This window comes from Flavobacterium sp. AC267 (assembly GCF_979258715.1).
This window is the reverse complement of sequence record NZ_OZ409875.1, coordinates 2,533,822-2,649,164: the sequence shown is the minus strand read 5'-3', so window position 1 is coordinate 2,649,164 and position 115,343 is coordinate 2,533,822. Positions and strand designations below refer to the sequence as shown.

Below are 115,343 nucleotides of genomic sequence, written 5' to 3'. Positions count from 1 at the left end.
TTAGCAAATAGAAAACTAATTATTGTCCTAAACTAGCAGTTTAAAAACTTTTTAGGGATGTTATTATAATTGATTAAAAAGAGATTTGCTAAAATTTAAATCTCTTTTTAATTAAACTCACAATGAAAAAACACATTTTATTTTTGGGTATTACAGCAATTCTTTTTTCTGCTTGTAATAACAAAGTGCGTCCTAAAGCTCCAAAAGCAGAAGGAACTCCTAGAATATTATTTATAGGAAACAGTCATACTGAATTCTTTGTTAGTGCTCCTACTCTATTTGGTGAAATATGTAAAGCAAATAACCAACCAATGAATATTGATCAATTGGTTACTATGGGTGTTTCTATTGACAAAATTTACGCTGATCATAAATCAGAGGCTGAGCAGAATTTCGCTAAAACCGATAAGGATGGAAATTATTACGATTATGTAATCGTTCAGGAATCGACTCCTGTTGCACTTGCAGAACCAGAGAAATATCAGGCTAATGTAAAAATGATTGTTGACAAAATTCGTAAAAACAGCCCTGGCGTAGCAATTTATATTTATGAAGGAATGTCGCCATTGCCTTTTACAGAATCTGAATACAAAGAATATTTTGATGAAATGCAAAAGAATGCGGCTTCAGTTGTAGAAGCTACAAAAAATTCAGGTTTACTAAGCGTTGGTAATGCTATTAATGACGCTTACAATGGTAAAAATGATTATAAATATTTAGTTGGAAATAAAGATAATCTGCGCTTTGGCGAAAATACACTTCACCTTCTAAATGATGGCGGATTTATGCAGGCAGTTTTACTTTATGCAACAATATTTGATAAAAAACCTATTGTACCAGCACAGCTTACTTTAAGCACAGGAACAGACGATAATGACGAAATGAAAAAACAGGACGTTCCTAAAGCAGTCAGCAATCCTAAAGCTTTAGCCGAAATTGCTTTTAGTAATCGTTAAAATCGAAATTTAAAAATCATCTTATAATCTATAAGGTGATTTTTTTTTTTGAGAGTTCTTAATTTAGAATAGAGCAGAATTTATCTGGTAAACTTAAAATGAAACAAATTAACAAAACAAGTGTTATTTATTAAACAAATTGTTTAAACTCCTAGAATATTTTTATGGCTTTATTTTTGAATAAGTAGTATTTTTGAAACTTAATAATCCCCAACAAATGAAAAAGATTTTATTATTAGCCGTTACATTTTCTCTTACGTCTTGTGCACAGGTGCGGCAGACATTAAATCAATTGCCTCAAATCTCATCACAGATTCCGGGAGTTGGCGGTGTTGACATTGCTTCAGGTTTAAAAGAAGCTTTAAATAAAGGAATTACTGAACAAGTAAGTAAATTAACCGCGGTTGATGGTTTTTATAAAAATACAGCCGTAAAAATTTTAATGCCGGAAGAATTACAAAAAGTAGATGCCACTTTAAGAAAAGTAGGTTTAAGTTCTCTTGCCGATGAAGGAATAAAAATGCTAAATCGTGCGGCAGAAGATGCAGTAAAAGAAGCAACTCCTATTTTTGTTTCTGCGGTGAAAAACATGACTTTTTCAGATGCTAAAAATATTCTTTTAGGAAACGACAGTGCGAGCAACAACTTACCTGCAAGGAAGCACAACAACAGCTTTATACGGAAAATTTAATCCCGTAATTAAAAGCTCTTTTGAAAAAGTTGGCGCCGATGCAGTTTGGACGAAAATTATCAATAAATACAATACTATTCCTTTAGTAAAAAAAGTAAATCCAGATTTGACTGATTATACAACTACTCAAGCCTTGGCTGGTGTATTTAAAATGATTGCTGTTGAAGAAAAAGAAATTCGAAATGATATCTCTGCAAGAACAACTCCTTTGTTAAAAAGTGTATTTGCACTGCAGGATGGAAAGTAAATTTTTATTGTTTAATCGTTTAGATGTGTAATCGGTTAATCGTTTAATTACAAACTTCGAAACTTCGATTAAACAAATCAACAATTAACCGATTAAACAACAAAAAAATTAACTGCTTAAACCAAAAGAAATAATGCAAAAAATAACCATTCTAATTCACTGTAAAGATCAGAAAAATATTATCGCCTCGGTGACTACTTTTATTGCGCAGGTAGAGGGAAATATTACCTATATCGACCAGCATGTTGATGTGGAGCAAAATGTATTTTTTATGCGATTAGAATGTGAATTTACCAATCCGCAAATTACGGTTGAAGGTTTAAAGGAAGATTTTGATAAAGCGCTTGTAGCAAATTTAATATGTCTTGGGATTTGTACAGTCAGGAACAAAAACCTAAAATGGCTTTATTTGTTTCTAAATACGATCATTGTCTATTTGATATTTTGGGACGTTACAGTGCCGGCGAATTGAATGTGGAGATTCCGTTAATTATCAGTAATCACAATGATTTAAGATCTATTGCAGAGCGATTTGATATTCCGTTTCATTATGTTCCTTTTACAAAAGACAATAAAGAAGAAGGCGAAGCAAGACAAATTGAATTATTAAAAAGATATGAAATCAATTTTATCGTTTTAGCGCGTTATATGCAGATCATAACACCACAATTGATTTCACTTTATGAAAATAAAATCATCAATATCCACCATTCGTTTTTACCTGCTTTTCCAGGAGCAAAACCGTATCATTCGGCATTTAAACGCGGTGTAAAAATTATTGGAGCTACCAGTCATTATGTTACTGAAGAACTAGACGAGGGCCCGATTATCGAACAGGATATTGCCCGAGTTTCGCACATTCATTCTATTGAAGATTTCATTATGAAAGGACGTGATTTGGAACGCATCGTTTTGGCAAGAGCCATAAAATTACATGCCGAAAGAAAAACAATGGTTTATAGTAATAAGACGGTGGTTTTTTCGTAGTTTTTTTTTAAGGTTCAAAGAGGCAAAGGTTAAAAGAGGCAAAGGCTTTTCTATCTTATAAAAAGCAAACCCGATAAGTTTTAAACTGTCGGGTTTGTTATTTTTGAATACAACTGTCATCCTGAGCGTAGTCGAAGACCGGCTTTACTTAAAAGGACTTCGACTTCGCTCAGTCTGACAACTCTGCCTATGCACTAAATAAGCAAAACCCGACAGGTTTTGGAAACCTGTCGGGTTTACTATTGAAAACTCAAAACCTTTGAACCTCTGAAACTTTGAACCTCTGAAACTTTGAACCTTTGAGCCTCTGAGCCTCTGAACCTCTGAACCTTTGAACCTTCCTTAACGAACCACAATCGCCAATCTCGGATCATCACAAGCATTTACTTCTTCCATTGTCATTCCTAAGGCATTTGCAACACCTTCTCCGTATGCCGGATCCGCTTTAAAGCAGTTTCTTATGTGACGAATTTGAATGAATTTCTGTGCAGCCGCCCACTTGTGCGGCGGTATTTTTAAACAACAGTTGTTTTTTCTCCTCTGTGAGTAAGCGGAATAATAAACCTGGCTGTGTGAAATAATCATTATCATCATCTCTAAAATTATGCGCCCATGCATCTCCATGAAGTTTCAATGGCGGTTCTTTAAATTCTGGCTGTTCCTGCCATTCTCCAAAGCTATTTGGTTCATAATGTTTACGTCCTCCATTATTTCCGTCTACACGCATTGCACCATCTCTGTGGAAAGTATTATAGGGACATCTGGGTGAATTTACAGGAATTTGAAAATTGTTTACGCCTAAACGGTATCTATGCGCATCTCCGTAAGAAAACAAACGTGCCTGCGGCATTTTGTCTGGAGAAAAACTAATGCCAGGAACCACATGCGCTGGATTGAAAGCGGCTTGTTCTACTTCTGCAAAATAATTTTCTGGGTTTTTATTTAATTCGAATTCTCCAACTGGAATCAATGGAAAATCTCCTTTTAACCAAACTTTGGTCAAATCAAAAGGATGAAAACGATAATTTTCCGCTTGTTCTTCTGACATGATCTGAACAAACAATTTCCATTTTGGAAAGTTTCCTTCTTCAATAGCATCAAATAAATCACGCTGATGGCTTTCTCTGTCTCCTCCAACCAATACAGCGACTTCTTCGTCAGAAAGATTATCGATTCCCTGCTGTGAAACAAAATGAAACTTCACATAATGTCTTTCATTTTGAGCGTTTAAAAAACTAAAGGTATGACTGCCAAATCCGTGCATTTGTCTGTATGATCTCGGAATTCCTCTATCACTCATTACAATGGTTACTTGGTGTAAAGCTTCAGGTAATAATGTCCAAAAATCCCAATTATTATCAGCACTTCTTAAGTTGGTTTTCGGATCACGTTTTACAGCGTGGTTCAAGTCAGGAAATTTCATTGGATCACGAAAGAAAAATACTGGAGTATTATTTCCTACCAAATCCCAGTTACCTTCATTAGTATAAAATTTCAAGGCAAAACCGCGAATATCTCTTTCAGCATCAGCGACACCTCTTTCTCCTGCAACAGTAGAGAAACGAGCAAACATTTCTGTCTTTTTTCCAATTTCCGAAAACAAGTCGGCTCTCGTATATTTTGTAATATCGTGAGTTACGGTAAAAGTTCCGTAAGCTCCAGATCCTTTGGCGTGCATTCTTCTCTCTGGAATTACTTCTCGGTCAAAATGAGCCATTTTTTCTAAAAACCAAAAATCCTGTAATAAAACAGGTCCGCGAGGACCAGCAGTTTGTATATTTTGGTTGTCTGGAACGGGAGTTCCTGTAGCAGTTGTTAATTTTTTGTTTTCTTCCATATTGCTGATTTTTAATGTTTTATCAAATATACAAACAAAAAACAATCAATTTAATAAACAAAATTGATTGTTATTATATTTTAATAACCAAAAATTATTTAATACTGCAGAATGCTCAAAACGCGTATTTTATAAATCTTAACTTATGATCAACAAAGTAATAACAAAACCTTAACAGCATAAGATTGATATATGTCGGACATTTGTAATGTAATAAACTGGTTATTTATTATTTTGGTTTTGGTTAGTTAAATGATGCCGGCGTCTTCGAGATGCCGGCATTCTTTTTTATATCAAGTTTTGTTTTTCTTGTTTCAGGTTTAAAGTTTCAGGTTAATTTGCTTTGAGCTTAATTTTTACCGCAAAGAGCACAAAGTTTTTTGTTTGGGGTTATATATAAAATAGAAAGTTCGCAAAGCTTGATCAACACAAAACTTGTAAACTTGTCTTATAAAATAAAATAACTAGCAAACTTTGCGGATCTCATTGAAAAACTCTGTGGTAAAATTAAACTCAAAACAATTATACCTTTTCTTCATTTTGGATACAACTACACGAGATTTAGATACTTTATAAAACTATTACTCATAGATCTTTGCTTTATAATTTTCAAACTAAAAATTTAAGACAAAAGTTATGAGTATAAAAAAAATAAATTTAGGAAATCAAGGACTTGTTGTGCCTAACATTGGTTTAGGATGTATGGGAATGACGCAGATTGCCGGAATGGATATTTATGGCAAAGCCGATGAAAAAGAAGCTATTGCAACCATTCACCGTTCGCTTGAATTGGGTGGAAACTTTTTGGACACCGCAGATTTGTACGGACCTTTGCATAACGAACGATTAATTGCAAAAGCGATTAAAGGCAATCGTAATGCTTATAATATTGCTACGAAATTTGGCTACGAAATTGATGATAACGAACAGTTAACCTGGAATTTTAACGGTACAAAAGAGTATGTAAAGAAAGCTGTCGAACGTTCCCTAAAAAACTTAGGAACAGATTATATTGATCTTTATTATTTACATCGCCTCGATCCAAATACTCCGATTGAAGAAACAATTGACGCAATGGCTGAATTGGTAAAAGAAGGAAAAGTGGGTTATATAGGCTTATCTGAAGTTTCGTCTGAAACGATTCGAAAAGCTCATAAAATTCACGCACTGACTGCTGTTCAAACAGAATATTCTTTGTTTGAAAGAACTGTTGAAGAAGCTGGAATCTTAGACACCTTAAACGAATTAGGAATAGGTTTTGTTGCTTATTCACCGCTTGGAAGAGGATTCATTTCAGGTGATATAAAAAGTCCAGACGACTTTGATGATACTGATTTCAGAAAATCAATTCCGCGTTTTCAGGGAGAGCAATTTTATAAAAATATAGAGTTGGTTAATGAAATTCAGAAAATGGCAAACGAAAAACAAATTACTGCTTCTCAATTAGCACTTTCTTGGATTACATCAAAAAACATTCTATCAATTCCGGGAACAAAACGTGTAAAATATGTAGAACAAAATATTGCTCGCGAGCACAAATGGTTTTAACTCCAGAAGAAATGAATCATTTAGAAACTATTATTCCGCTTGGTACTCAAACGGGTGCGCGATATGATGATGCTAATATGGCGGGAATCGATAAATAATAACTTAACTAATTACTTTGGAAAAGTTATCTTTACGATAGCTTTTCCTCTTTTTATATTCTTTAATTATTTCGTCATGAAAAAAGAAATTCATATTCCGTATCCGATCCAATCTATTTCAGAATTACATTCTTTGCTTAAAATTCCGAAACCAGAACATCCTTTGGTAAGTTTTGTCGATTTAAGTAAAATAACCTGTCATTTTGATGATAACCTGAAAAGTGTTGTGTATTCTTTTTACACCGTTTGCATCAAAAAAGGTTTTACTGGAAAAATGAAATACGGACAAAACACTTATGATTTTGATGAAGGTGTTATGACTTTTATGTCGCCGGGACAAGTAATCTCAACAGAAGTTAGTGTTGACACAGCCGTTTATGGAGCTATGTTAGTAATTCATCCAGATTTTATGCAAAATTATGCTTTAGCCAAAAACATAAAAGATTATGGCTATTTTTCGTATGCTGTGAGCGAAGCTTTGCATCTTTCTGATAAAGAACAAGCGATGATTACAGGAATTATGAAAAACATCGAACAAGAATATTGCTCTTCGATCGATGCTTTTAGTCAGGATGTGATGATTTCGCATATCGAATTGCTACTGAATTATTGCAACCGTTTTTATAACCGACAATTTATTACGCGTAAAAGTGCCAATAATACGCTTTTAACGAAGTTGGAAACTTTGTTGTCTGATTATTTTGAAGGCGATAAAGTACAAAAATTCGGATTGCCAACGGTGGCTTATATTTCAGATGAACTGAATGTTTCTCCTAATTATCTGAGTGATATGTTACGTTCTTTAACGGGTCAAAGTACGCAAGACATCACATTCATAATAAAATCATCGAAAAAGCAAAAGAATTACTGACAACTACCTCGTTGAGTGTGAGCGAAACGGCATATCAATTGGGTTTTGAATATCCGCAGTCGTTTAATAAATTATTTAAGAGTAAGACCAACGTTTCTCCTTTAGAATTTAGAAGTTCTTTTAATTAATTTTTAAATAAAAGCGAAATATTTTACCGCAAAGTTCGCAAAGATTTTTCGCAAAGATTCGCAAAGTTTATTTTATATAATAAGCAGGCAAAGTTCGCAAAGTCAAATCAATACAAAGCTTTGCGAACTTTACTTTTTTTATAAAAACTTAATACTAAAAAAAACTTTGCGGACTTTGCGGTAAAATTATGTTCACCGTTTGGCAACTTGGAATTTTGAGTTTAAAAATTGGAATTTAGTTTTTCAGTCTTTTGTAAAGTCGTTTCGCCTATAGAATTTAGAAGTTCATTAATTCTTAAATAAAAAAGCGAGATATTTTACCGCAAAGTTCGCAAAGATTTTCCGCAAAGATTCGCGAAGGTTTATTTTATATAATAAGCAGGCAAAGTTCGCAAAGTCAAATCAATACAAAGCTTTGCGAACTTTAATTTTTTTATAAAAACTTAATACTAAAAAAAACTTTGCGGACTTTGCGGTAAAATTATGTTCAAAATTTGGCAAACCTAGAATTTTGAGTTTAAAAATTGGAATTTAGTTTTTCAGTCTTTTGTAAAGTCGTTTCGCCTATAGAATTTAGAAGTTCATTAATTCTTAAATAAAAAAGCTAGATATTTTACCGCAAAGTTTGCAAAGATTTTTCGCAAAGATTCGCAAAGGTTTCATTTTATATAATAAGCAGGCAAAGTTCGCAAAGTTAAATCAATACAAAGCATTGCGAACTTTACTTTTTTTATAAAAACTTAATACTAAAAAAACTCTGCGGACTTTGCGGTAAAATTATGTTCACAGTTTGGCAACTTGGAATTTTGAGTTTAAAAATTGGAATTTAGTTTTTCAGTCTTTTGTATAGTCTTTTCGCCTATAGAATTTAGAAGTTCATTAATTCTTAAATAAAAAAGCGAGATATTTTACCGCAAAGTTCACAAAGATTTTTCGCAAAGATTCGCAAAGTTTATTTTATATAATAAGCAGGCAAAGTTCGCAAAGTTAAATCAATACAAAGCATTGCGAACTTTACTTTTTTTATAAAACTTAATACTAAAAAAAACTTTGCGGACTTTGCGGTAAATTATGTTCAAAGTTTGCCAACTTGGAATTTGGAATTTAAAAATTGGAATTTAGTCTCTCATGTAATATTTTAAAGTACGGAAAAGCCTTTAATAATCGGTCGCCGTGCCAAGAGAACATTTCGCCATCAACGAAAACAGTTTTGGCGTGATGCGTAAATCTGCCTATCTCAAAAGCATCTTCTTCTTTAAAAGGATATGGTTCCGAAGAAAGGAAAACAATATCAGGATCGCCTTCTAAACGCATTTTTTTTAGTTCGATTTCAGGATAACGCCCTTTATCTTCGTAGATATTTTTAAAATGATTTAGCTTTAATAATTCATTTATATAAGTATCATTTCCCACGACCATATACGGGTTTTTCCAAATAAAATATGCTTGCTTTTTTTGACGGAATGTCTTTGATGTAATTTTTGAAATCGCTCAAGGCGAAAGCCAATTTGTCATTCCACTTTTGAGCTTCGGTTCTGCAATTGAATAATTGACCGAAGTCTGAAATCATCTGAAAATTATCTTCAATAGAAATAATATTCGTAACCCAAACTGGACAAATTTCCTGTAATTGTTTTACGATTTCTTCTGTATTTTCCTCTTTATTACAAATGATAATATCGGGCTGTAAAAGCTTTATTTTTTCGAAATGAATTTTCTTCGTTCCGCCGACAATCTTTTTAGTTGATTTAAAATGAAACGGATGCACACAAAACTTCGTAATTCCGATGATTTTCTCTTCCAAACCTAAATCATACAACAACTCGGTTTGCGAAGGCACTAAAGAAATTATGCGTTTTGAAGCATTTTCAAAAGAATGGACGGTTCCTATTTGATCTGTTAACTGTTTCATAGTATTCAGTCCCAGTCTCAGTATTCAGTCCCAATTTGAGACTGATTACTGAGACTGAATACTTTTATTTATTAGCAATAATAAAAGCCATTTCTTTTTGCACAGATAAAGCTTCTTCCCTAGCCTTTTCAGCGAAGTCGGTTCCTTTTGAAGCGTAGATAATTGCTCTTGCAGAATTTACCAAAAGACCAATTTTATCATTCATTCCATATTTACAAACTTCAGACAAACTGCCGCCTTGAGCGCCAATTCCTGGAACTAGTAAGAAACTATCTGGAACAATTTTTCTAATTTCAGCAAAATATTCAGCTTTTGTAGCGCCTACAACGTACATTAAATTTTCGCTGTTTTTCCATGTTTTAGAAGTTTCCAAAACCTGTTTGTATAATTCTTTTGCTTCGCCTTGGGTTCCGTTAATCGTTAAAGTCTGAAAATCAAAAGCACCTTCATTTGAAGTTAATGCTAACATTATAGTATGTTTATTTTCGAAAGCCAAAAACGGCTCAACAGAATCTTTTCCCATGTATGGGGCAACGGTTACACTATCAAAATTTAAGTCTTCAAAAAAAGCTTTTGCATACATACTTGAAGTATTTCCAATATCACCTCGTTTTGCATCGGCGATGGTGAATATTTCAGGATACTTTTCGTTAATGTAATTAATAGTTTTCTGCGGCGACATCCATCCTTTGATTCCGTATGCTTCAAAAAAAGCGGTATTCGGCTTATAACCAACGGTTAAATCGTGAGTTGCATCTATAATTGCTTTATTAAATTCAAAAATTGGATCTTCTGTTTCTAATAAATGTTGCGGCATTTTATCTAGATCAGGATCTAAACCAACGCATAAGAATGATTTTTTTTGAAGAATTTGTTCGTGTAGTTGTTGTGTTGTCATGTTGTATTTTGCTAGTGCGGCAAAATTACAAATTATAATTGTAAATGTTATTAATGGTTGATTGTGAATTCTGAATGATAAAAATGAATTAATTATCTTAATTTCAAATAAACATTGAATTCCTGTAACAACTCTGAAAAATTGTGTAATGAAAAAATCTAAAATGAGATTATCTTTGTAAAAATCTTAAAATTAAGACAATTATGAGCCCAAATATCGGAATCTCTCCAAAAAACTTAAAGAAGAGCGCCACTATACTAGCCACGATTTTATCTAACGAAATGACATTATATGTAAAAACGAGAAAATTTCACTGGAACATTTCAGGAAATAGCTTCATGGAATTACATAAATTATTTGAAGATCAATACAGAATTCTTGAAGCTAATATTGATGAAGTTGCAGAACGCATCAGCCAGCTTGGAGAAAAAACAATTGGAACAATGAAAGAGTTTATAGACAATTCAACTCTTAAAGAATCTCCAAAAGAATATGCTTCGCAAAAACATATGTTATCGGAACTTTTAGAAAACCATGAGCAATTGGTAACTGAATTTAGAGATTACATTCCTGTTTTTGAAAATGAAACAAATGATGCAGGATCTGCCGATTTCGTAACAGGACTACTGCAGGAGCACGAAAAAATGGCTTGGATCTTAAGAAGATATCAAGTTTAAAAAATAAAATGAAAATTATGCGACAGTAGATGAAATTAATGTAACAGAAGCTGTTTGATAATTTGGAACTTTACATTATTAATAACAACAAACAAAAAATATCATGAATACTACAGAGATAAAAGGAAACTGGAATGAGTTAAAAGGAAAATTAAAACAAAAATATGCTGAATTAACAGATGATGATTTAATGTTTGCTGAAGGAAAAGAAGACGAAATGTACGGAAAACTGCGGCAAAAATTAGGTAAAACTAAAGAAGAATTTCATCAGATCCTGTCAGATTTGTAAATCCTTGCAACTCAATCAGGAAATACCGTCTAGTAAAAAATATTAGACGGTATTTTTTTGATAATTTTGTTTTAAAATGCATTTATCTTGTAATTCTAATCTTTTTTTAAGCAAAAACACCAAATAAAATAAGTATCTTTAACCAAATTTCTATAAAATGAAACTATTTATAAAGTTCGACATTAACACGATCTGCTCTCTATATTTAAAACAAAACCTAGAACAAAATAATATAAATTTTACAACATTAGGGTTTGGAGAAATTGAGATTGAAGACAACATTGATGCTGAAGCGCTGGAAAAATTAAAACAAAAATTAACTCCGTGCGGCTTTGAAGTAGTTGAAAATCAAAAAAGTGTATTAGTCCAAAAAATAAAAGATGCCATCATCGAACTTGTTTTTATGGATGACAGTAATAATTATAAAAGTTCTGTGTTTTTAGCTGAGAAGTTAAACCACAGTTACGGCTATTTATCAAATGTTTTCTCAGAAGTAACTTATTCTTCTATAGAAAACTTTATTATTTTACAGAAAATCGAAAGAGCAAAACAATTGATTATTATCAATGAAATGAGTTTGACCGAAATAGCTTTTTTACTAAATTACTCCAGTGTAGCCCATTTGAGTACGCAGTTTAAAAACACAACCGGAATTACTCCGTCTGCTTTTCAGAGAATTATTAAAAAAAGAAGAGAAAATTTAAAATAAAAAAAACCTAAATACCGCAATCAAATGCAGAAAAACGCATTACACATTTTACTAGCTGATGATGATGAAGATGATCGTCTTTTCTTCAAGGACGCTTTTGAAGAAATAAAAATCCAAACAAATGTAAATTTCGTACATGATGGGATGCGACTAATGGAGCATTTAATGAATACAGATAATAAACTACCGGATATTTTATTTCTCGATTTAAATATGCCTAAAAAAACAGGTAAAGAATGTTTAATTGAAATCAAAAAAACGGATCATCTTAAAGATATAATCATTGCGATCTACTCTACTTCTTCTTCTGAGGAAGATATCGAAGATACCTTCATTCAAGGTGCTAATATTTACATCAAGAAACCAAGTGATTTTAACACATTAAAAAAAATAATTAATGAAGTCGTGACCGTAAACTGGCATTATCATACTTCAGGTTTAAACCGTGATAATTTCTTGTCGCGACTAAAATAAGAGCATACCAATGAAGTGGATCCCAAATTTTAATTCTTCAAACTCTTTGAGAGTTATTTTTGTAATCGCAGTTTTCATTCTGTTATTTCTTTCTTCTATCGCTTATAAACATAATCAGGACTTGAACGAATCAAGCAAACTGGTTATGCATACATACGAAATCAACATCCAGCTCGAACGATTAATGTCGGCTATTAAAGATGCAGAAACGGGCCAGCGAGGATATATTATCACTCGCAATGCCCGTTTTTTAACGCCTTACATTTATTCCCGAGATAAAGTAAATACTTCTTTTATTACTTTAAAAAAGCTCACTGCCGATAATCCGCAGCAACAGCACAATCTTCAAAAACTTTTCAAACTTATTACCCAGCGTTTTGTGTCTTTCGAAAACTGTCTAAAATACAGTGATCCTAAAACGTACGACAAAAGAAAATTAGACAATCATATGTTTGGCGGTCGAATTTTAATGGAGAACATTCGTTTTAAAGTCGATGAAATGAATGATATTGAAAAAACTTTTCTAAAAAAAGACTTAAGATTTATGATTCTGAAATCTCATTAAGTCCGCTTTTTTCGATTTCTTTATTCTTAGTAGCTTTACTTTTTATTTTATTGGCGTATAGACAAATCAGCCGTGATTTTCAACGTCTAAAAGTTTTCAATAAAAGACTTCTAATTTCAAACGGATTAATCGCTGAATCTGAAAACATTGGTAATTTTAGCACCTGGCAGTGGGATTTGGATTCTGATAAAATTGATTATTCTGATAATCAATATCGTCTGCTGGGTCGCGAACCAAAATCTTTTGTACCAAACAAAGCAACACTTCTAAAATTTGTTCATCCAGATGATAAGGAAACATTTGCTGAATATATGGACGGAATCGTCGACAAAAAGAAGCTTACGTTTGTGTATTATAAAATTGTTCGAGCAGATTATGAGGTTCGCTATTTTAAAACAACAGGAAAAATTGTAACCGACCAGCAGGGAAGCAAAATTTTACTTGGAATTAATTTTGACATCACAGATGAGCATTTATTAAATATCGAACTTCAAGAACGAAATAAAGAACTAGAGAAAAGCAATAAAGAACTGGCTTCTTTCAATCACGTTGCAAGTCACGATTTGCAGGAACCGCCGCGAAAAATCCAGACTTTTATTTCGAGAGTTTCAGATGCCGATAAAGATGTTATGTCTGAAAGTGCAAAAAATTATATTTATAAAATTGAAAGCTCAGCAAAAAGAATGCGCGTTTTAATTGATGACCTTCTATTATTCTCCAGAACCAATACAACGAAGAAGGAGTTTATTAAAATGAATTTAAATGAACTGCTAGACAATGCAGAATCTGAACTTGTAGAAATTATAGAAGAGAAAAAAGCCGTTATTAGAAGTGAAAAACTTCCGAAACTGGCCGTAATTCCGTATCAGATTGAGCAGTTGTTTATCAATTTAATTGGAAACTCATTAAAATACAGCCGTCCCGATGTTGAACCTGAAATTACTATTTCGAGCGAAAAAGTAAATTCTTCTGAATATCCTGAGATTTTAGAGCAATCGGTAAAGAAATTTCATAAAATAACTTTCACAGATAACGGAATGGGATTTGACCCGCAGTTTAAAGAAACTATTTTTATTCTTTTCCAGCGCCTTCATTCTAAAACAGATTATCCAGGAACTGGAATTGGACTAGCGATTTGTAAGAAGATCGTAGAAAATCATAAAGGGCATATTACTGCCGATAGTACGATTGGAAAAGGATCTTCGTTTACAGTTTTTCTTCCCGATTAAAAGTTTAAAATTATAGTTTTATACTTATCTATATATGAACTAATAATTATATAGTAAAACTAAACCTCCGATTTATACAATTGTAAGAAAAAAAATTAGTCTGCAATACTACTATAAAAAGAGAAATCTTAGAAAATTCTAAGATTTCTCTTTTTTTTACGCCTTTTAAAAATCAATTAAAACCTTGATTTTTAAAGGGTAAACAGCCAAAATAATTCTATTATGGGAATTATATAACGTTTCATTTTTATGCTGTAAAGTAAAATCTTTCATTCGTTAGCATCTTTGTATTGTAATACTTTAGGAAGTAATAATGAATGCAATTTTCCAATTAAAAGCTTCAATTTTCAAAGTGTTTTTCTTTTTGATATTTGTTTTATGTATGACGTCATGCAAAAAAATTAATCCGATTGAAAACTCTTTAAGAAACCAAGCTTTAGCAATAACAGAAAGAGAAGAAACAGAAGCCTTCTTTTTTATTTCGACGGCAAATGCGAGTAAGTCATTTATTTCAAAAAGTCAAATTGCACAACAAAAAAGTTCAGACGCCATAGTTCAGGAATTGAGTAAAAGAATTGAAATTCAAGAAAATCAAGTTCTAGATGAAATAACAAAAATGGCCACTTTAAAGCTCATTGTCATTACTGAAATTAATGCCACGCACAAAAGAGACCTGTACAACCTTATTGATGCAAATGGCACCGAATTCAATGATGTTTATTTAAACACAATGAAAGATGCTTTAAACAGCCAGATTGAGTTATTTGAAGCTATTTCTAGAGAAACAAACGATAAAGCAATTCTAGAACTAGTACTAAGGTATTTGCCTGAACAATATAAACTCTTAAGAGAGACAGAAAGAATAAAAAGACAAAATGTTTAAAAGCCTATTATCTATCAATTAACTAAAATTTTTAACTATGAAAATGCAAACAAATTTTTTATGCGCCTTAACACTTTTTTTAACAGCTTCATTTGGAATGCTTGCACGCTCAAGACAATAATGTAAATACCGAGTTTGGTGTAAAAGGAGGATTCAACATGTCTAACTTATACGGCGACGGAGATGATGTAGATGACAACAATGTTTTATACGGTTTTAACGCCGGAGTTTATGCTACACTTCCTATTTCAGATTTTGTAGCCATTCAGCCAGAGATTTTGTTTACTACAAAAGGTGCTGAATTTGAATACAACAATGCTCTTGCAAGCGGGAGTACAAAATTCAAATTAAACTATATCGAAGTTCCTTTATTAGTAAGAGTAAATGTTACTAAAAACTTTAATATTCATGCCGGTGGATACGCTTCTTACTTAGTAAGTTCTAAAATAACAGGTGAAGGAAGCGTTGATTTTGATCAAGAAATTGACAGAGACGATTTAGCAAAATTTGATGCAGGTATCGGCGCAGGTGTTGGAGTTGATTTTGACCCGATCAGTATTGGAGTTCGTTACAACTACGGTTTAACAACTGTTGGAAAAGAAAGAAATGACGGCTTTGGAGGTACATACACAATTCCAGATGCAAAAAACAGCAATTTGACTTTATACCTTTCGTATAAGTTAAACTAATAAAAAAAATTAATTATAAACCACTAAAATAAAAAACCATGTCAAACTTATTATATACAATCGCAGTGATTCTGGTAATTCTTTGGGCTTTAGGGTTCTTTGTTTACAGTTTCGGAAGTATTATTCACATTCTGTTAGTAATTGCCATTATCGCAGTATTGCTTAGACTTATTAAAGGTCGAGAAATTTAAATTAAATTATTAAATCAACAAATTTTAAATATTAATCCATTAAATCAATTATTATGAAAACTAGTAGCACAATTTTAGGAATTTTAGAGATGCTGCAGCATGAGAGCGTTTATAGGAGTATTGTTTGCACCAGACAAAGGTTCAAATACAAGAAAAAAAATCAAAGATAAATCGAAAGATTACGGAGATAACATTAAAACAAAATTTGACGGTATTGTAAGCACAATTTCTTCAAACGGTAAAGACATTATCGAAGAAGGAAAATCTAAACTTAACCAAGTGAAAGATGATTTCAATGCAATCAAAGATGAAGCTAAAACTGTAAAAACAAACTATTAATAAACAACTATTAATAAGTGAATTTTTCAAACCATAAAACCCTATATCATGGAACCAAATGCAACAACAAACGAGAACTTAAATCTTTATGAAAAAGCTGAAAACTATGCTAAAACAAGTTTAGAATTACTAAAACTAAAAACAGTATGTTCAGTTGCTGACGGTGTTTCATCATTAGCATCAAAGATAGCAATCGGGATTGTTGTTGCATTTTTTACCTTGTTCCTTAATATAGGGATTAGCTTATGGGTTGGCAAGTCGCTTGGAGAATATTATTACGGATTTTTTATCATGGCACTTTTCTATTTGATAGTAGCTGTTGTAATTGTAAAATCACACCATAAACTGATAAAAACACCAATTGGAAATACTATTATTTCAAGTATTTTAAAAGAAACAAAGAACTAAGATTTAATTATTAATAGATATAAAAGACTAATTTATGGAGGCTATATTAAATATTGATCAATTAAATCAAAAAATTCAAGAATTAGAAGTTCGTCAGGATACAGAATGGTGCGCTATCAAAGACCATGTCGATGATATTAAGGAGAATTTAAAGCCAATCAATTTAATTCGAAATACTGTTGAAGAAATTAATGAAACAGTAGGTTTTAAAAGTCACATCGCGCAATCTGCTATCAGCATCGGAATTGGATATTTAGCAAAAAGATTTATAGTCGGAAAAGGTGACTCTATGTTTAAAGGCATCTTAGGCTCAGTTGTACAGCTTATTGTTACCAATCTGGTTTCTAAACCACACGAAACTTCAAATGAACCTTCGGAAGAAGAATCATCACAATACGAACCATCTAGAGAGTAATTGTCAAACTGATAAAATTTTATATTATGGAAAAGTTAAGCGAAATAGTATTAAAAAATGGTGTATACGTTTACTCGAATCTATATAAATGTTTTGAATATACGAGAGTATTTCTAGGTATCTAACTTTCATTATACGCTTTTGGGGAAGCGGTTAATGAAGATAAGACCTTCACTATATATTTAAAAAAGCAGAATATACTACATGTATATTCTGCTTTTTTTTAGGTTCATAGCGACAGAGGTACAAAGGAGCAAAGTTTTTTAAACGCGTACCTCTGGACCTTTGTAACTTTGAACCTTTGAACCTTTGACCCTTTAATTATAATTTTGATAAATCGGCAGTTTTAAACCTACATAAACATTGGTCGCTTTAGAATTGTTGGAGAACAAATTTGAAACAAGTGATCCCGAACCAATAAATATTGGACCGGCTCTAAAACCAGTTCCAATTTGAGTGCCGCTATATTCCATCCAAGTTACGGGAATGTAGAAACTAAATTGTCTTGTTTCGTATCTCGGCGTAAAAGTAACCGAATTAGCAATGGCAGTTCCGTTGATTTTATTGGCATTAACCAATCCGAAATCGCCGCTTAAATTCAGGTAAAATTTGTTGTCGATATTCCAGTCAAAGTTGGTGTGCAAAGTAGTTGGAAGACTTGCTTTTACCGCTTTTCTAGAAGAGGTTTTGGTATAATTGGAATCAAAAAATTCAAAGATATCTTCTGCATCTTGAATATCTTCTTGTGTAACCCTTCCTGTTAGATTGTAAGTGTTTTCGGTAACGTTTTTGTAATTTAGACTTCCAATATCAGTTACAGAAGCTGCGGCTTTAAATTTATAACGGTTTCCAACACAAGTATGGCAATTGGTGCGGTATTCATATGTAAAACCTAAATCTACGCCGACGCCAGCCGAAGTTGGATCGAACTTTTGTTTGTCTCCATTTTCATAATCGTAACTCGCGACCGTTCTTAAGGTTCCAGTCGAATAATATTCGCTCAATGCCGGGTTTACAACATTTCTATTAAAAGCCACACTCAAATCACTTCCGTTGATGTAACTGTTTGCTCCTGCCATTAAATACTTTAATGTGATTCCGCCTTTAACAAAATGATCGTCGCGGTCTAATAAAACCGTTCCGTAAGACGCGCCAATCTCTGCCCATGAATTCGTTACCCCATTCGGATTTCCGCCGTTAATCATAAAACTATTCGAAACATCCAAATCTTTATTGACCTCATCGACTAGTTCACCGTTTATACCCACAAGATTCGTTACACTGCGCACACGAGTAAAAAGCGCAATACTATGCACAGGCGTAATATTCAACATAAACGAAGGACCGAGAATATCTACGTTCAAATTCCCTCTGTTATTCGATTTAAAATTTTTGCTGGCATCAACATCTAGATCATAATCGCCGTCTAGGGCATCTAAAACGTTGATTCCGTATAAATCGTTTTGTCCCGTTGCACTTACCGAACCAATAGTAACATCGGCTTTGTACTTAGAATCGACAACCGCAGACGGATTAAATAATACGCCATGAATTCCAGCATAATTATCATCTCGAAATCCGAAATACGATTGCGACCGTGCATAAAAAAAGCTTCCAAAGAAGCAAAATAAGAGTAAAGTTTTCTTCATAAATTAATTGGTTTGGTTATGTATTGTCATGTTTACTAGTTGCAAATATTTAATAAAAATGCCGAAAAAAAAAGGTTTTTTTCGAGGTACTAAGGAACTAAAGGGCTTTCCCGAGGCTTCGATGCAAAGATTTATTAAAAGCGCTTATAAATCTTACTTAGCATTTAATAATGGGCAGTTTTTTTTAAGGTGCTGAGGGACTAAGATGCTATCCCGAGGCTTCGGGACTAAGATTTTTATGCTAATAGAAAAAAATTCCGATAAAAAATGGCTCAAAAAAAACATTCTCAGAATCAAAACATAGCCCGCGGTTTCAACCGCGGGAACACAATATCTTGACACAAGATTTTTAAGCCAATAGAAAAACAATTCCCATAAACAATGGTTCAAAAAAAATATTCTCAGAATCAACTCATAGCCCGCGGTTTCCACCGTGGGAGCGCAATATATTGACACAAGATTTTTAAGCCAATAGAAAACAATTCCCATAAAAAAATGGTTCAAAAAAAAAGCATTATCAAAATCAAAACATAGCCCGCGGTTTCAACCGCGGGAACACAATATCTTGACACAAGATTTTTAAGCCAATAGAAAACAATTCCCATAAACAATGGTTCAAAAAAAATATTCTCAGAATCAAAACATAGCCCGCGGTTTCAACCGTGGGAGCGCAATATATTGACACAAGATTTTTAAGCCAATAGAAAACAATTCCCATAAAAAAATGGTTCAAAAAAAGCATTATCAAAATCAAAACATAGCCCGCGGTTTTAACCGCGGGAACACAATATCTTGACACAATACAATCTAATATATTTACAATACATTCCTAACAGGTAATATCAAATACGTAATCCTAATTCGTCTCCCGCGGTTGAAACCGCGGGCTATATCTGATTATAGAAATTAAAAAAAGCAAAAAAAAGCCGAACGTAAGTTCGGCTTTAATATAATTTAAGTTCAAAGAAAAAAACCTCTGACCCTTTGCTCCTATGTCCCTCTGAACCTCAAAAAGTTTACATTAGTAAACTTCAGAAGCCTCTTTCAATTTCTCCATATTGTTAACCAATTGAAGCTCGGCAACAATTTTCTGAATGTCACCATTCATGATATTTCCTAGATCGTAAAGCGTTAAACCAACTCTATGATCAGTTACACGACCTTGCGCATAGTTGTAGGTACGAATCTTAGCCGAACGGTCACCAGAACTAACCTGAGAAGTACGTTTTGTAGCATCTTCAGCTTCTTTCTTAGCCAATTCCATTTCGTATAAACGAGAACGTAAAACCGTTAACGCCTTATCTTTATTTTTATGCTGTGATTTCTGATCCTGACATTGCGCCACCAATCCTGTTGGAACGTGCGTTAAACGTACAGCCGATTTCGTAGTATTTACAGATTGTCCTCCAGGTCCAGACGAACAGAAGAAATCTACACGAACATCGTTCATATCGATCTGTACATCAAACTCTTCTGCTTCTGGTAAAACCATAACAGTAGCGACCGATGTATGCACACGACCTTGAGTTTCTGTCTGTGGCACACGTTGTACACGGTGAACACCCGCTTCAAACTTCAAAGTACCGTAAACATCCTCTCCCGAAACCTCAAAAATAACCTCTTTGAAACCTCCAGAAGTACCCTCGTTCATATCCACAACAGATGTTCTCCATCCTTGTGCTTCACAATATTTGGTATACATTCTAAATAAATCACCTGCAAAAATACTCGCTTCGTCCCCACCTGTTCCGGCGCGAATCTCCACCATTACATTTTTAGCATCTTCAGGATCTTTAGGAATCAACATAAATTTGATTTCCTCCTCTAATTGAGGCAAGCGTTCTTTTGCTTCATCCAATTGCATTTTGGCCATTTCGGTCATATCTGCATCGCTTCCGTCAGCAATAATTTCGTTTGCTTCGTCAATATTTGCTAAAACAAGAATGTATTCTTCTCTCTTTTCAACCAAAGCTTTTATGCTTTTATATTCTTGGTTGAGTCGCACATAACGTTTTTGATCAGCAATAACATCCGGCTGAATAATCAAATCCGAAATCTCATCAAAACAGCCGCTTTACATATTGAAGTCTATCTAACATTTTCTAATTCCTTTTATTGGACTGCAAAATTACGAAATATTTATTGATTATTCTAGTGTTGATTTTTTGTGTTTTTTGAGGAGAACTTTTAGTGGAAGTAAGATGGTTTTTAGGAGCTGTTTCCTGCTATCCGCTATATCTTTTTAGGCAGAACGTTTACGGTTTTAATAAGTTCTTTTTCGTTTGCCTAAAAAGGATGTCGCTATTATCAGGGCTAGGGCTTTTCGCTTTTTTTTAGACGGTTACGGTTTTCCGTAATGTATTTGGATTTTAAGAAATTACTTTTATCAAAATAACTTTGTACATCATTTACATAAAAATCAGGTGTTTTTACGTGGTGACAAATTTAGATTTAATACGATGTTTGTTTCATTTACAGATATTGATTTTCTCTAAAAGAGAAACAATTCTATATAAACTTATTATTCGTTTTTATTTTTCTATAAATATTTTTCAATTAAAAGCACTCATTTATGTTAGCTACTGTCTTAATTCTGCTTCTTCTAATAATCATTATTTCTTGTATACTTTATATTTTTTATTTAAAAATTTTTAAAAAATACACTAGAGAAAGATTTGCTTTTATGTCAGTAATGCTATTAATAGGCCTATTTTCTTCAATTATAATACAAATTTATTCTTCTGAAGGTTATGTTAGTGCAGTAATTAATACTTCAAATTTAGTTTTAAAAACAAAATTGTCTACTTATCAGACTGATTTCAGAGACCACCTACTCACAATAATTTGTTTCATAGCAATTATCAATTTCATATCTAAACTTCACAAAAACTGGAATGGTCCTGTCAGTGAATTACATTTCAATAAAATACGACTTAGTGAAAATCCTTCCATGTTCAACGAAGCGCTTCTGCAACTTAGAGATTTTTTATCATCTAAAAAACTCATAATTCCTCATAGTAGTGTAGAGCAAAATAGTAGATTTAACATTTTTAATATTAATGAAGAAGAAAAAATGCCGTGGTTCGAAAATGTTTTTGAACTTTTAACATTTTCTGATTCTCAATATAAAATTAATCTTGAAAAAGATTATTTCTCAGAAGAAAAAGTTTTTATTTCGAAATATGGTACATTCAATCAAAATATAGCAATTCTTTGCATTATTGATGAACCAAGCGAAAATGAAATTAACCAATTTTTAAAATTCACTAATAATCAACAAGTTACATTTTCAAAATATATTATTGCAATTAAAAACAGTGATGTTATTTCGCAAACTTTTTTAATTCATGGAATTGAAATTATTAAGAAAAGTGAAAAAGAAATGCTGGAAAATCTAGTAGATTTTTCCTCTTATAAGCATTTTATTATTGAACAGTTTAAAGGCAAAGAAATTTCAACAGGAAGCAATCTTACTCTTGAGCAAATTTATGTTGGTCTAAATGGAAAAACTGAAGAAGGTAATTTGATTGGGGATGTAAAACATTTTATATCAAATTGGCTTAATGAAAGAACTGAAAATAAACATCTTGCAATTTTAGGAGAATATGGATGTGGCAAAAGTGTATTATCGTTAAAAGTAACTTATGATTTGCTTTTAAATAGAAAATTTGGAGATAGAATTCCTATACTTTTAGAATTAAGAGGAAAAAGTCCGAGAAATCTAAATGTAACAGAAATGTTTTCGACTTGGGGAGCTAATTACAGATTAGATGCTTCATCTCTATTAAAATTACATAAGGCTGGTAAACTCTTAATAATTTTCGAAGGATTTGATGAAATGGACATGATAGGTGATCGAGAAATGCGTCTAAATCATTTTCAAAGATTATGGGAATTTGCAATTCCTGAATCAAAAATCATTATCACAGGAAGACCTAATTTTTTTCTTGATAATAAGGAACTTAAAATTAATTTAGGGATTGACAAACCGTATGAAGCTTCTCATTTTTGTCAAGCCATATATTTAGAAAAGTTCAATAAATCCCAAATTACTGACGCTTTAAGGAATATTGATGAAAATACTAGAGAACAAGTTTTAGATATACTATCTAATTCAGCAAATTTAAATTTTTATGATTTAGTTTCAAGACCAGCCATTTTATATTTAGTTGCTGTAATTTGGAAAGATAGAAATTTATCGGATATAAGGGATAAAATCAATTCTGCAGTTATTATTTCTGAATTTATAAAGTATGCATATTCTAGACAAGAAAGTAAAAATATTTTTTCCCTCTATCAGAAAATGAAAGAGAGTATTTTATGTATGGTATTGCCGTCGGAATGCTTTTTTTAAATGATTATTCAAATCAGATAAGTAAAATCGACTTAGAAAATATTATTTTAAAATTATACAAAACTTTTCCTGAAGAGCTAATATCATCTACTTCTGCAATACAATTACCTCGGGAATCGTTAAAAAAGCGTATGGAAGACAGCACCCATGCTGAAGAAACAATTTTAACAGATGTAAGATCTTGTGGTATTTTAGTTAATGAATTATCCAGAAAAGATTTCTTTAAGTTTGCTCATAAGTCATTTTTAGAATATCAGGTTAGCAGTTATTTTGTTGAAAGTGTTTTACAAGATAAAGGAGAATATAATGCAATTATGAATTCAATTACAAATTCTTTAGATATAAATCTTTCATCTTTTACACACTCGCCAGAAACTATTGCATTCACCTCAGAAATATTAATTTCAAAATTAAACCTAATATCTACTAACGATCATTTAAAAGTAGGAAAAGAACTTTTCCGTATTTTATATCCTAATAAAATACTTGGAAAATTCCCATATTTAGCGACGATTAATTGATACAGTAAGTATCTCGAAAAGAATCCAGTTGATATACACATTTACAACTGCATTAATTACCGCAATTTTTATATTATTTTTCAAAACATATATTTTAAAAAATCATGAGATTTTATTTACTTTATTAGTGTTACATCTACCAATATTTTTAATTACATTTAATAAAGTAAACTTTCATAAAACGTCAAAGCGAATTACAATTTGGCTTCAATGCTTGCAAACAGCTTAATATTTCAGATGACATAATTCATAAAATTATCCCTAAATCATATACAAAAATTATAGAAAACCCTCCTACGTTCAATACTTTTTTTGAAATAGTTACTTTTAGGAGAAAAATTGCAGATAAGACAAATAAATAAGTTTAACCAAGCGCGGATTTGCAACCCCGCTCTTCGAAGTGTTGTCACTATCGCGATCGCTGTACGAAGTCTCCTGACTTCGTACCCATTCCAATAAGCAACAATGTATATTAAATGTATTACACATAATATTTGAATTTTTAACAGAAAACTTACTTAAAGGATAATAATTGCGGGTGCGAAGTCAGGAGACTTCGCCCGCTAGCGCGAGCGTCCCGCTCGTGTACGCAAAAGGAATAGTCACGAGCGGGACGCTCGCGCTAGCGCCAACTAAAAATTAAACTTCAAAACTCAACTTACACAAATCATCCAGCAATTCCATTTCGTCTTCTGGTAATAATTGCAGGGCGATTTCGAGCAACGTCATTACATTAATATCACTGTTGTTTGTAAAACTCGACAAACCTTTTGCATCAGGATTAAGTAGAATAATACTGGCTTTTAGCAAATCTGAAACCATCATATTTAATTCGTTATAAGAAGATATTTGCAACGGTATCGTAAACGAATTGTTTGTTTTATGGTCTGCTTTTAACTTGGTAAAATACTTTCCCTTATTCATTATTTCTAATAATTCTTCTCCTATTTCTTTATTTTGTGATTCCATGATTTTTTAGTTTTTTATTCCGAAACGAAATTAGAAATAATAGATTCGCTATTAGTGATTGTATACAATCGGCTGTATACAACCGAAATTAAAACCAACGCGAAATATCTTATATTTGATAAAACTAAATCTATCAAAAATGAATAAACTGCTCAAAATAAAACTTCTAGGAGTATTTTTATTTCTTACTTCTTGTACTTCGATGTCTCCACTTCAAGTAAATAATACTCTTCCATCTTTAACAAAATCAAAGTACATTTCACAATCAGAAATTGAAATAAATAATTGTAAATACTTGACAAAAAACAGAAGCTATACTGCTCCTATTGGACTGACAGCAAAAGACGATCTAAGAAATGGAGCAAAAGGAATTGATGAATGGGTTACTATAGATGGAGGAAATGCGTATGTTTTAAGAAATTTTAAATGGGTCAATGTAAGCGATGAGACAACTCAGCTTCATATAGAATTTGATACTTTATTGTGCGACTAAAACATTATACTATTTAATGATAATCCAATGAAACTAAAATCAATTTATATTCTCACTGTTTTCCCAGTCGTTTTCATTTGTGCCTGCTTTTTGTGGATGCTACGAAACAAAACATTTGATGAAAAAGCGACCTATATTGGTTATCGGGATAAAGAGCTGGAAAAAACATTTGGAATTACTTTAGAAGAATATGTAAAAAAGAAATCTATTATTGCAGTGGAATTAAATGGAAATGAAAAATACGATGACAGTGTCTTAAATCGTTTTCAACTAGAAATTCAAAAAATAATCAAGGCAGAAGATACAAACAAAGGAATTCACTTAAAATTTAGCAATAAAACTACTTATGAAAATGTGATTCGTTCGTTTACTATTTGTAAAACAGAAGGTCGCAGAACATATATTCCTGATGGGTATGACTTTTGGGTTTTCCCATATTATAAAAAGACCAATTCAAAAGCCAGATAGCACACATTTCTAATCCGTGCCCTCAAGTGGTCGCAAATATAATTATCAAAATAAAAGCTAGAAAAATCTTTTAGCTTTTTGTTTATATTTACAACAAAGAACAAACCAATATTACGGGCAAAGTGTACGAATCCGATCTACGGGAGTTTATAAAAAATAACCTTTTGTAATAAAATCAAATTGAAAACTTAAAACTTTCAACAAATGGAAAATAAGGATTACAAACAACTCATTAAAAATATTGGTACTCCAAATGAGTATTCGGATAGTTTATATTTGGTTTATATCGAACTTTATAAAGCTGATGCAGAATTAGGCAAAATAATTTCAGAACATTCTAAGATCGTTTCAGAGTTAGAATTTGGCTATATCTGTGAAGCCAACATGCAAGATATTCCAGAAATTGCGCGTTCTTTATCTTTAAAAAATCATGCTATTTATCAAATTGTAAGATTAGAAAAGCTTTCTTAAAATATATAAGATATTTTGAAGTCGCACCAAGTCGTAAAACGTCAACTGCTAATAAACCATTCCTAATTTTTATCCTAATACAAGCCTATGCTGATTTTCGCCGGATTTATAGTTTTAGTCCTTTTTGTTGTACATCAGTTTACAAAAAAATCACCTGAATTTTTGCAAAAGGAAAAATTGCAAATGCAGGAAAAAGTAAATATTTTAAAGAAAGATATTATAGAATGGAAACACGATTCGTTAAAAAATGTCACAAACGACATGGATTATTCTTTCGTAAAAAGCATGTCAAGTGTATTAACTGGCGTTATTAATACTAATGACGGTTTGCCAATTATTGCGTTTCAAAGGATAGACAGAGGTCTTTTTGTAAACAGCAGAATATTGGCAAACACTACAGATTTTAAAGTCTATTGCGAATTTAAAAATGAAGAAAAACTTTTCTTCTTTAATGATGTCTATTTAGGAAAAATAACGAAGCATTTTGAAATACTAGATGGCGCAAACAAACAAATTGGAAGGTGTAATCGAAATAATGCACAAAATAGTTTTAAAGTAGAATTCAGATCAGGAGAAGCGACCGTGATTCGGAAAAACTCAGATAGAAAAAACATGGGTAAAAAAATGCGTCGTGTGCGAGGCGAGTTGAGATCTACAATGGTTTTTCGCGATGTTCCACCTCCTACTACTCTAATACTATCTCTTAACACAACCGACGAAGAAGAATTAAAATGGATTATTTCATTGACAATATTTGAAGCTGTTTATTATGGCTTTAGTTTCGTTTCGTAAAAATAGTTTAAAAACCGATAGCGCGACTTTAGGCAATAGGAATGAGAATTGAATACAATGATTAATAATTAAGCTAAATACTATTTCAAAATGGATTCCTTTGAAATTATAACAGGAAGCACTATCGTAGAGTTTGTGGAATAGGACAAATAACTTTTTTTAGCTTTGCTTCTATTGCGTTTTACCTGTAGATTTTTTTTTTTTTGAGAGTTACGGTTTTCCGTAAGAAAAATACCCTGCAATGAATTACTTTTGAGAATAAAGTTAACAGCAGGTCATATTAAACTCTCACGTCATGAAAAAAATAGTATTCTTTTTCTTCTTTTGCTATGTATATCTTGCAAGTCTAATATGCCAGAAGATATAAATTGGGAAGTAACGAAAGAGACACCAAATCCAAACTTAAGCATAAATAATATTGAAGTTAGTTTAAATAAAAAAATTGATATTGCCGCTCTTCAAGAAATTGCAAGAAATATCAAAGATGACAATTGTCAATATAATAAGATTTGGATCTTTTATCGCATAACAGACACAAATGAAAAAATTGTTTGGGCTACTACGCATTTTACACCAAATTTAGAAATAAACATTGTTACACCGACAATAAAGCGAGACATGACATTTTATAAAATATCCAAGTAGAATGACAATTTCAAAGTTTTATAAACCCCGCTTTTCGAAGTGTTGCCACTAGCGACGTATCAATTACGTACTTTTCTAAACAGTTTGTAGATAAAATATAGTACAACTACTAAAAATATAAAAATAAATATTTGCCATAGCAAAGCAATCCAATCTGAAAATCATCAATTAATACTTTCATAATTTACTTAAATTTGGTAAACAGAAAATAAAAAAACAATCTCTGTTTCAGACAGAATTTAATCCTTTATTTGTAAATAGTGAAAAATTAAAACCATGGAAAACTTCGACTGGACATCTTTCACCAAAAAAATAGCCATTAAAGCTGAAATCAGTGCCATTTATAATGCTTGGACAATTGCTGAGGAATTAGAAAAATGGTTTCTCGAAAAGGTATCTTTTTTTGATGCTAATCAAAAACCAATAAGCAAAGATGAGGCAGTTGCGAGCAGGCAGTACATATGAATGGTTTTGGTATTTGTACGCTGATCCCATGTTGGGAAAAATTACTGTCGCCAATGGAAAAGATCAATTGCAATTTACATTTGAAGGAACTTGTCTGGTAGATGTAAAGTTGAGCAAAAGCAACGGCTATACGATCGTAGAACTTTGTCATCATAATATTCCAACAGATGAAAATTCGAAACAATATATTAGACTGGGCTGTGCAAACGGCTGGCATTTTTATTTGACGAATCTTAAATCGGTTTTTGAAGGAGGTTTGGATTTACGTAATAAGGATGAGAATTTGAATCCTATGATTAATAATTAAATTTTTAATAACGAAAATGGATCCTTTTGAAATTATATCAGGCCGCATTATTCTGGAATTTTTGGGAGCTTCAGCGCGATTTCTTTATTTCAATTTAACCACAGCCGCTAAACGACAATGATTTTAGAACATTTTCAAGTTTCTGGTCACCAAGCGGAAGTAATAAAAAAAGAGATGATAATAGTAATCGAAATCATATGATTGGCGTTTTATTTTTAGGAGCTTTTATAATGACATTAATCATATTTAATGTTTAATTTATTACAGTTAAAATGGGATATAATTTTTATAATGCAGAAACCGAGATTCTGTATCTCCACAACTCATCAGAATATGATACTTTGTCTCCTTTTAAATTCTGCGCAAATAATCTTCATCGAATAAACGACAGAATAAAAAATGGAGAAACAATCAAAATCATAAAAAATCTGAATAAAGAAAATTCCAAAACGTATATAATTGAAAACACCGCAGATTTTAAAATTTGGGTCGAAAAAATATATAACGGAGGTTTTGAAAATTATCTTGAAACTGGAATGAAATGATAATGTACGCTGGCACAAGAACAAACAAAAAATCTGTATTAGTACTGCAAATGAAACCTATAGAAACAATTCCAGTATTTCTATTTTTCTTTTGACATAAATTTTGGATCAAATTAAAGTATGCTTATCATTCTGAATTGTATATATTTGAAGAACTCTAAATCCAAAAAACAAATATGATTAAAAAACTACCTATTCTATCTTTTACTTTTTTTCTCTTACTTTTTTTTGTCAATCAAAATACTTTAAATGCTAAAACTATTCGTTTTTTTGCTGGTCCAACACCAGATGCAAAAGGTATTTTGTATGTAAAAAAAGGAAGCAATGGCGATGGCTCTTCTTGGAATAATGCATTAGGAGAATTGATAACTGCCATAGAAAGTACTAATCCCGCTATTGTTCAAATATGGGTGTCTTCGGGAAGTTATACTCCAATGTTTGGTGCTTCTTTTATCTTAAAAAGAGATGTGAAAATTTACGGAGGATTTGCAGGAACCGAAAATGACCTTAGCCAGCGTGATTTAAAAACTAATATTAGTATTTTAAGAGGGCTTAGAAACTCTGTTATTAAAACTACCTATTTAACGTCGGCATCTATTTTAGATGGTTTTACTATAACGGAAGGATATGCCGTTGTTGACAAAAGCGATAATAGCGGCGAACGGAGGCGGAATAAACAACTTGGGCTCTGATCTTACTATATCCAATTGCATTTTTACCGCCAATGAAGCTACAGCCGGCGGAGGGGGTGGAATTTACAATTATTCTGGTTATCCAAAAATTGTAAACTGTACTTTCAACAATAATAAAAGCGGTGCTATAAGCAACTCTGAAAGTTCGCCAACCATAACAAATTGTACTTTTGAAAAAAATATTTCGCTTATTAGTACACTATCCAATCGCCGTTCTACAACTATTATTACGAATTCTAATTTTTTTGAAAACAGCGGTCAAGATGGCGGTGCAGTTTATAATGAGCTTTCAACCGTAACTTTTACAAATTGTAATTTCCTAAAAAACATTTCGACCCGTGACTCAACTGGAAATAATGGAGGTGTCGCAATTTATAGTGTTCTTAATTGCACGATTAAAATATACAATTGTAGTTTTCTAAAAAATACGGCCGCACGTTATGGCGGCGCTTTAACAATTAATAACAAGTGTAATGTTTTAATTGCAAATAGTCTTTTTGCAAATAATACTGCACAAACCGAAGGAAATGAAATATACAGTACTGTAGATAATACTGTGAATATCATCAATAGTACTTTTGTAAATAGTGGTGTAAATGCTCTTACTTTTGACGACAAAGCTGTAAACTTTACCAATTCTATTGTTTGGGCTCAATTGCTTGTACCAATGTATTTTGGAACTCCATTTACTTTTAAAAATTCGCTTCTTTTAGGTCTAAAAGATACTTCTAATGGTAATATTGATGCTACAGGAATTACAGATACTCAAATTTTTAAAAGTCCTTCGACAGAAGATTATACTCTTCTAGAAGGAGGAAGTGCTGTAAATAAAGGTAATAATACATTATACGATACTGCGTTTTTGGGGAGCTTGGACTTATCAGGCAAAAGCAGAATTAACGAAATAATTATCGATTTAGGTGCATATGAATCACGTACTGGTTCGCTGGGAATCGCTGAGCCCAATAAACAGCATTTTACAGCTTATCCTAATCCTGTAAAAGAGGGCGTTTTTTATATCGAAAGCTCCAGCATTGACGGAAATGCATTATTATACGACATCGGCGGAAAGGAAGTGAAATCTGTAAAAATAGAAAACGGAAAAGCAAATATCAATGTAAACAATTTACCTAAAGGAATCTATTTGCTTAAGACTTCAGGAAGTAAAGCTTTTAAAATTATGGTAGAGTAAAATATGTAAAGGAGGCTTTGCATGATCTTCATATTCATATAAAATCTAAATTCTTAAATTTTATTCTAAAAAAAGCATCCCAAAAAGAAAAACCTTTTTGGGATGCTTACTAACTTAAAGCGAAAGAAGAAACAATACTAAGCCACCTCTTCTACTTTTAAAATTTCTAATTTTAAATTTCCTTTTTTAGCTGGCCATTCTATTAGATCGCCAACTTTGTAACCCACTAGCGCAATACCTTCATCAGAAAGAACAGAAATTTTATTTTTACTTGCTTTTGCCTTCTCAGGACCAACTAGAAGAATTGTTTTCTCTTCATTATTCATGTGGTCTTTGTAGGTTACTTTTCGGTTTATCGAAACGATATCTTCAGGCAGATTTTTTCTCAATACCTGAGTGGCATGTTTCAATTGGTTCAGCAACAATTCTTCTTCTTGTATTGTTACTTTTTTTCTTCTTACGTGATCTTTAATTAAATCGTATGTTCCTGTTGTTAATATAATATTTTGTGACATAACTTTCTTGTTTCCTCCATTTTATATTGGTTACGACATACAACTCTTCACTGAATAGCGTATTACTTTCAATGCTGTCATATCTGCAATAAAAATTGAAGATTAAATAAATAAACTATAAAAAATAATGGAAGGATCCCTGTCTAGAGTTGTGACAGGGCACAAGTAATAAACTCCTTTGAGTTTTTTAAGAAAGTATCATCATGCAAATACAGCAATGTGCACATCAAGCACATTAAACAGCTGTTTACTAAATAAAAATTTGCAGTTACCATGATAAGAATAATCTGATTGCAATATACAAATTTTTTCTTATAAAAAAGTAAAAACGGGAACTGTTAGACTTTCGATTAATTATTACATTATTTTTTTATACACTTTATATATAAAGTAAATCACTGCCACAAAAAGTACGATAAGAAATAACTGCCATAAGAACAGTCCAATTTCAAAACCTCCAATTAATTTTTCCATGTTTTTGATTTACTGGCGAAGTTAAAAATTACAAAGCAAAAAAAGAGAGAAAAATTACATAAATATTCTGTTTAGAATAAAATAGGAAAGCACATAATATTTAAATCTCAATGAAAATTTAGCGATTACGTCTTTCCGTAAGGAAATTGATTTTAAAGGAGTTACTTTTGAAAAAAAGCATTTAATACGTTTTCAAACAATTTCTAAACCACAACCAATGAAACTATTAATTACCGCATTCCTTTTAATTTTCAACTTTATTTTAGTCGCACAATCCAATCAGTTTGCAGGCGATTATACGCGATCTCTTTAACTTAATCTTTCCTAATCTTAGAATATAAAATTCGAAACTTTACTTTGTAATTAAACGGATGAAAAAATTCATTTACAGTATTTTACTATCAATTTCACTTACTTCCTGCTTCAGTTTATATGACAACGGAAGCGATACTATTGTTGACGGTTACGAAGTTATCTGGGTTGATCTACACGAATCCAGATCTTTAAAAAAAAGGCGAAATATTAATTCCTGCGTATATTTTTGCCGTTGGTTACAATTCAAAATATATTTTTTCGAAACAGCACCCTCTTGTAGAAAACTCCACAGAAAAAATAAATCTAAAAGTAACCAACTATTACATCATCGAAAGAACTTTAAATTTTCTTCAAGACAAACCTGTATTTGGTCCGTTTGACAAAACTGATTTTGAAAAGAAATGCCAAGAACTTTCCATTAAAAAACCAACATTTGACTTAACTTTTCCTAATTAAAATGTATTTTGATTTTGATTTCGATTACAAATTCCATTTTAAGTTTAAAAACCTTAGCGTCCCCGCGCCTTTGTGGCAAACCAAAAAAAAATCCTAACTTCGCTCTTCAATAAGAAAAGAAAGAATGAAGGTCTGTATTGCTGAGAAACCAAGTGTAGCACGCGAAATCGCATCCGTTTTGGGCGCCAATACCAAACACGACGGATATTATGAAGGAAACGGTTATGCCGTAACCTACACTTTTGGGCATTTATGTACTTTAAAAGAACCTAACGATTACAAACCGCACTGGAAAAGCTGGGATTTGAACAATCTGCCCATGCTTCCTGACAAATTCGAAACCAAAGTTGTTCAGAATTCTGGAATTCAAAAACAGTTTAAAATCATTAAAACTCTTTTTGACAAAGCCGAATTGGTTATAAACTGCGGGGATGCCGGGCAGGAAGGAGAATTGATTCAGCGCTGGGTTATGAATGAAGCGCATTACAAAGGCGAAATAAAACGCTTATGGATTTCATCACTTACAACTGAGGCTATAAAAGAAGGTTTTGACAATCTAAAACCCTCTGAAAACTACGATAATTTATTCTATGCGGGATTTTCAAGAGCAATTGGCGACTGGTTACTCGGAATGAATGCTACGCGTTTGTATACCGTAAAACATGGCGGTTACAAACAAGTTTTGTCAATCGGTCAGCGTGCAGACGCCAACATTGGCGATGGTTGTAGATCGTTTTAAAGAAATCGAAAATTTTAAACCGCAACTGTATTGGGAATTGCAGACTTTGTACAGAGAAACACTTTTTAGTTACGAAGAAGGCCGTTTCCTGAAAAAAGAAGACGGAGAACTTTTGGCAGAAAAAGTCAAAGAAAGTGATTTCGAAATTGTTTCTGTTGACAAAAAAAACGGAAACGAATATGCACCAAAACTATTTGATTTAACGGGTTTACAAGTTTACTGCAATCAGAAATTTGGATTTTCGGCAGAAGAAACGCTTAAAATTGCACAGACTTTGTACGAGCAGAAAGCGATTACTTATCCCAGAGTTGATACGACTTTTCTGCCGGGAGATATTTATCCGAAAGTCCCAGGCATCTTGCAAAAACTAACGCATTATGCTCATTTAGCAGAACCGCTTTTGGGAAAAAAAATAAAAAAATCACCAAAGGTTTTTAACGATAAAAAAGTAACCGATCACCACGCAATTATTCCGACGGGAATAGAAATTAATCTGCCGTACAACCAACAGCAGGTGTATGATATTATCGTAAAACGTTTTATTGCGGTCTTTTACGACGATTGTCTGGTTGCCAATACTACAGTTATAGGAAAAGCGACCGATGTGACTTTTAAAGCCACAGGAAAAGAAATTATAAAAAAGGGATTTCGTGTCGTTTTTGAAGATCCGAATGCTAAAGAAAAAGAACCCGATTTACTGCCAAGTTTTGTCGTGGGCGAAAAAGGCCCGCACGAACCATCTTTCCTTCAAAAAGAAACCAAACCGCCCAATTATTTTACAGAAGCAACTTTACTGCGCGCCATGGAAACCGCAGGAAAACAGGTTGACGACGAAGATTTACGCGAGCTGATGAAAGAAAACGGAATCGGGCGTCCGTCAACGCGTGCGAATATTATCGAAACGCTTTTTAAGCGACAATATATTGTTCGAAACAAAAAACAGGTTTTACCTACTCCAACCGGAATTCAGTTGATTGATACGATTCAGAACGAATTGATAAAATCAGCAGAGCTTACCGGTTCTTGGGAAAAGCAATTGAAAGATATTGAAAAAGGTACGTTTACAGTCGCTGCTTTTATCAAAAATATGAAGCGAATGGTCGAAGCTTTGGTTTATGAAGTAAGAAGTGAAACAAAACACGCCAATATTTCGCATGCCGCAACGGTTCAAAAACCAGTTGTAAAAGCAGAGAAAAAGAAAGCCGCAGGAATTTTGGCAGAAACGTGTCCGAAATGCCAAAAAGGGAATTTTATAAAAGGAAAATCGGCTTTTGGATGCGACTGAATATAAATCGGGTTGTGACTTTGTGCTTCCGTATGTTTTTGCCGATAAAAAAATCACTGAAAGTCAATATTTAAGATTAGTTCAAAAAGGTTCAACCGTAAATATAAAAGGCTTTAAAACCGATTCTGGAACTGTTGAAGGTTTAATTCGATTTGAAGAAAATTACAAACTGAAATTAGAACCAAAGAAAACGGTTCCAAAATCAGCAGAAAAAGAAACATCAGATTCTTTACTGTGTCCTAAATGCAAAAAAGGAACCATCTTAAAAGGGAAAACCGCCTATGGCTGTTCTGAATATAAATCAGGCTGTGATTTTAAAGTTACTTTTGATGAAGTGAGAGCCAAATTAAAAGATCAAAAACCGACTAAGGAATTGGTTTACTCCATTTTAGAGGGAAGTGTTTAGTTTTTTTAGCCGCAGATTAAAAAGATTTTTTTTTAACTGTGCTTTTTGCCACGAATTACACTAATTTTCACTAATTTTTTTTCACGCAGATTTATATAATCCAAATCATAATAAATCTGCCTAAATCTGCAGAATCTGCGTGAAAAAAAAATCCTCTTTATTTGTGGCCAATATCGACAATATATATAAAAATAATTCGTGAAGATTAGTGTAATTTGTGACAACAAAATTTTTCCTACTTTAGTAGCTCGTTACAAAACCAAAAAACTCAAAAAATATGTTTCAGAAAATTACTCTTATTGCACTTATAATAGCTTTTGTTTCCTGCCAGAAAAAAGAAACCGTTGAAAAAGATAAAATTAAAATCGCCGACTGGCTTATTGGAAACTGGGAAAATACTTCAACTGAAGGTGTTTTAACCGAAAACTGGCAAAAGTTAAATGATAGTACTTTCAGCGCTTCTTCTTACTTTATTAAAGGAAAAGACACTTTACATTTTGAAAATATTGTTTTGGCTCAAAAAGGCGAAAACCTGACTTATTTTGCTACCGTAAAAGGACAAAATGAAGATAAAGCCATTGATTTTCTTTCAACTGCAGGATCTGACAAACAATTGGTTTTTGAAAACGCTAAACACGATTATCCTCAAAAAATCACATATACAAAAGGTGCCAATAATACTTTGACAGCAGAAATTTCTGGAAAATTGAATGGAAAATTGAGTTCGGAGAAGTTTGTGATGACGAAGAAGTAATATTCTTTTTAAATAATTTTCAAATCAGATTTTGTATATTGTAGAATAGAAGAATGAAAAGAAAATTTATCATTGGAAAATTAGAGGTTAGAAAACTAATTCTTTCAGATATTTTATATTTATTTTTATATATAATCGCCCTATTGTATTACATATATATACTTAAATACAAACCAGCAGACAAATTTGGAGCCTCATTTTTGATTTCTTGGATTATTGGCATACAAACTATTTCTTCTCCTTTTGGGTTAAGATTTAGAAATATTTATTTTTCAATAATATGGTTGCTATTATCAATTGCCTTTTTCATCAACAATTCTTTTATTTCCATACTTCCATTATTAACTTTCTTTCAATATCATTTAATCAGATTAATATTTTGGAATAAAAATAAAAGAGAATTTATTCCATATGAAACTGGAAGAGGGAAAATGTATCGATATAAAAGTAATTTTGAAAAAAGATGCGGAGATCTTACAGACAAAAAGTACACTAAAATTCTTCTAGTATCTGGAATTTTAATGTTAGGATTCTGTTTAATTGTTGATTTCAAAAATTAAATTTTCTCCTAATCACTAATGTAATCTCGAAAGTAGATTAAAACATAACCTAAAATAGTGGGATAAGCATACGGCAGGACAAAACAAATATCAAATCCTAAAGTGATCAAAATACTACTGTAAAGCAGGATTTTTTTAGTTCCAAATTTCATCACACCGTAATCTCCAAACAAACGTCCTAAAGTTACCGCTGATGCAAAAACACAAATGCCGCACTGGTTAATTTTGGAGAAGCCTTCAATATGTTTTCAAAATAAATACCACTCACTCCCAGTAAGTGATGCGATGGAACAACAATAACGGAAAGAACAGTTAAAATAAATTTATTTGATTATAACGAAAAATACCTGACTTTGTATTTTGCAAATGATAGGAATGAAGCTTTAAAAATTGTCGCAAAAATAAAAGAAGCTTTAAAAATTGAAATCCTAACAAACTTCTAATCAAATAATTATTTTATATTTGAATAGATCTATATTTCTAATAAAAGAATCATGAAATTAAAAAGCTTTTTATTTTCCGTTGTAATGGTTTTAGTTTTAAGTTCTTGTAAAAAAGAAACCAAAACAGAAGCTCCTATAAAAACCTATCCTAATCTTGCAAAAGCCAAATGGTTTCTTGGGGAATGGGGAAATAAATCGGCAGATGGTGAATTAACAGAAAGATGGAAAAAAGAAAATGATTCGGTTTATTTAGGTGAATCGTATTTTGTTGTGGGCGAAAAAGATACCGTTTTTGCAGAAAATGTCCGTTTGGAAGAAGCAAATGGAAAACTAGCTTACACTGTAACCGTTCCGGGACAGAATAAAGAATTACCCGTACGTTTTGAAATGACCTCAGCAACAGCTGATCAAATTGTGTTTGAGAATCCAAAACACGATTTTCCAAACAAAATCATTTATAATCTAATCGAAAAAGATTCGCTGATTGCAGAAATTTCAGGTTTGAAAAAAGGAAAACCTTATACCGAGAAATTTGTCATGAAAAAACGATACTAGTCTTTCATCCAAAACAACTTCACAACAACAAATCTTCATCTTTACGAGAAACAAAAAAGAAGAAAAAAAACTTAGAACCTCAGTACCTCAGCATCTCAGCACCTCAAAAAAAACTCACTCATTCTCCCCGATTTTATTCACCATAAAAATCATCAGAATACCTAAAAGCGCCATAATTAGAAAGGCCCATTTCATACTTAGATATTCAGAAATAAAACCAACCATTGGCGGTACCAGTAAAAAGCCCAAATAACCAATTGTAGAAATAGAAGTTAAAGCAGAACCGTCGCTCATTTTTGAAGATCTTCCCGCAATACTAAATACCAAAGGAACAACGCAAGAAACCCCAAATCCGATTAAAACATAACCGAAAATAGTGGGATAAGCATACGGCAGGACAAAACAAATACCAAATCCTAAAGTGATCAAAATACCACTGTAAAGCAGGATTTTTTTAGTTCCAAATTTCATTACACCGTAATCTCCAAACAAACGTCCTAAAGTTACTGCTGATGCAAAAAATACAAATGTCGCACTGGTTAATTTTGGAGAAGCCTTCAATATGTTTTCAAAATAAATACCGCTCCAATCGTACATGGTATTTTCGCATGCCATTGACACAAAACAGATTAACGAAAACTTAATCAGATTTTTTTCAGGCATTGAGAAAAACTTCTTTTTAACTGGTACGGGTTCGTTATGAATACTCATAGGGTAAAAACAAGCCGTAAGCGCCAGCATAAAAACACTAACTCCTAATAAATGATGCGATGGTGCAATTTTCTGTGTTACCATTACATAACCCAAACCAGCTCCTGCGAAAACGGCAATACTCCACACCGCATGAAAACGTGTTATAATAGATTTCGGATATAATTTCTGCACTTCAAGGGATTGTGCATTAATCGATAAATTGAAAATGTTACGCGAAGCTCCAAAGATCAAAAGTACAATTACCAGTCGCCATACGAACGCGACCAAACCAGGAAGCGAAAGCACAATATTAAACATAATAGCACCTAATAACATGATGTAACGACTGCTGTATTTATTCAGTAATTTTCCTGTAAACGGCATTGTAAGCATTAATCCAATTGGGAATGCAAATAAAACGGCTCCAAATTGTGCTTCAGACAATTGTAATTGTGCTTGTATGTGCGGAATTCGTGAAACCCATGAAGAATATCCAAATCCTGAAAGGAAGAAAAACACCGTATTTGCAATACGATATCCTCTGGGTGTGTCTTTAATTTTTTTGAAGAAAGGTAAAATCATGAAGTCATTTTTCAGACTGCAAAATTAAGCCTTTTAAAACTTTATTTAACCACAACTCTTCCCTAGATTAGAAATAAAATCCAGATTTAACAATTTCATACCCAAATCATAAAAAATAAAAATTGTTAAAATAATAATAATTTCTACTTTTGCCTTGTTTTTACTTATTCTAAATAACAAAACTATTTAATCCAAAAAAAAGACATTACCATGAATTATTCAAAATCCAGCATCAAGCAGATTAGTACCACAATCTGTATGCTGTTCCTATTTAGCTGTACTATTTTTGCCCAGCAAAATTTAGGAAAAATTAAAGGCTTTATTACTACATCTGACGGCGAGTCTGCTGTTGGGGTAAATATCATTCTTAAAAATTCAAAATACGGCACAATCAGCAATGAAGAAGGTGCTTTTGAATTTAATCGAGTAAAACCAAATAACTACATCGTTCAAGTTTCCTTAACTGGGTACGAGACATTAGAACAAGAGGTAATTGTTACGGCAAATGAAACTGCCTCACTTAATTTACGATTAACGGTTTCTAATAAACAATTGCAAGAAGTTATTATAACGAATAACCGAGGAAAAGCTTTTCCGAAACAAAGTACATACGTTTCGAGAATGCCTCTTAAAAACGTTGAAAATCCACAAGTTTATAATATCGTTTCAGCTGAATTGATGAAAGAACAAGCGATTACCAATTATGAAGATGCTTTGAAAAATGTTCCCGGAATTCAGAAATTATGGGAATCTACAGGTCGTGGCGGCGACGGAGGTTCTTATTATTCCTTGCGTGGTTTTGAAGTTCAGGCGAATATTGTAAACGGTTTGCCCGGCGTTACAAGCGGAACATTAGATCCTGCAAATATTGAGCGAATTGAGGTTATTAAAGGCCCATCTGGAACTTTGTTTGGAAGCAGTTTGGTCAGCTACGGCGGACTTATTAATACGGTTACTAAAAAGCCTTACAGCGGTTTTGGCGGTGAGGTTTCTTATCTGGCCGGAAGTTTTGGTTTAAACAGAGTTACGGCAGATATCAATACGCCATTGGACGATAATAATGATGTGCTTTTTAGAATCAATGCGAGCATATCAAACTGAAAATAGTTTTCAGGATGCGGGATTCCGCACTTCAATTTTTGTGGCTCCTTCCCTATCTTACAAAGTAAACGACAAATTGTCTTTCTTGATTAATACTGAATTTATGTCGGAAGAAAAAACAACACCTTCAATGTTGTTTTTAGGAAGAGATGCTCCAGCCGCAATTCACCGATTTAGCCGATCTAAATTACAAAACCGATTTGTCTTTTTACAGCAACGATCTCCCGATGAAAAATCCGAGATTCAATTTGCAAGGACAAATGACTTATAAAATCTCTGAGCAATGGACATCGCAAACGGTTCTTTCTAGAACTTCATCTAAATCAAAAGGATACTATTCTTATATTTATGATAATGAAGACGGAAACCGTGATTTTGCTTTATGGATCACAAAAGAAAATTCTCAAACCGCAACAACTGATATTCAGCAGAATTTTATTGGCGATTTTAAAATCGGAAATATGAGAAATCGTCTCGTTGTCGGCGTAGATTATTTTGACCGTAATCTTATGTTTGGAGGTTCTGGTTATGGCAAATTGTACAATGTTACCGCTCAAGGCGAAGTAAGACAATTGGATGATCAAAATCCATACAATCTAACTCAAACTTCAGTAGATAAATTATTAGCAGGAGAACCTGGCCCAAATTACAATTCTAAAGATGCTACTTACAGTGCTTACGCATCAGATGTACTAAATATCACTCCTACTTTATTAGCAATGGCAAGTTTAAGAGTAGATTATTTTGATACAGAAGGAAATATCAAAACAGATACTGATAATTACACACAAACAGCATTATCTCCAAAATTTGGAGTTGTTTACCAGCCCATTAAAGATCAATTGTCTGTATTTGCTAATTACATGAACGGTTTCAGAAATATTGCTCCATCAGCAATTTATGATACCGATGGAAATTTTGTTGGATCTCAAACTTTCGAACCAGAACATGCTAATCAATTAGAAGCTGGAATTAAAGCAGATTTGTTTTCAAATAAATTAACGGCAACCATGAGTTATTACGATATTAATGTCGCTAATTTAGTAACAAGCAACCCAATGTACAGCTCGCAGGGCGGTGAAGCAAACAGCAAAGGTTTTGAATTTGATTTGAATCTCTTGCACCAATAAAAGGTTTAAGTATTATCGCTGGATACAGTTATAATGAAAGCAAAATTACAAAAGGAGATGAAAATAACGTTTGGCTGGATCAAGGAAAAAGACCTTTCTGGGCTGGTCCTAAAAACTTAGTAAATCTTTGGGCAACTTATAAATTTGAAGAAGGCGCTTTAGAAAATTTCGGTCTTGGTTTTGGAGGAAATTATGCCAGCGACAATGCTATCTTGGACAGCAATGTTACCGGAAAATTTATTCTTCCTGAATATACTGTGATTAATGGTTCTGTTTTCTATAACACAGCTAAATTCCGTGTGAGCTTAAACGTAAATAATATTACGAATAAAGATTATTTCAACGGAGGATGGTCAACCGTAAACCCGCAAAAACCTAGAAATGTTGTGGCAAGCTTTGCTTACAAATTCTAGATAACCTTTAAATCTCAAAAAAAGCCTCGATAACCATAAACTAATTAAATGGAATCGAGGTTTTTTTTGAGATTTTATTTTTAATTATTCTAAATAAGAGTTATGTTTGTAAAAAATATCATCTAATAATTTTAAACTTGATCTTATGAAGTCAAATACTTTAAAAACAATAACTTTTTTATTCCTAATGCTTTTTGTCGCACCGCAAATTTTTGCTCACGCACTTTGGATCGAAACAAAAGCAACTGGAACAAAAGGAAAAGCTCAGGAAATCTCGGTTTACTTTGGAGAGTTTTCTGATAACGATATTACAAAAACCGACAAATGGTTTTCTGATTTAAAAGATTTCACTTTAGTGGTAATTTCTCCATCAAAAAAAGAGACTACACTTACTTCAAAAGCTTTAGACAATAAATTTCAAGCTTTCTTTACACCAGATCAAGACGGAGTATATACTATCGTGATGCACCACAAAGTAAAAGATGTTTACGGAACGATGGTTTTAGACTATAACTCAAGCGCAACTGTGGTAGTTGGAAACAAAGCTTCTGGAAACTATGCAACAGCAAATAAAAACCAAATTGGTTTATTTTCTGAAAATGCAGATGTTGCTAAAAAGAATGAAAAAATAACTGGATTTGCTATCTACGACGGTGCATCTGCTAAGGAAACAAAAATCAAAGTAATTGCTCCAAACGGATGGGAAAAAGAATTATGGACAAACGATAAAGGAGAATTCTCTTTTACACCAATCTGGTCTGGAAACTACATGGTAGAATATGCTCATACTGAAAAAGCTTCAGGAGATCATAACGGAAAAAAATATGACGAAATCTGGAAAATGGCTACTTACCAAATTGCAGTAAAATAATTTAGAAAAATTCATTCTTATATTTAATTTCAATTTAAAAACCTCGCTTAACGGCGAGGTTTTTTTGTGTTATGAAAGCTCTATTTTTTACTTACTTTTACATCCAAAATTAATTCAAACAAATTCCACCAATGTCAGATTCCACCAAAAACCAATTAAAGAAAAGTTTAGGCCTAAGTTTTAATATTGCCGTATTAATTGGAGGAACAATAGGAGTTGGAATTTTAAGAACACCTGGAACAATAGCAGAAATGCTTAATAACTACTGGCTCATAATTGCTTCATGGCTTTTTGGCGGTTTTTATGTTTTGCTGGGTGCTAATTCGTATGCAGAACTGGCTACTATGTTACCAAAAGCGGGAGGATCTTACAATTACATTAAAAGAGCTTTTGGCGAATACGCCGGCTTTCTTTCTGGCTGGTTTGATTATATTGTAAATGCTATTCCGCCTGCATTTTACTGCATCGTAATCAGCGAATATATTATTATTTTATTTCCATCTTTGGCTAATTATTCAACCGTAATGGCGATTTCGCTTTTAGTCGCCTTTGTTTTACTGCATTTAAGCGGCGTTAAAAACGGAAGTGCGATTCAGCAAATTACCAGTTTCCTAAAAGTGATTTGTTTTGTGTCTTTGGTTGTGGCGTGTTTTATGTATACTGGTGTTGAAGTTCCAGCAATAAAAACAGACAGTTCTGTTTTTCAAATTGGATTATTATTCGGATTTTTCAAGTCGTTACAATTAATAATCGGAACTTATAATGGCTGGAACAGCGTTTGCTTTTTTGCCGAGGAAAATGAAAATCCAAATAAAAATATCCCGAAATCTTTATACAGCGGCGTGGTATTAGTTGTGGCAATTTATGTTTTGGTAAACGCCGCTTTTTTTCATGTTTTACCAATCGAAACTTTAGCCAAATCAAATCTTGCACGCAGATGTTGCTAAAATTATTTTTGGAGAAAATGGCGCTGTAATCGTTACGGCAATTTCGATTTTCTCTTTAATTAGTATTTTAAACGCTTTTATGATGATTCCGCCAAGAATTCTTTATGGACTAAGCCGTGACGGATTTTTTATCGAAAAAGGAACTCAAATTAATAAAGGCGGTACACCAATTATAGCCCTTTTAGTTTCCTCACTTTTCAGCTTGTTTTTGATTTGTATTGGTTCTTTTGAAATGCTGTTTACTTTCGTCGCTTTTATTTCCATTATCGTTTGGGGACTGGCCTATTTCGCACTTTTAAAGCTAAGAACTTCAGAGCCAGATTTACCAAGACCTTATCGTTCATTTTGGTATCCGTGGACAACTATAATTGCTATAATAATGTCTATTGCTTTGTTGTTGGGTTTTATTTACAGCGATCCCAAAAGTTTCCTAGTCATTTTAGGAATTACAGCAATTTCTTATCCTTTGTTTTGGGTTTTGAGGAAGAGATAATTATAATACAAGATTACAAACCAACTCCGTATTTGATATTATAAATAACATATAATACTTTTGCATTTTATTATATGAAATATGAATTACAACTTATCATTTCAGGAAAGAGCGAAGTTAAGCATGGAACAATTATCCAAGCAACTGCCAGTTACCTTAAAAGAAGCCAAAGCTCAAGTTCAATGGTTCGATGGTTGAAGGATTCAAGCATTTCATAAAACAAGAAAAAGAGACTTTAGAACAATTTATTGATTTATATAATCTTTGGATTTTAGATATTAACCTTGATAATTATACTAAGAATAATGATTATTACAATCCTGACTTAGGAATTATTCTTGAAGATCTTCACGACGAAAATGTATTAACCGAAAATGGTATACTTCAATTTATAGATACAGTTTTTTATATCAAAGATAATTTCTACGAAAATTAAAAATACAGCAATTTGTATTTATTAAACTTATTTAAAAACAAACCCGACAAGATTTTTGAATCTGTCGGGCTTTCTATTTTATACCTAACAGGTTTTTAAAACCTGTTAGGATAATAATCTATTTTAATTTGATAATTTCTTACTTCAAACCAGCCAAACTCTGCTCAATTGTAGCGATTTTTGCTAAAGCATCGGCTTGTTTTTGTTTTTCTATATTTAGGACTTTTTCTGGAGCTCCGTTTACGAATTTCTCGTTTGAAAGTTTTGCTTCTACAGATTTCAAGAATCCTTTAGTATAGTTTAATTCTTCTGTCAGTTTTGCAATTTCTGCTTCAACGTCGATATTTCCTGTAATCGGAATGAAATATTCATTTGATTTTACACGGAAAGATAATGCGCCGTCAACTTTTTCAGAAACATATTCAAAAGCAGAAACGTTTCCTAATTTCGTTACCACTGAATCAAAATAAGTAGAAACATTTTCGCTGTTAATACCTTTCAATTCGATGCTGTCTTTAAACGGAATATTTTTGTCTTTACGAATTGTTCTAATTCCAGAAATCACTTCAATTGAATTTTCAAAATCAGCAATTAATTTAGCATCAAATGGTTTCAATTCTGGCCAAGTTGAAACTATTAAAGCTTCTTCTGGTGTTCTTTCTGCAATTAACTGCCAGATTTCTTCTGTCAAGAAAGGCATAAATGGGTGCAATAACTTCAAGTTGCTTTCTAACATTTCGATCGCTTTCGCGAAAGTCACGCTGTCAATTGGCTGTTGGTATGCTGGTTTGATCATTTCTAAGAACCAAGAACAGAAATCATCCCAAACCAATTTATAGATTGCCATTAATGAATCTGAAATTCTGTATTTCTCAAAATTATCTTCAATGTCAACTAAAGTCTGCTGTAGTTTAGCTTCGTACCATTCGACTGCCACTTTTGATGATTCTGGCTGTGCAATAGTTTCTGAAACTTCCCAGCCTTTAATCAATTTAAATGCATTCCAAATCTTATTTGTAAATGATTTTCCCTGAAGACATAATTCTTCATCAAACATAATGTCGTTTCCTGCAGAAGCACTTAAAAGCAATCCTACACGAACTCCGTCTGCCCCGAATTTTTCGATCAAGTCTAAAGGATCAGGAGAATTTCCTAATGATTTAGACATTTTGCGACGTTGTTTGTCACGAACCAAACCAGTTAAATACACATTTGTAAATGGTTTTTCGCCTGCATATTCGTAACCTGCAATAATCATTCTCGCAACCCAGAAAAATAAAATATCCGGACCTGTTACCAAGTCATTTGTTGGATAGTAATATTTAAAATCTTCACTTTCTGGATCCATTATTCCACCAAAAACTGACATTGGCCATAACCAAGAAGAGAACCAAGTATCTAAGGCATCAACATCTTGTTTTAAGTCAGATGTTGTAAGTGAGTTGTTAGATGTTTTTTCCTGAGCTAATTTTAGCGCCTCTTCGATGTTTTCAGCCACTACGAAATCTTCTTTTCCGTCTCCGTAATAATATGCCGGAATTTGTTGTCCCCACCATAATTGACGAGAGATATTCCAATCGCGAATATTGTTTAACCAATGCGCGTAAGTATTTTCGAAACGTTTTGGGTGTAATTTAATATCTCCATCAACTAAAACTGATTTAATTGCCGGTTTTACTAAATCTTCCATTTTCAAAAACCATTGGTCAGATAATCTTGGTTCGATTACCGCTTTGGTTCTTTCAGATGTTCCAACTTTATTCAAATGGATTTCGGTCTTCGCCAAAGCGCCGATCTCTTCCAATTCTTTTGCAATTTCAGTACGAACCACAAAACGATCTTTTCCCTGATAATGTAATCCGAAACTATTTAGTGTAGCATCTTCATTAAAAATATCAACGATTTCAAGATTGTGTTTTTCTCCAAGCGTTTTATCGTTCATATCGTGCGCAGGAGTTACTTTTAAACATCCTGTTCCGAATTCTACATCCACATATTCGTCTTCGATAATTGGAATTACACGACCACAAATAGGAACGATGGCACTTTTACCTTTTAAATGAGTAAAACGTTCATCATTCGGATTGATACAGATTGCAGTATCTCCAAAGATAGTCTCAGGACGTGTCGTAGCGATCGTCAAGAAATCTTCTGAACCTTCAATTTTATATTTTAAGAAAAATAGTTTTCCTTGTTGTTCTTCATAAATTACTTCTTCGTCAGATAAAGTTGTTTTGGCTTCTGGATCCCAGTTCACCATACGGTAACCTCTGTAGATTAATCCTTTGTTATACAAATCAACAAATGATTTAATTACAGATGCAGACATATCCGGATCCATTGTAAATTTGGTACGTTCCCAATCGCATGAAGCACCTAATTTTTTAAGCTGTTCAAGGATTGTTCCTCCGTATTTATCTGTCCATTCCCAAGCGTGCTTTAAGAATTCTTCGCGTGTTAAATCGTTTTTATTGATTCCTTCCGCTTTTAATTTTGCTACAACTTTTGCTTCAGTAGCAATAGAAGCGTGATCCGTTCCCGGAACCCAGCAGGCATTGAAACCTTTAAGTCGCGCTCTACGAATTAAAACATCCTGAATAGTATTATTCAACATATGTCCCATGTGAAGGACTCCAGTGACGTTTGGCGGCGGAATTACAATTGTATAAGGTGTTCTATGATCTGGTTCTGAATGAAAATAATTGTTTTTCATCCAATACTCATACCATTTGTTCTCGATCGTCTTAGCGTCAAATTGTGCTGGAATTGTCATTTATTAGGTTGTTTATTCGTTTAACTGTTTAATCGTTTATTTGGTTAACTGTTTAATTGTTAATTGGTCTTTCGACTATTTTTTAATCCTCATCCGATTAAACGAATTAACGATTAAACAATTAAACACCAAAATTGGTTCAATTTTTGTAATTATAACTGACAACAAAAGTAAATAATTAAGTACAGTATAAAAAGAGAAATAATAATTTGTGTGTTAATTAAAAGAATGTATATTTACTTACAATTAAAAACTAATTTCATATGAAAAATGCGACCTCTTTTATTGCAGTCTTATTGTTCAGCGCAGTAAGTTATGCACAAAATGGCCCGAAAATTGAATTTGCAACCCCAGACAATACAATTGATTATGGAAAAATTTCTAAAAGTGATAATGGTTTACGCTCGTTTGAATTTACAAACACTGGAGACGCTCCATTATTAATCACAGGCGCAGAATCAACTGTTAGTTCTATAGTCGTAACAAAACCTGCATCTGCAATTATGCCGGGCAAAAAAGGAAAAATCGATGTAAAATACAATATGGCTTCTGGACCAATTCGTAAAACAATTACTGTTGAAACAAATGCAGTGAATTATCCTGACGGAAGAGTAGCCCTTAAAATTAAAGGTGAAGTTTTATAAAAAAAATAAAATCTAAAAATAGTAAAAGCCGTTTCTTTAATTAGAAACGGCTTTTTTTATGAGATCATTCTAAAATAAACCCGAAAGGTTTTGAAAACCTCGCGGGTTTGTTGGATTATTTTTTCTCAGCACATTGTGCACTGTCAAATTTATATTTTACATTTTCAAAATCAATTGGTTTATCCTTAACCAAATAAGTAACTCCCATTGTTGTCTGCATGGTTCCGTTTCCTAGAATAAGTTTTTCTCCCTTTTTTAAAATTGCCAGCGGATTTTTGAACTTTGTCGTATTGCCTGGATTTATAAAAGTATAGTCTGCAAATAAAGTATCGCCGCTGAAATTCGCCTGTAATTTCACCTCTTTTTTCAGGTGCATAGCTACTTTCATAACCAAATTTCCAGTTATTTTTCCATTTTTCAGAGTATTCAATTTCAAATCGACTGTATCTTTTTCGTAAATTGCTCTGTAGCATTCAGTACCTACGATCTTTTCTCCCTCAGCTTTTGCGGTATCAAATTCTTTACGTTTTTCATCATTTTTACAACTTTGGAATCCAAGACAGATTACAAGAAGACAAGGCAAAACTAGATTTTTCATATTTCAATATTTTTATTTCAGGGTTATTCTATAAAATTAAATAAAAAAGAAATCAATAGAAAGCGTTTTATAAAAATCTACAAATTCTTAATTACAAATTCAGATCTTCTGTTTAATTCGTGTTGTTCTTCCGAACAAGATTCGTCGGTTTTACATTTTATAATTGGAACCGATTCGCCGTAACCTTTTGCAACGAACTCTTTTCGCATCAATTCCAGATTGAATGATAAATTCTCTTGTGGAATTAGCTCTTTTTTGAGATAAATCTTCGTTGAATTTAGCATTTCCACGAGAATCTGTGTGCGATCCAATTTCGATTACCATTCCCGGATATTTCTTCATCAAATCGACAACTCTTCCTAAAACAACTTTCGATTCTTTACGAATGTACCACATATTGTAATCAAAATAAATAGGATCGGTTTTAATGATTAACCTGTCTTTATCTTTTACAACATCTTTTTCCTGTGCTAAAATTTCTTTTACTTTTTCCTGCTTTTTAACTTCGGTTGCAACAATTTCTTGTTCTTTGGCTTTCTTCTCTTTTTGTTTTAATTCAATCGCAAGACAAGTTCAGCTTTTTTCTTATTTTCTTCTTCAATAATAATTTCCTGCTTTCTTTTATTTTCTGCAATCAGCTTTTCTTCCTGCTTGATCGCTTCTAAAGATTTTAATGCTAAAGACGCATCGTTTACGGCATCTCTCGTTTTATCCAAGGTCAGCGTTTTCGATTCGTTTGTATATTTTTCCTTGAAAGCCGAAACTTTATACGAAGCTTCACAGGCAACTGTAAAACTAAATTTTCCATCTGCGGCTGGTTGTAATCGTATTTAAGGTTTTGTTTTCTGAATCCTGTAAAATTACCATTGCATTTTCCAAAGCGAGTTTTGTATCAACATCTGTAATTATTCCCGCAATAAACTGTTTACAATCTTCTACAATTAAATCTTTGATCTCTTTGAATTGATAAATATCGTCACTTCCTTTTCCTCCATCTCTATTTGAAGCAAAAAAACCTTCTTTGGTATTAGAATCAATGTTAAAAGCAAAATCATCCAGATTTGAGTTTAAAGGCAATCCGATATTAACTGGTTTTGAATATTCATTTCCGTTAATATCAGACACAAAAACATCTAAAGATCCGTAACCTAAATGTCCATCAGAAGAAAAATACAGTTTATTATCTGCCGATGCAAATGGAAATTGTTCTCTTTTATCTGTATTGATTTCTGGACCAAGATTTTTTGGAGTATCAAAAGCTCCTTTATTAACGTTTACTGAATAAATATCAAATGAACCAAGCGAACCCGGCATATCAGACGCAAAATACAATACTTTTTCATCTGCACTTAAAGCTGGATGTTCAACAGAATAGTTTGGACTATTAAACGGAAGCGATGAAACATTTGTCCATTTTCCTTCTACTAATTCTGCTTTAAAGATTTGAAGATTAGAGATTTTCTTATCATCTTTTTTCTTTCTTTTCTTTTTAGAATTGTTTCTAGTGAAATACATTGTTTTACCATCTTTTGTAAAAACAGCATTCGACTCGTGCATTCCCGTTTTTAATTCTTTGGAAAAATAATGAACAATAGAATCTCCTGAATTAATGTTTTTCAGCGGAATCGTAACTAAATTTAAATAGGTTTCGTTGTCCCATTTGTATTTTTTATCAAACCATCCCGGCTTTAATTTAACACCTGCAAAAACTAGATTTTCTTTGTATTTCACAGCTCCAAATTCGGAGTTGGGCGTATTTATTGCCAAATTTTTAATTTCAAAACGTTTTCCTATTGCAGTTACATTTTCTAATGTTTTAACCTCTTTTTCGAAATTAATAACATCATCTGTATTTGCTGATTTGGTATAATATTCTTTTAAAACAGCGTTAGCATCGTCATAACTATTTGTAGCTTTTAATGTCTGTGCATATCTGAAATAATAAGCTCTGTCTAAATTATTGCTGTAGTTTTTTACCAAAAGACGGTAATAGCGTTGTGCCTTAACTAAATCGTTTGTATAGAAATAAGAATCGGCTAAGTTTTTTATAACTTCCTGCGAAGGTTTTTCGTCAGCTAATTTTTGGTATAAAACAATGGCTTCGCTGTAATACGTTTTATCAAAAAATCGTTTTGCTCTTGCCAATTCCTGATCTTGGGCATTTATAAACTGTATTGAAAATACGAATATAATAACGAGTAATCTTTTCATATTTTTCATTTTAAAAGAATCTTGGTGATTTATCAAATCCTTTTCCTAATAAATCTAAATCAAACAACAACATAATTTCGTGTGTTCCTGAATTAAACTGTCCAAAGTTTGTAAGCGTGTAATCATAGGAGTAACCTACCCTTAGTGTCGGTGTAATATTGATATTAAACAACGCGCTTACTGAATCATCAATTCTATATGCTGCACCAAATTCAAACTTTTCGTTGTACAAAACATTTGCAGTAACATCTAATGTTATTGGAGCACCTTTGACAAATTTGGACATAAATGCCGGTTTTAATTTCAACATATCATTGAGCTGAAAAACATAACCTGCGGTTAAAAAAGTATGTATTTCCTCAGAACCAAAAGCATTAACACCTGATTTTTCTTCGATGTATTTCGATTTCAGCAAGTTTGGAACAGATAATCCAACATAAAGATTATCTCTAAAGTAATAAGCTCCAACTCCAATATTGGGTTTGGTTGCATTTATATTTTCAGAAAAAGCAAAATCAGTCTGAGGATCTGTAAAACGGAAACCGTTAAAATTGCTCTGCATGGATGAAAATCCTGCTTTTAAACCTAATGAAAGTTTATTTTGTCCGCCTAATTTTAAAACATAGGCAAAATCTGCATAAACATTATTTTCTTTTTTGGCACCATCTCCAATATCATCTGATATAAATGAGAGTCCTGCTTCTATTTTGTCTGTAATAGCGGTATGCCCGAAAAAGGTAAATGTTTTTGGAGCTCCAACTGCTCCTACCCATTGTGTTCTGTACAGGCCTCCAAAATTCATCATTGCCGGAACGCCAGTCGCATAGGCTGGATTTACGACACTCATATTGTACATATAATGTGTATATTCTGGATCCTGCTGTGCAGAAGTCGCTATATAAAAGAGGAAATTTATAAGGAGTATTATTTTTTTCATTTGAAAAATATATTAAAAATATAAAAAGAGATTTATCGATTTAAATAAAGACGGCCTTCTTTGCGGCGGTTTATTATCTTTATTAAAATGAAGCACATAAAAATAAACTCCGTTGGGTGCGACTCCGCCAGCGAGGTCGCTCTTTTCATAATTCATTCCGTCCCAGGCTGGTTTATTTTTATCTCCTTTATACATTCCATTTCCGTATCTGTTATAAATTTCAAGTGTATAATTTGGGTATAAAAACTCAATATCTTTTATTACAAATGAATCGTTTACACCGTCTCCATTTGGAGAAAATCCATCGGGAACAAAAAAGTTATTGGGTATATTATCACATTCTGTTAGTGTAACTGTGACTTCAATATATTCTGTAGAGAAACAATCTGTACTTGGAAAATTAAACCCGTAATATCTGCCTTGTTCCATTAAAGGAGTTGTGGCAGATAATAAATTTCCATTGTCAGGAGCATCATACCAAACTACTGTTTGAGGAATATTTGTATTATTTGATAAATCTGCAATAGTCGGATTATTTAGTCCGCAGAAATTCTGCCCATCAGAGTTTAATATCGGAGCAGGTGAATCATTTATTGTCACTACAACCGTTGTTGCTTCTGAAGTACAACCTGCAGGAGAAGTTTCTTTTACATAATAATTACCTGATTCTAAAATTAAAGTACTTGCTAAAGGTGTAGTTGATGTTGGTGAACTATACCATTTATATTGATTTCCATTTGGAACTAAATTAGCAACTGCTGCTTCATCAACTTTACAAAAAGACTGCGGATTTACAGTTGGCGCAACTGGTATTGGATGTGTAATAAAACTATCCAAAACGTTGCTTAAATTACTATCGCGACCCGTAATATTGTTCTGTAAATTTGTCAATGAAATAATGGTAGAACCTGTATTTAAAAGTAAATTCGCAGGAATCTGAAATTCTGCTTTTCCGTTAACTGCTGTCAAGGTAATTGTTTCTGAGGCCAGATTATCTCCAAGAAGCATGTATGTAATGGTAACATCTGTAAGGTTTCCTAATCCCGAAATTGTAGCTGTAACTGGATCATTTAAACAACGATCATTTACCACTACACTAACCGTTGCAAGCATCTGGCGACCTATTTATAATTAAATTTCCTCTAACATTGGCTGTATTTGTACAACCTGTTACGGTGTTTGTAATGTTTGTAATTGTTATAGTTGAAGCCCCACTAGTTCTATTTAAGTTTCCTGGAATTGTAAAATTAGCCTCGCCTCCTAATACATTTATATTTACTATTTGTCCCAATGCAAAATTATCTCCCGTAACATTATAAGAAATATTATAATTGCCATCTGGCAGTAAAGAAGCATTTGTTAAATGTGCTTGAGCATCTTTATTCTGACATGTTGGATCAAATGTCAACACAGATCCATCTAAAACGGGAATAGCATGAACCTCAAGAACGTCAGATAAATTATTAATAATATTTGCACAAGCTCTTCTACTTGAAGTTGCTATAATATTTGTAATGGTTAAAGTAAATTTTCCCACTTGTCTAAAATAAGAAGACGAAACCGGAAAATTAAGAACTCCATTTACAAAACTAGAAGTAATTGTTTGATTGCCTCCATTTGGTCCTGAAACATTAAATGTTACTTGATATTCTCCGTTCGGAATAGACTGAGCTCCCTGCGTTAAAGTTGCGAGCATAAACTGCTGTTGGAATTTCTGGTTCGCAAATATCTTTAATTACGTCTATTTTTGCGCCTGTAAAATCAAGTCGCCTTTCGATTGTAATTTTAACAGTTGCGGTTTTATCAGGACAAACTTTATTATTAGGAGTAGCATAAACGGTATAACCATACTCATATTCTCCTGGACCTCTTGCATTGTATAATTCTTCCAAATTAACATTATGATCTGTTGGAGAAGTGATTCCAGGTCCGCTCCACTCCCCTCCTTTATCTTGGCCGGAAAGTCTGGTGTTTAAATCTAAATCTGTATAAGAAGAAATCTCTGTATCGGCACAAATTAATAAATCACTTGGCCTTCCTTCTCATGGCGCTCTAACAACAGTTATAATTACTGTCGAAGAAGGCGAAGCGACAGAACAGGCAAGTACAGGCGGAACCGTGTAAGTATATTGGTAAACTCCATTTTTCTCAAATATAGGAACAGAAGATTCTGGTAAAGGCTGTCCAGAACTATCATACCAAGTTCCATTAGTATGCGGCGCCATAACGGTACCGTTGAAAGCGGTAAAAAGATTAAAAGTTCCTTCGTCGCCGCACACCGTTGCATAAGGAGCTGGTACACCTGCGTAGGCACCAATTCTTACGGTTACTGTTGCAGTATTGTTTGTACATCCTGTCGCGACTGGGGCTGTATAAGTGTAGACATAAGTTCCTCCGCGACTTATAACCTGTGCATTCAATATTCCATTTACAGCGTCTAATCCACGTGGATTTGTGTTAGCCGTCCATGTTCCTCCTGGCACTGGTGTTCCTCCTAACAAAGAAAACAAAGAAATAGACTGATTTACTGGATCTGAAATGTTGGTACATAAATCTAATTGTGCATTGGATCCAGCGCACTGAGCAGAAATTTTTGTGGGTAAAACCAATAAAAAAGTAAAAACAAATATAATTTGTAAGAAATTAAAGTAGTTTTTGGCCATAGATTAAATTTTTGTTAAACATAATAAAATATCTAAGCATAAAACTAATTTTAACAAACGTTTTTTCACAAAAAATAAAAATTATTTAAATATATTAGTAAAAAAGATAATTTTCATTTAAACAAAAAAATAGCAATTATTTTATTCTAAAGCTCATCTTCAAGTTTAAATCTGAATTTTAGTACAACACTGTTACGTTCTACATCCAGAGTTATCCAAACGTCTTCTTCAGATTTTAAAAGATTATTTATCTGCTGTAATGTATATCTGTATGGTTGAGTTCTATTGATACTTACAATGATATCGCCTTTCATTAGACCGCTTTTTTCTGCTTGCAGAATTTTTGCGGACATTCACAATTTCGTAAACTGGTTTTAGAGCAAATTTATACTTAAAATTATTATTGTTTTTATCCTTATCCTGCAGATCTTCAACTGTAGTAGAAACTCGTACCATTTCTAAACGAACTGTTTCCTGTACCCATTGAAGGCCATGATGCTTGCACAGTAATACCACTTTTATTATAGGTAAAAGGTTCTGAAAATTTACTGTTTTTCTTCAAATACATTTTTTTATCTGTATAATCAAAAACTACCGTAAAGCGTTTCAGAATTTCGCCTCCAATAGAGCCAATACGCCCTGGTACCATCTTCACGTTGCGAATAGAAATTGAATCTGGAAAAGAAACAATAGGTTTTTTAAATTCAAATTCATCAATGGCAAACTTGTCTATTTTAGCTCGATGTCCTTCAATATCTCCGCTAAATCCTTTTCCAAGAAAATCAGGAAAATTTTTAGTTGGAAGTTTGATATTATTATTTTCGAATATCCAAAAGGCATCACTGTTTCCCACATCTATTAGTAGTTTTGCTGGAATTTCAACATTATTTACAGTCGCAGTAGTTACCAAATATGGTTTTGATCTTTCAATAGTTATTGGGATCATTTTATATTTGGAATCCATTTTTTGCTGAAATTTATTGGATCTCGAATGAACTATGATTTTCTTTTTTTGATAATTAATTTCAACAAAATTATTTTTAAAGAATTTATGCCCAATAATTCCATTTACGGGAATTCCGATATGAGAAGACAAATTAAAACTTTGATCTAAAATAATAAATACCAAATGATCATTAGACTTTAACCCATGAGTTTCTAAGACATTTTTTGTCGATTTTAGTCCTTCAATCTCGTCTTCGCTTCCGAGTCCTCTAAGTTTTATTTTTTCGATATTGTTAAAACTAACTTCCTGTTTGTCTTCCATACTAAACAAAATAGTTTCTTCAACCCCTGAGTCGAGCAGAAAGTTAAGTTCGATTCCGTTTACTTTTATCGGAATAAAGACCAAATTATTAATTAGTTTAAAAGGTATTACAGCCTTAGAAGAATTGTTTTGTAAAAAAAAACCGCCCTGTCCAAAAAGTAAAAAAGGTAAGAATAACCCAAAAAACAATACTATATATTTTTTCATTGACAATTTTTATTATAAAATTAGTAAATATATCTATAATTGTTACATTTCTCGAACTACCTGTATTGTTTACGTTAAATTCGAAAAAAAAATGCAAATTTGCACTTCAATAATTTATACTCATGCCAACAATTTCACACAAAGGCAGAAACATGCCTGAATCACCGATACGAAAGCTGGCTCCTTTTGCAGATTTAGCAAAGCAAAAGGGACACAAGGTGTATCATTTAAACATTGGTCAACCGGATATCAAGACACCCGAAGTGGCCATCGAGGCGGTAAAAAATATTGATTTAACTCTTATAGAATACAGTCCGTCTGCCGGATATGAAAGCTATAGAAAAAAATTAGCTCAATTTTACCAGCGCCAAAATGTAAACGTTAACACAGAAGACATCATTGTAACTACTGGTGGTTCTGAAGCCTTACTTTTTGCACTGGCCACAATTACAGATCCTGGAGATGAAATTATCATTCCAGAACCTTTTTATGCTAATTATCATGCGTTTGCATCATCAACTAGTGCAACTGTAGTGCCTCTTGTTTCGACAATCGAAACGGCATTTGCTCTGCCAAGTATCGAAGAGGTAGAAAAATTAATTACTCCAAAAACAAAAGCCATTCTGATTTGCAACCCTGGAAATCCGACTGGATATTTATATTCTGAAGAAGAAATTAAACAATTGGCCGGTTTGATCAAAAAGCATGATCTGTACCTAATTGCCGATGAAGTATATCGTGAATTTTTATACGATGGAGATGAAACACATTTTTCTGTGATGAATCTTGAAGATGTGCGACAAAATGTAATAATGGTCGATTCTGTTTCTAAACGCTACAGTATGTGCGGTGCAAGAATTGGCTGTCTGGTTACTAAAAATAAAGATGTTTTGGCAACGGTAATGAAATTTGCCCAAGCACGTTTGAGTCCGCCAACAATTGAACAAATTGCCTGCGAAGCGGCAATAGACACGCCTCAAAGTTATTTTGATGAAGTAATCTCTGAATACAAAGAGCGTCGCGACACGCTGATTGCCGAATTAAATAAAATTGACGGTGTTATTGTAACCAAACCAAAAGGTGCTTTTTATTGTATTGTCCAGCTTCCAATAAAAGATTCCGATGATTTTGCACAATGGCTTTTAGAAAGTTATAATCTAAATGGTGAAACTGTAATGATCGCTCCTGCCAAAGGTTTCTATTCTACTCCTGGTATGGGATTAAATCAGGTTCGTATTGCGTATGTTTTAAATAAGAAAGATTTAATTACAGCTGTTACTATTTTAAAGGAGGCTTTAGTGGTTTATAACAATAGATAATCAAGTCATTATAAGTAGAATTTCAAAAGACAATAACATTTTCGTTATTGTCTTTTGTGTTTTAAATTAGAACTATTTCGTCGCTAATTTAAATTATATCCAAAAAGCAACAATTAAATCGTAAAAACGATAGAAAAGGTTTCCTATTTATTAATTATCTTTACCGCCTTAAAAAGATATACCCATTATAATAGTAGTTTTTAATGATAAATAACGAAGATTTTTTAGACGAAATTGGTGACAGTCATTTCAGCAGTAATGCTCAAAACCCTTTAAGAGCGGACGCTTTTGACATAACTGATGAAGAAAAAATAGAAAAAATAAAAAAAGATGTTGAAAGCATTCTGCAGACTCTTGGAATGGATTTAACAGATGACAGCATAAAAGGTACTCCAAACCGAGTAGCAAAAATGTTTGTAAAAGAGATTTTTGGTGGTCTTAATCCTGCAAAACAGCCAAAAGCTTCAACTTTCGACAACAATTACAAATACGGTGAAATGCTTGTAGAAAAAAACATTACTGTTTATTCTACTTGCGAACACCATTTACTGCCAATTATCGGGCGCGCTCATGTGGCTTATATTTCAAGCGGAAGAGTTATTGGTTTATCAAAAATGAACCGTATTGTTGAATATTATGCTAAAAGACCTCAAGTTCAAGAGCGTTTAACTATGCAGATTGTTCAGGAACTTCAAAAAGCTTTAGGAACAGAAGATGTTGCCTGCGTGATCGATGCTAAACACCTTTGTGTAAATTCTCGCGGAATTAAAGACATCGAAAGCAGTACTGTAACTTCTGAATTCGGCGGAAAATTCAAAGATCCTCAAACGAAAAGAGAATTTCTTGATTACATTAAACTAGAAACACAGTTTTAGGTTAATCGGTAAATCGTTAATTTGTTTAATCGCTTTGTCAAAGGTATAATTTCCGATTAAACGATTAAACAAATCAACAGTTAAAACAGAAAAGAATGTATGTTTTTTCATTTGAAAAGTTAGAAGTCTGGCAAAATGCACGAATGTTTATTTTGGATATTTATAAATTAACTACTAAATTCCCATCAAATGAGCTGTTCGGAATAACTTCTCAAATAAAAAGAAGTTCATCGTCTATTGCTACCAATATTGCCGAAGGAACTTCGAGAAATACGAATAAGGATAAAGCGCATTTTTTAACGATATCGTATTCATCAGCAATGGAAACTCTGAATCATTTGATTATTTCTAAAGATTTAAATTACGTTTCTGAAACAGAGTATGTAGAATCTCGTGAAAAAATTGAAAAAATATGCAATCAGATAAACAGTTTAAAAAAATACTATCTTTCTAAAGAATAATAGAAATTAATTAAAACGATCAAACGTTTACAGCGATTAAACAAATCAACAGTTAAACGATTAAACATTAAAAACAATATGCCACTATACAGCAGTCAACCCTTAAAAATATACAATTCACTTTCGGGTGAAAAAGAAGATTTCAAACCAATCCATGATGGAAATGTTGGAATGTATGTTTGCGGACCTACCGTATATAGTAATGTTCACTTAGGAAATGTTAGAACTTTTATGTCTTTTGATGTTATTTTCAGGTATTTTCTTCATTTGGATTATAAAGTGCGCTATGTTCGAAATATTACCGATGTAGGACATATTGTAGATGATGTTGATGAAGGTGAAGATAAAATTGCTAAAAAAGCTCGATTGGAACAATTAGAGCCAATGGAAGTTGTACAGCGTTATACTGTTGATTTCCATACCATTCTAAAAGCATTCAACTTTTTACCGCCAAGCATTGAACCAACGGCAACTGGACATATTATTGAACAAATTGAAATTATCAAAAAAATTATTGATACCGGAATTGGTTATGTTGCCAACGGATCTGTATATTTTGATGTTGTAAAATATAACGAAACTAATAATTACGGTATTTTAAGCGGTCGAAATATCGACGATATGCTGGCTAATACCCGTGATTTAGACGGTCAGTCTGATAAAAGAAATCCTCAGGATTTTGCACTTTGGAAAAAAGCAGAACCAGAACATATCATGAGATGGCCTTCACCCTGGAGCGATGGTTTCCCTGGATGGCATCTTGAATGTACTGCAATGAGTACAAAATATCTTGGAAATCATTTTGATATTCACGGAGGCGGAATGGATTTAAAATTCCCGCATCACGAATGCGAAATTGCACAAAATGAAGCATGCACAGGACAATCTCCAGTAAATTACTGGATGCATGCCAATATGCTGACTTTAAACGGAAAGAAAATGGCTAAGTCGACTGGAAATAATATTTTACCAGGCGAAATTCTTAGCGGAGAAAATACTATTTTAAGTAAACCATTTTCAGCTTCGGTGACTCGCTTCTTTATGCTTGCAGGCACATTACAGAAGTATTTTAGATTTCTCTGATGATGCAATTGTTCTCGCCGAAAAGGGATACAAAAGATTGATGGAAGCGGTAGATGCTTTACCAAATATTACAACTGGAAGCACAAGTTCTATAGATTTTGCATCTTGGAAACAGCTGTGCTACGATGCAATGAATGATGACTTTAACACACCTATTTTAATTGCACAGCTATTTGAAGCTGTACGCTATATTAATTTATTAAAAGACGGTAAAGAAACTATTTCAGCGACTGATTTAGCAGATTTCACTGCGACCGTAAATGCTTTTATATTTGATGTTTTAGGACTTATTGATGAAAAAAGCGCAGACGGTGATGATAAATTAGAAGGAGTTGTGAATATGCTTATCGGAATGAGAAATCAAGCCAGAGCAGATAAAAACTTTGCACTTTCAGATCAGATTCGAGACCAATTAATTGCTTTAGGAATACAACTTAAAGACGGTAAAGAAGGAACTTCATTTAGTATTCAGTAAAAAAAGAGTTCAGTATTTCGCTTTTTAGTGTTTCGTTACACCAAAGTTTAGATAAGAATACTGAAAACTAAATAACAGAACACTGAACACTAAAAAAATATGTTATCCAAAATTCTAATATATCCGTTTGTACTATTGGTGCGTTTTTATCAAACGGCAATTTCTCCGTTTACTCCGGCATCTTGCAGATTTGAACCTACTTGTTCCAGTTATATGATTCAGGCATTGCAGACTCACGGATTATTTTACGGCGGTTTTTTAGGAACAAAGCGTATTTTAAGCTGTCATCCTTGGGGACGAAGCGGTTACGATCCTGTACCAGAAAAGAAATGTGATCATAAACATTAACCTTTTATAAAGCGGTACTTTACATTAAATATTTATTTTTACAATATATAAAACAATTTACATGACACACGCCTTAAATTTTGTTTGGAATCCTTCAGAGGGAATCAATTTAGGATTTTTTATGATTCGTTATTACAGCTTAATGTTTGTAATTGCTTTTCTTTTGGGATGGTTTCTAATGAAGAAGATCTTCGAAAGAGAAAATGAATCACTAGAAAAATTAGATTCTTTATTTGTTTGGACAGTTCTTGCAACTTTGATTGGCGCGCGTTTAGGCCATGTTTTATTTTACGATTGGGAATATTTCAGAAATCATTTACTTGAGATTTTTCTTCCTTTTAGATTTGACCCAAAATTTGAATTTACAGGTTTTCAAGGATTAGCAAGTCACGGTGTCGCAATTTCTATTATTGTAGCGATGTATTTTTACAGCAAAAAAATCCTAAAACGATCGCTTTTATGGATTTTAGACAGAATTGTAATTCCTGTTGCCAGTGGAGCTATTTTTGTTCGCTTGGGAAATTTCTTCAATTCTGAAATCATTGGTAATGAAACCACATCTGCATTTGGAATTCGTTTTTTACACGATAAATTCAGCAAAAACGAAGCAGTACAAAAAACTGGAATTGCAGATCCAATTGAGGCTTATAAAGCAATTGCGACAAACCCAAAATTTGCAAATTTATTAGCCGAAGTTCCTGCAAGACATCCAGCACAATTATACGAGGGATTCTCTTATATTTTTGTATTTGCTATTTTATATTTCTTATACTGGAAAACAAATACAAGACTTAAATCTGGTTTCTTATTCGGATTGTTTTTAGTTCTTTTATTCGTAGTTCGTTTTATTGTGGAATTTGTAAAACAAAGCCAAGGCGGAATAGAAGAAGATTTAGGTTATTTCTCTACAGGTCAATGGTTAAGTATTCCATTTATTATTATTGGTCTTTTCTTTATCATAAGAGCACAAAGAAATCCTCTTGCGAGCATCATAAAATTATATCACATTATAACAAACGCCCATTATCTGAGATATTGGGCGTTTTCTTTTTTAGAGCTGATACGAAACTCCGAACTCAATATTCTTGATATTTATTATAGCCAACAGTAAAACCAAGTGCAAAAATATCTGCAAAAGCAAAGCCCTCAATCTCCAAAAAGAATGAGGGTTTTAATTTTTTAAAAAGAACAAACCTTACTCCAATTCCAGATAGGGATTTAAAATTTCAGCTAATTCATTCAGCCAATAAAAGCTATCTCCAAGTCTGAAAAGTTTAGATGGAACATTTTCTTGTTCGTTCATCGCGCCTAGAGCGAGGGTTAGATTTACATATCTTATGGCTTTCGCCATATCGAGTGGGTCAATTCTGTCGTTGAAGAAATTCATCAGCCTGATTTCGGCTTCTTTTGAAAGGGTTTTGGTACTCATAACTCTGTAATTTAGGAAATATAAAACCCGTGTAGCTAAGGTGTCCTACGCTTACAGAAGCGTTACGGTTGTTTCCAATGCCGCCACCATACCACACGGGCAAGAAGTTTTTTAAGTATCATATTCTGTAATTTAGGAAGTGCAAATATATTAAAAAGACTAAACTTTTATAAGTAGGAAAAGTAATCTTTTTTTTGTTTAAATTAGTTTTTAAAACCCCTTCATTTTACATTGGCAAACCAATGCCACCATTTTTAGTTTGTTCAAATAATTCTTTAAAATCTGGAATATTGTAATAGTTGTTTTTTCTAAATTCGTCTTCGTATTTCTTCTCATTTAATTTTGGAAAAAAGGTATAAACATCGCCTTGTTCAACACTTTGTGTAAATCGTGTTGCATAATAGCAATAGAGCGCGTAGATTTTTGCTGTCTCGCTGAAATTAGCATCATCAACTTTTGGTAGTTCTGTTTTTAATCTCAAATACATAATGTATTTTTCTTTAGTTCTCTCATCTGCTTTAGTCATTACTTCAAAAATCTCTTTATGAAAAATATATTTGTTACCGCAAGTTTTGGTAAAAAGCAATTTATCAAATTCCTCATCATTTAGATTTCTGTCTAAAACCCACTTTAATAAATCTTTATCTTGAACATAACCGAAAACTTTTACAAGTGATTCTAAAAAATATTCGTCGTTAAATTTTAGCCATACCAAACTTGCTTTGTTATCGTTGAAAAGGTATTTGTTGCGATTTATAAGTATCTTGATATTTTTTTCTCTTGTTTGAGCTAAATATTGTAAATCATCTTTCCATTGAGAAGCTTTTGTTTTTACATTCTCTATCTTATCTTCAATAATGATGTCCTCTTTTTCAAATTTTGAAACATCAGGAAACAGTTTTAAATAATCAATTATTGTCGGAAGAGCGTAAAAGTTAGTAATGAATTTACCTTTTACGACATATAAGTATTGTGCATCAGCAGTATAAGGGTAGTACTGCAAACTTTTATCGCATTTATTCTCAGCAAATGTTTCAATCTTTAAATATTCATTTATAGAATGATCATCCATTATTCTTCCAAATACTTTTTTTACAATGCCATTGAAATTCTTGTTATCTACTATTTTGTAGCCATTTGATTTTAAAATTGATTGAGCAACTATAACTAAAGCATCTAGATCATTTTTATTGTAATCTTGAAAACTACCATACACTTCATCATTTCCAGAATCAACTTGCTTTATTAAAATTGATTTTACTTTAATATTTGTATTATCATTATAAAACATGATCTCACTAGATGTTTTGTTATAATTTTGAATATTTTCTTCTTTTTCCTCGTTTGACTTGTCCTTTTTTTCTTTCGAACAACTTGGCAATAAAATTATCAAGGCAATTAATGATATTATTTTTGTCATATTTTATTTTTTCTACACTACCTTTTTTTGATTTTACAAGAATCAAAAAAAATTAAAATAGTGTAATATTTTTTTATTAAAATTTAATTCAATTGGATTATCAGGATCTGCTGTAGTTTGTATAATTACTTTCATTTGGATTAAATGATAGCCATGCAATTGTACTTTGAATTACCTGCTTTTTGTTTAGGATTATCAGATAAATTATTTTCTATATACACATGAATAATAATATTATCATCTTCAATTCGATCAATTTCTGTCAAAAAAACACCTTTGTGGTCACTATTATATCCAGTTTCTTTGAAATATTCCTTAATTTTCTCTTTCAATGGACTATCTTCCTCTTTTACACCTTTATAATTTTCGTATTCTTCCCAAGCAATTTTCATCCAAGGAGCTATTGATGCATTCTTTTGTTCTTTTTTCTCTTCTTCCGCATTCTCACATACCCCATTAAATAGATAGTTTGCTCCAGGATTATAATGTTCTTTTTTTATTCTAAAATAACATCAGCCACAGTGGTTTTTCCGTTTATAAATCCTCTAGCTGGCACGAGCGTCTCGCTCGTAAGTGGTTTTTAAATTGAAAGCAATAAGTTTAGCTTTTACATAGGCAATCCAATACCACCATTTTTAGTTTTTTCGAATAATTCTTTAAAATCTGGAATATTGTAATAGTTGTTTTTTCTAAATTCGTCTTCGTACTTTTTCTCATTTAATTTTGGAAAAAAGGTATAAACATCGCCTTGTTCAACACTTTGTGTAAATCGTGTTGCATAATAACAATAGAGCGCGTAGATTTTTGCTGTCTCGCTGAAATTAGCATCATCAACTTTTGGAAGTTCTGTTTTTCCTCTCAAATACATAATGTATTTTTCTTTGGTTCTCTCATTTGCTTTAGTCATTACTTCAAAAATCTCTTTATGAAAAATGTATTTGTTATCGCAGGTTTTGGTAAAAAGCACTTTATCAAATTCCTCATCATTTAGATTTCTGTCTAAAACCCATTTAAGTAAATCTTTGTCTTGGACGTAACCGAAAACTTTTACAAGTGATTCTAAAAAATATTCGTCGTTAAATTTTAGCCAAACTAAACTTGCTTTGTTGCCGTTGAATAGATATTTGTTGCGTGAAATGATTAATAATTTATTAAAATCTCGGGCTCTTGATAAGTTATACTCATCTTTTCTTGCTTCAAATTCCATCCATTTTTCAATTCCTACTTTCATCCTAAGTTCATCATTATACCATTCAGAAGGATATTTTTTTTCTAACTGAGCAATATTTGGAAATTTTTCTTGATAATTAATTAGCTCTGGTAAGTAAAAAAAATCGGTGATAAAAATTTTTTTTATTATATAAGTCCCATTAAAATTAACACCGTCATTGGATTGATTACAGAATTCATTGTCACAATTATTATAATAATTAATATATAAATACTTTTTTAAGGAATTAGGATTGATTAATCTTCTGAAAATTTTATTTATTTTATTATTAAAGTCAATATCACTTGGTGTTTTATAACCATTAGATTTTAATATTTCTGATATGACTACTGTACATGTATTTAATTCATCTATACTAAAAGAATGTTTCAAAGTTTCACTAACACTATTTCCATCATCATCTAAAGCATATTGTGATGCACCTTCTTTAAGTTGTTTTTCTAAAATGTCATTCATCGTTTTTAATTTTGTTTCTTGTAATGGATAATTTTCTTTACTTTGAATTTCTTGCTTATTTTCTTTATTACACGATTGAAATAAAGAAAATACAAGTAGAACAATCACTACTCTCATATATAGTTTTTTATCTGGTAGATTTAAAATCATTTTCTGTTTCGACATCATATTTGGGAAGTTTCTTTTCTTTTTCGGAAATTTCATAATCTTTAGGTTTTGTGATAGCTTTAATTTGATTGCTTGTTTTTATTATTGAAGAAAAAGAAATAACCTGAGTCCCTGATTTATCTCCTTCCCAACCAGTTTGATTTCCTCCAAGATATACATATTTTGTACCGTCCATATTTTCTCCAATTATAATAGCAACATGAGACCAAGAAAATACAATGATCGCACCTACAAATGGTTCGCAACTTTCACCTTTAGACTAATTTGAAGAAGTCCAACCAAATGCGTACGCAATAAGTTTAGCTTTTACATAGGTAAACCAATGCCACCATTTTTAGTTTCTTCGAATAATTCTTTAAAATCTGGAATATTGTAATAGTTGTTTTTTCTAAATTCCTCTTCGTATTTCTTCTCATTTAATTTTGGAAAAAAAGTATAAACGTCTCCTCATTCAATACTTTGAGTAAATTTTGTAACATATAACAGTAAAGAGCGTAAATTTTTGCTGTCTCACTAAAATTAGCATCATCAACTTTTGGAAGTTCTGTTTTTCCTCTCAAATACACCCTTTTAGAAAATCTTCTGTAACATTATCAAAAATTACTATTCCAAAATCTTTTTCTCCCTAGATTTTGCTAGTTGTTTTTTTACTGGGATTTTTCTACTAGGATGTGTTTTAATAAATTTATGTAAAAAAGATATTGCGAGATTTTTGTTTGTTTTTTGAATGTAGTTTTTCAATATCTAATCTGCATAATAAACAATATGTCTTAAAATATTATCTCCTTTTTTTTCAATAATTACCTCAGTAACACCTCCATCATAATTGAATAATATTTCAATCCGATTTTTTGCGACCCTATATTCGATATTAATTAAACCATTTTTGTTAATTTTTAAGAATATATTTTTTTTAGGAATTGAACTTAAAAGATATTTAGAATCGTCAACATTTTCATTTTTAATAATATCTACATATACATTTTGAATGTTTGTATTTCTCAGAATGCATTCTTCACCCTTACCCATTTCTACAGTTATATTTTTACATTCTTTTTCTGTATCCTCATCTTCGACTAGTTCATTACTTTTCTTCCTTTTTGGAATATTGCAGAGGGAATAAATAGATGATATGTCTTTAGTTTTATAATTTACTTTGATAGGATTTTCTGGATCAGCGGTTACATTAAATAATTTTTCTTCATTCGGCAAAAATAAAAGCCAAGCTATAACACTTTCAACTATTTGCTTTTGTTTGGGATCATCTGACAGATTATTTTCAACGTACACTTTAACAGTTATAGAATCATTCTTAACATCTTCAACTCTTACGAAATAATTTTTGTAGTCATACAATTTTAGATCGCTTGATGCAATAATATTGTATATGATGTCGTCACAGGATATCTTTTTCTTATTTTCTAATGATTTATTATTTAGCTTTTGTTGTTCAAAAGTGTTTTTTGGTTGATAGATTCTTGATTCTTTTTTACAACTAATAGCTATAAAAACAATGACTAAATAAATTAAGCTATTCTTCATATTGTTAAAATTGATTTACTATTCTTGGGATTGCAGTCTTTATATCGTTTTTATAATTTTCTTGGATTTTTTTATCAGTCGAATGCCATCTGCCTACATTTCCATCATGGCGATTAATAAAATCTACTATATACATCATACCAGCCTCGACTGATGGAAATTTGATATATTTTTTCTTGTTTTTTGTATCTTGATCATTACCACCAGCTCCGCTTTTTCCCTTATTTTCAAATGATTGCCAAATTCCTACTGGGGTATATTCCGGATTCTTTTTATATAAAGAACCATCCCAGCCATAGTTTGGTGCAGGACTATTGCCCGAAACTTCCATTCCTGGAGAACCACATATTATATATTGATCTGATTTAAAATGTTTGCCCTCCCAACGATAAATACTCTCTATCGTTTTTGCCATATCTCTTCCAAATAAATCATAGATTTTCATTAATGCTAGTCTTGCATCATGTTCCGTAAATTCCCTAGTCTCATTTTTACTAATTTCCGCCTTAGTTCCAAAAGAATTATTATAACCTTCTTGCAATATTGCGAAGGAATCTATTAAATCAGATCTACGGTTAAATGGTTTAGAAATATCAGAAAGAGGATTTTTATTTAAGTCAAATTTTAGTGATCCACTAAAATATTCAAAATGTAACATAAAAACAGTTACATTATTGATTTCCATTAATGGAACAAATTTCTTTTTGTTTTTTAAATACTTTAATAATTTTCCTGTTTCTCCAAGTTTTTGCTTTTGTGTCACTTTATCACCTATTTTTACTAAAATACTTTTTGTATCTAATTCTCCATATCGAATAATGAAGTCTCGACCATCTTTTAAAGTATGCCTAATAGTAACTTGATCAGTTTCACAATAAAATGATTTAACATCCAGTACTAAACCATCTGCGATAGCAACAACTGTTTCTAAAGAATTGGTATACAAATCTCGTCCAGCATGTTTCCTTTTGCCATTGTCTCTATTAGAATTAAAAGTTGTCATGTTAGCACCTTGTTTAGATGCCCAATTTCTCATTTTTCCCCATTTATTTTCTAGATCATTTTCGGGTTTAACAAGTAGAGGAAAAATTACCAGCTTCTGTTTTTTCTTCTTTCTGATGCCACATAGGATCCCCAACATTAACCATCATCAGACTATTAATAAACTCTTGTTGAGCATCGTAAGTAACTGTAGGTTTTACATCAACTTTCTGTTCGTGATAATCATGAGCTTTTCTTTCAGTTTTCGCTATTCCTCTGGTTTCTTTTTTAGAAGGACCTTTTTGTTCTCTGGGAGATGGTTTTTTAGTTTCTTTTTCAGATGGTTTAGAAGCAGTTGTTTTTGAAAGTATATCTACTTTATAATCTGGATTGATAACATTAATATCTTGGGTAGGTTTCGAAACTTTTTTGTAAAACTCAGCGGTTACATAATATTCATGAAATGCGCCTTCATTAGACTCATTGGGAGCCGTTTTTGCATTGGCAAGCCATACTTTGCTGGTATCAAAAGTAAATTTGACATCAGCTTTTCCATTTAATACATCAGCTTCTTTCGTCTCGCCGCTAATATCAGAAAGGTCTTTTTTACCTTCGTCATTTTCCCATAAAGTAACGTTTATGCGAAATTTTTCCATGTTAAGACAATGTACGCGAGCTGTAATAGTTTCGCCATAACTAAATAGTTTTGTGGGCTTTTTTCCGTTGTTGTCCAGAATTTCTACATATAGAATCTTGCTTTCTGCATTTTCTTTGGTTTTTATATCCAAAACTGCTTTTTCGCCGTTTGCATCAACCAACATTCTTATTCCTTTACGAGTGAGACTAGGTTGGGTAAATGTATACTCTACGGTTGCACCCGTCTTATTGTTTTTGCTCATTTTAACCCATTCATTTCCCAATAATATCCAGATACTCCATTTGATATTTTCGTCAGGTATATTTCCTACTGGCTCAATGAATTTTGATGGAGCAGACACCGCCAAAAAAATCATGTATAGAGTAATATTGTTTTATCCCTATTACGGGATTGGGATTGCCATATATTTTTACTTTGCTCATAATTTGTAGAATTTTAATAACAATCAGAAAGCTGGTCTTCTAATTCATCAGGATTTAATAATGGATTAATCTGCTTCAAGACATCACGATCTGCTTTTTGCATTTGCTGGCCTCCTAGTTCAGCTATCTGTCCATGTTTAAAAATTTCTATACATTTTGGTCCGCCTACAGGGCATCCCGCTTTACTGTCTTCTATCAAAATTTTGCCTTGATTGCTGAGTGTTACTTTTTCATGCGAATCATACCATTGGGTTATTGTCGCCATACAGGGTTTATTGCCACTTGAAGTAGGCTGTAAAGTGCATTTTCCAAAAGAGCCACTCTTTAAGGTTTGATTGATATCTTTGGTTGTGGCTATCAATTTTTTATTAGCTCCTTTGTCGTTGGCAAAATGTTTTTTTTGAGATTTTATCTGCAGAATATCTACAGCATTAGGGTCTTCACTAAACTTGCATTTGCAACTTGCACCATCTACAACAACATATTTTTCCATAATCTAGATTTATTATTATACTAAAAGTGATATTCTGCTATCTACTGTTATTTTGCTTTCGTCTAAGTTTTTAACTTCAACTGTAATTTTTCGTTTCATATCAATTAAATCACATTCTAAATGCAGTTCTTCAATGAGATAATTATTTGGATTTAAAAAATAGTGGGCGTGGTAATATTCTTCGACATTTTCGTCGTCAGATTTACCATTTTGGGTTACTTCAATTAGGTTTAAATCGTTGAGATAAGGATTAACTTTTTGCGAAATTAAAAACTCCACATCATCGGTTTCGGCGATCGCGGGAAAATATAATTTTCGACTTGTTTCAAGAGTTTGAGTGTAGGCTCTGTGTATTCCGTTAAAATAAGCCCTCAAAAACCAGTTTCCCGAGAGTAGCTTTACTAATAAACTATTATCTTCAATTGCATTTTCAATATTTTTAGTCAGTTGCATAAAAATTTTGCCATCAAACAATTCTTTAATGCTGTCTTTTTGATTTTCCCAGCGTTCTTTTAGTTTATCATAACTGTTCAAGTCTATCCATTTTCCGTATTTATTTACGACTATTCGTAAAGGAAAAAGAAGTTCTGCAGTCTTTTCTGCAACGGTATATGCTCTTGTATCAATTGTTTTTCCGTCTATAAATAGTTTCGATGTTTTACTTATCTCAATAAAATGATAATCGTCTTGTTTGGTATCGGGTTTCAATCTTAATAGACTGAAATTTTGCTTGAGAGTCTGTTTTTTTCCTTCCTTTTCAATTGTGTACAAAACCGAATAGTTGTGATTGAGTTCAAAAGGGTTAAAAGGAAGGAAATTATCCTGACTTACAAATAAAACAGGCTCTTTCTTCTTTTCCTTGTCATCTTCTTTTTTCATATGTAATCCATTTATTTTATAAGTCCTTCTTCTTCAGGTTCTTTTAATTCATTAATTTTTTCTTGTTCAGATTCTTCGTTATGCGAATCAGTATTGTATATTTTAGCGTCAGGTTTTTTCTTATTTTCCGGAGGAGCATTTTTTTCTGTTTTACGCTCACATATTATTACTGAGTTTTCATTTATCAGATTTGATCCCATATCTTTTAAAGCATCGACATATTTTGTTTTTTCATACCATTTAGACTGGTGATAGAAAACCCAATTATAGTTTTGTCTGTTCGGCATCAGTAATTCAATCTGACTTTTTGGAATTTGTTTGTTGTATCCGTTTACAGCAAGAAAAAACAAACGTCCAAATTTAACTCTCACAGGTACTTGTGCTCGAATAGAAATATATTCTTCATCACCGTATTCTTTTTTTATTAAGAGCGTTATCAATAAAATACCTTTCATTTCATTGGTCTCAATTGTTTTATAAGATTTATCAGGCGTCCACGAAATGATTTTTTTTGGAGGTATCAGCATCATTAGACAAAACACTTTATCGATAGCTGTAGGTATGATAAATATTATAAAGTGCCCACATATTAAAAAAGTAAAATTTAAGCCGTTTAAAATGGTATAAATAATAACAAATAATAAGCTTGAATACAAAGGGACAACTGCTTGCAACAAGGAGTTCTATGATGAAACTTTTTAGCTTAAATTCATGAAAATAATTGCGGTAAATCCAAACATGAAGAAACCCAAACAGAAGAGATGTTACCTGATATAAAATAAGTTCTCGACTAAGGCTTGTAAATGGTTTATTATGGCTTAAAAATGCAATAAGCGCATAAATCAATGCAAATGATAAGACATAAACATAGAATTTCTTCTTATACTCTTTTGCAAAATCTTTTACTTTATCGCTAATCAGTAATGTAAATATCCCGCAAAGCGCAATTATCACAATTAAGAATATAATAATGTTGACATCAATAAGATTTATCAAGTACTTTTTAACCATTTTAACATTATTTTAAACGTTCTTTAAATCAATTATTTACTGTTATATAAAACATTTTTTTACTAATGTAGCTTTTTTATTTCATTTTTAAATACTATTTGTATAATTTTTCTTTCATTTTTTATTCTGCAAGCAAAAAAAAAGGGATATATCCCCTTTCTAGTTTTTTATAATCAATTAGTATTAAAAGAAATCACAATAATTACATTAACCTTAAATAAGATTCTTTATAATTGATACGAAACACCAAACTCAATATTCTTTGTATTATAGCCCGCATTAGAGCTTCCTAAACCCGCATTGGAAACATGCCTGACACTTGGGCGCACATCAAACTGAAATTGGTTGTAATCGACCGAAAAACCTATCGCCAAAACATCTGCGAAAGCAAAACCTTTAGACATACGTTCTGTTTCTGTATCTGTAATCATTGGTCCTATACTTCCTAAGAGATAACAGGAAAACATATTACCAATTGGTTTCCTGACTATAAAACCAATATTCAGAACATATTCATGAACGTTTTTCAATTTCATGTATTCAATTCGCTTCTGGTCAAAATCCAGTGTTTCAGGCTTTACGAAATACAAATTCAACAATTGATGTTTTCCAAAGTTGATCTCGGGCTGTATTAAAATCTCATATCTAAAATTTCGAGTTTCTTTTAATTTATAATACAACTGGGCTTTATAGAAATTATTAGTAAAAGTATAATCCGTATTATTGAACTCGCTTCCAAAACCATAACTCACTCCTACCCTATAATTATTGTATTTCTCTTTTGCGCATGAAGTTGCAAGCAATACAAAGAAAGAAACGATAAAGAATATTCTTTTCTTTTTCATAAATAGTTTTTGGATCTCATATACAAACATAAAAAAAGATCCAGCTTTCACTGGATCTTTCTATTATTAAAAACAAAGTTTAATTATGCTTTGTTGTGTTTGTCTTCGATTGTATGTTTCTCATCATTTGAAATCGTATCAACCAATACTGGCGTAGCGATAAATAATGAAGAGTAAGTACCTACGATAATACCAATTAACATTGCAAAGATAAATCCTCTAATTGATTCTCCACCAAAAATAAACATTGTTAATAATACAATGATCATCATTAATGAAGTATTCAGCGTTCTTGATAAAGTAGTATTAATAGAAGCGTTTACGATATCTTCGAAACTACCTTTACGGTTTCCGATGATAAATTCTCTAACCCTGTCAAATACAATTACAGTATCGTTCATAGAGTAACCAATTACAGTCAAAATCGCGACGATAAAGTGCTGATCCATTTCCATGTGGAATGGCATGAATTTGTAGCATAAAGAGTAAATTCCTAATACAAAGATTACGTCATGCGCAACAGCTGCAATCGCACCTAATGAATACTGCCATTTACGGAAAGATACCATTAAGTATAAGAAAATAACTGCCATCGCACCAAGAACTGCCCAGTATGAGTTAGTTTTAATATCCTCAGAGATAGAAGCTCCAACTTTAGAAGCTTGTAATACACCAACTTTTTTACCGTCAAAAGAGTTAATGAATTTCTCGTAAGAAGTATTTGGGAAATATTTCTGTAAAGAAGCATATAATTTTTGATTCACTTCTTCATCAATAGCTACACCATCTTCTTTAATTTTATATTTAGTAGTGATTTTCAATTGATCATCATCACCTAAAATTTTCGCCTCAACAGGAGTTCCAAAAGTCGCAGATAATTCATCTGAAACAGCAGTTGCATCTACGGGTTTTTCAAATTTAACTTGGAAAGTTCTACCTCCAACAAAATCAACACCTTCATCTAAACCATTAATAAAGAAAATAGAAGTTAAACTTACTACTGTTACAATAGAAGAGAAGATATAAGTGAATTTTTTCACTTTAATGAAATCAAAGTGGAAATTAGTAAACCAGTTTTTAGTAATATTTGTAGAGAAAGTTAAATCAGCTTTTCCAATAATATTTCTATCAATAAAGATTCTAGCAATAAAGATTGATGTAAACAATGAAGTTACGATACCAATTAATAATGTTAAAGCGAAACCTTTAATAGGACCTGTTCCAAAGATAAATAAGATAGCTCCAGTTAAAACGTGAGTAACGTTAGCATCAATAATAGAACGCATTGCACCGTGCCATCCGTAAGAAGCGACAACCGCCTCAGAAAGAGATTTTCCTTCACGCAATTCCTCTTTTGCTCTTTCGTAGATAATAATATTCGCATCTACCGCTGTACCTAATGTTAATACGATACCTGCAATACCTGGTAATGTTAATACAAAACCAAAACTTGCCATAATTCCGAATAAGAAAAGTAAGTTTAATAATAAAGCAAGGTTTGCATACCATCCCGCTTTACCATAATAGAATACCATCCAAACGCAAACTAATAAAAACCCTAATACAGAAGAAATTGTACCTGCATCAATAGCGACTTGTCCTAAAGATGGACCAACAACAGTTGATTGAATAATATCTGCAGAAGCTGGTAATTTACCTGCGTTTAATACGTTAGCTAAATCTTTAGTTTCAGCAACATCAAAAGAACCTGTAATTTCAGATCTTCCTCCAGCGATAGGACCACTTGTAACACCTGGAGCAGAATAAACGATATCATCTAAAACGATAGCGATATAACTTTTTTGAGCAAACGCTCTTCCTGTTAATTCTTCCCAAACTTTAGCACCTTGGCTGTTCATCTGCATAGAAACTGCAGGTTTACCCATTTGGTCAAAAGTATCTTTTGCATCAGTAACAACACCACCGCTCATTGCTGGGTTATTGTCTCTGTTTCCTTTTAAAGCGTATAATTCAACAACTTCAATATCTTTTGCACTTGCTAAATCTTTTGCTTTTTGATCTTTTATAGTAGTTGGTTTACTCCAAACAAATTTTGCATAATGTTGGTCAGCGACCAATAAAACTCTAATTTCTGGTCTTTTAAAATAACTGTTGATTACAGCAGTATCTTTTGTAGCGAAGTAACCTAAAACTGGTCCGTCGCCTTGACCTAAAATTTTATCGAATAAAGGATTGTTTCCTTTTTTAGTATCTGTAGAATCTTTAGCATCTGTCAACAAAGCATTCAATGAATCTTTAGCAACAGTTTTAGTTTCTGGTTTCTTAACTTCAGTTTTCTTCAAAGCTTCGTTAGCGACAACTAAGAAATTACCAATTTCTTCAATTTTATAAGTTTCCCAAAACTCTAATTGAGCTTTTCCACCTAATAATTTTTTAATTCTATCAACATCCTTAGCACCTGGAAGCTCTACTAAGATTCTTCCTGTTTCTCCTAATTTTTGAATATTTGGCTGTGTAACACCAAATTTGTCGATACGCTCTCTTAATACTTTAAAAGCACTTTCTACAGACTCGTCAACTTTTCTTTTTACAACTTTTTGAACCTGTGCGTCAGACATTTGAAAATCTACACCACCTTCACCTTGAAGACTTCTGTTTGCAAAAATATCTGGAGATGCTAATTTTACACTTCCTTTTGAGTTTGCTTCAAAAGCTTCAAAAAACTTATTTAAATATGTTTTGTTTCCTTCTAAATTTGCAGATGCATCAGCTAATGATTTATTAAAAACTGGATTTTTAGAATTATTAGCTAAACCTTTTAAAACATCTTTAATAGAAATTTGAAGAATAACGTTGATTCCTCCTTCTAAGTCAAGACCTTTATTAAGTTGCTTGTTTTTCACCTCGTTGTAAGTGAAATCAGTAAAACCAAGATTTAATACTTTCTCTTTACCAATCGAATCTAAATATTTCAGCTCTTTATCAGGATTATCTCCTGCAAAAGCTTTAGCCTCACTTTTGACACCACTTGCCACAAAAGTGAATGATAGTTGGTAAATACTCACCAATGCAAATAGAATTGCGAAAAATTTAATAAGTCCTTTATTCTGCATTATTACTAAAAATTAATTATGTTTTATTTTTGTTTTTGTTTTAAAGTCCCATAAAATAAGCCCTGACATGATTTTTTAAAACAAAAATACGAGATCACGAATTACCAATTTTTTTTTAAACCGAGCAAATATATAATTAACGAAAATATTAACCAATTTATTTATTGATTAATCTCAAAAAAAAAGGCGCAAAAGTGCGACCTTTTCTCTTTTTTGCCGTTTTTATTATACTAAAATCGTTTTTAGAGCATCATTCATACTACGAACTGCATCTGCACTTTTCGCAAATAATGCCTTTTCCTGATCATTTAAGTTAATATCTAAAATCTCTTCTACTCCATTTTTACCAATTATACACGGTACTCCAATACAGATATCGTTTTGACCATATTCTCCTTCTACAAAAACAGAACATGCAATCATTTTCTTTTGATCGTTCAAAATACTATCTACTAAATAGGCCACAGAAGCTCCTGGCGCATACCAAGCTGAAGTTCCAAGCAAGCCTGTAAGAGTTGCTCCTCCAACCATTGTATCTGCCGCTACTTTTTGCAGTACGTCTTCTGAAAGAAATTCTGACACCGGAATTCCGTTGTAAGATGCTAAACGTGTTAACGGAATCATAGTTGTATCACCATGACCTCCAATTACCATCGCAGAAATATCATTTGCAGGTTTATCTAATGCTAATGAAAGATATGTTCTAAAACGAGAGCTGTCTAACGCGCCTCCCATACCAATAATTCTATTTTTTGGTAAACCTGTAGCTTTTAAAGCCAAATACGTCATAGTATCCATCGGATTAGAAACCACAACAATTATAGTGTCAGGAGAATATTTCAGCACATTTTCGGCAACTGTTTTTACAATTCCTGCATTTATACCTATTAATTCTTCCCTTGTCATCCCTGGTTTTCTTGGAATTCCTGATGTAATTACAACTACATCACTTCCAGCAGTTTTAGAATAATCGTTGGTAACGCCAGACACTTTAGTATTAAAACCAGTATTTGTCGCGCATTGTGTAATATCCAATGCTTTACCTTCGGCAAAACCTTCTTTAATATCCAACAATACTACTTCGCTTGCAATTCCTCTATAAGAAATAACGTCTGCACATGTAGCTCCAACATTTCCTGCTCCTACAATGGTAACTTTCATATTTTATACTTTATCGGTTATTAATTTATTTGTCTATTCCCTAAAAAGACAATTCGTTTAATTGTCTAGTAAATTTAAACAATTAAACGAATTGAAATTATTAATTTTTGATTTTATGCGTCGATATTTGCGTAAACTGCATTTTTCTCGATAAATTCTCTACGAGGCGGTACTTCATCACCCATTAACATCGAGAAAACTCTATCAGCTTCTGCCAAACTATCAATTGTTACCTGACGTAAAGTTCTGAAACTTGGGTCCATTGTAGTTTCCCACAATTGCTCCGCGTTCATCTCTCCAAGACCTTTATAACGCTGAATAGCGGCACTTCCACCCATTCTTTCGTTAGCTTGATCACGCTGTACATCATTCCAAGCATATTCTTTCTTTTGTCCTTTTTTAACCAAATACAACAGCGTAGTCGCAATGTATACGTGGCCTTCTTCGATTAATTCTTTCATAAAACGGAAGAAGAACGTTAATATTAAGGTAGAAATGTGACTACCATCGACATCGGCATCACACATGATGATTACCTTATGATATCTTAGTTTTTCAAGATTTAATGCTTTACTGTCTTCTGCGGTTCCAACTGTAACTCCTAAAGCAGTAAAAATGTTACGAATCTCTTCGTTTTCAAATACTTTATGGTGCATTGCTTTTTCAACGTTCAAGATCTTACCGCGTAATGGCAGAATTGCTTGAAAGTTACGGTCACGACCTTGTTTTGCTGTTCCACCAGCCGAATCTCCCTCGACAAGGTAAACCTCACATCTAGCAGGATCTTGTTCTGAACAGTCAGATAATTTTCCTGGCAATCCACCGTCGCCCATAACAGTTTTACGCTGTACCATTTCACGCGCTTTTTTCGTCGCGTGACGTGCTTGTGTTCGCTAAGATTACTTTTTGGATAATCAGTTTTGCATCATTTGGATTTTCTTCCAAATAATTCTCTAACATTTCTCCAACTGCCTGCGAAACTGGAGAAACCACTTCTCTATTTCCAAGTTTAGTTTTAGTTTGTCCCTCAAACTGAGGCTCAGAAACTTTTACCGAAATAATAGCTGTTAATCCTTCACGGAAGTCATCTCCAGCAATTTCGAATTTTAATTTATCTAACAAACCAGAAGCATCGGCATATTTTTTAAGTGTTCTTGTCAAACCACTTCTAAAACCTTGTAAATGCGTACCTCCTTCGTGAGTGTTAATATTATTTACGTATGAGAAAATATTCTCTGTATAACTTGTATTATAAATCAAAGCAACTTCTACAGGAATTTCGCCTTTGTCATGATCCATGCTGATTACATGCGAAACGATTGGCTCACGATTACCGTCTAAGTAACGGATATACTCTTTTAAACCTTCTGTAGAATGAAAAACTTCACTTTTAAATTCACCTTTTTCATCAACTTCTCTCTTATCTGTAAACGTGATGGTAATTCCTTTATTTAAGAAAGAAAGTTCACGCATACGAGCTGAAAGTGTATCGTATGAGAACTCAGTAGTCTGAGTAAAAATCGTATCATCTGGATAAAAAGTCTGACGTGTACCTCTTTTATCTGTTTCTCCAATTTGTTTTACTGGATATAAAGATTTTCCTCTTTCGTATTCCTGCTCATAGATTTTACCTTCTCTAAATACAGTAGATTTCATGTGAACAGAAAGGGCGTTTACAACCGAAACCCCAACACCGTGCAAACCTCCAGAAACTTTATACGAATCTTTGTCAAATTTACCTCCGGCTCCAATTTTTGTCATTACAACCTCAAGTGCAGAAACACCTTCTTTTTTATGCAAATCAACTGGAATACCACGTCCGTTATCTTCAACTGTAACAGAACCATCTTCGTTAATTGCGACACCAATAGTATCACAATGTCCGCCCATGGCTTCATCAATAGAGTTATCAACAACCTCATAAACTAAATGATGCAGTCCTCGAACTCCTACATCTCCAATATACATCGATGGACGCATTCTTACGTGCTCCATTCCTTCTAATGCCTGAATACTATCTGCTGAATAATTGTTCTTCTTGATTTCTTCGCTCATATAATTTATTCTAAAAAATGTATTTACTGTCTAACACGCAAATATATAAAAACGCGGGCTATATACCCATTAAAATACGACTTAAAGCACTTAAGTTATTAACACAATTGTCTGAAAAACCAAAAAATAAAACAAAAGCTAATTTTAAAATTCCAATTTTGAAATTCCAAATTCCAAAAATGGGAATAACTTAAAAATATTGCTTGTTAAAAATTCCAATCTTTAATATTTAAAATTCCAATTTTGAAATTCCAAATTCCAAAAATGAGAATAACTTAAAAATTGTGCTTGTTTTAAATTCCAATCTTTATATTTAAAATTCCAATCTTTGAAATTCCAAATTCCAAAAATGGGAATAACTTAAAAAAAGTGCTTGTTTTAAATTCCAATCTTTAATATTTAAAATTCCAATTTTGAAATTCCAAATTCCAAATTTTGTTAAATCCCAAATTCCAAAATTTCGTTTTTTACTAAAAAAAAAAAAAGCCAAAACAACATCTGAATGCATTTTGACTTTTATATTTTAAGTCCAAATTGGAATTTGGAATTTGGAATTTATTTATTGGAATTTTAAAAAAAATTGGAATTTAATTCCTAAACCGTTACACCAGATTTTGCACTTTCGAAGCTTCCTTTCAAGTGGGCGACATTTGCTCTTCCGCTTGGATCTAGGTTTTCCTGCCATTTTGGAATCCATTTACGGACTGTTTGAGCGACGCTTACCTGTGGATAGTATTTATGAAAAATAGAACGGTACAAGTACGCTTCTTTCGTCGTTGGTGAATTGTATGGAAATTCAGCACTTGCCCCAGCTAATTGCTCATCTGTAATTTGAGAAGCACAATATTCAATTAATTCATCAACCCAGTTGTACCCTACTCCATCTGAAAACTGCTCTTTCTGACGCCATAAAATATCTGCCGGCAAATAAGGATCTTCTGGCGTATCAAAGGCTTTTCTTAAAATGTATTTTTCAACTCCATCATAAGTTTTTGGCTGTTTTTCTTCTGTTTTAATTCGGATATTAACATCTAGGAATTCTGTATCCAAAAATGGGAATCTCACTTCTAATCCGTGTGCCATTGTTGTTTTATCTGCACGAAGTAAATCTGCAGTAAACAACTTCTGAACTCTTTCTATTGTTTCATCTTGAAATTCTTCTGCCGATGGTGCATTTCTAAAATACAAATGTCCTCCAAAAACTTCATCTGCACCTTCTCCTGACAAAATCACTTTTATTCCTTGATCAGCGATAGCTTTAGACAACAAATACATTGGAACTCCAGATCTTACCGAAATAATATCGTAGGTTTCAATATGATAAATCACTTTTTCTAAAATCTGAACTCCTTCTTCAACAGAAAAATGAATTTCGTGATGTTCTGTTCCTAAAAATTCTGCCGCTTTTCTAGCCGCGATATTATCTGGTGAATCTGCATCTAATCCAATAGAAAACGAATGTAATTTTTCACCGTTTCCTTTCAATAATCTAGATGCAATTGAAGACGTTAAAGAGGAATCTAATCCTCCCGAAAGTATCACTCCGACAGGAACATTTGCTAATAATCGCTTGCTTGTAGCATCAATTAAACTTTGGCGCACAGAATTTAAATCTAAAGACTGATCTGCATTTTTATGATCTTCGTATTCTGGGTGGTAGTATTTTACAAAACCAGTTTTTGCTGTATAATAGTGTCCTGGAGGAAAAGTTGAAAATGATTTACATTGATCTGCAATTGATTTCATTTCTGAAGAAAAATAAATTCGCCCTCTTTCATCTAATCCATAATACAGTGGCTTAACTCCAATTGGGTCACGACCTGCAATATATTTATCCCCATCTATAACTACAAAAGCAAAATCACCATCGAGTTTATTACAGAAATCATAACCAAACTCTTCGTAAAGATGCACAATAACTTCAGAATCTGATGCTGTTCTAAAGGTATGATTTTTTAAAACCGTGTCCTTTAGTTTTTGATAATTATAAATTTCACCATCATGAACCATCCAAGCTTTATCATTTCCTTGAATTGGTCGCTTTCCAGAATTTAAATCAATTATTGACAGGCTTTCATGACAAAGTACACTGCCATTTTCCATGATATGAATATCACTTTCATCAGGACCGCGATGCGACATACGTTCAGAAAGTTCTTTTACAAGCTTGGGGTCTTTTCCTTTACCAATAACGGCCAATAATCCAGACATACTATTCTATTTTTTTATTTATTCTTCTGTACTTTAAGTAAAGTGTACATTAAAAAATCATTAAAATTTTCTGTTGAAAGCAAATCTAAATATTATTTTTTGCTTTCCTACTTTTTCAAATTAAAATTTCAGGGTTTTAACTTTATTTCGGCGAATGCCAAATATAAAAAAGTTAAGTTAAATAATTGCTGAAAAACATTTACAAAGAACTGAAATAGAGAATTTAACAATTTTAGACAAGAAAGACGTTCTCGATAAAGAACGTCTTTCTGCAATATATATACTAATTCTAAAAATTAAACTCGCATTATGCTTTAGCGTATGCATCATCGTGAACACTCGCTACAGCTCTACCAGAAGGATCATTCATGTTTTTGAATGCTTCATCCCACTCCAAAGCGATTTTTGTACTACAAGCCACACTTGCTTCTTGCGGCACACATAGCGCTGCTGCATCACTTGGGAAATGCTCCGTAAAAATTGAACGATAGTAATATTCTTCTTTAGAAGTTGGAGTTTGTAACGGGAACTTAAATCTAGCGTTTGCCAATTGTTCATCCGAAACTTCTCTTCCTACTACTTCTTTCAAAGTATCAATCCAGCTGTATCCAACTCCGTCAGAAAACTGCTCTTTTTGTCTCCAAGCTACACTTTCTGGAAGCATATCTTCGAAAGCTTTACGAACTACCCATTTTTCCATCGGATGTTCCTTGTTGATCATTTTATCTTGTGGGTTGATGCGCATGGCAACATCCATAAATTCTTTATCTAAGAAAGGAACACGTCCTTCAATTCCCCATGCGGCCAAACTTTTGTTTGCACGCAAGCAGTCATACATATGAAGTTTTCCTAATTTACGAACGTTTTCTTCGTGAAATTCTCTAGCGTTTGGCGCTTTGTGGAAATATAAATATCCTCCAAATAACTCATCTGCACCTTCACCAGAAAGCACCATTTTAATTCCCATTGACTTGATAACTCTTGCCATTAACCACATTGGAGTTGAAGCTCTTACGGTAGTTACATCATAAGTTTCTAAGTTGTAGATTACATCACGAACAGCATCTAAACCTTCTTGAATGGTGAATTTAATTTCGTGGTGAATTGTTCCAATATGATCTGCTACTTTTCTAGCATGGCTAAATCTGGCGAACCTTCTAAACCAACAGAAAAAGAGTGCGGTGCGGATACCAAGCATCTGTAGTATCATCTGACTCAATTCTTTTTTGAGCAAATTTTTTGGCTACAGCCGAAGTAATGGATGAATCTAAACCTCCAGAAAGTAAAACTCCATAAGGAACATCACTCATTAATTGTCTGTGAACCAGTCGCTTCTAAAGCTTTTTTGATTTCAGGAATACTTGTTTCGTTGTCTTTTACTGCATCATAATCAACCCAGTCTCTTTTGTACCATTGTACAAATTCACCGTCTTTACTTGATAAATAATGTCCTGGAGGAAACAATTCAATTTTTGTGCAATATCCTTCTAATGCTTTCAATTCAGAAGCTACATAAAAAGTTCCGTGTTGATCCCATCCAATATACAATGGAATAATTCCCATATGATCACGAGCAACAAAATACTCATCTTTATCTACATCATAAATTGCAAATCCGAAGATTCCGTTCAATTCATCAACAAAACTTACTCCTTTTTCTTTGTACAAAGCCAAAATAACTTCGCAGTCACTTTCTGTTTGAAAGTTATATTTTCCTTCGAATTGTTTGCGCAGTTCTCTGTGATTGTAAATTTCACCATTTGCGACCAAAACCAATTTTTTATCTTCTGTAAATAAAGGTTGTTTTCCTGAAGCTGGATCTACAATCGCCAAACGCTCGTGAGATAGAATTGCTTTATCATTACTGTAGATTCCGCTCCAGTCTGGTCCGCGGTGACGAATGATTTTAGACATTTCTAATACTTGAGGTCTTAACGCTTCGGCTTTTTGCTTAAGATCAAAGGCACATACAATTCCACACATAATTCTATATTTTATTTTTTATAATTTTATTTTGATAGGGCAAAGATGAAGTATTAGTTACAATTGAAAAACACAAACACTAATTTCAATTACGAATTTTAATCATATTTCTATTTTTACATACAAAATGTAAAATTTATAAGTAAAAACAAGCTCGAAACTTGAAAATTTTAATTTGGAACCAAAAAACGCTTTAAAATTGAAAGTTTGATGTAATTCTTTGAATTAAATTTTAAGATATTTTATAATAATGAAAAATTCCTAAAGAGATAACCAAAAGATGTTTGGTAATTATTTTTTAAGCGGCAATTTATATTTAGTAAAAAAAATCCACAGCCGTTTAGTTTACTGTTCGATATTTTGAGAAAGTTTTCTAAAATAAAAAAGGCTTTAGCCAAATTAAGTAATTTTTGGCTAAAGCCTCCTAAGAAGCATTTTAAGTCCTTCACTAAAACTGGAGAAAATTAATATTTTTATTCAAATCTAATTTGCGTTACTTACTTTTCAAAAGTAATTCTTGACGAAATATAATCTGGCATACTGGCAATAGCTAACTTTAGTTTCGATTCATTACTTTCTTTTACCTTTTCATCTTTCAGATTATAATTGTAATTGTCAAATAAGTAATAAATTAAAATCCTGTTATAATCATCTAGATCGTTATCTTTTATCATATCCAACAAACTCGTTTCAACTAATTCTGGATTTGAACTTTCTGAAAGGGCGCGTCCAACTCTATTGATACTTGAATAATAATGATTTTTTGATGGATTATCTATGCGGAGGGAAATTCCTAAAATCAAATCCAAAACATTAATATCCAAAACTTCTATTTCTTTAATATAAGTTAATCTTGCTCCCTTTGCATAACTTCCGTCACTGGCTCTGTCAAAACGATCGTTCATGATATTAAGATGGGAACGAAGAAAAATTTCCCATTTTATTGTCTCCGCAGAAAGCATTGCAATATTAAGCGCATGTACTCTCGGGCTATCATCCATGCTACATCCACCCACAACGTGCCTATTTCTTTTTAATTCCAAAGCTTCTTCTTTGCCAATGTATCGAGCAACATATTCTTCAAACGTATCACTAGAAGCTTTTGTTATTTTAGCTTGCGTAAATGCATCACGAAGCATTATATCAAAATTTTTATCTGCTTTTTGTAAAGAGTCAATTCGAATAAGCCGTTCTGATTGCCATTTTTCCATTTTTTTGCTGAAATTCTGATATTCTTTTTCAAGAGCCTCTCTTACAACAACATCTTCTTTCTTCTTTTTTTCTCTTTCCCTTGTGGATCTACATCACTAAAGTCAAAAAGAGCAGAGAATTTTTGATAACTAAAATCTGGCCTTTTTAAAACTTTTTCAACATATACTTCAAAATTTGATACTTTTGTCGGAACCGTATCCATATATCTTACGCCAGAATCTTTTGCATTAGCATAAAAAATTTGAGCCGTAGTATCTACCAGACAATCTGAATATTGAATTAATCTAGCATATTTTTCAGAAATCGGTTTTGTTTTAAAGTCATCAACAAAATAAAAAGCCTTTAGCGATTCTTTTGAATAAGAAGTTTTTTCTTCATAGTGAAAAATCCACTTTCCTTTAAAATCATTATGATAAGAATCAGACTCTTTTTTATCGATTATGATATTCTGCCCATCTCTTACTCCAAAAGACACGCTTGAGACCTCTACTTTTTCGTTTTCTTCATAATCCGTGTACTTGGATTTTAAAACGATGCGATTCTCATCAAAATGTCCCTTACTATACTTAGCTTTAAAATCTGCATATGAAATACCTTTCTCTAAATCTTTCTTCGCTTTTAAAGCATCTGATTTTTCGACTTCGACGAAGTTTGCTTTCGCTTGTCCGTAAGATTTAAAGGTTTTATTAAATTCACAAACTTTAAATTTTAGATTTAATGAATCAACAATGTGTTTAAGTTTAGAAACAGAATGTTCTGAGTAAATCAGACCATTATCATACACTTTAAATTCAGTCTCTTGAGCAGTCATTTTCAAGCAGAACAAAACCATAAAAGCAAAAAGTTTTTTCATAATTTTTCGTTTTTAAATTACCTATTCAACACTTTCAATCGTATAATGCGTTTTATTAATCTCAAACTGAAACCCTGTTTTATTTCCCATTAAATGCGCTCCTAGCGGAGATTGTGGAGAAAGCGCAATCACATTTATGCCGTCAATGGCAATTTTAGGAAGTGCAACGCTCACGTATAAATAGATTCCGTTTGCTTTTACTAAACTTCCTAAAACAATATTTTCGGTTATTTTAAGCGGATCAATTTTATCTAAAATTGCTTTTTGAGCAATAGCTTCTTTCAATTTATTCGTTAGCTTTTCCTGTTCTATGTGCATCATTGATAGTGCCGTCTCGTGTTTATCGCCAGCAGAACCTTTAGCATCATTTTTAGAATCTTCGGTTAAGTTAGAAATCATGTCTCTAAAAACATCCATTCGGTCTTGAACCATTTGTAGGTAATGGGAATATATTTTTTCTTTGAAATTCATACGTTTTTCTGCCACAAAGGCGCTAGGTGACAAAGGTCGGAAAAATTTTCTCGAGTTTATTCAAAAAAAACAGAAGGATAAACCACTTCTCCACTGACACCCGATAATCCATTTTCCATTAAAGAGATAACCATACAATTTTCGGGAGGCACATCAAATGGCATTTTGATGTTATATTTTTCGCAGAGTTCATATCCAAATCTTGGATAATAATCTTGATGCCCAAGCAAAATAACCGATTTATACCCTAAGTTTTTAGCGACTTTGTGAGCATGCAAAATAAGTTTTGAACCCACTCCTTTTCCTTGGAATTCTGGCAAAACCGAAACGGGAGCCAACGCTAAAGACTGAAAAGATTGAGATTCATTTTTAATCTCAAGTTTTGTCAATAAAATATGCCCAACAATTTTATTTTCAAATTCAGCAACAATAGATAATTCAGGAATAAAAGCTTCCGATTTTCTTAATTTCTGAACTAAAAATTGTTCTTTATGATCGCTGTATTCTTCATTTTTAAAAGCATTTTCTATCAATTGAAAAACACTTTCAAAATCGGCGCTATTTTCTTCTCTCAGTTTAATTTCCATAAAATAAAATTATAAAAAATAGCCACGAATTCACGAATTTACTCCAAAAAATTCACGAACTCATGGCTAAAAAAAAGGCACATTTATATTTATATAATCTTTGTGCCTTAGTGTCTTTTTGGCATACGCCTAAAAATCAAATTTATAATTTGCGCCTCCTAAAACTTGGAATCCCTGCACAGGATAATTCAGCCATTTTTCGTAAGCTTGATTTCCAATATTATTTAGTTTTAAGAAAAATGTTAAACGGTCACTGAATTTATAACCAACATGAGCGTTTGCATCAAAATAACTTTTTAAAGTTATTGGCGCATAATTAGCCATAATTCCAGAATTCACCTGCATATCTTTTTCTTTCACCCACATAAAAAACGTTCAACCCAGCATATATTTTTTTTGTAATATTGACGTCCAATGTCGAACTTAATTTCATTGTCGGCAAATTCCATGCTTCAACCGCGTTGTCTGTATTGTAACTATTAAAAGTTCCGTTGATTCCGAAAGTTACGTTCTGCGAAAAATCAGCTTTTAATTCTCCATAAAAACTGAAAGTTCTAATATCTTCATACACTACTCCAAACGAGTTTCCAAAAGCATAATCTTCATTCGTAATTACTTCTGTGTAATCATTTGCGTTAAACAGCGCTTTGTCTTTTTCATTCCTATACGAACCTGATAAGTTGTAATTAACATTGTTTGCCAATTTTCCTTTCAACCCAGCAAAAACATTGTATTGAGTACTAGAAGGGCGCATATTTAAAGTTGGAGACAAAAACGGATTTTCTGTCACAAAGTCTGCATACGAGTTTTGATTTAAACCTCCATTTACTCCAGTATAGAAAATCATTAAATCGCCAACCAATTTATAGGAAGCATTTACTTTTGGATAAATAAAGAATCTATTGTCGCTATTTTCAGAATCACCGCTGTAGAAAACTCCAGCACCTAATTCTAACGTCCAGTCGTTTTCATTAATTACAAAACTTGGTTCAATACCTACATTTGTAATACCGTATTTTACAGGTTCTACATTATCTTGCAGATAATTATTTTTAAAAGAACCGCTTACATGATCTACAATTACGTTTGTTTTAATTGCCTGATCCATTACATCAACTGTGAAAGTCGGCTTTACATAAAATCTGTTTTCTGATGAAGAATAACTGTCCGAAAAGTGCGTGAATTTTGCCGCAAGATTACTAAAAATACTTTCTGTAAATTCGGCATTTCCGCCAACCCAAATCGTATTATAAGAGTGATCCGGATTGATGCTGTTTACCAAGTCATAACGCTGATCTGGAATTGTGGAGCCAAAATCTGACGGAAGTCCGTACCAATTGTAAATTTGATTTTGATAACCTAAATCAACATTCCACGAATTGTCTCTGTTATTCTGACCGTAACCTACATTAATTGCCGTGTCGTAAAACTCATCATTTAATTCTACATCTTTAATCCCGCCTTGCGAAGAATGATGACGGAACATTCCAGCCACATAATCATTATTCCCTAAATCCTGATTTACAAATAATTCTGCATTTAAAGTACTGTAATTCCCAAGTCCTAAAGTCGCATAATTATTAAACAATCTTTCTTTTTTTGCTTTTTCAACACCTTCTGCTTTTCCTTTAGAGGGAGTAAAAGTTGAAGCTACGGGCACAGATAAAATACTGTACTTAATAACTTCTTTCTGTTGATTGCCGCTGTCCTCAAGCGAAGGAGTTTCTTTCACTTTAAAAGCATCTGAAATAGTCGGCGAATAAGGTTTTACTACGTTTACCGTTTCCGTTCCGATGCTTTCATTTTTCTTCTGCGCAAACGAAAGCTGGCAAATCACTAACAATAGCAAAACGATGATTTTATTTCGGCAATTTAATTTCATATTTATTTCTTTTTTTAGAGAATAGAATAAAGAAGAAAGAATATAGACTTCTCTTCTTTTCCCAGTTTCTCCTATACTGTTTCTTATTTCTTTATACTAAAATCTTTCTTCTTGATTCTTTCTTCTTTCCTACAAACTAAGCTTCCCATTCTCCTTTGGCAACAAATTGAGCTTTCCCGCCTATATTAATATCGTATTGGTCATCAGCTAATTTTCCTTTAAAATAAATCTGAGAAGGTCTGCCAATATAATCTCCCTGATAATTGATCAATTCGATTTCTTTTGTATTATATTTTAGCAAAGAAGCTTGTAAACATGTACTCGCGCTTCCCGTTGCGGCATCTTCTAATAACTGATTGTGTTCTATATATAATAACCTGCTCATTACCTTTGAACCTTCAAAATAGTAGAAATACAGCCCTCTATGATCGGTTTTACAATGCTGTTTCATCCATTTATCTGCTTTGTCTTTATCCAGAACCAAATTTTCTAAAGCTCTTTGGTCGCTTAACGGGACCATTACAAAAGCACTTCCGGTTGTTACTTCCTGAATTGGAAATTGATTTTCAAAATCGCTCACTTCCAAATTGCTGAAAAGCGTAAAATCTTCTTTTGAAAAAACATCCCAAAATTTTGGCTGTCGTCGCTTTTAACCAAATTAAATCTTCGGTTTGGTGAATTGGAATTTCTCCAATTGGAACTTTCAATTTAATTTCATTTGGCGAATTTTCAAACACCTTATTCATCAAAACCCATGAAGTTCCAATTATCGGATGCCCTGCAAATTGCATTTCATAAGCTGGAGTAAAAATTTTAATCTCAGCTTTATTATTTTCTCTGTCCAGTTTGGTTACAAATGTGCTTTCTGCAAAATTAATCTCGCGAGCGATTTGTCTGCATTTCTTCCGAACTTAGATTTTCTGCATCCATAAAAACTGCCAGCTGATTTCCAGCATATTTTTTATCAGCAAAAACATCAACTATATAAAAAGGTAAACTCATTGTTTTTTTTCTTTTTTCTTTAGAAGCAAGAAGCAAGAGAAAAGACTTTATTTCTTTATAAAAATCTTGTTTCTTGTCTCTTTCTCCTATTTTTTACTTTTATTTATTAATCGACGAATTTGTTTTAGACTCTTCCACTTTTATCGCGCCTAATTCTTTTTTAGCTTCTTCAACAACATCTGGATAATCTGTAAAATTGTTAATTACGTTATCTAAAATGTAAGTTGCCTGATAGCTGTCTTTTAGTCCGTAGAAGTTTTTAGCCATTAAAACCAAACCTTTTGCTCCGTAATATTTATAAGCCGAATAGCTTTTTGCTAATTTTTGAACCGCAGTGTTTGAAGCATCGAATTTTCCTTCTTTCGTTTTAAAATAAGCATCATAATACAACGCTTCTGCTTGCTAATTCTCCTTTAGACGTTGCTAAAAGTTTTGCATAGGCCGTTTTTGCTTTGTCTTCGTTTCCGGTTTGAATTCTTCGCTCTGGCAACAATAATCTGTGCATCTGCTTTTACGCCCGCATCTGCTTTTGGATTTTCTAATACTTTATCAGCAGAAATAACCGAGTTATCATAATCCTTTTTATCATAATAACATTTCATCAAATTTGCCTGAGCAAAGTTTTTGTTTTGAGGAAAATCTGCTTCACTATCTAAACGCACTAATACTGGAATCGCTTTATCGCAATCTTTAGTTTTCAAATAAATTTGAGCCAATCTGTTTAATGCTTGCTCTGTAAATTCATTTCTTGGCTGATCGATTACATATTGGTAATTAGCAACCGATTTAGTTTCAGAACCTTCAGCATAATAAAGCTGTCCTAAATAAAAATTAGCTTCAAGCGCGTGCATTCCTTTTGGAAATTTACTCATATAACCCGTAAAGCCTGTAATAGCATTTTTAGTATTGTTTTGACTGTATTGTTTAAAAGTCGCATCGTAAGTGTCATTGTCCAATTCAGCATCAGAAACTTCTACGAAATCTAAAGTTCTAACCCAAGTTGCATATTCATCTACTTTTCCTGAGTCAACATAAATTAATCTTGCTGTAGAAACTGCCTCCAAAGCTTCTGGAGTTTTCGGGAATTCTGCGGCAACTTTTTTGAATTTCGTTAAAGCCTGTTCGTCACGATCAGAATTGTAGTAAATCAGACCTTGTTTTAAAATGGCTTTTGAAGTAAATGAACCATTTTTAAATTCAGAAATCAATTGATCGTACGCTTTTAGAGCCTGATCGTTTTTCTTTTCTGCAACATATGTATTTCCTAATTCATACAAAGCATCATCTCGGTAAGATGATTTATTGTACATCTTAACAAAGTTGTTCAGTTCGTCAATTTTCTTGGCATTATTTGACATGAATCCGTAAGAAAGTGCTTTTTGAAACTGCGCATAATCGGCATCAACACCTTTTGCTCGCAATTGCTTTCGCGTAGGCCTCATTTGTCGCACTGTATTTTGAAGTTACAAAACGACAATCTCCTAAACGCAGATAAGAATCGTTTAAACGAACTTTATCTGATGGAGAATTATCAATCTGCGCCTGAAAAGAATTGGTCGCCTGATCGTATTCTTTCAATTTAAAATACGTGTAACCAATATTATAGTTGATATTTTTATATTCGTCTGTAGATTTTGCTGCTGTCATCCCTGCAAACTGTTTGTAAGTCAGTAATGCATTTTGCATATCATCATTAAGATATTCTGTTTCTGCTTTCCAGAAAGTAGCTCGGGCTGTAAATTCAGGTGTTTTTTGTTCGCTTACAGCGTTTTTAAACATCTTGCCCGCTTCTTGATAATTTGATTCATTATACAATTCTAATCCGCGGTAAAACAATACTTTTTGGTAAGCGACTTTATTTTCTGCCGTTCTGTTTTTCTCTAATAAAGTCAAAGCTTCTTTGTAGTTTTTAGAAGAAATATAAGAATCAACTAAAAGTTTTTCTACTTCTGAACGGCTTGAATTATTTGGGTATTTCTTTAAGAAATCTAACAAAATCCCAGGAACCGCTTGATACGCATTTCCAATCTCGTAACTCAATTTGGCATAATTTAAAGCCGCATCTTCTTGAATCTGCGCATTGAAATCCATTTCAGAAGCATTTTTAAAAGCGTTCAAAGCTTCTTGTTTTTTGCCAATATTCAAATAACTTAAACCTAAATGGTAATATGCATTCTGGGCTACGAAATCTTTTCCTTCAATAATTTTATTGAATTGAGAAATCGCTTTTTCGTAGTTTTTCTGCTCGTAATACGCATAACCTAATTGGTAAAAATCGGTATTATTCCATTTTCCTTTTTTACCTGCGTATTTTTCCAAATATGGAATTGCTTTATCGTATTGTTTTAAATTGAAATAACTTTCACCGATAATTTTATTCAATTCAGATTGTTCCAGCGCATTTGATTTGGCCATTGCAGTTTGTCCTAATTCAATTGCTTTCTGAAAATTCCCTAATTTGAAATTCATATCAGCTTGATAATAAGACAGCTTTTCTTTGTATTTTTCTTCGCCCGAAACTTCGTCAAAGTATTTGGTTGCTTCCTTGTAATCATCGCCTTCATAAGCCATAAATCCTAAATAATACTTGGCTTGAGAACCATATTCTTTAGAGTTTACCACTTTATTAAAATAGTTGGTAGCTTCTTTTTCTTTTTTAGCATTAAAATAGCTGTAGCCTTTCATGAAGTTAAACTTATCCGACTCGGTTTTACTCATGTAACTTTCGTCTACTTTATCAAACCACATCAATGCTTTAGGGTAATTTCCCTGTTCAAAAAAGTACTGCGCGACTTCAATGTAAGCCTGATTTTGTTTGGTGCTTGTTGGGTAATCGCTGACAAACTTTTCTACCAAAGCATCAGCATTTGCCTGATTGGTTCTTATGGCACAATTGGCAATGTAAAACGCACAATCTGACTGAACTTCCTCGGTTACTGCATTGTTCTTTACATGTTCAAAAATAAGTTGTGCCGAAGCATATTGTTTGTCATTATATAAAGCCAGTGCTTTGTCAAAATCCTTTAAGTCGTAAGTATATATAGCTGATTTTTGTGCCGAAACTGTGGTCGAAATAAGGATAATTTGGAGTAAAAAGAACCAGGAAAGTTTACGCATTTTAATAATATTTAGTATTCAAATGTATCATTTTATACCGTTTATAACGAAACGTTTCGCGGTTTTATTATGAACAAATTATTAAACAGCTGTGATTTTATGCGATCTTAAACTTCAAAATATTGGTTCTCAAACTTTCAAAATCAAATTAATCAAAAACAAGATCAGTAATTTAAGTTATTCTAAGCTTAGAAATTTTACTTCCTCATTTATCAAAATGAACTTAGATTGCGTGGGGTTTATTTTTTTAAACTTTTTCTTAAGAAATGATTCAAATTTATTTTGAATACAAGCGTTATCTTATTACTTTTACAATTCAAATCAACATTATTATGTCACAAACCGTACTATCTCTTAAAGAAGTCACTATATATCAAGAAGGAAGAAAAATTATATCTCATATTAATTTAGATGTTAACCACGGTGAATTTATCTATATCATCGGGAAAACAGGTTCTGGAAAAAGTAGTTTTTTAAAAACTTTATATGCTGATTTACCACTAGTTGAGGGAGAAGGACATATAGTTGAATTTGATTTAGCAGGAATAAAAGAAAATGATATTCCGTTTTTGAGACGTAAAATCGGGATTGTATTTCAAGACTTTAAATTACTTCCAGATCGTTCCATAAAAGACAATATGCTTTTTGTTTTAAGAGCAACAGGCTGGCATGAAAAAGATGCGATGTATCATAAAATTGATGAAGTTCTTGACAAAGTAGGCATGAAAGATTTCGTAAATAAAATGCCTCACCAGCTTTCGGGCGGGGAACAACAGCGTGTTGCAATTGCAAGAGCACTTCTTAATGATCCAGAATTTATTTTGGCCGATGAACCTACAGGAAATCTTGATCCGCAGACTAGTTCTGAAGTTTTAGAAGTCTTAAAAGCTATTAATGCTACGGGAAAAACCATTATTATGGCTACGCACGATTATGCATTATTGATGAAATTCCCTTCTAAAACATTAAAATGTGAAGATGAAAGAATCTTCGAAGTGGTGCAAAAGAAGCGTGTAATGCTTTCGATAGTAATTCCGGTTTACAATTACAACATTTTTTTCTCTTGTAGAAACACTGTATAAACAAGCATTGGAATGTACTATTCCTTTTGAAATTATTTGTTTAGATGATGCTTCTCAGGATTTAACCATTGAGAACCAAAGAATTAAACAATTTAAAAACGTTTCTTATACCGTTTTAGAACAGAATATTGGACGAAGCGCCATTCGGAACTTACTAGCCCAAAAAGCGGTTTATGACTATTTACTTTTTTTGGACGCCGATGTATTTCCGACTAACAATCAGTTTATTTCTAATTATGTTTCTGAAATAAAAAGGAACCAAAAAGTGGTTTTCGGAGGAATTTTATACGAAAGTAAAAAACCTGAAAAAGAACTGCTTTTACGTTGGATTTATGGCCGAGAAAGAGAAGCTTTACCGTTATCGGAAAGAAGCAAAAATCCATCTGATTTCGCATTGGTTTCCAATTTATTAATCAAAAAAGAAATCCTACTTCAATTTCCTTTTGATAACACTTTGACAAAATACGGCTATGAAGATTTACTTTTTTTCTCCGTTTTAAGATCAAATCATATTCCAATAACTCATATTGAAAATCCAGTTTTTCATTTAAATTTAGAGACTTCTGCCCTATTTTTAAACAAGACACGAACAGCATTAGAAAATTTGGCGTTTTTGAATAATGCTAATAAAATTTCAATTAATGAAAGCCGCATTATTGCATCATTTGAACTTTTAAAAACAGTGAAAATGCTTTCTGTTTTCTCTTTTATTTTTAAGCGATTAAAATCGAAAATTGAACGAAATCTAGTTTCAGAAAAACCATCTCTTTTTGTATTTGATATTTATAAATTAGGTCATTACAGCATTTTAAAATCAAAATAAATGGCTTTCTTTTCTATCATAATTCCGCTATACAACAAAGAAAATTTTATCGAAAATACGATACAAAGCATCTTGAATCAAACTTTTCAGGATTATGAAATTATTGTAATTAATGACGGATCTACAGATAAAAGCGAAGAAAAATTACTGCAGTTTAAAGATCCACGAATTACTTATTACAGCAAAAAAAATGAAGGTGCTTCGAGTGCCAGAAATTACGGAATTGAAAAAGCAAATGCCGATTTTATAACTTTTCTGGATGCAGATGATTATTGGTATCCGACGTTTTTAGAAACTATGTTTACTCTAATTTCAAAAGTGCCAGATCAAAAAGTTTTTGCGGGCGCAATTGAATTTGATACCTCCAAAAAAATAATTCCTGTAGAATATTCGATTCCTAGATCAGACAGCGAATTTGAAATTGTAAATTACTTTCAAGCGAGCTTAAAAGAAACGGTTCTTTGTACTTCATGCGCCGTTTTTCATAAAACTGTTTTTGCCGAAGCTGGAAATTTTGATACCAAAATAAAAAGCGGTCAAGACACGGATTTATGGATTAGAATTGGACTTATATTTCCAATTGTATTCTCCTGGAAAATCTTAGCGAGATATGTTTATGATCCTGAAAGTCTTTCGAAAAACAGTAAATTGTTACATGAAAAAATGGATTTTTCTAAATTCGAAGAGGCAGAAAGAACCAATTCGGACTTAAAAAAATTTCTGGATTTAAATCGGTTTTCACTGGCGATAAAAAGCAAAATAGCTGGCGAAAAAATACTTTTTGCCAAATATTCACAGCCAATTGATTTAAAGAATTTAGGTTTTAAGAAAAGTATTTTATTAAATCTTCCCTCTTTTGCTTTAGTATTTTTAATCCAAGTAAAAACAGTATTAGCCAATTTAGGCTTGGGATCATCTGTCTTTAAATAACTTGAATTTTTTATAGTCTCGAATATAATCTTCTTCATTAAATTCGTCAGAAGAAAGAACTAAACAAACGCTTCCAGAAGAGAAATTCTGCGACTCTCTCCAAACCCCAGAAACGATGAGCAAACCCACATTTGGCTTATTAAGTGTAATGGTTTCTTTATTCTTTCCATCTTTTAAAATCACATCAAAACTGCCGCTCAATGCAATTAAAAATTCCTGCTGTTCGATATGCGCATGGTCGCCTCTTTTGCTTCCGCTAGGCACATCGTACAAATAATACACTCTTTTGGAAACAAAAGGAATTGTATCTCCTTCAACCACAGAAAGATTTCCTCTTCTATCCTGAATTTTAGGAATTTCAATTAATTGAATATCTGAAATACTTGTCATTTTTGATTGGTGTGAATTAGATTTTTCCATTGTTCCGAAATAGTTTTTAGAGACAAATGTTTAACACTTTCTACAGTGTTTTTTTTGCAAAAATTATACAATTCGTAATCATCCGCCAAACGATTTATCGCTTCGGCTAAAGCTTGAGAATTATTATTTTCAACCAGTAAACCATTAAATTCATTCTGAATAATTTCTCTCGGCCCAGAATGACAATCGACAGAAACAACTGGCTTTCCCAAAGCTAATGATTCTATTATTGAAAGCGGAAAACCTTCATAATGACTTGTCAATATGGTAAATTTTGATGCGCGAACTTCATTAAAAGGATTTTCTTTAAAAGGAAATAATTGAACATGTCCGCTCAAATTCAACTGATTAATTTTCTGCTGAATAAATTCCAAATCATTTCCGTCGCCCATAATATGCAATTGATATCCTTTTAGGAAAACTTTAGAAAGTGACAAAGCTTCGAGCATCAAAGTGAAATTTTTTACTTTTTCATCCAATCTGCCAAAAAACAAAATCACCTTTTCGGTCGCATCAACTTCTTTTACAACCTCTTCATCAGCAATAAAAAAAGGATTATAAATCGTAATTGTATTATTCAATTTATAAAGTTGCTTTACTTTTTCTTCAATTGCTTTTGACACACAAATTACAGCCTCTACATTTTTATAAATTTTTCTCGACCAGAATACGGATGAAGGAAAATAATTTTTAAAGTTATAACTGTGAACGATATAATAGATTTTTGAATTACGATAAATGAATCGGGTAATTAATTCTCGCATGACAATACATTTCTGGTTCTGCTGTCGATGACAATTTCTATTTTGTTTTGAATTAAATAACGGCGTAATAAAACTCCTTTTCGCCACTTTCTAAAAAGAGAGGAAGAACTCGAACTTTCTTTTTCTAAGTTGAACAAAGTTCCTGTGTATGAATAATCGACAACATCATTTACAATAATCGAATGCACTTCGAAACCAGATTCTTCTAACATAAAAGTCAATAAAGCCGCAAAACGTTCTGCTCCTCCTTTTCCTAAAGAATTTGAAACAATAGCAACTTTCTTTTTATTCATGTTTTTAACCGAAAAAGTAAATATATTTGTCAAATATACACATATAGTAACCTGCTTGAAAAATTCTGATTTAAAAACTTGCTATATCTGATAAAAAACAATCTTAAATGAATCTTTGAAATTATCAAACGTTCCTACGGAACGTAAATGCGCATCCAATCAATTTTTGCTACCAATGAAACGTTCCTACGGAACGAAAACAAATGTTCAAATAATAAAAATGATGCGTCTAAATTTATTGCTCCTTAGACATTTTACTTGGTACAATGAAACGTTCCTACGGAACGAAAACAAATGTTCAAATAATAAATGATGCGTCTCCGTTATTGTTCCTGAGAAATATTTGGTCGCCAACTAAAAAAGAACCTTTCCTACGAACGAAAATATATTTGCAAAATAATCTTTGCGTCACCATTTATTGTTCCGTAGGAACATCTGATCGGTAGAAATTTAAAAGGTATGTCACATCGCGTCCTGTAAGGACGCTCGATAAATATTGAAATTTTTAATATATTTTTGGTAGATTCAAAATAAATTATTTAAAATAAACAGATTCGAAATTTATATTAAAACAACTTATAAATGAAAGTTTTACTGGTAGGAGAATATAGTCATTTGCACAATTCTTTAAAAGATGGTTTGCGAGCAATTAGGACACGATGTTTTTATTATTGGTCAAAAAGACGGTTTTAAAAATTTTCCTGTCGACTATCCTATTCAGAAAAAATGGGAAACTGGTTTGCTGAAAAAGTAAAAATTGCAGTTTATAAACTCTCTGGATTGGATATCAGTTCTTATTTAACCTATCGCCAGTTTTTAAAATTTGAAAAACACTGTTCTGGTTTTGATGTCGTACAATTGATTAACGAAAACAGCTTTCAATGTACTTATTATTTCGAAAAAAAGATCATTTCGAGTCTTTTACAAAACAACAAGAAATTATATTTATTAAGTTCGGGTTACGATTATTTAAATGTCAAATATTGTTTTGAAAACCCTGACTTTAAATCTGTAATTCCGTTATATAAAAATCATAAAATTGATAAAAAGACTTTTGCAAATGTGTTGAAATTCACCAAAATAGAATTTTTCAAACTGCATCAATTTATTTATAAAAATTGTAACGGCATAATTGCTTCCGATTTAGATTACCATCTTCCGTTGATAGGAAATCCAAAATATCTCGGAATGATTCCGAATCCTATAAATATTGACAAGCTGAAATTTGAACCTCTTGTAATCAATGAAAAAATTGTCATTTTTCACGGAATTAACAATGATAATTATTTAAAAAAAGGAAATGATTATTTTGAAAAAGCTTTAGAAATAATAGAAAAAAAATACAGTTCTAAAGTTGAAATAATCACGGCTCGAAGTGTTCCCTATTCTGAGTATATTAATTTGTATAATCGTTCTCATATTTTATTAGATCAAATTTACGGATACGATCAGGGTTATAATGCGCTCGAATCGATGGCAAAAGGAAAAGTAGTTTTTACCAACGCAGAAACGGAGTTTATGGACTATTATAATCTTACTGAAAAAGTGTGTATAAATGCCATTCCTGATGTAAATTACTTAGTAAATGAATTGTCTTTTTTAATTGAAAATCCCGAAGAAATTACCGCAATAGGAAAACGTGCCAGAGCTTTTATAGAAAAAGAGCATCACTATGTAAAAATCGCGCAGGGTTACGTGCAGAAATGGAGCGAAAACTAAAATAAACTTTTTCTGAAATATATCGCTAGAAGAATAAAATAAGTTAAATTCTGAAAAGCATAAGCCAATACAACGCCTTCGATTTGGAATATCTGGGTATAATATACACTGGTCGCGTAGAAAACAAATAACGAGTACAATTCTGCAAGTATAAAGGCTAGTGTCATTTTTTTAGCAAAAAACTGATAACCCAAAATCAGTGCGCAAACTTTAAAAATATCTCCTAAAAACTGCCAGAAAAACAAATCGGTCACAGGCAGAAATTCTTTGGTAAAAAGAAGTTCAACAACAAAAAAACGGATAAAATAAAGTACAATTAAACCCAAAATAAAAACTGGCAGAATGAACTTATAAAACCTCCAAAAAATACTTTTAGTTTCCTTATTTGTAGATGCTTTTGACAATTTTGGCAAAAAATAAACCGTCAAAATAGTACTGATGAACAAGAGATAGTAAGACGAAATTCGTGTCATAGTTTCCCAATATCCTGCTTGTTCAATTCCTAAATTTTGAATTATATGATTTCGAACTGCAAGGAATACAAAAGGCCCGAGAACCGAAGAAACCAAAGCCATTATAGAATACGACGAAAGATTTTTTAAAATTTTAAAATCAAAACATTTTAATTTTATGATTTGAAAAAAAGGAATCTCTTTTTGAACCAAGTAAAACGTCACAAAAAACAATAAAGCAGGCGCAATTACGATTGCCAATAAAGCTCCAATTGTTTGGTATTGCAAAATCATAAAAAGTGAAACCAGCAAACCAATTATGTTTCCGATAATATTGATCCAAATTACTTTTTGAAATTTTCCTAAACCATTTATCAAGGCGACGAAAAAAATGGAAACAGCATAACAAGGCAAAGCCAAAGCCAAAACTTTGAAAACCACTAAATATTCTGTATTGCTTCCAAAAATTCTAGTGTTCCAATAGGAAGCGGTAAAAAATAAAATAATACCCAAAAGAATTGCTGTGAATACTAAGGTTATAAAAACAGTAGTGATTATTTTTTGAAGTTCGGGTTGCTTTTTTTCATTTTCGGCACGCATATTTTACAATACCATTTTGAAAACCTAAAGTCGAAATACTTTCTAATGAAGTTAAAAAATTACGCAGATTTCCAATCAGTGCCATTCCGCTTGGACCAACGAAAATGGCTATTATTTTTGAGGTAATTAATCCAATTCCGATTTTTAAAACAACGCTTAAACTGTTTAAAGAAGTGATCTTAAACAAACTGGTCTGCATTATTTTGCTGTAGAAATTCAAATTAATATTGATTTAAAATTTCAATAATAAAATCAATTTCAGAATCTGTTAAAACAGGACTCATTGGCAGGCTTAAAACTTCATTATGAATCTTTTCCGTTACTGGAAACGATAATTTATTCCATTCTAAAAATGCATTTTGTTTGTGAGGCGGAATAGGATAATGAATTAAGGTCTGAATATTATTCTGGGCTAAATAATCCTGTAAATCGTCTCTATTTTTGTTTCGAACGACAAATAAATGAAAAACATGATTGTTTGAGAAATCCCAAAACGGCAGTATTATTTTATCGTTTTTGATTTCAGCTAAATAACGTTTTGCGATGTTTCTTCTCTTTTCATTATCGGCATCTAAATTGGGTAATTTCAGGTTTAGAAATCCAGCTTGCAATTCGTCTAATCTAGAGTTTACACCAACATAATCGTTATGATATTTTTTCTCTGAACCATAATTACGAAGTGAAAAAAGTATTTCTGCTAATTCTGCATCGTTTGTTGTAATCGCTCCGCCATCGCCTAAACAACCCAAATTTTTTCCAGGATAAAAACTATAAGCGGATGCAGTTTGCGGCTCTTCGACTTCATTCAGAGTGACATTCTGAAATTGGAATTTGGAATTTAGACTTTGAAATTTATTTATTTTTGCACCGTGGGATTGTGCAAGCATCTTCTACAACAATAAGATTATGTTTTTCTGCAATTTCATTTATTTTATCCATCTCAGATAATTGTCCGTATAAATGAACCGCTAAAATCGCTTTGGTTTTTGATGTAATTTTTTCCTGAATTAAATCTTGATTTATGTTGTATGTTTCTAATTTTGGTTCAACCAAAACCGGCACTAAATCGGCTTGCAAAATGGCTAAAATACTTGCGATGTAAGTATTGGCTGGAACAATTACTTCATCGCCTTTTTTGAGTTTTCCGAGTTGGATATAAGCTTTAAAAATGAGAACTAAAGCATCAAAACCATTTCCAACTCCAATACAATATTTGGACTGTGTATATTCGGCGAAAGCCTTTTCAAACGTTTCCACTTCTTTTCCTAAAATATACCAGCCGTTGTCTAAAACCGTTTTCAATTTTTCCTGAAAAGCAGTTTCATACGGTTCGTTGATTTTTTTTAGATCTAGAAATGGTATCAATTTATTTCAATTTTATAAAAATCCTGACTGTAAACAGAACAGCCTAATTCTTCTTTTTGTTTTAAAAGTCCAACGTTATAATCTTCGGTATCTGAATTTACAATTCCCATATCGAAAAAATGTTTTCCTTTTCGCTTATATTTATGCATCAGATTTATGAACAAAAAATCGAGTGCACGAAATTCTTCTCCTGTTTTTGAAGTGGCGCCATATTGCGATTTAACCACATTCTTGGACTCAAAAATCGTGATTCCAGCAATAATCTCATCATCTTTATAAGCCGAAAATTGTTTGATGTTTTGAGGAAATTTCGATTTTAAAAGTGTTATTTCTTCTTTGGAATGAACAGGTTTCGTATTGAATTTTTCCAGTAATCTTGGTTCTAAAACTTTTTCCCAAAACGGATTAAATTCTTGTTCTTCGACAATATCCAAATCCAAGTTTTCAATTCTTCTAAAGTGTTTTAATTTACTTTTCGAAATATTTAACGGCACAGATAAGTTTACCGCTAGATTCATTTCTTTTCGTTCTAAGACTGCTTTTCTTTTTAATAAAAAAAACTCAATTTCTTTATTTCCTTCTGTTAAATAAAAATCTGGAAGTGGTTTAAAATAAAAGGTTTCTATTTGATTTTCTTTCAAAAAAAGCAAAATTTCATCTAAAATAGATTCTACTTTTTCTGCTTTCATTTTAGACAAATATACCAAACCGCCGTATGTAAGTCTTTGATGAGAATAAACAGCATTTCCGTTTTTATTGGCCGGAAGAATGGCGCGTAATTTCTCTTCTTCAAAAACTAAAAGCGAGAAATCTTCAAAACGATCCTTATGATATTCCATAAAATCGCGGTGAAATAAAAATGTGGCATTTTTTGCCTGAGCGACAAAATCGTTCCAAAGTGCAAAATCGTTGTGATTGTATTTTTTTACGGTATAATCTGCCACTTTAATTTATTTATGATCAAATGCTTTTAAATGCCATTTGTATTTCACTGCCAGCAATCTAATAATAATTATTACAAGTGAAGTTACTAAATATAAAACATCGACGTTTAAATTTAGTGTTCTTAAACCAAAAAATACGAATCCGCCCAAAATACAGATTGTTGCATATATTTCTTCTCTAAAGACGTTCGGAATTTCGTTGCACAAAATATCTCTTATTACGCCTCCAAAACAAGCCGTCATTGTTCCCAAAGCAATACAAATTCCAGGATGAAGTCCGATCATGATTCCTTTTTCTAGTCCAATTAGCGTAAAAACTCCTAGACCAATCGTATCGAATAAAAATAATGATGTTCGAAGTTTATCAAACTTTTTTCTAAAAATAATAGCCAGAAAAAAACCTAAAATAATAACGTATACGTACTGCATATCGCGCATCCAGCCTACTGGCGTACGCCCGATTAAAACATCACGAAGTGTTCCTCCTCCTACCGCGGTAACAAATGCAATAATAAAAACCCCAAACGGATCTAATTTTTTATGCATGGCTGTTAAAGCGCCAGACATAGCAAACGCCATTGTCCCAATAATATCAAGTAAGTGAAACATTTCTTCTTAAGTTACAAAGATGCAAAGATGCAGAGATTTTAGTAATTGTCCTTACTTTTTTAATACTATTTTTATGTCAGGATTTACTCTCTTTAGCTCTTTTAAAAATCTATTTTTATCTTTTGGTGAGATTAACAGCGTATCAAATTTATTATATAAAATTTCTAATCGGTTAAAAGAAAGCGCCGGCGAACTTATAATATTAAAAGTCTCCGACACTTTTTGTACGTCTTTAATTTCAATTAAAAAATTAAAGAAATAACCACATTTAATTTTCAGTTTATCGCCTTCAATGACATAAAAAGTTGTTAAAAAAGAGTAGACAACATAACTGACTACAAGTATTATAAAAATAAAACCAACCCAATTTTGATCATAAGCTAATCTTATTAGTATCAGCGTAAATAATATGCCTACAAGAATTGTAAACCATAAATCAATTTTAGATTTGAATTTTTGCATTACTATATTTTGTTATTTTTTAACGTAAATCGGACTTCTTTTTAAAAGGTAAGTAACAGAATCCATCCAGCTGTCTTTTACTGCCAAGAAAGGTTTACGGGTTTGAGAATATATTTTGTCTTTATTTTTATACATGTCAAAATACACTGTATAATAGTAATACGCCTGATTGTTTGCGGTAGTTGTCGAAACATCATTTGTTTTTAGCTTTTTATTATTGTCGCTTACTTTTGCACTTCCGCTGTTATAAGTGGTTGCAGTTGTACTAGTACCAATAGTATATGAAACTTTTCGTTGCAACAATATTATCAACGCCGAGAATTTTTTCGAGATCTTCAATTGGCGTTTCGTCAATGTTATTGTGGTCAATTCCCGCTTTGTGCAGTAAACTGTTTGTTGTTCTTAAATCCTGAACAGTTAACGGAAAAATATTAGAAGATTTATCGAGAAGCTTGTTGTAAAGATCGTTTTGAGCAAATTTTGCCATGTCTTCTGAACTTTCCTGAGTATCTGAATTTACATACGGTACCGGAAGTACAGCAATTGTATTAGGCTTCATTTCGGAAGAAACTATTGCTGATGAACCGGAAGATGACGGCGCGCTGTTTCCAGCACTAACATCAAAAGTTTGTGATCTTCCGCTGGCAAAATCAATTCTGGCAATTTGTGAAACGTCAAGCGAAATCTGCAGTGTTTCTCCTGGAAGTGAATACTCTACTGTTTTATCAGATATTTTTGAAATGGTTCCTTCAATAATCTGATAATCTCTTTTTATTATTTTATCTAATTTTTTTCCGCCTTGAGCGAAACTAAAAACGACAGCAAACAACATTAATACAATAAGGAATGTTTTTTTATTTTTCATATCAGGAAGTTTTAATTTAAAAATGTAAGAGATAATAAATCAGTTAAATATAAAAAATTAAAACGTAAACCTGAAAAACAATTCGCAATAATATTAAAGAAAAAAATTACATATCTTGCGTATAGAAATTGTAGTCTTTCAAAATTACTCGGATAAAATCGCTGTTATTTCCAGATTGATTTTTAATGCCGGTTACATTTTCAATTTTTGCTACTAATTTATAAATGATTTCGTGATCATTTTTGGCTTCGGCTTTTTGATATGTTTCTTTAATGATACGCATATCATTGTCTGATAGTTTAATGACCAAAGGATAAGTTGGCACATAAGAATCGCCAATTTCTTCTAAAATAGTATGGCTGATATTAATTTTGTTCTTTAAAGTAATAACCGCCGTTCCCGCCGCCATATCGCCCAATCGCTGTGATTTCTGGCTTGTAATTACCGCTATAATTCCTGGAAGACCAAAAAGGCTGAAAAAATCGATTACCCTAAAAAACCATCGCACTAAATAATCGCCAAAACCAGCTTGATAACCGTCAATTTTAACCACTTTAATTTTGACTAACTTTTTCCCCATCGATTGTCCTTCAAAAACACTTTCGAGAACTAAAGAGTACACTATAATGGGCGAATAGATAAATAAATAAATGGCTCCTTTAGACCAGCCGTCTATGTTTGCCATTATGCGTTCGACCTGAAGCCAGTCAAAAATAACTAGCGAAACCGTTAGCCAATAGCAAAATATAATAGCCAAATCGATAAAAAAAGCACCCAATCGCTCGCCTACAGAAGCGGCAATAAAATTTATTTTGACATTTTGCGTCGTATTAATAGATAATTCTGACATATTTTATATTTTAGCCAACAATGAGAGAAATCGCTTTTATAAAACAAAATAAAGAAAAATGGCTCGAATTCGAGCTGGCAATTTTCGGTAAAGCTAAAAAAATCCTGATGAATTAGCTAATTTATACATTCAAATGATGAATGATTTGGCGTATGCCCAAACGTATTACCCTAAAAGTAAAACGGTTGTCTACTTAAATCATCTTGCTTCACAGATTTATCAAAAAATTTATAAAACCAAACGAACAGACAGCAATCAAATTATAGATTTTTTTAAAATTGATGTGCAGCTTGCTGGTTTACGAATACAAAAGGTATTTGTATTATGCTTTTATATTGTTTTTTGTCACCGTTTCGATCGGAGTGCTTTCTGCCCGTTTCGATCCCGATTTTGTTCGCTTGATTTTAGGCGACGAATATGTAAATATGACTTTGGCAAACATCAAAAAAGGCAATCCAATGGCTGTATATGGCTCTGGCAGTAATTGGGGAAGCTTTATTGGTATTACAGTAAATAATCTTTTTGTTGGCGCTAAATGTTATTTCTACGGAATTTTTGCCGGTATAGGAACTTTTAGCATTTTTCTTCAAAACTGTATTATGCTCGGTTCCTTTCAATATTTCTTTTACGAACATGGTGTTTTCTGGAAAAGCGTTCGAGGAATTTGGATTCATGGTTCTATGGAAATTTTTGCTATTGTAATAGAAACTACTGCTGGATTCATTTTAGGTGCTTCTATTCTGTTTCCTAAAACTTTCTCGAGAATAAATTCTTTTAAAATCGGATTTAAAAACAGTTTTAAAATATTTTTAAGTACTTTTCCTTTCACAATAAGTGCCGGTTTTTTAGAAGGTTTTATTACCAGATATTCTATCGATATGCCAAATTGGTTAAGCAGTTTAATTATTTTAGTTACGCTTGCGATTATATCATTTTATTACTTGATTTATCCTTTTATTGTGCACAAAAAAATTCATTCTTTAACCGCCAAAAATCTTTAAGACCAAGTAATGACAAGATTATTATTTATTTTATCTTTTCTTTTTCTTTGCGGCGTTTCTAAGTCTCAGGATTCAATTGTTATTCCTGAAGAACCACCAAAAATTGCTGGAATTAAATATACCGAAAAGGATATTCAAGTTGATTCGAATACTGTCGAGGCCAAGCATTTTGAGAAAAACTTCAAAAAAATATACCGATCCGGAATTTATCTACGAATATAAAGAACCTGAAAAAAGCTGGTGGGATCATTTTATTCATTGGCTGGCTGGAATATTTGCAAGTCTTTTCAAATTTAAAAGTGTCAAGACATCACTGAATTTTGTTGCTATTTTATTTAGGGTTATTGCTGTTTTAGTAGTCATTGTATTGATTTACTTTATTGCTAGAGCTTTGACGAAACAAGAAGGAAAATGGATTTTTGGAAAAAATGCCAATAAAAAATCCATCTTTTATTCTGATGCCGAAAAAAATATTCACCTTTTAGATTTCGAAAAACTAATAAAAGAAAGTATTGAAGCAGGCGAAAGAAGAATCGCTGTAAGATATTATTATCTCTGGCTTTTTAAAAGTTATGGCACAGCATAATTATATTGAATGGGATATCGAAAAAACAAATTCAGATTATTTATACGAATTAAGGCTGACCTTCTCATAAAGAAGAATTTACCTATTTGTCTTATTTGTACAATTATATCTGGTACGGCGAATTTGAGATTGATGATGCCATATTTAGAAAAACGGAAAACAGATTTAAAAAAGCTTTAAAAACCTTTGGTAATGGATAAAAATGTAAAAATATACATTGCTATACTGGTTTTACTTTTCGGTATAGTACTTTTAACAGACAAGGGAAAACCAAAACCTATTGACTGGACTCCCACCTATTCTGTAAATGATAAAATTCCGTTCGGATTATACATTTTCGATCAGGAATTTAATAGCTTTTTTAAGAATCAAAAAGTCAAAAAAATTTCTAGTGAAACACCTTATGAATATTTGGATTCGCAATACGACGATAATGATGATGTAGAGAATTATAAAATTAAAGGTACTTTCATTGCTATTTCTGAAGCCAACAATATTGACGACCAATCTATGAAAGAGATTTTATATTTTGTTTCGCATGGAAATAAGGCTTTTTTGAGTATGAAAGCATTTCCGAAATTATTGCTTGATTCTTTAAAAGTCGAATTAAAGACTGATTTTATGCCTTCGGAAAATGTTTCAATCTGGATGGCGAATAAAAAAGTAAGCTCAAAAAAATACACTTTTAATACGGGTTTAAGCGATTACTTTTCGAAAATAGATACTCTTAATACAAAAGTTTTAGGCTATCAAAACAGTAATAAAAATAAGAGACAAGTTAATTTTATTGAAGTTCCGTATAAAAATGGTTATGTGTATTTACACACGCGACCGGTAGCTTTTACCAATTACAACCTGCTGAAAAAAGATCATTATCAATATGCAGAAAATGTATTGTCTTATTTTACAAAAGGAAATGTATTTTGGTACAATAAGAGCGTCAATGATAAAAGAATTTCCAATTCTCCGGCGCGTTATATTTTATCGCGACCTGCCTTAAAATGGGCTTGGTATTTAGGTTTAATTGGTATTTTGATTTTTATGATTTTTAATGCGAAACGCAAACAGCGCGTTGTGCCAATTGTAAAACCATTACAGAATCTAACAGTCGATTTTACCAAAACAATCGGGAATTTATATTATCAAGAAGGCGATCATACCAATATTATTGATAAAAAGATTATCTATTTTCTAGAAAAAATCAGAACAGATTATTTGATTGATACGACAAATTTAGATGATGATTTTGTGCAGAAACTGCATTACAAAACGGGTAAAGACCAAAAAGACATTCAAGAATTGGTCGATTTAATAAATAATCATAGAAAGAGTTATCACGGAAGTCTTGAAGAAGATTTGATCCGAATAAATACAGCAATAGAAAAGATTTTACATTAATAGAAATAGTGTCACAGCTTAAAAGATTAATAAAGACAATCATTTTAATCCTTTTAATCTCTGGCAAAAAATAAAAAAATACCAATTATGGACGATATCAATACAACATCAAACGAAATCACGAATGATAATGTGAATTTTGAAACCAGAATCAATTTAGGTCCTCTTTTAGAGCACGTAAATACGATTAAAAAAGAAATTGAAACTGTAATTGTTGGGCGACACAAAATGGTTGACCAGCTTTTAGTTGCTATTTTATCAAATGGACATGTTCTTTTAGAAGGCGTTCCTGGGGTTGCTAAAACTATTACAGCCAAATTATTATCCAAAACGTTGAATATTGGTTTCAGCAGAATTCAGTTTACGCCAGATTTAATGCCGTCGGATATTTTAGGAACTTCTATTTTTAATTTGAAAAATTCAGAATTTGAATTTAAAAAAGGACCTATTTTCTCTAATTTAATTTTAATTGATGAGATTAACCGTGCGCCAGCCAAAACGCAAGCCGCACTTTTTGAAGTTATGGAAGAACGCCAGATTACAATTGACGGATCTGCTTATCAACTAGAAGCCCCGTTTTTGGTTATCGCAACGCAAAATCCAATTGAGCAAGAAGGAACTTATCGTCTTCCAGAAGCGCAGTTAGACCGTTTTCTTTTCAAAATCACTATCGATTATCCAAAATTAAATGAAGAGATTTTGATCATTCAAAGAGAACATTCTTTACAAGATCACGGAAAATTAGATGCTATAAAAACCATTCTTTCTGCCGAAGAAATCAAAGAATACCAAGGTTTGGTTAAACAAATTAGAGTGGAGCAAAACTTATTGGAATATATTGCTCGTATTGTAGTAAATACGCGTGAAAATGCCTTTTTATATTTAGGGGCTTCTCCTCGTGCATCGATCGCAATATTAAATGCTTGCGAAAGGTTTCTGTCGCGATCCGCGGACGTGATTTTGTTACGCCGGAAGATATTAAAGAAGTCGCAATTCCTGTTTTACAGCATCGTGTAATTGTTACGCCAGAGCGTGAAATGGAAGGTATTACAAGTTCAGAAATCATTAAACAAATTATTGAAACAGTTGAGATTCCGAGATAGTTTTCAGTCGCAGTCGCAGTCGCAGTCAAAGTTTTCAGTTATTCTGATTCCTGAAAACCGAGACTGAAAACTGAGATTGAAAACTGAGACTGAAAACCGAGACTGAAAACTGAGACTGAAAACCGAGACTGAAAACTAAAAAAATGAAATTCATAAAAAGTCTATACCTGAATAATTTCTTTTTCTATGTGCTTTTAGGCATTATAGGAATGTTTATCTGTGCTTTTATTTTTCCGAATCTTTATAATGCGGTTTGGCTTATTGTTTTGGCAATGGTGACTTTTGTATGCCTTGACGTTTTAATTTTATATATAGCAAGAACTGGCATTGAAGCAGAGAGAATTACGCCAGAAAAATTATCGAATGGAGATTTAAATCCGATACGAATCAATTTAAAAAATCACTATAATTTTCCTGTTTCAGTTAAGATAATTGACGAAATTCCGTTTCAGTTTCAAGTGCGCGATTTCAAAATTATAAAAACGATAAAAGCTTCGACACAAAAAGAAATCGGTTACGATCTTCGCCCAACAGAACGTGGTGAATATCACTTTGGAGCATTAAACGTTTATGTTTCTTCCCCTTTACGATTGATTTCAAGAAGATTTTCTTTTGATAAAGATCAAATGGTTCCAACATATCCCTCTTATATTCAATTAAGAAAATACGATTTAATAGCTTTTTCTAATAATTTATTTCAATACGGAATCAAGAAAATCCGCCGAATTGGTCATACAATGGAATTCGAGCAGATTAAAGAATATGTGCAAGGCGACGATTTAAGAACATTAAACTGGAAAGCTACTGCCAAAAGAAATTCTTTAATGGTCAATCAGTTTCAGGATGAAAAATCGCAAACCGTTTATATGGCAATTGACAAAGGCCGTGTAATGCAGATGCCTTTTGACGGATTGAGTTTATTAGATTATGCAATTAATTCGGCTTTGGTTTTATCGAATGTTATTCTGAAAAAACAAGATAAAGCGGGACTTTTTTCTTTTTCTAAAAAGGTAGAAAACAGAGTTTTTGCCGAAAGAAGAGGTTCTCAAATGCAGAAAATACTCGAAACATTATACAACGTAAAAACCGATTTTTTCGAAAGCGACTACAGTAGATTGTATGTTGATATTAAGAAAAACATCAATCAAAGAAGTTTGATTATTCTATACACGAATTTTGAAACAATGGATGGTTTAAATCGTCAATTACCTTATTTAAAAGGAATTGCCAAAAGTCATTTATTGGTCGTTGTGTTTTTTCAAAATACAGAATTAAATGGCATCATCAATAAAAAAACAACCACAATTCAGGAAGTTTATGATAAAGTGATTGCCGAAAAATTCATGTTCGAAAAACGATTAATTGTCAACGAACTAAAGAAATATGGAATCCATTCTGTTTTAACACAGCCTGAAAATCTTACGCTTGACGCTATTAATAAATATTTGGAAATTAAGTCGAGAGGAATTTTGTAAAGGTTGTAAAGGTTGTGAAATGCTTGTTGTGAAATGTGAAATGGTGAATTCATTTATCTTTTATTAATTTATGGTTACATTACGTTATCACGTAAGAATTGATTAATTAAATTAAGTAGTTTTGAAAAAATTTAAAATCAATAAATGTAATTTCAAACTAATAAAAAATGAAAAATTCGATTCTAATTCTGTTCATTTTATTAAGCTGGAAATCTTTTGGACAAAAAACAGAAAACATAATCATTATTACTACAGATGGTTTTAGATGGCAGGAAGTTTTTAAAGGAATGGATCTTGCAATTGCCAATGATAAAAAAATTCAATCAGGGAGACAGCGCTTACATTTATAAAAAATATGCCGATGCCGACATCAAAGAAGCACGCAAAAAACTAATGCCCTTTTTCTGGTCTGAAATTGCATCAAAAGGACAGATTTACGGCAATAGGGATTTAGGAAATAAAGTCGATGTTGCCAACCCGTATTGGTTTAGTTATCCGGGGTACAGCGAAATCATGACTGGAAATGTTGATTTAAAAGTAAACTCAAACGGCTACAAAGCTAATCCGAATGTCAATGTTTTAGAATTCTTAAATCAACAGTCCAAACTAAAAGGAAAAGTGGTGGCTTTTGGCGCTTGGGATGCTTTCGATAGAATTCTAAACGAAGAAAGAAGTGGTTTCCCCGTAATTTCTGCTTTTGATAAAGTGGGTGGAAACAAACCAACTTCTGCTCAAAATTTATTAAATGAAATGCGTGATAATTCGTTTAAGCCTTTTCATCAAGACGAATGTCTGGACGTTTTTACGCATTATCAGGCAATGGACGAACTGAAAACAAAAAAGCCAAAAGTATTGTATATCGCTTACGGGGAAACCGATGAATGGGCACATCACGGGCAATATCGTTCGTATTTAGATGCTCGCAAATCAAGTTGATAAATGGATTCAGGAAATTTGGACTTTTATTCAAAATGATCCGCAGTACAAAAATAAAACTACTCTTTTTATAACGGTTGATCACGGTACGCGGTGACAAAGTAAAAGCACAATGGACGGATCATGGTTCTGATATTCCTGGTGCATCTGAAATTTGGTTTGCGACAATGGGGCCAGAAATTGCTCCAAAAGGAGAGATTAAAACCAACTCACAATTCTATCAAAAACAATTTGCACAAACTTTAGCCAAATTTATGGGGTATGATTTTAAAACATCACATCCTGTCGAAAAGGAAATTTCAGAATTATTTTAACGAAACCAAAAAAACCCAAATAATTAATTAACCGTTTAAATCAACCCAATGAAAAAAACACTACTACTTGTTTTGTTATGGACGATCTCAATCTCCAAAATGACGGCGCGACAATCCACTGATACGTTAAAAGCGTATTACGACAAAATTGAAAAATCGTTCAATTACGAATCAGGAAAAATTACACTTCCTGAAGGTGACGGAACTTTAAATGTGCCGAAAGGATTCAAATTTTTAAATGCCGAACAAACCCAAAACGTTTTAACCAGTCTATGGGGAAATCCAGAAGATAAATCTATTCTGGGTTCAATTGTTCCAGACGGCAAAGGCGTTACGCACATGGACAGCTGGATGTTTGTAATCAGTTATCAAGGTGATGGTTACGTGAAAGATGATGACGCAGATGATATTGATTATGATGATCTTCTTAAAACAATGAAAGAAGATGTTACTGTCGCAAATGTGGAACGTAAAACGGCTGGCTATCCTGAAGTACAGCTAATTGGCTGGGCATCTAAACCATTTTATGACAAAGAGTTAAAAGTATTACACTGGGCAAAAGAACTGCAGTTTGGTGCAGATAAAGACCATACTTTAAATTATGATTTAAGAGTTTTAGGAAGAAAAGGAATGTATAATATTTCTGCTGTTGCTGGTGTAAATCAGTTAGAAGAAGTAAAAGCTAGTATTCCTGGAATCATCAAAAGTGTTGAATTTAATGACGGAAACAAATACTTAGATTTTGATGCCGATACCGACACGGTTGTCGCTTGGACAATTGGCGGATTAGTGGCTGGAAAAGTATTAGCAAAAGTGGGTTTCTTTGCTATTTTGGCAAAATTTGGAAAGATCATCGTAATCGGAATTATAGCGGCTTTTGTAGCAATCAAAAAATTCCTTTTTGGCGAGCAAAGACCAAGTAGTTTCAAAACCTGCTGAAGAAGAAACGGCACTTTTAGAGGAACATAATTCTACTGAGGAATAGTTTTTTTGTAGCGAATTTCAAGAATTTACACGAATTCATTTTGTTTCATTACGAGAAGAATTAGTGTAAATTCTTGAAATCCGCGACAATCTTTTTATAGGTTTTAAAAATCTTGCCGTAAGAAAAAATCTCTGTACCTTTGCCACTTTGCAACTTTGAGCCTTTAAAAAATGAAACAAATCACTTCAATTCAAAATCCGTTTATAAAATCTTTGGTTTTACTTCAAGAAAAAGCCAAAGCAAGAAAACAAACTGGAACATTTTTGATCGAAGGTTTAAGGGAAATTTCATTAGCGATAAAAGGCGGTTACGAAATTGAAACTGTTTTATTTTTACCAGAATTAGTTACTGAAACAGAAATCACCAAATTGATTCAGAATTCATTTCAAATTATCGAAATCAACAAAGAAGTTTATCAAAAATTGGCTTATCGAGATACAACCGAAGGAATTTTGGCTGTAGCCAAAAGCAAATCCTTAAAACTATCCGACTTAAAATTATCAGACAATCCGTTGATTTTAGTTGCCGAAGCACCTGAAAAACCAGGAAATATTGGTGCAATTTTAAGAACTGCAGATCTTGCAAATTTGGATGCTGTTTTAATAGCCAATCCAAAAAGTGATTTATACAATCCGAATATTGTGCGTTCTAGTGTCGGCTGTTTGTTTACCAACCAAATTGCGACTGGAAGTACAGACGAAATCATTACTTTTTTGAAAGAAAATAAAATCGATTTTTACTGCGCGACACTACAAAATTCAACTTCTTATCATACCCAAGATTTTACAACTCCAACCGCTTTGGTTGTGGGAACAGAAGCGACTGGCTTAACACAAGAATGGCGCGACAGCCGCAACTCAAAATATCATTATTCCAATGCAGGGCGAAATTGACAGCATGAATGTTTCTGTCGCGGTACCAATTCTTATTTTTGAAGCAAAAAGACAAAGAGGTTTCTAGAGGTTCTGAGGTTCTGAGGTTCAAATTAAAAGTCTATGCCTTTTAATTTATAATTTTTAATTTTTAATTCTCTCTACAAAGCAGTTCTTAAAATGTCAGGCTGAGCGAAGTCGAAGCCCATTTCTACGAGCAAAAAATCTAAAATCAATCCCAAAGATTCGGGACTAAAATCAGTAATCATAAACGCTTGCGTATATACAAACAAATGCTTATTTTTAGTACTTGAACTATGCCGTTATGACAGAAATAGATATTGAAAAAGAAAATAAAGCTATTGCTCAGGAATACAAGGAATTACTTCGAATAAGTTACCAAACTTTAAGTCCAACCGATAAAAAATTAATTCGAAAAGCTTTTGATGTTGCTGTTGATGCTCATAAAGAGCAGAGACGTAAGTCGGGAGAAGCGTATATCTTTCATCCTATTGCAGTTGCAAAAATTGTTGCCTCAGAAATTGGTCTGGGAGCGACCTCTATCAGCCGTGACTTTACTACACGATGTTGTAGAAGATACTCCAATTACAGTTGAAGATATTGAGCGATTATTTAATCCGAAAGTAGCGCAGTTGGTAGAAGGTCTTACGAAGATTTCGCTAGTTCAAAAAGACTTAAATGCTTCAATGCAGGCTGAAAATTTCAGAAAAATGATTCTGACATTGAATGATGATGTCCGTGTAATTCTGATCAAACTTGCCGATCGTCTTCATAATATGCAGACAATGGACTCGATGGCGGAATATAAGCAGACTAAAATTGCATCTGAAACTTTATACATTTATGCTCCTTTAGCCCATCGCCTCGGACTTTATAATATTAAAACTAAATTAGAAGATTTAGGATTAAAATATACGGAACCTGCGGTTTATAATGACATTGTAAGCAAAATTCGAGAAACTAAGGAAGAGCAAGACGCTTATATCAAAGATATTTCAGATGTCTTGAAAAAATCTTTAGACAATGAAGGCATTGATTATATCATCAAAGGTCGCCCAAAATCTATTTATTCTATCCGCAGAAAAATGCGTGCGCAAAATGTAAGTTTTGACGAAGTGTACGATAAATTTGCGCTAAGAATTGTCTATAAATCTGATGCTCACGATGAAAAATTTGTAGCATGGAAAATATATTCCATCGTAACTGACCATTACAGACCAAGTCCGAGCCGTCTTCGTGATTGGATTTCATCTCCAAAATCAACTGGTTATGAAGCTCTTCATATTACAGTAATGGGGCCAAAAGGTCGCTGGGTTGAAGTTCAGGTTCGAAGTGAACGTATGGACGAAATTGCCGAAAAAGGCTATGCGGCACATTATAAATATAAAAACGGTGCAACCGAAGAAAGCGGTCTGGACACTTGGCTGAATTTACTTCGCGAAGCTTTAGAAAATCAGGAAACCAATGCAGTTGATTTTGTAGAAGATTTTAAAATGAATTTATATTCAAAGGAAATCTTCGTTTTTACACCAAAAGGTGAAATTAAATCGCTTCCAAAAGGTGCTACTTCATTAGATTTTGCTTTTAGTATTCACTCCGAAATCGGAATTAAAACCAGAGGAACTCGTGTAAACGGACGTTTGGTACCGTTAAATCACGAACTTAAAAGTGGCGATCAGGTTGAAATTATTACATCTGCTAACCAAAAACCAACTGTAAACTGGTTAGAGTATGTAACAACATCGCGTGCGAAAAATAAAATTAAAAACGTTCTTAACGAGAATACTAAAAAAATTGCAGAAGAAGGAAAAGAATTACTTACGAGAAAATTAAAACACTTAAAAGTAAATATCAACGAACAGGTTATTAATGAATTAGTAAACTTCTTCAAACTAAAAACAAGTTTAGATCTATTTTATAGAGTCGGAATTGGCGCAATTGAAAATCAGCAGTTAAAAGATTATCTTTGCGCAGAAAAGCAATTCGTTTATCAATTTCTTTAAAAATAAAATTAAACGAAATAAAGATACCGGCGCAGAGGATATTCATAAACCAGTTATCAGCGACAATTATGACATGCTGGTTTTTGGAACCGAACATGATAAACTGGATTACAAACTTTCGCAATGCTGTAACCCAATTCCAGGTGATGATGTTTTTGGTTTTGTTACGATTAATGAGGGAATCAAAGTGCATAAAAAAGACTGTCCGAATGCAATTGGAATGCAGTCTAACTATGCATACCGAATCATGAGCGCCAAATGGATCGACTCTTCGCAGGAAGAATTCAAAGCGATTATCAATATTACAGGAATGGATGTTTTAGGACTTACCAACCAATTGACAAGGGTAATTTCGAATAATATGAGTGTGAATATTCAGAGTATTTCGTTAAGCACAGATGCTGGAATTTTTCATGGTCAAATTGCTGTAATTGTAAAAAATAACACCATTTTGAAGAAAATGATTAATGCGATTAAGAAAATTGACGGGGTCGATAAAGTGACGCGAGAATACAGAACCTAACTTTTTAACCTATCTATAAGGGTTTTATAACTAAACTTTAAACCCGAAACTTTTATTGATTAAAAATAAAAAATTATCTTTGCCGGATATGACACTCATTTCAACTGACAACACTAGAAATCAAGAAATTGTAAAAAACGTTTTTACAATGTATCTTGAACAAAAAGGGCATCGCAAAACTCCTGAGCGTTATGCTATACTTCAGGAAATTTACGACAGCGAGGAACATTTTGACATCGAAAATTTGTATATCAAAATGAAAAACAAAAACTATCGTGTGAGTAGAGCTACTTTATACAACACGATCGAGTTATTGTTGGACTGCGCTTTGGTTAGAAAACATCAATTTGGACAGAATCAAGCTTACTACGAAAAATCATACTTTGATAAACAGCACGATCATATTATCATGACTGATTCTGGAGAAGTAATTGAATTTTGTGATCCAAGAATTCAAACCATCAAAAAGACTATCGAAGAAATTTTCGATATTGAAATTACAAATCATTCGCTTTATTTCTACGGAAACAAAAAGCAAAATTCATAGTCTCAAAAAAGGCTTTTCAGAAAAAACAAAAAACAAAAAAAAGAAAATTAACTACATAATCAGTAGGACAACTTAGATTGTCCCAACGCAAATTAAAAACAGAATGACCGTAGATTTATTACTAGGATTACAATGGGGAGATGAAGGTAAAGGAAAAATTGTTGACGTTCTTACCTCAAATTATGATATTATTGCACGTTTTCAAGGAGGACCAAATGCAGGACATACATTAGAATTTGACGGAATCAAACACGTACTTAGAACAATTCCTTCTGGAATTTTTCATAAAAATTCAGTAAATATTATCGGAAATGGTGTTGTAATTGACCCAGTAGTTTTTCAAAAAGAAATTGAAGGTTTAGAGAAATTTAACCTTGATATCAAAAGTAAATTAATCATTTCTAGAAAAGCGCATTTAATTTTACCAACGCACCGTTTGCTTGACGCAAGCTTCTGAAGCATCAAAAGGAAAAGCAAAAATTGGTTCTACTCTTAAAGGAATTGGACCAACTTACATGGACAAAACTGGTAGAAATGGTTTACGTGTTGGTGATATCGAATTGGAAGATTTCAAAGAAAGATACAGAGCATTGGCAGACAAGCATGAAGCTATGATTGCTTTTTA

Annotated in this window: 107 protein-coding genes and 19 pseudogenes (2 of these 126 only partly in view); 67 read left to right on the top strand and 59 right to left on the bottom strand. The window is 32.4% G+C overall.

Annotation, left to right across the window (positions count from 1 at the left end):
* From ACZZ95_RS13895 to purU, 4 genes and pseudogenes are all read left to right on the top strand, one after another.
* On the top strand, positions 1 to 4 hold the end of the coding sequence (locus ACZZ95_RS13895) for a hypothetical protein (RefSeq protein ID WP_463469494.1). It extends 395 nt beyond the left edge of the window; the window shows 4 of its 399 coding nt (coding positions 396–399); the start codon falls outside the window, past its left edge; its stop codon occupies positions 2 to 4.
* A gap of 118 nt (positions 5 to 122) precedes the next feature.
* Positions 123 to 956 (top strand): hypothetical protein, encoded by an 834-nt coding sequence (locus ACZZ95_RS13890; RefSeq protein WP_463469493.1) that lies wholly within the window; start codon positions 123 to 125, stop codon positions 954 to 956.
* 217 nt (positions 957 to 1,173) lie between these two features.
* A pseudogene (locus ACZZ95_RS13885) lies at positions 1,174 to 1,894 on the top strand (DUF4197 domain-containing protein).
* 133 nt (positions 1,895 to 2,027) lie between these two features.
* A pseudogene (gene purU, locus ACZZ95_RS13880) lies at positions 2,028 to 2,881 on the top strand (formyltetrahydrofolate deformylase).
* Positions 2,882 to 3,223: 342 nt separating this feature from the next.
* Here purU and ACZZ95_RS13875 read toward each other — a convergent pair.
* Positions 3,224 to 4,718 (bottom strand): annotated as a pseudogene (locus ACZZ95_RS13875) (catalase).
* Between the two features lie 636 nt (positions 4,719 to 5,354).
* Here ACZZ95_RS13875 and ACZZ95_RS13870 point away from each other — a divergent pair.
* Entirely contained in the window at positions 5,355 to 6,266 is a 912-nt protein-coding gene (locus tag ACZZ95_RS13870) for an aldo/keto reductase (protein ID WP_463469492.1), read from the top strand.
* A 174-nt stretch (positions 6,267 to 6,440) separates the two neighbouring features.
* Positions 6,441 to 7,363, top strand: a pseudogene (locus ACZZ95_RS13865) (helix-turn-helix domain-containing protein).
* Between the two features lie 1,104 nt (positions 7,364 to 8,467).
* On the opposite strand, the pseudogene ACZZ95_RS13860 reads toward ACZZ95_RS13865, so the two are convergent.
* Together ACZZ95_RS13860 and pyrF are read right to left on the bottom strand one after the other, a co-directional pair.
* A pseudogene (locus tag ACZZ95_RS13860) lies at positions 8,468 to 9,275 on the bottom strand (ABC transporter substrate-binding protein).
* A gap of 64 nt (positions 9,276 to 9,339) precedes the next feature.
* On the bottom strand, positions 9,340 to 10,173 hold the full coding sequence (pyrF, locus tag ACZZ95_RS13855) for an orotidine-5'-phosphate decarboxylase (protein WP_463469491.1): 834 nt from the start codon (positions 10,171 to 10,173) through the stop codon (positions 9,340 to 9,342).
* 203 nt (positions 10,174 to 10,376) lie between these two features.
* Here pyrF and ACZZ95_RS13850 point away from each other — a divergent pair, with 203 nt between their 5' ends.
* The 12 genes and pseudogenes from ACZZ95_RS13850 to ACZZ95_RS13795 all read left to right on the top strand — a co-directional run bounded on the left by ACZZ95_RS13850 (position 10,377) and on the right by ACZZ95_RS13795 (position 17,041).
* Entirely contained in the window at positions 10,377 to 10,850 is a 474-nt protein-coding gene (locus tag ACZZ95_RS13850; RefSeq protein ID WP_095953116.1) for a Dps family protein, read from the top strand.
* Between the two features lie 103 nt (positions 10,851 to 10,953).
* Positions 10,954 to 11,139, top strand: a complete 186-nt coding sequence (locus tag ACZZ95_RS13845) for a CsbD family protein (RefSeq protein ID WP_463469490.1) — start codon at positions 10,954 to 10,956, stop codon at positions 11,137 to 11,139.
* A gap of 157 nt (positions 11,140 to 11,296) precedes the next feature.
* Positions 11,297 to 11,848: a helix-turn-helix domain-containing protein gene (locus ACZZ95_RS13840; RefSeq protein WP_095953115.1), complete on the top strand. Its 552-nt coding sequence runs from the start codon at positions 11,297 to 11,299 to the stop codon at positions 11,846 to 11,848.
* 24 nt (positions 11,849 to 11,872) lie between these two features.
* On the top strand, positions 11,873 to 12,322 hold the full coding sequence (locus tag ACZZ95_RS13835) for a response regulator (protein WP_463469489.1): 450 nt from the start codon (positions 11,873 to 11,875) through the stop codon (positions 12,320 to 12,322).
* Between the two features lie 145 nt (positions 12,323 to 12,467).
* A complete protein-coding gene (locus tag ACZZ95_RS13830) occupies positions 12,468 to 12,887 on the top strand; it encodes a CHASE3 domain-containing protein (RefSeq protein WP_463469488.1) in 420 nt (139 codons plus the stop codon).
* A gap of 50 nt (positions 12,888 to 12,937) precedes the next feature.
* On the top strand, positions 12,938 to 14,116 hold the full coding sequence (locus tag ACZZ95_RS13825; RefSeq protein WP_463469487.1) for a sensor histidine kinase: 1,179 nt from the start codon (positions 12,938 to 12,940) through the stop codon (positions 14,114 to 14,116).
* A 313-nt stretch (positions 14,117 to 14,429) separates the two neighbouring features.
* A complete protein-coding gene (locus ACZZ95_RS13820; protein WP_463469486.1) occupies positions 14,430 to 14,999 on the top strand; it encodes a DUF4142 domain-containing protein in 570 nt (189 codons plus the stop codon).
* 37 nt (positions 15,000 to 15,036) lie between these two features.
* Positions 15,037 to 15,688: pseudogene (locus ACZZ95_RS13815) on the top strand (porin family protein).
* A gap of 38 nt (positions 15,689 to 15,726) precedes the next feature.
* Positions 15,727 to 15,879, top strand: a complete 153-nt coding sequence (locus tag ACZZ95_RS13810) for a lmo0937 family membrane protein (RefSeq protein WP_109192514.1) — start codon at positions 15,727 to 15,729, stop codon at positions 15,877 to 15,879.
* Between the two features lie 99 nt (positions 15,880 to 15,978).
* Positions 15,979 to 16,218, top strand: coding sequence for a YtxH domain-containing protein (locus ACZZ95_RS13805; RefSeq protein WP_463469485.1), 240 nt, complete (start codon positions 15,979 to 15,981; stop codon positions 16,216 to 16,218).
* A gap of 48 nt (positions 16,219 to 16,266) precedes the next feature.
* Positions 16,267 to 16,626, top strand: coding sequence for a hypothetical protein (locus ACZZ95_RS13800; RefSeq protein WP_463469484.1), 360 nt, complete (start codon positions 16,267 to 16,269; stop codon positions 16,624 to 16,626).
* A gap of 34 nt (positions 16,627 to 16,660) precedes the next feature.
* A complete protein-coding gene (locus ACZZ95_RS13795) occupies positions 16,661 to 17,041 on the top strand; it encodes a hypothetical protein (RefSeq protein WP_095953108.1) in 381 nt (126 codons plus the stop codon).
* 317 nt (positions 17,042 to 17,358) lie between these two features.
* On the opposite strand, the gene ACZZ95_RS13790 is transcribed toward ACZZ95_RS13795, so the two are convergent.
* Both ACZZ95_RS13790 and prfA read right to left on the bottom strand, forming a co-directional pair.
* The gene (locus tag ACZZ95_RS13790) at positions 17,359 to 18,690 is read right to left on the bottom strand and encodes a DUF5723 family protein (RefSeq protein WP_463469483.1); all 1,332 of its coding nucleotides are present in this window, start codon (positions 18,688 to 18,690) and stop codon (positions 17,359 to 17,361) included.
* Positions 18,691 to 19,711: 1,021 nt separating this feature from the next.
* Positions 19,712 to 20,789: pseudogene (gene prfA / locus ACZZ95_RS13785) on the bottom strand (peptide chain release factor 1).
* A 473-nt stretch (positions 20,790 to 21,262) separates the two neighbouring features.
* On the opposite strand from prfA, the gene ACZZ95_RS13780 reads away from it, so the two are divergent.
* Positions 21,263 to 23,044: an NACHT domain-containing protein gene (locus tag ACZZ95_RS13780; RefSeq protein ID WP_463469482.1), complete on the top strand. Its 1,782-nt coding sequence runs from the start codon at positions 21,263 to 21,265 to the stop codon at positions 23,042 to 23,044.
* Positions 23,011 to 23,565, top strand: a complete 555-nt coding sequence (locus ACZZ95_RS13775; protein WP_463469481.1) for a hypothetical protein — start codon at positions 23,011 to 23,013, stop codon at positions 23,563 to 23,565. The genes ACZZ95_RS13780 and ACZZ95_RS13775 overlap by 34 nt, the downstream gene beginning before the upstream one ends.
* A 639-nt stretch (positions 23,566 to 24,204) precedes the next feature.
* Here the strand turns inward: ACZZ95_RS13775 and ACZZ95_RS13770 are convergent.
* Complete coding sequence (locus ACZZ95_RS13770) at positions 24,205 to 24,534, bottom strand: hypothetical protein (RefSeq protein WP_463469480.1); 330 nt, start codon at positions 24,532 to 24,534, stop codon at positions 24,205 to 24,207.
* A gap of 139 nt (positions 24,535 to 24,673) precedes the next feature.
* Between ACZZ95_RS13770 and ACZZ95_RS13765 the strand changes: the two genes are divergently transcribed.
* The 10 genes from ACZZ95_RS13765 (at position 24,674) to ACZZ95_RS13720 (ending at position 30,604) form a co-directional block, all read left to right on the top strand.
* Complete coding sequence (locus tag ACZZ95_RS13765; protein ID WP_463469479.1) at positions 24,674 to 25,027, top strand: hypothetical protein; 354 nt, start codon at positions 24,674 to 24,676, stop codon at positions 25,025 to 25,027.
* Between the two features lie 96 nt (positions 25,028 to 25,123).
* Complete coding sequence (locus ACZZ95_RS13760) at positions 25,124 to 25,495, top strand: hypothetical protein (protein ID WP_463469477.1); 372 nt, start codon at positions 25,124 to 25,126, stop codon at positions 25,493 to 25,495.
* Positions 25,496 to 25,699: 204 nt separating this feature from the next.
* On the top strand, positions 25,700 to 25,966 hold the full coding sequence (locus ACZZ95_RS13755; protein ID WP_463469476.1) for a hypothetical protein: 267 nt from the start codon (positions 25,700 to 25,702) through the stop codon (positions 25,964 to 25,966).
* Between the two features lie 183 nt (positions 25,967 to 26,149).
* Positions 26,150 to 26,758, top strand: a complete 609-nt coding sequence (locus ACZZ95_RS13750) for a hypothetical protein (RefSeq protein ID WP_463469475.1) — start codon at positions 26,150 to 26,152, stop codon at positions 26,756 to 26,758.
* Positions 26,759 to 27,109: 351 nt separating this feature from the next.
* Positions 27,110 to 27,403, top strand: a complete 294-nt coding sequence (locus ACZZ95_RS13745) for a hypothetical protein (protein WP_463469474.1) — start codon at positions 27,110 to 27,112, stop codon at positions 27,401 to 27,403.
* 276 nt (positions 27,404 to 27,679) lie between these two features.
* Positions 27,680 to 27,868, top strand: a complete 189-nt coding sequence (locus tag ACZZ95_RS13740) for a hypothetical protein (RefSeq protein ID WP_463469473.1) — start codon at positions 27,680 to 27,682, stop codon at positions 27,866 to 27,868.
* On the top strand, positions 27,837 to 28,175 hold the full coding sequence (locus ACZZ95_RS13735; protein WP_463469472.1) for an SRPBCC family protein: 339 nt from the start codon (positions 27,837 to 27,839) through the stop codon (positions 28,173 to 28,175). Before ACZZ95_RS13740 ends, ACZZ95_RS13735 begins: the two co-directional genes overlap by 32 nt.
* A 272-nt stretch (positions 28,176 to 28,447) precedes the next feature.
* Complete coding sequence (locus tag ACZZ95_RS13730; protein WP_463469471.1) at positions 28,448 to 28,720, top strand: hypothetical protein; 273 nt, start codon at positions 28,448 to 28,450, stop codon at positions 28,718 to 28,720.
* Between the two features lie 176 nt (positions 28,721 to 28,896).
* Positions 28,897 to 29,412, top strand: a complete 516-nt coding sequence (locus tag ACZZ95_RS13725) for a hypothetical protein (protein WP_463469470.1) — start codon at positions 28,897 to 28,899, stop codon at positions 29,410 to 29,412.
* Positions 29,348 to 30,604 carry a T9SS type A sorting domain-containing protein gene (locus ACZZ95_RS13720; RefSeq protein ID WP_463469469.1) on the top strand — a complete coding sequence of 419 codons (1,257 nt, stop codon included), beginning with the start codon at positions 29,348 to 29,350 and terminating at the stop codon, positions 30,602 to 30,604. The genes ACZZ95_RS13725 and ACZZ95_RS13720 overlap by 65 nt, the downstream gene beginning before the upstream one ends.
* Positions 30,605 to 30,741: 137 nt before the next feature.
* On the opposite strand, the gene ACZZ95_RS13715 is transcribed toward ACZZ95_RS13720, so the two are convergent.
* Positions 30,742 to 31,119 carry a GreA/GreB family elongation factor gene (locus ACZZ95_RS13715; RefSeq protein ID WP_463469468.1) on the bottom strand — a complete coding sequence of 126 codons (378 nt, stop codon included), beginning with the start codon at positions 31,117 to 31,119 and terminating at the stop codon, positions 30,742 to 30,744.
* Between the two features lie 993 nt (positions 31,120 to 32,112).
* Between ACZZ95_RS13715 and ACZZ95_RS13710 the strand changes: the two genes are divergently transcribed.
* The 5 genes and pseudogenes from ACZZ95_RS13710 (at position 32,113) to ACZZ95_RS13690 (ending at position 37,106) form a co-directional block, all read left to right on the top strand.
* Positions 32,113 to 32,364: a DUF3997 domain-containing protein gene (locus tag ACZZ95_RS13710; protein ID WP_463471677.1), complete on the top strand. Its 252-nt coding sequence runs from the start codon at positions 32,113 to 32,115 to the stop codon at positions 32,362 to 32,364.
* A gap of 124 nt (positions 32,365 to 32,488) precedes the next feature.
* Positions 32,489 to 34,794 (top strand): annotated as a pseudogene (locus ACZZ95_RS13705) (type IA DNA topoisomerase).
* Between the two features lie 277 nt (positions 34,795 to 35,071).
* Complete coding sequence (locus ACZZ95_RS13700) at positions 35,072 to 35,548, top strand: DUF6265 family protein (RefSeq protein WP_463469467.1); 477 nt, start codon at positions 35,072 to 35,074, stop codon at positions 35,546 to 35,548.
* Positions 35,549 to 35,601: 53 nt separating this feature from the next.
* The gene (locus tag ACZZ95_RS13695; RefSeq protein ID WP_463469466.1) at positions 35,602 to 36,108 is read left to right on the top strand and encodes a hypothetical protein; all 507 of its coding nucleotides are present in this window, start codon (positions 35,602 to 35,604) and stop codon (positions 36,106 to 36,108) included.
* A 494-nt stretch (positions 36,109 to 36,602) separates the two neighbouring features.
* The gene (locus tag ACZZ95_RS13690) at positions 36,603 to 37,106 is read left to right on the top strand and encodes a DUF6265 family protein (RefSeq protein ID WP_463469465.1); all 504 of its coding nucleotides are present in this window, start codon (positions 36,603 to 36,605) and stop codon (positions 37,104 to 37,106) included.
* Positions 37,107 to 37,220: 114 nt separating this feature from the next.
* On the opposite strand, the gene ACZZ95_RS13685 is transcribed toward ACZZ95_RS13690, so the two are convergent.
* Positions 37,221 to 38,381, bottom strand: a complete 1,161-nt coding sequence (locus ACZZ95_RS13685) for an MFS transporter (protein WP_463469464.1) — start codon at positions 38,379 to 38,381, stop codon at positions 37,221 to 37,223.
* A 210-nt stretch (positions 38,382 to 38,591) separates the two neighbouring features.
* Between ACZZ95_RS13685 and ACZZ95_RS13680 the strand changes: the two genes are divergently transcribed.
* The 8 genes from ACZZ95_RS13680 to ACZZ95_RS13645 all read left to right on the top strand — a co-directional run bounded on the left by ACZZ95_RS13680 (position 38,592) and on the right by ACZZ95_RS13645 (position 43,772).
* Complete coding sequence (locus ACZZ95_RS13680) at positions 38,592 to 39,482, top strand: TonB-dependent receptor plug domain-containing protein (RefSeq protein WP_463469463.1); 891 nt, start codon at positions 38,592 to 38,594, stop codon at positions 39,480 to 39,482.
* Complete coding sequence (locus tag ACZZ95_RS13675; protein WP_463469462.1) at positions 39,463 to 39,753, top strand: hypothetical protein; 291 nt, start codon at positions 39,463 to 39,465, stop codon at positions 39,751 to 39,753. Before ACZZ95_RS13680 ends, ACZZ95_RS13675 begins: the two co-directional genes overlap by 20 nt.
* Entirely contained in the window at positions 39,710 to 40,612 is a 903-nt protein-coding gene (locus ACZZ95_RS13670; RefSeq protein ID WP_463469461.1) for a TonB-dependent siderophore receptor, read from the top strand. Before ACZZ95_RS13675 ends, ACZZ95_RS13670 begins: the two co-directional genes overlap by 44 nt.
* Positions 40,609 to 41,025, top strand: coding sequence for a TonB-dependent receptor domain-containing protein (locus ACZZ95_RS13665; protein ID WP_463471676.1), 417 nt, complete (start codon positions 40,609 to 40,611; stop codon positions 41,023 to 41,025). The genes ACZZ95_RS13670 and ACZZ95_RS13665 overlap by 4 nt, the downstream gene beginning before the upstream one ends.
* 145 nt (positions 41,026 to 41,170) lie before the next feature.
* Positions 41,171 to 41,896 carry a DUF4198 domain-containing protein gene (locus ACZZ95_RS13660; protein ID WP_463469460.1) on the top strand — a complete coding sequence of 242 codons (726 nt, stop codon included), beginning with the start codon at positions 41,171 to 41,173 and terminating at the stop codon, positions 41,894 to 41,896.
* A 131-nt stretch (positions 41,897 to 42,027) separates the two neighbouring features.
* Entirely contained in the window at positions 42,028 to 42,843 is an 816-nt protein-coding gene (locus ACZZ95_RS13655; protein WP_463469459.1) for an APC family permease, read from the top strand.
* Positions 42,824 to 43,336, top strand: coding sequence for an APC family permease (locus ACZZ95_RS13650; protein WP_463469458.1), 513 nt, complete (start codon positions 42,824 to 42,826; stop codon positions 43,334 to 43,336). The genes ACZZ95_RS13655 and ACZZ95_RS13650 overlap by 20 nt, the downstream gene beginning before the upstream one ends.
* Positions 43,337 to 43,526: 190 nt before the next feature.
* Complete coding sequence (locus tag ACZZ95_RS13645) at positions 43,527 to 43,772, top strand: putative polyvalent protein kinase domain-containing protein (RefSeq protein WP_463469457.1); 246 nt, start codon at positions 43,527 to 43,529, stop codon at positions 43,770 to 43,772.
* A 139-nt stretch (positions 43,773 to 43,911) separates the two neighbouring features.
* Here ACZZ95_RS13645 and ACZZ95_RS13640 read toward each other — a convergent pair whose 3' ends face one another.
* Positions 43,912 to 46,545, bottom strand: a complete 2,634-nt coding sequence (locus tag ACZZ95_RS13640) for a valine--tRNA ligase (RefSeq protein WP_463469456.1) — start codon at positions 46,543 to 46,545, stop codon at positions 43,912 to 43,914.
* A gap of 263 nt (positions 46,546 to 46,808) precedes the next feature.
* Here ACZZ95_RS13640 and ACZZ95_RS13635 point away from each other — a divergent pair, with 263 nt between their 5' ends.
* The gene (locus ACZZ95_RS13635; protein ID WP_463469455.1) at positions 46,809 to 47,189 is read left to right on the top strand and encodes a DUF1573 domain-containing protein; all 381 of its coding nucleotides are present in this window, start codon (positions 46,809 to 46,811) and stop codon (positions 47,187 to 47,189) included.
* 115 nt (positions 47,190 to 47,304) lie between these two features.
* On the opposite strand, the gene ACZZ95_RS13630 is transcribed toward ACZZ95_RS13635, so the two are convergent.
* From ACZZ95_RS13630 to ACZZ95_RS13580, 11 genes are all read right to left on the bottom strand, one after another.
* A complete protein-coding gene (locus ACZZ95_RS13630) occupies positions 47,305 to 47,787 on the bottom strand; it encodes a hypothetical protein (RefSeq protein ID WP_463469454.1) in 483 nt (160 codons plus the stop codon).
* 150 nt (positions 47,788 to 47,937) lie between these two features.
* Positions 47,938 to 48,183: an OmpA family protein gene (locus ACZZ95_RS13625; protein ID WP_463469453.1), complete on the bottom strand. Its 246-nt coding sequence runs from the start codon at positions 48,181 to 48,183 to the stop codon at positions 47,938 to 47,940.
* Positions 48,184 to 48,338: 155 nt separating this feature from the next.
* The gene (locus ACZZ95_RS13620; RefSeq protein ID WP_463469452.1) at positions 48,339 to 48,503 is read right to left on the bottom strand and encodes a hypothetical protein; all 165 of its coding nucleotides are present in this window, start codon (positions 48,501 to 48,503) and stop codon (positions 48,339 to 48,341) included.
* A gap of 79 nt (positions 48,504 to 48,582) precedes the next feature.
* Positions 48,583 to 49,998, bottom strand: coding sequence for an OmpA family protein (locus tag ACZZ95_RS13615; RefSeq protein WP_463469451.1), 1,416 nt, complete (start codon positions 49,996 to 49,998; stop codon positions 48,583 to 48,585).
* Between the two features lie 10 nt (positions 49,999 to 50,008).
* Complete coding sequence (locus ACZZ95_RS13610; protein ID WP_463469450.1) at positions 50,009 to 50,935, bottom strand: PorP/SprF family type IX secretion system membrane protein; 927 nt, start codon at positions 50,933 to 50,935, stop codon at positions 50,009 to 50,011.
* Between the two features lie 12 nt (positions 50,936 to 50,947).
* The gene (locus ACZZ95_RS13605; RefSeq protein WP_463469449.1) at positions 50,948 to 52,048 is read right to left on the bottom strand and encodes a T9SS type B sorting domain-containing protein; all 1,101 of its coding nucleotides are present in this window, start codon (positions 52,046 to 52,048) and stop codon (positions 50,948 to 50,950) included.
* Positions 52,032 to 52,631, bottom strand: a complete 600-nt coding sequence (locus tag ACZZ95_RS13600) for a hypothetical protein (RefSeq protein WP_463469448.1) — start codon at positions 52,629 to 52,631, stop codon at positions 52,032 to 52,034. Before ACZZ95_RS13600 ends, ACZZ95_RS13605 begins: the two co-directional genes overlap by 17 nt.
* On the bottom strand, positions 52,567 to 52,827 hold the full coding sequence (locus ACZZ95_RS13595) for a hypothetical protein (protein ID WP_463469447.1): 261 nt from the start codon (positions 52,825 to 52,827) through the stop codon (positions 52,567 to 52,569). The genes ACZZ95_RS13600 and ACZZ95_RS13595 overlap by 65 nt, the downstream gene beginning before the upstream one ends.
* A 150-nt stretch (positions 52,828 to 52,977) precedes the next feature.
* Complete coding sequence (locus ACZZ95_RS13590; RefSeq protein ID WP_463469446.1) at positions 52,978 to 53,598, bottom strand: hypothetical protein; 621 nt, start codon at positions 53,596 to 53,598, stop codon at positions 52,978 to 52,980.
* 146 nt (positions 53,599 to 53,744) lie between these two features.
* Positions 53,745 to 53,912, bottom strand: a complete 168-nt coding sequence (locus ACZZ95_RS13585) for a hypothetical protein (protein WP_463469445.1) — start codon at positions 53,910 to 53,912, stop codon at positions 53,745 to 53,747.
* 116 nt (positions 53,913 to 54,028) lie between these two features.
* Entirely contained in the window at positions 54,029 to 55,072 is a 1,044-nt protein-coding gene (locus tag ACZZ95_RS13580) for a pepsin/retropepsin-like aspartic protease family protein (protein ID WP_463469444.1), read from the bottom strand.
* Positions 55,073 to 55,194: 122 nt separating this feature from the next.
* On the opposite strand from ACZZ95_RS13580, the gene ACZZ95_RS13575 reads away from it, so the two are divergent.
* The 6 genes and pseudogenes from ACZZ95_RS13575 (at position 55,195) to lgt (ending at position 60,744) form a co-directional block, all read left to right on the top strand.
* The gene (locus ACZZ95_RS13575) at positions 55,195 to 56,391 is read left to right on the top strand and encodes a pyridoxal phosphate-dependent aminotransferase (protein ID WP_463469443.1); all 1,197 of its coding nucleotides are present in this window, start codon (positions 55,195 to 55,197) and stop codon (positions 56,389 to 56,391) included.
* Between the two features lie 203 nt (positions 56,392 to 56,594).
* Complete coding sequence (gene folE / locus ACZZ95_RS13570) at positions 56,595 to 57,266, top strand: GTP cyclohydrolase I FolE (RefSeq protein WP_463469442.1); 672 nt, start codon at positions 56,595 to 56,597, stop codon at positions 57,264 to 57,266.
* Positions 57,267 to 57,361: 95 nt separating this feature from the next.
* Positions 57,362 to 57,727, top strand: a complete 366-nt coding sequence (locus ACZZ95_RS13565; RefSeq protein WP_095953071.1) for a four helix bundle protein — start codon at positions 57,362 to 57,364, stop codon at positions 57,725 to 57,727.
* A 78-nt stretch (positions 57,728 to 57,805) separates the two neighbouring features.
* Positions 57,806 to 59,285, top strand: a pseudogene (cysS, locus tag ACZZ95_RS13560) (cysteine--tRNA ligase).
* 99 nt (positions 59,286 to 59,384) lie between these two features.
* Positions 59,385 to 59,633 carry a membrane protein insertion efficiency factor YidD gene (yidD, locus tag ACZZ95_RS13555; protein WP_095953069.1) on the top strand — a complete coding sequence of 83 codons (249 nt, stop codon included), beginning with the start codon at positions 59,385 to 59,387 and terminating at the stop codon, positions 59,631 to 59,633.
* 61 nt (positions 59,634 to 59,694) lie between these two features.
* A complete protein-coding gene (gene lgt / locus ACZZ95_RS13550; RefSeq protein ID WP_463469441.1) occupies positions 59,695 to 60,744 on the top strand; it encodes a prolipoprotein diacylglyceryl transferase in 1,050 nt (349 codons plus the stop codon).
* A gap of 84 nt (positions 60,745 to 60,828) precedes the next feature.
* Here the strand turns inward: lgt and ACZZ95_RS13545 are convergent, their stop codons facing one another.
* From ACZZ95_RS13545 to ACZZ95_RS13415, 27 genes and pseudogenes are all read right to left on the bottom strand, one after another.
* Positions 60,829 to 61,062, bottom strand: a complete 234-nt coding sequence (locus ACZZ95_RS13545) for a hypothetical protein (protein ID WP_463469440.1) — start codon at positions 61,060 to 61,062, stop codon at positions 60,829 to 60,831.
* A 226-nt stretch (positions 61,063 to 61,288) separates the two neighbouring features.
* On the bottom strand, positions 61,289 to 62,482 hold the full coding sequence (locus ACZZ95_RS13540) for a hypothetical protein (protein ID WP_463469439.1): 1,194 nt from the start codon (positions 62,480 to 62,482) through the stop codon (positions 61,289 to 61,291).
* Between the two features lie 140 nt (positions 62,483 to 62,622).
* Entirely contained in the window at positions 62,623 to 62,874 is a 252-nt protein-coding gene (locus tag ACZZ95_RS13535; RefSeq protein ID WP_463469438.1) for a hypothetical protein, read from the bottom strand.
* A 215-nt stretch (positions 62,875 to 63,089) separates the two neighbouring features.
* Complete coding sequence (locus ACZZ95_RS13530; RefSeq protein WP_463469437.1) at positions 63,090 to 64,286, bottom strand: hypothetical protein; 1,197 nt, start codon at positions 64,284 to 64,286, stop codon at positions 63,090 to 63,092.
* A 10-nt stretch (positions 64,287 to 64,296) separates the two neighbouring features.
* Positions 64,297 to 64,512 carry a hypothetical protein gene (locus tag ACZZ95_RS13525; protein WP_463469436.1) on the bottom strand — a complete coding sequence of 72 codons (216 nt, stop codon included), beginning with the start codon at positions 64,510 to 64,512 and terminating at the stop codon, positions 64,297 to 64,299.
* A gap of 569 nt (positions 64,513 to 65,081) precedes the next feature.
* On the bottom strand, positions 65,082 to 65,879 hold the full coding sequence (locus ACZZ95_RS13520; RefSeq protein ID WP_463469435.1) for a hypothetical protein: 798 nt from the start codon (positions 65,877 to 65,879) through the stop codon (positions 65,082 to 65,084).
* A gap of 4 nt (positions 65,880 to 65,883) precedes the next feature.
* A complete protein-coding gene (locus ACZZ95_RS13515; protein WP_463469434.1) occupies positions 65,884 to 66,915 on the bottom strand; it encodes a M23 family metallopeptidase in 1,032 nt (343 codons plus the stop codon).
* Between the two features lie 34 nt (positions 66,916 to 66,949).
* Positions 66,950 to 67,873, bottom strand: coding sequence for a hypothetical protein (locus tag ACZZ95_RS13510; RefSeq protein ID WP_463469433.1), 924 nt, complete (start codon positions 67,871 to 67,873; stop codon positions 66,950 to 66,952).
* Between the two features lie 80 nt (positions 67,874 to 67,953).
* Complete coding sequence (locus tag ACZZ95_RS13505; protein ID WP_463469432.1) at positions 67,954 to 68,433, bottom strand: DUF4280 domain-containing protein; 480 nt, start codon at positions 68,431 to 68,433, stop codon at positions 67,954 to 67,956.
* Between the two features lie 15 nt (positions 68,434 to 68,448).
* Complete coding sequence (locus tag ACZZ95_RS13500; protein ID WP_463469431.1) at positions 68,449 to 69,312, bottom strand: hypothetical protein; 864 nt, start codon at positions 69,310 to 69,312, stop codon at positions 68,449 to 68,451.
* 11 nt (positions 69,313 to 69,323) lie between these two features.
* Positions 69,324 to 69,968 (bottom strand): TssN family type VI secretion system protein, encoded by a 645-nt coding sequence (locus ACZZ95_RS13495; RefSeq protein ID WP_463471675.1) that lies wholly within the window; start codon positions 69,966 to 69,968, stop codon positions 69,324 to 69,326.
* Positions 69,856 to 70,323 (bottom strand): TssN family type VI secretion system protein, encoded by a 468-nt coding sequence (locus ACZZ95_RS13490; protein ID WP_463469430.1) that lies wholly within the window; start codon positions 70,321 to 70,323, stop codon positions 69,856 to 69,858. The genes ACZZ95_RS13495 and ACZZ95_RS13490 overlap by 113 nt, the downstream gene beginning before the upstream one ends.
* Before the next feature lie 227 nt (positions 70,324 to 70,550).
* A complete protein-coding gene (locus tag ACZZ95_RS13485; RefSeq protein WP_463469429.1) occupies positions 70,551 to 71,168 on the bottom strand; it encodes an acyloxyacyl hydrolase in 618 nt (205 codons plus the stop codon).
* An 83-nt stretch (positions 71,169 to 71,251) separates the two neighbouring features.
* Entirely contained in the window at positions 71,252 to 74,242 is a 2,991-nt protein-coding gene (secDF, locus tag ACZZ95_RS13480) for a protein translocase subunit SecDF (RefSeq protein ID WP_463469428.1), read from the bottom strand.
* Between the two features lie 225 nt (positions 74,243 to 74,467).
* On the bottom strand, positions 74,468 to 75,403 hold the full coding sequence (gene mdh / locus ACZZ95_RS13475; protein WP_095953065.1) for a malate dehydrogenase: 936 nt from the start codon (positions 75,401 to 75,403) through the stop codon (positions 74,468 to 74,470).
* A gap of 113 nt (positions 75,404 to 75,516) precedes the next feature.
* A pseudogene (gyrB, locus tag ACZZ95_RS13470) lies at positions 75,517 to 77,458 on the bottom strand (DNA topoisomerase (ATP-hydrolyzing) subunit B).
* Positions 77,459 to 78,052: 594 nt separating this feature from the next.
* Entirely contained in the window at positions 78,053 to 79,669 is a 1,617-nt protein-coding gene (asnB, locus tag ACZZ95_RS13465) for an asparagine synthase B (RefSeq protein ID WP_463469427.1), read from the bottom strand.
* A 307-nt stretch (positions 79,670 to 79,976) separates the two neighbouring features.
* Positions 79,977 to 81,652: pseudogene (gene asnB, locus ACZZ95_RS13460) on the bottom strand (asparagine synthase B).
* 497 nt (positions 81,653 to 82,149) lie between these two features.
* Positions 82,150 to 82,863, bottom strand: a complete 714-nt coding sequence (locus ACZZ95_RS13455; protein ID WP_463469426.1) for a hypothetical protein — start codon at positions 82,861 to 82,863, stop codon at positions 82,150 to 82,152.
* 41 nt (positions 82,864 to 82,904) lie between these two features.
* Positions 82,905 to 83,717, bottom strand: a complete 813-nt coding sequence (locus ACZZ95_RS13450; RefSeq protein ID WP_463469425.1) for a hypothetical protein — start codon at positions 83,715 to 83,717, stop codon at positions 82,905 to 82,907.
* A 21-nt stretch (positions 83,718 to 83,738) separates the two neighbouring features.
* Positions 83,739 to 84,188: a hypothetical protein gene (locus ACZZ95_RS13445; RefSeq protein ID WP_463469424.1), complete on the bottom strand. Its 450-nt coding sequence runs from the start codon at positions 84,186 to 84,188 to the stop codon at positions 83,739 to 83,741.
* 56 nt (positions 84,189 to 84,244) lie between these two features.
* Positions 84,245 to 84,775, bottom strand: a complete 531-nt coding sequence (locus ACZZ95_RS13440) for a GNAT family N-acetyltransferase (RefSeq protein ID WP_463469423.1) — start codon at positions 84,773 to 84,775, stop codon at positions 84,245 to 84,247.
* A gap of 129 nt (positions 84,776 to 84,904) precedes the next feature.
* A pseudogene (locus ACZZ95_RS13435) lies at positions 84,905 to 86,657 on the bottom strand (TonB-dependent receptor).
* Positions 86,658 to 86,793: 136 nt separating this feature from the next.
* Entirely contained in the window at positions 86,794 to 87,237 is a 444-nt protein-coding gene (locus ACZZ95_RS13430) for a PhzF family phenazine biosynthesis protein (RefSeq protein ID WP_463469422.1), read from the bottom strand.
* Positions 87,224 to 87,502, bottom strand: coding sequence for a PhzF family phenazine biosynthesis protein (locus ACZZ95_RS13425; RefSeq protein WP_463471674.1), 279 nt, complete (start codon positions 87,500 to 87,502; stop codon positions 87,224 to 87,226). Before ACZZ95_RS13425 ends, ACZZ95_RS13430 begins: the two co-directional genes overlap by 14 nt.
* A 28-nt stretch (positions 87,503 to 87,530) precedes the next feature.
* Positions 87,531 to 87,659: a PhzF family phenazine biosynthesis protein gene (locus ACZZ95_RS13420; RefSeq protein ID WP_463469421.1), complete on the bottom strand. Its 129-nt coding sequence runs from the start codon at positions 87,657 to 87,659 to the stop codon at positions 87,531 to 87,533.
* Positions 87,660 to 87,758: 99 nt separating this feature from the next.
* Positions 87,759 to 90,776 (bottom strand): annotated as a pseudogene (locus ACZZ95_RS13415) (tetratricopeptide repeat protein).
* Positions 90,777 to 91,108: 332 nt separating this feature from the next.
* On the opposite strand from ACZZ95_RS13415, the gene ACZZ95_RS13410 reads away from it, so the two are divergent.
* Genes ACZZ95_RS13410 through ACZZ95_RS13400 form a run of 3 tightly spaced genes read left to right on the top strand, consistent with a single transcriptional unit; the run spans position 91,109 to position 93,611 of the window.
* Complete coding sequence (locus ACZZ95_RS13410) at positions 91,109 to 91,858, top strand: cell division ATP-binding protein FtsE (protein WP_463471673.1); 750 nt, start codon at positions 91,109 to 91,111, stop codon at positions 91,856 to 91,858.
* 7 nt (positions 91,859 to 91,865) lie between these two features.
* A complete protein-coding gene (locus ACZZ95_RS13405; RefSeq protein WP_463469420.1) occupies positions 91,866 to 92,681 on the top strand; it encodes a glycosyltransferase family 2 protein in 816 nt (271 codons plus the stop codon).
* Complete coding sequence (locus tag ACZZ95_RS13400) at positions 92,682 to 93,611, top strand: glycosyltransferase family 2 protein (RefSeq protein ID WP_463469419.1); 930 nt, start codon at positions 92,682 to 92,684, stop codon at positions 93,609 to 93,611.
* Here ACZZ95_RS13400 and ACZZ95_RS13395 read toward each other — a convergent pair.
* The 3 genes from ACZZ95_RS13395 to ACZZ95_RS13385 are packed head-to-tail and all read right to left on the bottom strand — an operon-like array spanning position 93,594 to position 95,088.
* On the bottom strand, positions 93,594 to 94,001 hold the full coding sequence (locus tag ACZZ95_RS13395; protein ID WP_463469418.1) for a sugar 3,4-ketoisomerase: 408 nt from the start codon (positions 93,999 to 94,001) through the stop codon (positions 93,594 to 93,596). The genes ACZZ95_RS13400 and ACZZ95_RS13395 overlap by 18 nt on opposite strands.
* Positions 93,998 to 94,795, bottom strand: a complete 798-nt coding sequence (locus ACZZ95_RS13390) for a glycosyltransferase (RefSeq protein WP_463469417.1) — start codon at positions 94,793 to 94,795, stop codon at positions 93,998 to 94,000. Before ACZZ95_RS13390 ends, ACZZ95_RS13395 begins: the two co-directional genes overlap by 4 nt.
* Positions 94,783 to 95,088 carry a hypothetical protein gene (locus ACZZ95_RS13385; protein WP_463469416.1) on the bottom strand — a complete coding sequence of 102 codons (306 nt, stop codon included), beginning with the start codon at positions 95,086 to 95,088 and terminating at the stop codon, positions 94,783 to 94,785. The genes ACZZ95_RS13390 and ACZZ95_RS13385 overlap by 13 nt, the downstream gene beginning before the upstream one ends.
* A gap of 726 nt (positions 95,089 to 95,814) precedes the next feature.
* Between ACZZ95_RS13385 and ACZZ95_RS13380 the strand changes: the two genes are divergently transcribed.
* Positions 95,815 to 96,807 carry a glycosyltransferase gene (locus ACZZ95_RS13380; protein WP_463469415.1) on the top strand — a complete coding sequence of 331 codons (993 nt, stop codon included), beginning with the start codon at positions 95,815 to 95,817 and terminating at the stop codon, positions 96,805 to 96,807.
* Here the strand turns inward: ACZZ95_RS13380 and ACZZ95_RS13375 are convergent.
* The 9 genes and pseudogenes from ACZZ95_RS13375 to ACZZ95_RS13335 all read right to left on the bottom strand — a co-directional run bounded on the left by ACZZ95_RS13375 (position 96,804) and on the right by ACZZ95_RS13335 (position 102,954).
* Positions 96,804 to 97,859, bottom strand: coding sequence for an O-antigen translocase (locus tag ACZZ95_RS13375; protein WP_463469414.1), 1,056 nt, complete (start codon positions 97,857 to 97,859; stop codon positions 96,804 to 96,806). The two genes, ACZZ95_RS13380 and ACZZ95_RS13375, sit on opposite strands and share 4 nt — an antisense overlap.
* Complete coding sequence (locus ACZZ95_RS13370) at positions 97,843 to 98,079, bottom strand: hypothetical protein (RefSeq protein ID WP_463469413.1); 237 nt, start codon at positions 98,077 to 98,079, stop codon at positions 97,843 to 97,845. Before ACZZ95_RS13370 ends, ACZZ95_RS13375 begins: the two co-directional genes overlap by 17 nt.
* A gap of 1 nt (position 98,080) precedes the next feature.
* Positions 98,081 to 99,224, bottom strand: a pseudogene (locus ACZZ95_RS13365) (DegT/DnrJ/EryC1/StrS family aminotransferase).
* Positions 99,221 to 100,168 (bottom strand): FemAB family protein, encoded by a 948-nt coding sequence (locus ACZZ95_RS13360; protein ID WP_463469412.1) that lies wholly within the window; start codon positions 100,166 to 100,168, stop codon positions 99,221 to 99,223. The pseudogene ACZZ95_RS13365 and the gene ACZZ95_RS13360 overlap by 4 nt, the downstream one beginning before the upstream one ends.
* Positions 100,169 to 100,174: 6 nt before the next feature.
* On the bottom strand, positions 100,175 to 100,777 hold the full coding sequence (locus tag ACZZ95_RS13355) for a trimeric intracellular cation channel family protein (RefSeq protein WP_463469411.1): 603 nt from the start codon (positions 100,775 to 100,777) through the stop codon (positions 100,175 to 100,177).
* A gap of 51 nt (positions 100,778 to 100,828) precedes the next feature.
* Positions 100,829 to 101,239 (bottom strand): PH domain-containing protein, encoded by a 411-nt coding sequence (locus ACZZ95_RS13350; RefSeq protein WP_463469410.1) that lies wholly within the window; start codon positions 101,237 to 101,239, stop codon positions 100,829 to 100,831.
* A gap of 12 nt (positions 101,240 to 101,251) precedes the next feature.
* Complete coding sequence (locus tag ACZZ95_RS13345; protein ID WP_463469409.1) at positions 101,252 to 101,539, bottom strand: hypothetical protein; 288 nt, start codon at positions 101,537 to 101,539, stop codon at positions 101,252 to 101,254.
* Complete coding sequence (locus ACZZ95_RS13340) at positions 101,505 to 102,104, bottom strand: hypothetical protein (RefSeq protein ID WP_463469408.1); 600 nt, start codon at positions 102,102 to 102,104, stop codon at positions 101,505 to 101,507. The genes ACZZ95_RS13345 and ACZZ95_RS13340 overlap by 35 nt, the downstream gene beginning before the upstream one ends.
* 106 nt (positions 102,105 to 102,210) lie before the next feature.
* Positions 102,211 to 102,954, bottom strand: coding sequence for an RDD family protein (locus ACZZ95_RS13335; RefSeq protein WP_463469407.1), 744 nt, complete (start codon positions 102,952 to 102,954; stop codon positions 102,211 to 102,213).
* Between the two features lie 20 nt (positions 102,955 to 102,974).
* On the opposite strand from ACZZ95_RS13335, the pseudogene ACZZ95_RS13330 reads away from it, so the two are divergent.
* The 13 genes and pseudogenes from ACZZ95_RS13330 to ACZZ95_RS13270 form a co-directional block, all read left to right on the top strand.
* Positions 102,975 to 103,955, top strand: a pseudogene (locus ACZZ95_RS13330) (stage II sporulation protein M).
* Between the two features lie 169 nt (positions 103,956 to 104,124).
* Positions 104,125 to 104,541, top strand: coding sequence for a hypothetical protein (locus ACZZ95_RS13325; protein WP_463469406.1), 417 nt, complete (start codon positions 104,125 to 104,127; stop codon positions 104,539 to 104,541).
* 192 nt (positions 104,542 to 104,733) lie between these two features.
* Positions 104,734 to 105,939 carry a DUF4350 domain-containing protein gene (locus tag ACZZ95_RS13320; protein WP_463469405.1) on the top strand — a complete coding sequence of 402 codons (1,206 nt, stop codon included), beginning with the start codon at positions 104,734 to 104,736 and terminating at the stop codon, positions 105,937 to 105,939.
* 87 nt (positions 105,940 to 106,026) lie between these two features.
* Positions 106,027 to 107,042: pseudogene (locus ACZZ95_RS13315) on the top strand (AAA family ATPase).
* Positions 107,043 to 107,185: 143 nt separating this feature from the next.
* On the top strand, positions 107,186 to 108,517 hold the full coding sequence (locus ACZZ95_RS13310) for a DUF58 domain-containing protein (RefSeq protein WP_463469404.1): 1,332 nt from the start codon (positions 107,186 to 107,188) through the stop codon (positions 108,515 to 108,517).
* Positions 108,518 to 108,684: 167 nt separating this feature from the next.
* Entirely contained in the window at positions 108,685 to 108,867 is a 183-nt protein-coding gene (locus ACZZ95_RS13305; protein ID WP_463469403.1) for a hypothetical protein, read from the top strand.
* Positions 108,824 to 109,453 carry a hypothetical protein gene (locus tag ACZZ95_RS13300; RefSeq protein ID WP_463469402.1) on the top strand — a complete coding sequence of 210 codons (630 nt, stop codon included), beginning with the start codon at positions 108,824 to 108,826 and terminating at the stop codon, positions 109,451 to 109,453. Before ACZZ95_RS13305 ends, ACZZ95_RS13300 begins: the two co-directional genes overlap by 44 nt.
* Positions 109,454 to 109,530: 77 nt before the next feature.
* Positions 109,531 to 109,767: a hypothetical protein gene (locus ACZZ95_RS13295; protein ID WP_463469401.1), complete on the top strand. Its 237-nt coding sequence runs from the start codon at positions 109,531 to 109,533 to the stop codon at positions 109,765 to 109,767.
* Between the two features lie 48 nt (positions 109,768 to 109,815).
* Positions 109,816 to 110,706 (top strand): DUF2167 domain-containing protein, encoded by an 891-nt coding sequence (locus ACZZ95_RS13290; RefSeq protein ID WP_463469400.1) that lies wholly within the window; start codon positions 109,816 to 109,818, stop codon positions 110,704 to 110,706.
* Positions 110,707 to 110,922: 216 nt separating this feature from the next.
* A pseudogene (locus ACZZ95_RS13285) lies at positions 110,923 to 111,712 on the top strand (TrmH family RNA methyltransferase).
* A 237-nt stretch (positions 111,713 to 111,949) separates the two neighbouring features.
* A pseudogene (locus ACZZ95_RS13280) lies at positions 111,950 to 114,171 on the top strand (RelA/SpoT family protein).
* Positions 114,172 to 114,259: 88 nt separating this feature from the next.
* A complete protein-coding gene (locus ACZZ95_RS13275) occupies positions 114,260 to 114,718 on the top strand; it encodes a Fur family transcriptional regulator (protein ID WP_095955035.1) in 459 nt (152 codons plus the stop codon).
* A 103-nt stretch (positions 114,719 to 114,821) separates the two neighbouring features.
* Positions 114,822 to 115,343, top strand: a pseudogene (locus tag ACZZ95_RS13270) (adenylosuccinate synthase); it runs 751 nt beyond the window's last position.

Excerpts from the sequence above, each read along its gene's own strand:
- ACZZ95_RS13890 (WP_463469493.1), top strand. The coding sequence starts at position 123 with ATGAAAAAACACATTTTATTTTTGGGTATTACAGCAATTCTTTTTTCT.
- ACZZ95_RS13870 (WP_463469492.1), top strand. The coding sequence starts at position 5,355 with ATGAGTATAAAAAAAATAAATTTAGGAAATCAAGGACTTGTTGTGCCT.
- pyrF (WP_463469491.1), bottom strand. The coding sequence starts at position 10,173 with ATGACAACACAACAACTACACGAACAAATTCTTCAAAAAAAATCATTC.
- ACZZ95_RS13850 (WP_095953116.1), top strand. The coding sequence starts at position 10,377 with ATGAGCCCAAATATCGGAATCTCTCCAAAAAACTTAAAGAAGAGCGCC.
- ACZZ95_RS13845 (WP_463469490.1), top strand. The coding sequence starts at position 10,954 with ATGAATACTACAGAGATAAAAGGAAACTGGAATGAGTTAAAAGGAAAA.
- ACZZ95_RS13840 (WP_095953115.1), top strand. The coding sequence starts at position 11,297 with ATGAAACTATTTATAAAGTTCGACATTAACACGATCTGCTCTCTATAT.
- ACZZ95_RS13835 (WP_463469489.1), top strand. The coding sequence starts at position 11,873 with ATGCAGAAAAACGCATTACACATTTTACTAGCTGATGATGATGAAGAT.
- ACZZ95_RS13830 (WP_463469488.1), top strand. The coding sequence starts at position 12,468 with ATGCATACATACGAAATCAACATCCAGCTCGAACGATTAATGTCGGCT.
- ACZZ95_RS13820 (WP_463469486.1), top strand. The coding sequence starts at position 14,430 with ATGAATGCAATTTTCCAATTAAAAGCTTCAATTTTCAAAGTGTTTTTC.
- ACZZ95_RS13810 (WP_109192514.1), top strand. The coding sequence starts at position 15,727 with ATGTCAAACTTATTATATACAATCGCAGTGATTCTGGTAATTCTTTGG.
- ACZZ95_RS13805 (WP_463469485.1), top strand. The coding sequence starts at position 15,979 with ATGAGAGCGTTTATAGGAGTATTGTTTGCACCAGACAAAGGTTCAAAT.
- ACZZ95_RS13800 (WP_463469484.1), top strand. The coding sequence starts at position 16,267 with ATGGAACCAAATGCAACAACAAACGAGAACTTAAATCTTTATGAAAAA.
- ACZZ95_RS13795 (WP_095953108.1), top strand. The coding sequence starts at position 16,661 with ATGGAGGCTATATTAAATATTGATCAATTAAATCAAAAAATTCAAGAA.
- ACZZ95_RS13790 (WP_463469483.1), bottom strand. The coding sequence starts at position 18,690 with ATGAAGAAAACTTTACTCTTATTTTGCTTCTTTGGAAGCTTTTTTTAT.
- ACZZ95_RS13780 (WP_463469482.1), top strand. The coding sequence starts at position 21,263 with ATGTTAGCTACTGTCTTAATTCTGCTTCTTCTAATAATCATTATTTCT.
- ACZZ95_RS13775 (WP_463469481.1), top strand. The coding sequence starts at position 23,011 with ATGTATGGTATTGCCGTCGGAATGCTTTTTTTAAATGATTATTCAAAT.
- ACZZ95_RS13770 (WP_463469480.1), bottom strand. The coding sequence starts at position 24,534 with ATGGAATCACAAAATAAAGAAATAGGAGAAGAATTATTAGAAATAATG.
- ACZZ95_RS13765 (WP_463469479.1), top strand. The coding sequence starts at position 24,674 with ATGAATAAACTGCTCAAAATAAAACTTCTAGGAGTATTTTTATTTCTT.
- ACZZ95_RS13760 (WP_463469477.1), top strand. The coding sequence starts at position 25,124 with ATGCTACGAAACAAAACATTTGATGAAAAAGCGACCTATATTGGTTAT.
- ACZZ95_RS13755 (WP_463469476.1), top strand. The coding sequence starts at position 25,700 with ATGGAAAATAAGGATTACAAACAACTCATTAAAAATATTGGTACTCCA.
- ACZZ95_RS13750 (WP_463469475.1), top strand. The coding sequence starts at position 26,150 with ATGCAGGAAAAAGTAAATATTTTAAAGAAAGATATTATAGAATGGAAA.
- ACZZ95_RS13745 (WP_463469474.1), top strand. The coding sequence starts at position 27,110 with ATGCCAGAAGATATAAATTGGGAAGTAACGAAAGAGACACCAAATCCA.
- ACZZ95_RS13740 (WP_463469473.1), top strand. The coding sequence starts at position 27,680 with ATGGAAAACTTCGACTGGACATCTTTCACCAAAAAAATAGCCATTAAA.
- ACZZ95_RS13735 (WP_463469472.1), top strand. The coding sequence starts at position 27,837 with ATGAGGCAGTTGCGAGCAGGCAGTACATATGAATGGTTTTGGTATTTG.
- ACZZ95_RS13730 (WP_463469471.1), top strand. The coding sequence starts at position 28,448 with ATGGGATATAATTTTTATAATGCAGAAACCGAGATTCTGTATCTCCAC.
- ACZZ95_RS13725 (WP_463469470.1), top strand. The coding sequence starts at position 28,897 with ATGATTAAAAAACTACCTATTCTATCTTTTACTTTTTTTCTCTTACTT.
- ACZZ95_RS13720 (WP_463469469.1), top strand. The coding sequence starts at position 29,348 with ATGCCGTTGTTGACAAAAGCGATAATAGCGGCGAACGGAGGCGGAATA.
- ACZZ95_RS13715 (WP_463469468.1), bottom strand. The coding sequence starts at position 31,119 with ATGTCACAAAATATTATATTAACAACAGGAACATACGATTTAATTAAA.
- ACZZ95_RS13700 (WP_463469467.1), top strand. The coding sequence starts at position 35,072 with ATGTTTCAGAAAATTACTCTTATTGCACTTATAATAGCTTTTGTTTCC.
- ACZZ95_RS13695 (WP_463469466.1), top strand. The coding sequence starts at position 35,602 with ATGAAAAGAAAATTTATCATTGGAAAATTAGAGGTTAGAAAACTAATT.
- ACZZ95_RS13690 (WP_463469465.1), top strand. The coding sequence starts at position 36,603 with ATGAAATTAAAAAGCTTTTTATTTTCCGTTGTAATGGTTTTAGTTTTA.
- ACZZ95_RS13685 (WP_463469464.1), bottom strand. The coding sequence starts at position 38,381 with ATGATTTTACCTTTCTTCAAAAAAATTAAAGACACACCCAGAGGATAT.
- ACZZ95_RS13680 (WP_463469463.1), top strand. The coding sequence starts at position 38,592 with ATGAATTATTCAAAATCCAGCATCAAGCAGATTAGTACCACAATCTGT.
- ACZZ95_RS13675 (WP_463469462.1), top strand. The coding sequence starts at position 39,463 with ATGCGAGCATATCAAACTGAAAATAGTTTTCAGGATGCGGGATTCCGC.
- ACZZ95_RS13670 (WP_463469461.1), top strand. The coding sequence starts at position 39,710 with ATGAAAAATCCGAGATTCAATTTGCAAGGACAAATGACTTATAAAATC.
- ACZZ95_RS13660 (WP_463469460.1), top strand. The coding sequence starts at position 41,171 with ATGAAGTCAAATACTTTAAAAACAATAACTTTTTTATTCCTAATGCTT.
- ACZZ95_RS13655 (WP_463469459.1), top strand. The coding sequence starts at position 42,028 with ATGTCAGATTCCACCAAAAACCAATTAAAGAAAAGTTTAGGCCTAAGT.
- ACZZ95_RS13645 (WP_463469457.1), top strand. The coding sequence starts at position 43,527 with ATGGTTGAAGGATTCAAGCATTTCATAAAACAAGAAAAAGAGACTTTA.
- ACZZ95_RS13640 (WP_463469456.1), bottom strand. The coding sequence starts at position 46,545 with ATGACAATTCCAGCACAATTTGACGCTAAGACGATCGAGAACAAATGG.
- ACZZ95_RS13635 (WP_463469455.1), top strand. The coding sequence starts at position 46,809 with ATGAAAAATGCGACCTCTTTTATTGCAGTCTTATTGTTCAGCGCAGTA.
- ACZZ95_RS13630 (WP_463469454.1), bottom strand. The coding sequence starts at position 47,787 with ATGAAAAATCTAGTTTTGCCTTGTCTTCTTGTAATCTGTCTTGGATTC.
- ACZZ95_RS13625 (WP_463469453.1), bottom strand. The coding sequence starts at position 48,183 with ATGTGGTACATTCGTAAAGAATCGAAAGTTGTTTTAGGAAGAGTTGTC.
- ACZZ95_RS13615 (WP_463469451.1), bottom strand. The coding sequence starts at position 49,998 with ATGAAAAGATTACTCGTTATTATATTCGTATTTTCAATACAGTTTATA.
- ACZZ95_RS13610 (WP_463469450.1), bottom strand. The coding sequence starts at position 50,935 with ATGAAAAAAATAATACTCCTTATAAATTTCCTCTTTTATATAGCGACT.
- ACZZ95_RS13605 (WP_463469449.1), bottom strand. The coding sequence starts at position 52,048 with ATGCTTGCAACGGTTAGTGTAGTGGTAAATGATCGTTGTTTAAATGAT.
- ACZZ95_RS13600 (WP_463469448.1), bottom strand. The coding sequence starts at position 52,631 with ATGCTCGCAACTTTAACGCAGGGAGCTCAGTCTATTCCGAACGGAGAA.
- ACZZ95_RS13590 (WP_463469446.1), bottom strand. The coding sequence starts at position 53,598 with ATGGCCAAAAACTACTTTAATTTCTTACAAATTATATTTGTTTTTACT.
- ACZZ95_RS13585 (WP_463469445.1), bottom strand. The coding sequence starts at position 53,912 with ATGAAAGGCGATATCATTGTAAGTATCAATAGAACTCAACCATACAGA.
- ACZZ95_RS13580 (WP_463469444.1), bottom strand. The coding sequence starts at position 55,072 with ATGAAAAAATATATAGTATTGTTTTTTGGGTTATTCTTACCTTTTTTA.
- ACZZ95_RS13575 (WP_463469443.1), top strand. The coding sequence starts at position 55,195 with ATGCCAACAATTTCACACAAAGGCAGAAACATGCCTGAATCACCGATA.
- folE (WP_463469442.1), top strand. The coding sequence starts at position 56,595 with ATGATAAATAACGAAGATTTTTTAGACGAAATTGGTGACAGTCATTTC.
- ACZZ95_RS13565 (WP_095953071.1), top strand. The coding sequence starts at position 57,362 with ATGTATGTTTTTTCATTTGAAAAGTTAGAAGTCTGGCAAAATGCACGA.
- yidD (WP_095953069.1), top strand. The coding sequence starts at position 59,385 with ATGTTATCCAAAATTCTAATATATCCGTTTGTACTATTGGTGCGTTTT.
- lgt (WP_463469441.1), top strand. The coding sequence starts at position 59,695 with ATGACACACGCCTTAAATTTTGTTTGGAATCCTTCAGAGGGAATCAAT.
- ACZZ95_RS13545 (WP_463469440.1), bottom strand. The coding sequence starts at position 61,062 with ATGAGTACCAAAACCCTTTCAAAAGAAGCCGAAATCAGGCTGATGAAT.
- ACZZ95_RS13540 (WP_463469439.1), bottom strand. The coding sequence starts at position 62,482 with ATGACAAAAATAATATCATTAATTGCCTTGATAATTTTATTGCCAAGT.
- ACZZ95_RS13535 (WP_463469438.1), bottom strand. The coding sequence starts at position 62,874 with ATGAAAATTGCTTGGGAAGAATACGAAAATTATAAAGGTGTAAAAGAG.
- ACZZ95_RS13530 (WP_463469437.1), bottom strand. The coding sequence starts at position 64,286 with ATGAGAGTAGTGATTGTTCTACTTGTATTTTCTTTATTTCAATCGTGT.
- ACZZ95_RS13525 (WP_463469436.1), bottom strand. The coding sequence starts at position 64,512 with ATGGACGGTACAAAATATGTATATCTTGGAGGAAATCAAACTGGTTGG.
- ACZZ95_RS13520 (WP_463469435.1), bottom strand. The coding sequence starts at position 65,879 with ATGAAGAATAGCTTAATTTATTTAGTCATTGTTTTTATAGCTATTAGT.
- ACZZ95_RS13515 (WP_463469434.1), bottom strand. The coding sequence starts at position 66,915 with ATGAGAAATTGGGCATCTAAACAAGGTGCTAACATGACAACTTTTAAT.
- ACZZ95_RS13510 (WP_463469433.1), bottom strand. The coding sequence starts at position 67,873 with ATGATTTTTTTGGCGGTGTCTGCTCCATCAAAATTCATTGAGCCAGTA.
- ACZZ95_RS13505 (WP_463469432.1), bottom strand. The coding sequence starts at position 68,433 with ATGGAAAAATATGTTGTTGTAGATGGTGCAAGTTGCAAATGCAAGTTT.
- ACZZ95_RS13500 (WP_463469431.1), bottom strand. The coding sequence starts at position 69,312 with ATGAAAAAAGAAGATGACAAGGAAAAGAAGAAAGAGCCTGTTTTATTT.
- ACZZ95_RS13490 (WP_463469430.1), bottom strand. The coding sequence starts at position 70,323 with ATGGTTAAAAAGTACTTGATAAATCTTATTGATGTCAACATTATTATA.
- ACZZ95_RS13485 (WP_463469429.1), bottom strand. The coding sequence starts at position 71,168 with ATGAAAAAGAAAAGAATATTCTTTATCGTTTCTTTCTTTGTATTGCTT.
- secDF (WP_463469428.1), bottom strand. The coding sequence starts at position 74,242 with ATGCAGAATAAAGGACTTATTAAATTTTTCGCAATTCTATTTGCATTG.
- mdh (WP_095953065.1), bottom strand. The coding sequence starts at position 75,403 with ATGAAAGTTACCATTGTAGGAGCAGGAAATGTTGGAGCTACATGTGCA.
- asnB (WP_463469427.1), bottom strand. The coding sequence starts at position 79,669 with ATGTCTGGATTATTGGCCGTTATTGGTAAAGGAAAAGACCCCAAGCTT.
- ACZZ95_RS13455 (WP_463469426.1), bottom strand. The coding sequence starts at position 82,863 with ATGGAAAAATGGCAATCAGAACGGCTTATTCGAATTGACTCTTTACAA.
- ACZZ95_RS13450 (WP_463469425.1), bottom strand. The coding sequence starts at position 83,717 with ATGAAAAAACTTTTTGCTTTTATGGTTTTGTTCTGCTTGAAAATGACT.
- ACZZ95_RS13445 (WP_463469424.1), bottom strand. The coding sequence starts at position 84,188 with ATGAATTTCAAAGAAAAAATATATTCCCATTACCTACAAATGGTTCAA.
- ACZZ95_RS13440 (WP_463469423.1), bottom strand. The coding sequence starts at position 84,775 with ATGGAAATTAAACTGAGAGAAGAAAATAGCGCCGATTTTGAAAGTGTT.
- ACZZ95_RS13420 (WP_463469421.1), bottom strand. The coding sequence starts at position 87,659 with ATGAGTTTACCTTTTTATATAGTTGATGTTTTTGCTGATAAAAAATAT.
- ACZZ95_RS13410 (WP_463471673.1), top strand. The coding sequence starts at position 91,109 with ATGTCACAAACCGTACTATCTCTTAAAGAAGTCACTATATATCAAGAA.
- ACZZ95_RS13400 (WP_463469419.1), top strand. The coding sequence starts at position 92,682 with ATGGCTTTCTTTTCTATCATAATTCCGCTATACAACAAAGAAAATTTT.
- ACZZ95_RS13395 (WP_463469418.1), bottom strand. The coding sequence starts at position 94,001 with ATGACAAGTATTTCAGATATTCAATTAATTGAAATTCCTAAAATTCAG.
- ACZZ95_RS13390 (WP_463469417.1), bottom strand. The coding sequence starts at position 94,795 with ATGCGAGAATTAATTACCCGATTCATTTATCGTAATTCAAAAATCTAT.
- ACZZ95_RS13385 (WP_463469416.1), bottom strand. The coding sequence starts at position 95,088 with ATGAATAAAAAGAAAGTTGCTATTGTTTCAAATTCTTTAGGAAAAGGA.
- ACZZ95_RS13380 (WP_463469415.1), top strand. The coding sequence starts at position 95,815 with ATGGGAAACTGGTTTGCTGAAAAAGTAAAAATTGCAGTTTATAAACTC.
- ACZZ95_RS13375 (WP_463469414.1), bottom strand. The coding sequence starts at position 97,859 with ATGCGTGCCGAAAATGAAAAAAAGCAACCCGAACTTCAAAAAATAATC.
- ACZZ95_RS13355 (WP_463469411.1), bottom strand. The coding sequence starts at position 100,777 with ATGTTTCACTTACTTGATATTATTGGGACAATGGCGTTTGCTATGTCT.
- ACZZ95_RS13350 (WP_463469410.1), bottom strand. The coding sequence starts at position 101,239 with ATGCAAAAATTCAAATCTAAAATTGATTTATGGTTTACAATTCTTGTA.
- ACZZ95_RS13340 (WP_463469408.1), bottom strand. The coding sequence starts at position 102,104 with ATGAAAAATAAAAAAACATTCCTTATTGTATTAATGTTGTTTGCTGTC.
- ACZZ95_RS13335 (WP_463469407.1), bottom strand. The coding sequence starts at position 102,954 with ATGTCAGAATTATCTATTAATACGACGCAAAATGTCAAAATAAATTTT.
- ACZZ95_RS13320 (WP_463469405.1), top strand. The coding sequence starts at position 104,734 with ATGGATAAAAATGTAAAAATATACATTGCTATACTGGTTTTACTTTTC.
- ACZZ95_RS13310 (WP_463469404.1), top strand. The coding sequence starts at position 107,186 with ATGAAATTCATAAAAAGTCTATACCTGAATAATTTCTTTTTCTATGTG.
- ACZZ95_RS13305 (WP_463469403.1), top strand. The coding sequence starts at position 108,685 with ATGAAAAATTCGATTCTAATTCTGTTCATTTTATTAAGCTGGAAATCT.
- ACZZ95_RS13300 (WP_463469402.1), top strand. The coding sequence starts at position 108,824 with ATGATAAAAAAATTCAATCAGGGAGACAGCGCTTACATTTATAAAAAA.
- ACZZ95_RS13290 (WP_463469400.1), top strand. The coding sequence starts at position 109,816 with ATGAAAAAAACACTACTACTTGTTTTGTTATGGACGATCTCAATCTCC.
- ACZZ95_RS13275 (WP_095955035.1), top strand. The coding sequence starts at position 114,260 with ATGACACTCATTTCAACTGACAACACTAGAAATCAAGAAATTGTAAAA.